The sequence below is a fragment of the Kitasatospora sp. NE20-6 genome (genome assembly GCF_045862635.1).
On sequence record NZ_BPRL01000012.1, the window covers coordinates 112,904 to 200,432 of the forward strand.

An 87,529-nucleotide genomic window follows, 5' to 3' on the forward strand; every position below is an offset into this window, starting at 1 on the left:
GTCATGCTGGGTCAGGCGCCGGCCCCCGGCCTGCGGCGCCGCACCCGCCCGACCGACGATCAGGGAGCCCTCACCCATGTCCGACCCGGTGCTGTACGAGCTCGACGGCGGCCTGGCCGTCATCACCATCAACCGGCCCGGGGCGATGAACGCCCTCGACGTCGCGACCAAGGTGGCGCTGCGCGACACCGTCACCGAGGCCGCGGCCGACCCGGCGGTGCGCGCCGTGCTGCTGACCGGCGCGGGCGACCGCGCGTTCTGCGTCGGCCAGGACCTCAAGGAGCACCTGGGCCTGCTCCAGCAGGCCGAGGTGACGGGCGAGGGAGCCCTCCGGACGGTGGCCGAGCACTACAACCCGCTGCTGAGGGCCCTGGCCGGGATGCGCAAGCCGACCGTCGCCGCGGTCAACGGCGTCGCGGCGGGTGCCGGCGCGGGCCTCGCGTTCGCCTGCGACTTCCGGATCGTCGCCGACACCGCGGGCTTCAACACCTCGTTCGTCGGGGTCGCGCTGACCGCCGACTCGGGCGTCTCCTGGACGCTGCCGCGGCTGGTCGGCCACGCCCGCGCCACCGAGCTGCTGATGTTCCCCCGGACGGTCAAGGCCGACGAGGCGCTCGGCCTCGGGCTCGCGACCCGGGTCGTGCCGGCCGTCGAACTCGCCGACACGGCACGGGCGTTCGCCGCCCAGCTGGCCGCCGGTCCGACCGTCGCGTACGGCGCCGTGAAGGAGTCGCTCGCCTACGGCGCCTCGCACGGCCTGAGCGAGGCGCTCGACAAGGAGGACGAGCTGCAGACCCTGGCCGGCGAGGCCGAGGACCACCGCATCGCGGTGCGCGCCTTCGTCGCCAAGGAGCAGCCGCGCTACACCGGCCGCTGAGCGGTGCCCGCCCCCCGCACGTGACAGTCCACCAGGTGGTCGTCGACCAGGCCGCAGGCCTGCATCAGGGCGTACGCGGTCGTCGGGCCGACGAAGCGGAAGCCCTGTTTCCTGAGTTCCTTCGCCAGCGCGGTGGACTCCGGGGTCACGGCCGGCACCTCGGCGAGCGTCCGGGGGGCCGGCCCGCCCCGGGCGGGGGCGAAGCCCCAGATCAGGGCGGAGAGGCCGCCGTCCAGGTCGCGGGCGGCGCGGGCGTTGGCCAGCGTCGCCTCGATCTTGGCGCGGTTGCGGATGATGCCCGTGTCCTGCACGAGGCGCTCGACGTCGTCCGGGCCGAATTCGGCCACCTCCGCGATCGCGAACCCGGCGAACGCGGCCCGGAAGCCCTCCCGGCGGCGCAGGATGGTGATCCACGACAGGCCGGACTGGAACGCCTCCAGGCTGACGCGTTCGAACAGCGCGTCGTCGCCCTGCACCGGCCGGCCCCACTCGGTGTCGTGGTAGACCCGGTAGTCGTCCGCGGACTCGCCCCAGCCGCAGCGCAGCAGGCCGTCCGGGCCGGGCACGGCGCCGGTCACGACTGCTCCGCGCCGGGCTTCTTCTCCAGGTCCGCCCTGGGCGCCGCAGGCCCCTCGGGGGCCTCGGGCTCCGGCTCGACCACGGCGGCGAACGCCTCCAGGCCGGGCAGCGGCTCGTCCGTCGCGGCGGCCGCGGGGGCGGCCTCCACCGCGCCCCGGACCACCGCGGACGCCTCCAGCTCGGCGATCCGTGCGTCGCGCAGCGCGAGCTCGGCGCCGAGCCGGTCGAGCACGGTGTCGACCTCGTCCATGCGGTAGCCGCGGACGGCCATCGGCAGCCGCAGTTCGTCCACGTCATGCCGGGCCAGCGGGCGGTCGTGCGGAAGCCGGGCGGCGATCCTGTCCGGCACCGCCTCCGCCAGCGTCCCGCCCCCGCCGAGTGCCACCAGTGCGGCACCGCCGACCACCACGGCCATCGCGGCCACGATCACCCAGAACACGAGCCGTCCTCCGTCAGTCCCCGGCCCGTCTCCGGCAATGGTGGGATCATGGTCCCCGGACAGGCCGGGGCCCATCATTGCACCCGGGCGAGCTGTGGAGGAGATTCCGGTGGCACTGCGCCTTGGCCCGCGTGAGTTCGGCGACGACGAACTGGTGATCATGGCCATCGTCAACCGCACGCCCGACTCCTTCTTCGACCGGGGCGCCACCTTCGCCGACGAGGCCGCCTTCGCCGCCGCGGACCGCGCGGTCGCCGCCGGTGCGGCCATCCTCGACATCGGCGGCGTCAAGGCCGGACCGGGCGAGGAGGTCACCGTCGAGGAGGAGCTGCGCCGCACCGTGCCGTTCGTGGCGGAGCTGCGCAAGCGCCACCCGGACGCGGTGATCAGCGTCGACACCTGGCGGCACGAGGTCGGGGAGGCGGTCTGCGGGGTCGGCGCCGACCTGCTGAACGACGCGTGGGGCGGGGTCGACCCGAAGCTCGCCGAGGTCGCCGCCCGCCACGACGTCGGCCTGGTCTGCACGCACGCGGGCGGGGCCGAGCCGCGCACCCGTCCGCACCGGGTCGGCTACGAGGACGTCATGGCCGACATCCTGCGGGTCACGGTCGGGCTGGCCGAGCGGGCCGCGGGGCTGGGCGTGCGGCGGGACGCGCTGATCATCGACCCGGGCCACGACTTCGGCAAGAACACCCGGCACTCGCTGGAGGCGACCCGCCGGCTGCCCGAGATGACCGCGACCGGCTTCCCGGTGCTGGTCTCGCTCTCCAACAAGGACTTCGTGGGCGAGACGCTGGACCGCCCGGTCGACGAGCGGCTGCTCGGCACCCTGGCCACCACCGCGGTCTCGGCCTGGCTCGGCGCGCAGGTCTACCGGGTGCACCAGGTGGAGGAGACCCGCCAGGTGCTCGACATGGTCGCCTCGATCCGCGGGGTCCGGCCCCCGGCGGTGGCCCGCCGGGGGCTCGCGTAGCGGACGGCGGGGGCGGGCCCGGTGCCGGACGGCGGCGCGGGCCCGGTGCCGCCCGTGCCGCGGTTCAGACCGCGGTGCCGCTCGGGCGGCGGCTCGCTTCGAGGATCTTCAGGACGTCCTCGATGTCGTCGGTGACGTGGAAGAGCTCCAGGTCCTTCGGCGACGCCTTGCCCTGGGCGATGAGGGTGCCCTTCAGCCACTCGACCAGGCCGCCCCAGTACGCGGTGCCGAAGAGGATCACCGGGAAGCGGGTCACCTTGCCGGTCTGCACGAGCGTGAGCGCCTCGAAGAGCTCGTCCAGCGTGCCGAGGCCGCCGGGCAGCACCACGAAGCCCTGCGAGTACTTCACGAACATCGTCTTGCGGACGAAGAAGTAGCGGAAGTTGAGCCCGAGGTCGACGAACTCGTTGAGGCCCTGCTCGAAGGGCAGCTCGATGCCGAGGCCGACGGAGAGCCCGCCCGCGTCGGAGGCGCCGCGGTTGGCGGCCTCCATCGCGCCGGGGCCGCCGCCGGTGATCACCGCGTAGCCGGCCTCGGCGAGGGCCCGGCCGATCTCCACGCCCGCGGCGTACTCGGGCGAGTCGACCGGGGTGCGCGCGGAGCCGAAGACGCTCACCGCTGCGGGCAGTTCGGCGAGCGCGCCGAAGCCCTCGACGAACTCCGAGGTGATCCGCAGGACCCGCCACGGGTCGGTGTGCAGCCAGTCGGTGGGGCCGGTGGTGTCCAGCAGTCGCTGGTCGGTGGTGCTGGTGCCCACCTGGTCGCGGCGGAGGAGCACCGGGCCCTTCTGCTTCTCCGGCCAGGGCTTCTTGGCCGCGGGCGCGTCGACTTCTTCGGGTCCGTGCCCGTAGTGGTGTACGTCTCCAGTGCCTGTCATGACGAAACCCTACGCCCGCCGTCCACCGTTTTCGGTGAACGGCGGTCCACCTCCGGGCAGCCTTCAGGTGAGCCAGGCGCGCAGCCGCTCCTCGACCGTCGCGATGGCCGTGAGCGAGCAGTGCTCGTCCCGCTTGTGGGCGAGGTTCGGGTCGCCGGGGCCGTAGTTGACCGCGGGCACGCCGAGCGCGGTGAACCGGGCGACGTCCGTCCAGCCGAACTTGGCGCGCGGCTCGCCGCCGACGGCCTCCAGGAAGGCCCGCGCGGCCGGGCGGCCGAGGCCGGGCAGCGCGCCCGGCGAGCTGTCGGTGACCGCCACCGGGAAGCCGTCGAACACCTCGCGGAGGTGCTCGACGGCCTCCGCCTCGCTGCGGTCCGGCGCGTAGCGGAAGTTGACCTGCACCGTGCACTCGTCGGGGATGACGTTGCCCGCGACGCCGCCGTCGATCCGGGTGGCGTTGAGGCCCTCGCGGTACTCCAGGCCGTCGATGAGCACCCGCCGCGGCTCGTACGCGTCGAGCCGGCGGAGCACCTCGACGGCCTTGTGGATCGCGTTGTCGCCGAGCCAGCTGCGGGCCGAGTGCGCGCGGGTGCCGGTGAGCGTGACCTCGACCCGCACGGTGCCCTGGCAGCCGCCCTCGACGACGGCGCCGCTCGGCTCCATGAGCACCGCGAAGTCGGCCTCCAGCCAGTCCGGGTGCTCCTTGGCGAGGTGCCCGAGGCCGTTGCGGGTGGCCTCGATCTCCTCGCAGTCGTAGAAGACGTACGTGAGGTCGCGGTTGGGCTCGGCGAGGGTCGCGGCGAGCCGGAGCTGCACGGCGACGCCGGACTTCATGTCGGAGGCGCCGCAGCCGTGGAGGAGGTCGCCCTCGACGTACGAGGGCAGGTTGTCGGCGATCGGCACGGTGTCGAGGTGGCCGGCGAGCAGCACCCGCTCGGTGCGGCCGAGGTTCGTGCGGGCGACGACGTTGTTGCCGTACCGGTCGACGGTCAGGTGCGGCAGGTCCCGCAGGGCGGTCTCGACGGCGTCCGCGAGGGCCTGCTCGTCGCCGCTGACGGACGGGAAGTCGACCAGCCGGGCGGTCAGCGCACCGCCGTCGAGGGTCAGGTCGAGGGACGTGTTCGGGCTGCTCATGGTCGTTCAGCCTATCGGTGCGGGGCCTCCGGCGGGCGCGGCACGCAACCGGCAGGAGCGCACCGCCGTCCGAGTGGGTACGGTGTGCGCGGAACGCGAGCGGGAGGTGCGGCGGTGGCTGGGACGGATGACGGGTCGGAGCGCGTCGCGGTGCCGCGGCGCCGGCGCCGGCGGTCCCGGTTCCTGCGGCGGCTGCTGGTCGGCGTCGTGGTGCTCGCGCTGGCGGGCGGCCTGGTGCTGTACCTCAACCGCGACAAGCTGATCGTGCCGCCGGAGGGCTGCCGGATCACCACGGCCGCGGGCACCGGCACGCTCGACCTCACGCAGGCCGCCAACGCGGCGACGATCACCGCGGTGGCGCTCTCCCGCGGGCTGCCGGAGCGCGCCGTCACGATCGCGCTGGCCACCGCCATGCAGGAGTCGAAGATCTACAACCTGGACGGCGGCGACCGCGACTCGGTCGGCCTCTTCCAGCAGCGGCCCTCGCAGGGCTGGGGCACCGCCGCGCAGATCAAGGACCCGGTGTACGCGACCAACAAGTTCCTGGACGGCCTGGTGAAGGTGCCGGGCTACGCCCGGATCCCGCTGACGGACGCCGCCCAGCAGGTGCAGAAGAGCGGCTTCCCGCAGGCGTACGCGAAGCACGAGTCGAACGCGACGCTGGTCTCCTCGGTGCTGACGGGCCGCGAGCAGGCCGCGCTGGACTGCGTGGTGCACGAGCTGTCCGCGCCCGCCGCGGCGTCCTCCGCACCGGGCTCCCCGTCCCCGTCGGCCTCCGCCTCGGCGTCGCCGTCGACGGGGGCCCAGCGGTCCGCCGAGGTCTCCGAGCGGGTCCGGCGGGAGTTCGGCCGGGTGGTGGCGGTGAGCCCGGCGGAGAAGGCCCCGGAGGACCCGCGTCCGGCCCTGGCCCTGGCCCCGCAGACCTCGGCGTCGACGGGCTCCGGCCCGGAGGGCGTACGGCAGGCGGGCTGGGCGGTCGCGCAGTGGGCGGTGGCGCAGTCGCGGGAGCTGGGGATCGGCTCGGTGGAGTACGACGGCAAGGTGTGGCGGTTCGACCGGCCCTCGGACGGCTGGAAGCCGCTGCGCGAGGGGGCGCGGGTCGACCACGTGCGGCTCACCCTCGGTGCGCCGGGGCGGGCATGACGCCGCGTTGACGAACGCGTGAGCAGCCGTCGCTCCCGGGGGTGATCCGGCCGGGCCGGTGCGGACGGCGCCGACGGCGCGCCCGGGCCGCGGACGGCTCCGCGCGGGCGGCGCCCGGCCCCTGCGGGGCAAGGGGAGTGACGGTTCTCCGGAGCCCTCCGAAGGCCGCCCCGGCAGGGCGGCACCGGTAAGAGGATCGTCGGATCTTTGCCTGCCCTTTACCTTCACCGGCCGAAACCTTCCCGACGCCTGAGCGGTAATCACGTCGTCCGCCCGCGGACCGTCATGTCCTCACCTCTTAGGAGCACCATGTCTCACCCCCTCAAGCGCCGGATCGCCCAGGCCGCCCTGCTCGTCGCGGCCGGAGCGACCCCGCTGCTCGCCGCCGGCCACGCCTCGGCCGCCGACCTGGTGCCGCAGGGGACCGACCTGGGATCCGGCCTCACCCAGCTCGACTCCCCCGGTGGCACCGTGCAGGGCGCGGCCCACGAGTTCGGCCAGTCCGCCGGTGCCACCGGCGCCGCGACCGTCGCGACCGGCGTGCCCGCCGCGAGCGACGCGGCCGGCCACACCGTGGCCTCCGCCCTGCCGGACGCCGACAAGGCCCTCGGCCCGGTCAGCGGCACCGCCGGGAAGACCACCGCCGCCACCGGCGCGCTCACCACGGTCGCCGGCCAGGTCGCCCCCGCCCTGGTCGACCGGGCGGGCCCGGCGCTCGCCGAGAAGGTGCTGCCCTCCGTGCCCGGCACCCGCAGCGCCGGCGCCGCGTCCCCGCTCGGCGCCGTCACCGGCGCGCTGCCCACCAGCGGCCTGCCGACCGGCACCCTCACCAGCGCCCTGCCGACCGGCGGCATCCCGCAGGCCCTGCCGGGCGCCGACGCGCTGGGCACCCTGACCGGCGCCCCGGCCGCCAGCAACCGCCTCGGCGGCGTGCCGTCGCTGGGCTCCAACCCGGCCGACCTGCTCGGCGGCGTGGGCGCGCTCGGCCCGATCGGCGGCCTGCTCGGCGGCATCGGCGGCGGCGGGATCGGCGGCTGACCCCGCCCCCGGAACGCAGGGAGGGCCGGCCCCCGTCGGGGCCGGCCCTCCTGCGTCGTCCGTCGGCCTCAGCCGCCGAGCCGCTCCACCGCGGCCTGCACCCGCTCGTCGGTGGCGGTGAACGCCACCCGCACGTGCCGCTCGCCCGCCGGGCCGTAGAAGTCGCCCGGCGCCACCAGGATGCCGAGCCCGGCGAGTTCGCCGACCGTCTCCCAGCAGGGCCGCCCCTGGGTCGCCCACAGGTAGAGGCTCGCCTCGGAGTGCTCGATGGTGAAGCCGTACGCCTCCAGCGCCGCCCGCAGGGCGGAGCGCCGGGCCGCGTACCGGCCCCGCTGCTCCGCGACGTGCGCGTCGTCGGCCAGCGCGGCGACGGTCGCCGCCTGCACGGGTGCGGGCACGATCATGCCGCCGTGCTTGCGGATCTCCAGCAGCTCCCGGACGACGACCTCGTCACCCGCGACGAAGGAGGCCCGGTAGCCGGCCAGGTTGGAGCGCTTGGAGAGCGAGTGCACGGCCAGCAGGCCCTCGTGCGAGCCGCCGCACACCTCGGGGTGCAGCACCGACACCGGCTCCGCCTCCCAGCCGAGCTCCAGGTAGCACTCGTCGCTGACCAGCAGCACGCCGTGCTCCCGCGCCCAGGCGACTGCGCGGCGCAGCGCGTCCGCCCCGAGCACCCGGCCGGTCGGGTTGGACGGCGAGTTCAGCCAGAGCAGCCGCACCCGGGAGCCGTCGAGCTCGTCCACGTCGTCGTACGCCACCGGCTCGGCGCCGCACAGCCGCGCGCCGACCTCGTACGTCGGGTAGGCCAGGCGCGGATAGGCCACCTGGTCGCCCGGGCCGAGGCCCAGCTGTCCGGGAAGCCAGGCCACCAGCTCCTTGGAGCCGACGGTGGGCAGCACGGCCTGCGGGCCGATGTCGGCGCCGACCCGGCGTTGCAGCCAGCCGGCGACGGCCTGGCGCAGCTCGACCGGGCCCCAGACGGTGGGATAGCCGGGGGTGTCCGTGCTGGCGGCCAGCGCCTTCTGGATCACCTCCGGCACGGGGTCGACCGGGGTGCCCACCGAGAAGTCGCACAGCCCTCCGGGGTGGGCGAGCGCGGTGCGCTTGTACGGCTCCAGGCGGTCCCAGGGGAAGGCCGGCAGCAGCTCGGATACGCGGCGCGCCGCCCCCGGGTGTCCCGGGAACGGCGCGCGCGCGGTGTGGTTGGTGCTCACGGCTCAGTTGTCACCGATCGGTTGGTCAGTGGTCGGCGTTCTGCGGCGGGAGAGCGGCGATGAACGGGTGGTCCTTGTCGATCACACCGAGCTTGGAGGCGCCACCGGGCGAGCCGAGGTCGTCGAAGAACTCGACGTTCGCCTTGTAGTAGTCCTTCCACTCCTCGGGAGTGTCGTCCTCGTAGAAGATCGCCTCGACCGGGCAGACCGGCTCGCAGGCGCCGCAGTCGACACACTCATCCGGGTGGATGTAGAGGGAACGCTCGCCCTCGTAGATGCAGTCGACCGGGCACTCTTCGATGCAGGCCTTGTCCTTGACGTCGACACAAGGCTGCGCGATGACGTAGGTCACGCTGTCGTTCCTCCTCGGAAGGGCTGGCGGCCCAAACTGTTTGCTTGCGTGCGCGGGTGAGCGCGGCGTCGTCGATGCCCGCCCCTAGTATCGCGGGTCGGAGACCGCAAATGCACAGGAGGTGCCCTTGATGGCGGACGGAAGCGTGACGGCGGGCCGCCCCGAGGTCCGGATAGACCGCTCTGACGTGGGACGACGGGTGTCAGCCCGGCGGATCTCGGAGCTGGTCGACGGACGTCCGGTGTTCCGCGATGTGGTCGGCGTGCTCGTATCCTGGGACGACGCAGGCCTGACGGTGGTGCCGCGCAGCGGCGGGCCGGTCTCCTTCGCCGAGGACCTGCTGGTCGCGGGGAAGCCCGTGCCGCCGTTCCCGGCACGTCCCGCCCCGGTGCCGTCGGCCGGACCGGTCGAGCTCCAGCGGATCGCCGCCCGCAGCTGGCCGGCCGTCGAGCAGGAGCAGCTCGGCGGATGGGTGCTGCGCGCCTCGGCCGGCTTCACCCGCCGGGCCAACTCCGTCCAGGCCCTCGGCGACCCCGGCCGGCCGCTGCCGCAGGCCCTCGCGGAGGCCGACGCCTGGTACGCCGCCCGCGGCCTGCCCGCCTACGTCGAGGTGGTCACCCCCGGTTCGCCCGACGACCTGGCCGCCGAACTCGACCGGCTCGGCGCCGGCCTGGCGAAGACCCTCTTCCGCACCGCCCCGCTGGCACCGCTCGCCCGGCTCGGCGGCGCGCACGAGCGCGTCCGGCTGTCGCGCACCGCGGGCCCGGCCTGGATGTCCCGCTACCGCCGGGTCGGCCGGGACGCCGCGCTGGAGCAGGCCGCGGCCGCCGTCCTGCACGGCGGGCCGTCCGTCTGGTTCGCCACCGTGCCCGGCCCGTCCGGTGCCGCGCCGCTCGCCATCGGCAGGCTCGCCGTCGACGGCCCGTGGGCGTGCTTCGGGGCGATCGAGGTCGATCCGGCGGCCCGGCGCTCCGGCCTGGCGACGGCCGTGATGGCCGTGCTCGCCGCGCGGGCCGCCGAGGAGGGCGCGACCGGCGCCTATCTGCAGGTCGAGGAGGAGAACACCGGGGCCGTCGCCCTCTACGATCGTCTGGGTTTCACCACCAGTCACACTTACCACTACGCCCGGCTCCCGCAGCGGTAGCGTTCCCCTCGCCAGTTCTGTCCCCACGAAGGCTGCTGTGACCGAGCAGAGCAGATCCCGCTTCCGTACCGAGGCCCGGGCCGAGCACCCCGATCCGGTGCTGCTCTGCCTGCTCGCGGCCGCCGAGCACCTGCTGGGCGACGCCCCCGGCGAGGCCGAACCCGGCCCGCCGCCCACCCTGGAGGAGTTGCTCTCCGGGTGCCAGGCGGCGCTGGACCGGCACGCCGCCGCGGTGCGCCTCGCCGTCGCCGAACGGCAGCCGTCGGGGCCGGAGGAGACGGCCGCGCTGCTCGCCGCGGTGCTGGGCGGCCGGGAGCGGTTCCACGGCCGGAAGGGCGACTACCGGCGGCTGGAGTCGTCCCTGCTGCCGGAGGTGCTGCGGCGGCGCCGCGGCCTGCCGATCACGCTGTCGCTGGTGTGGATCGGCGTGGCGGCCCGGGCCGGTCTCACCGTGCACGGCGTCGCCCTGCCCGGCCACTTCATCGTCGCGGTCGGCGGGCCGGGCGGCGGCAGCGACTACGTGCTGGCCGATCCGTTCCACGGCGGGCGGCTGCTCGACCTCGACGACGTCGGCCGGCTCGTGACCGCCTCCGGGCACGACTTCTCCGCCGAACTCCTCACCCCGGCGCAGCCGCTGGACATCGTGCTGCGGGTGCTCGGCAACATCCGGGCCTGGGCCGCGGACCGTCCGGAGCAGGCCCGCACCCAGCTCTGGGCGACCGAGCTCGCCCTCCTGCTGCCGCGCCACCCCGCGCAGTTGCGCCTGGAGCGCGCCGAACTCCTCGTCCGCACGGGAGACTTCCTCGGCGGCGCGGCGGAGATGGACGCCTACGCGCAGATCCTGGACGCGTTCGACCCGGAGAACGCCGGCACGGTGCGGCAGGCGGCCCGCGCCGCCCGTCACCGTCTCAACTGAGCCGAACGACGGGGCCGTTCACAGCCAGCCCTTCTCCTTCGCGATCCGCACCGCCTCCGTGCGGTTGCGGGCGCCGGTCTTCTGGATCGCCATCGACAGGTAGTTGCGGACGGTGCCCTCCGACAGGTGCAGCCGGCGTGCGACGTCCGCGTTGACCGAGCCGTCGGCGGCCGCGGCGAGCACGTCCAGCTCCCGTCCGGTGAGCGGGCTCGCGCCTTCCGCGAGCGCGGCGGCGGCCAGTGTCGGGTCGATCACCCGCTCGCCGCGCAGCACCCGCCGGATCGCCTCCGCGAGTTCGGAGGCAGGCGCGTCCTTCACCAGGAAGGCGTCGGCGCCGGACTCCATGGCGCGGCGCAGGTAGCCCGGCCGGCCGAAGGTCGTGGCGATCACCACCCGGGTCTCCGGACGGTGGCGGCGCAGCAGCGCGGCCGCCTCGATGCCGGTCATGCCGGGCATCTCGATGTCCAGCACCGCGACGTCGACGGCGTGCGCGACGGCCGCGTCCACGACCTCGTCGCCGCGGGCGACCTGCGCGACCACGTCGATGTCCCCCTCAAGGCCGAGCAGGGCGGCGAGCGCCTCGCGGACCATCCCCTGGTCCTCGGCCAGCAGTACGCGAATCACTCGGGCACCCTACCGTCGGCCCCGGCGTGCACGGCCCCGACCGGCACGGAGGCCCGCAGCCGGAAGCCCCGGCCGCGCAGGCCCGGGCCGCTCTCCAGCCGCCCGCCGACCAGGGCGAGGCGCTCCGAGAGGCCCGAGAGTCCGTTGCCGGGCGCGGACCTGCCGGGGCCGCGGCCGTCGTCGGCGACCTCCAGGACGGCGTACCGCGCGCCGTCCGCCTCCCAGCTCTCGTCGAGGGTGACGGTGCAGACCGTCGCGTCGGTGCCGTGCCGGACGACGTTGGTGACGGCCTCCCGCAGGGCCCAGGCGAGCGCCCCGGCCTTCTCGGCGTCGAGTCCGGGCCGTCCTGCGGCGAGCTCGGGTGCGGCGTCCAGGGTGATCTGCGCCGTCGTCAGGGCCGTCCGGGCGGCGGCGAGTTCGACCGCCAGCGTGGGCCGCCGGAAGCCGCTGACGGCTTCCCGGACGTCGGTGAGCGACTGCCGGGCGACCTTCTCGATGTCGGCGACCTGCGTCCGCGCGTCGTCCTGCCGGCCGGCGTCGAGGAACCGGCCGGCGAGTTCGGTCTTGATGGTGATCAGCGACAGCGAGTGGCCGAGCAGGTCGTGCAGGTCGCGGGCGAGCCGCAGGCGCTCCTCGGAGGCCGCCAGATGGGCCACCGCGGCCCGTGCCTCCCGCAGTTCGCGCATGGTGCTGATGAGCCGCTGCAGGCCCGTCATGGCCAGGCCGCTGAGGAAGCACGGCAGCAGGATCGCCGCGAGCGTGCTGCCGTCCGCGTGGGCCGCCAGCGCGACGACGAACGCGAGCCCGGTGACGCCGCCCACCGCGGCCAGCGCGTACCGGGGCGGTGCCACCACGGCGATGCAGGTCGAGGTGTAGGTGAACAGCGTCAGCCAGGGCGGGCCGAGGGTCAGCGAGGCGCCGACCGAGAGGGCCAGCATCCCGGCCACGGTCACCAGGTTGCCCGCCGCCGAGGCCGTCGCGGTCGACCGCCGGGCCACCAGGGCGAGGTACGAGACGACGAACACCGCCAGCGCGACGGCCCCCGCGACGGTGGCCGCCGTGCCGTGGCCGCCGTCGGTGAGGTCCTCCACCGGGTAGACCAGGTAGATCATCCACAGCGACATCCAGGCGAGCTTGACGACCAGCTGCCGGCGGTTGTCGACGGTCGAGCCGGGCACCGTCCGGAAGGACGCCCCGTCCTCGGTGGTGCGGTCGGCGCGGCGCGGCAGGAGTGTCCTCGGCATGCGGGCCATCATGCCCGGCGGGTGTCGCGGCGGTACAGGTAGGCGGCCGCGGCCACGAAGACGGCGAGGAAGGCGGCCATCCCGGCCACCGCGACGGTGTCCGTGCCGTGGCCCGGCTGCACGAACGCGGCCAGCCGGTTGTACAGGTAGACCGGGTCGAACCGGGCGAACGGCTCCAGCGAGCTCCCCACCGGGAACCACGTGCCGCCGAACAGCGCCATCACCATGTAGACGATCATGACGACCGGCTGCACCGCGTCCGGCTGCGCCGCGTAGCCGAGCGCCACCCCGAGCGCCGCGAAGACGAAGCTGCCCAGCCAGAGCACCGCCGCCAGGCCCAGCCACTGCCCCGCCGACAGCCGGACGCCCTCCACCGCGCCGATCGCGAACACCACCGCGATCGCGGGCAGCGTGGTCACCGCGCACGCCGCGATCTTGCCGACGGTGTACGCCCGTCCGGGCAGGGCGGTCAGCCGCAGCTGCCGCACCCAGCCGCTCTTCCGCTCCAGCGAGATCCGCTGGGCCGAGCCGGTGAGGACCGCGCCGACCGCGCCGAAGGTGGCCATGGAGACCATGAAGTACGACTTCGCGGGGACGCCGCCGGCCACGTCGCCGCCGCTGTAGGCGCTGATGAAGAAGACGTACAGCAGGGCCGGGTAGAGCACGGTGAACATCACGTACCGCTTGTTGCGGAGGGTCCGCAGGATCTCCAGCCGGATCAGGGTGGTCATCGCACGGTCTCCTCGTCGTCCGCGGCGGCCCGGTCGAGCGCGGCCTGCTCGCCGGTGATGGTCAGGAAGGCCTGCTCCAGGCCGAGGCCGGTGACCTCCAGGCCGCGGGGGTGCAGCCCGGCCCGGTAGAGGGCCGCCACGCCCGCGTCCGCGTCGGTGGCGCGGATCCGCACGGTGCGCACGCCGCCCGGGCGGCCCGTGACCTCCAGCGCGGCGATGCCCGGCAGGCCGCGCAGCACCGGCTCGGGCACCTCGCCGTCCTCCGGGTGCAGTTCGAAGCTGATCCGGCGGGCCCCGGCCTTCGCCTTGATCTCGGCGGAGGTGCCGTCGGCGATCAGCCGCCCGCGGTGCAGCACCAGCACCCGGTCGGCGACCGAGTCGGCCTCCTCCAGGTAGTGGGTGGCGAAGAGCACGGTGCGGCCGGCCGCGGCCTGGGCCCGCACGGACGCCCAGAACGCCTGCCGGACGGAGACGTCCATGCCGGTGGTGGGCTCGTCGAGGACGATCAGGTCGCTCGCCCCGGCGACGGCGAGCGCGAAGCGCACCCGCTGCTCCTGGCCGCCGGAGAGCCTGTCGACCCTGCGGTCGGCGATCTCGGCGAGGCCCGCCTCGGCGAGCACGGTGGCGGTGTCGTGCCCGCGGGGGTGGATCCGGCAGGCCAGCTCGACGAGTTCGCGCACCTTGACGTCGGTCATCAGGCCGCCGCTCTGCAGCATCGCGCCGACCCGGCCGGCCTCGACGGCTGCGCGCGGCGTGCCGCCGAACAGCTCGACCGTGCCGTGGTCCGGTTCGCGGAGGCCGAGCAGCAGGTCGAGGCTGCTGGACTTGCCCGCGCCGTTGGGCCCCAGCAGGGCCACCGTCTCCCCCGCCCGCAGGACCAGGTCGAGCCCGTCGACCGCCCGCACCGGCCCGTAGCTCTTGCTGACGGACCGGAACGCGGCGACCTCCCCGCCCGGTGTCGTGCCCGTCGTGCCGCCCATGTCCGCCGGTCCTCCCGTGTGTGCCCCGCTGTCCCCTCCAGGGTGCGGACCACGGGCCCCCGGGCGGCAGTGCGGCCCGTCGTGTCCTCGGCATGACATCCGTCATGCCGAGGACGTGCCCGGCGGTGTCAGAGGCCCAGCGACCTCTGCAGGAACTCGACCTGGAGCAGCAGGAGGTTCTCCGCGACCTGCTCCTGCGGGGTCATGTGGGTGACCCCGGAGAGCGGCAGCACGGTGTGCGGACGCCCGGCGGCCAGCAGCGCGGAGGAGAGCCGCAGGGTGTGCGCGGCGACGACGTTGTCGTCCGCCAGCCCGTGCACGATCATCAGCGGCCGCTCCAGCTTCGGCGCGTCCGCGGTGAGCGAGTTGGCGTCGTACACCTCCGGCCGCTCCGCGGGGTGCCCGAGGTAGCGCTCGGTGTAGTGCGTGTCGTAGAGCCGCCAGTCGGTGACCGGCGCGCCGGAGACCGCGGCGTGGAAGACGTCCGGGCGGCGCAGCACGGCGAGCGCGGCGAGGTAGCCGCCGTACGACCAGCCGCGGATCGCGACCCGGGCGAGGTCGAGCGGGAACTCCTCGGCCAGCGCGTGCAGGGCGTGCACCTGGTCGTCGAGGGTGACCCCGGCGAAGTCGTGGGCGATCGCCTTCTCCCAGGCGGGGCTGCGTCCGGGGGTGCCGCGGCCGTCCGCGACGACGACGGCGAAGCCCTGGTCGGCGAACCACTGCGAGGTGAGGTGCGGGTTGTGGGCCTGCACGACGCGCTGCCCGTGCGGGCCGCCGTACGGGTCCATCAGCACCGGCAGCAGGCCGTCGCGGTCCCGGTCGTAACCGGTCGGCAGGAGGACGACGGCGGGGATGCGCCGCGTCCCGGCGAAGCGGAAGACGGGCCGGGCGGTGAGCAGCGGCGTCTCGGCGTGCGAGGCGACGGCGGCGACGGCGGTGCCGTCGCGGAGCACCTGCACGGTGGTGCCCGGCCGGTCGGCGGCGACGGTGGAGAGCACGGTGACGCCGCCGGCGTGGACGGCCGCCGCGGCGCCGTCGCCGTCCGGGCCGAACGGGGTGACGCCGTCCGGGCCGGCCCGGAAGAGGCCGGTCCAGCCGGGCGGGCGGCCCTCGCCGGCGGTGCCCTCGGAGGCGGTGAAGTGGACGGCGTCGGCGGTGACGGCCCACACCGACCGCACGTGCAGCGTGTCGTCGGTGACGGCCTGCCCGTCGACGACCAGGGCGCGGACGCCGCCGGTGTCGGTGATCCGCACCAGGCGGCCGTCCGGGGTCCAGGCGGGTACGCCGGTGAAGAGCTCCAGCCAGGTGTCGTCCTGCTCCTCGACGAGCAGCGTGGTGATGCCGGTCGCCGGGTCGACGGTGCGGATCTGCTGGCTGCGCTGGTCGCGGGCCTGGACGAGCAGCAGCGGGGCGCCGCCCGCCGACCAGTGCACGCGGGCGAGGTACGGGAACGCCTCGTGGTCCCAGACGACCTCGGTGCGGGTGCCGTCGAGGTCGACGAGCCAGAGCCCGACCTCGGCGTTGGGGGTGCCGGCGGCCGGGTAGGCGACCTCGGCGGGGGCGCTGCCGGGGTTGGCCGGGTCGGCGATCCACCAGCGCTGCACGGGCGTGTCGTCGGCCCGGGCGACGAGCAGGCGCCGGCTGTCGGGCGCCCACCAGAAGCCGCGGTCGCGGTCCATCTCCTCCTGGGCGGCGAACTCGGCCTGACCCCAGGTCACCCCGTCGGCGTCGGGCTCGGCGAGGGTGCGGTCGCCGCGTCCGTCGGTGCGTGTCACGTGCAGTGCGCCGGAGGTCGTGGCGTAGGCGACGTGGCTGCCGTCGGGTGCGGGGCGCGGGTCGAGGAGCGGCCCGGCGGCGGGCAGTTCGCGGGTGGTGCCGGCGGCGAGGTCGGCGGCGAAGAGGCGGCCGGAGAGCGCGAAGGCGGCGAGCGAGGCGGAGGCGTCCAGGGCGTAGCCGACGATGCCGGCGGAGCTCTCGCGGCTGCGCTCGCGGCGGGCCCGTTCGGCCGGGGAGAGGTCCTCCTCGCCGCCGCCGAGCAGGTCGGCCGGGTCGGCGGCCACGCGCTCCTCGCCGGTGGCGGGGTCGAGGGTCCACAGCCGGTTGGCGCGGTCCCGGCCCGGGCCGGACCGCAGGAAGACGATCCGGCCGCCGTCGGGTGCGACGGCGAAGGACCGGGGTGCGCCGACGGTGTAGCGCAGGGTGCGCGCGTACTGCCGCGGGAAGGTGTCCGCAGGGTTCTCGGTGGTCATGGCACCCGACCCTACGGCCTGCCCCCGGTGGTGATCACTCGTTCGGAGCAGCCGCGCGGCACGGCTCGCCGGGGGCCCCCGCGCCCCGTCCCACCGGCCGCTGGGCCGTCCGGAGCACCCGTGCGGCGCGGCGCGCGCTTTCACGCAACGTCATGGAGCACTCACGGATCGGGTATGTGTTGCTCATCCCGATGCGGATCCGGACCGTCCCCTTCCCCCGGCCCCGGATCGGGTCCGTCCCGCACGACCGCCGCCCGCCCCGCGGGCCGCGCATCCGAGAAAGGGCGTGAGCCGTCATGGCTTTGTCCGTCTCCGCAGCTGTGCTGATGCTCGTCATCGTCGTGGTCCTGGTCCGCCGGTCAGGCCTGAAACTCACCCACGCGATCATCTGCGCGCTGCTCGGCTTCTACCTGGCCTCCAGCTCGATCGCCCCGTCGATCCAGGAGGTCACCAGCAACGTGGCAGGGATGATCAATGGCCTGAAGCTCTGACGGACGGCCGGTCGCTAGGCTGGCGGCCATGACCGCAGCCTCCGACCGCCGGCCCCGCCGACTGCTCCTGGTGCACGCGCACCCCGACGACGAGTCCATCGTCAGTGGGGCCACCATGGCGCGGTACGCCGCCGAGGGTGCCGGGGTCACGCTGGTGACCTGCACCCTCGGCGAGGGCGGCGAGGTGATCGGCCCCGGGCTGGCCCACCTGGCGGCCGATCGCGACGACGCCCTCGGCCCGTACCGGATCGGTGAGCTGACCGCGGCGACGGCCGCGGTCGGCGTCGAGGACGTCCGCTTCCTGGGCGGCCCCGGCCGGTACCGGGACTCCGGGATGATGGGCCTGCCCGACAACGACCGGCCGGGCTGCTTCTGGCAGGCCGACGTGGACGAGGCCGCGGACCACCTGGTCGCCGTCGTCCGCGAGGTCCGCCCGCAGGTGCTGGTGACGTACGACGAGAACGGCGGCTACGGGCACCCGGACCACATCCAGGCGCACCGGGTCGCGATGCGCGCCCACGAGCTGGCCGCCGACCCGGCGCACCGGCCCAACCTCGGCCCGGCGTGGCGGATCGCGAAGGTCTACCACGCCCGGATGCCCCGCTCGGTGATCGAGCGGGGCCTGGAGGAGACGGCGGCCGCCGGGCTGTTCCCGGGCACCGCGTCGGTCGGCGACGTCCCCGGCGTGGTGGACGACGAGGTCGTCACGACGGTGCTGGACGGCGCGGCGTACGCCGGTGCGAAGGCCGCCGCCATGGCGGCGCACGCCACCCAGATCACCGTGGACGGCGCGTACTTCGCCCTCAGCAACGACCTCGGCCAGCCGCTGGTGGCGACCGAGTACTACCAGTTGGTGCGCGGCCGGCCGGGCGGCCCGCTGCCGGAGACCGATCTCTTCGCCGGGGTGGAGCTGTGAACCCGAAGCACGTCCTGGGCACCCGTGCCGAGCGGCTGGCCGAGCCGCTCCCCCCGCGCGGGCTGCGGGTGGCGATCTACGCGGTGCTGTTCCTGCTCGGCGGCGCGGTGTCGTTGTGCGGAGCCTTCGTGCAGGCCCTGTGGCCGCCGTTCGGGGTGCTGCTGGCGGTCCTCGCGAGCGCGGGGCTCTTCTACGGCGGGCTGCGGGCGACCGGCACCAAGCTCGGCGCGGGCATCCCGCTGGCGGGCTGGTTCGTGATGCTGATGATGCTGATGGCACCGCGCCCGGAGGGCGACTTCGTCCTGGCGGCCGGTCTGACCTCGTACCTCTACCTGTTCGCCGGCGCGGTGTCGGGCGTCGTCTGCGCGACCCTGCCGACCCGGACGGGCTTCACGTTCGGGGTTCCGCCGGCCGACCGGCCGCGGCCGGTCAGGCAGCCGCATCCCTAGTCCCATAGGGGAATTATCGGACGTATCGGGTTCTTTCCGTTCCCGATCGCCGCTCGGCGCTTCCCAGTATGGTGGTGCCGGTGCAGGCGCCCCGGCCCTACGGCCGGGGAACGACGGCCCCGGATGCCTCGGGTGCAGGGCGGGAAGGTACCTTCAGCCCCAACCACGTGGTGGCGGCGCCGTCTCGGCCGGCACGTGAAGAAGCTGGTGTCGGAGGGTCCGTCCGACCCGCACCGCGGCCCCGCCGCACGCGGGACGGCGCCCCACAACCCGTGGTCGGTGCCGTCCGGCGCGAACCGCGAACCCGGAGCAGAGCAGCATTGAGCAGCCGCGAATCTGACAGCGCGTACCCGCCGCCCCGCGGGGGCAACCCCGGTCGTCGGCCGGCCGACGGCGCGGACGCCTACCCTTCCGGCACCCCGCCGTACGGCACCGGCTTGCCCGGCACGGGTCTCCCCGGCGCCGCGGCCTTCGCCCACGGCGCCAGCGACGACCCCTTCGGGACCGCGGCGCAGGCCGCGGCGATCGGAGACCCCGGCGACGACGGGCCGAAGACCGAGACCACGCTGACGACCCGGATCCGGATCAACATCCCCGGCTCCCGGCCGATCCCGCCGGTCGTGGTCCGCAGCCCCGTCAAGAACGAGGAGCCCGCCGCCGCCCCCGCTCCGGCACCGGCCCCCGCCCCGGAGCCCGGCGCACCCCGGCACCGCGCCAACACCGGCGGCTCGCCGGTGCTGGGCGTCATGGACAGCGGCACCTCCACCGCGACGCCGGAGCTCCCGCCCGAGTGGCAGGAGCCCCGTCCGGGCCGGCCCGACGGCAGCAACCCCGAGTCGACCGGCGAGTGGTTCCGTCCGCGCCCGAGGGGCCGCCAGGACGGTCCCCCGGCAGGATCCCCGGCCCCCGCCGCGGCCGCCGCACCTCAGGCCGCGCCGCAGGCCGCACCTCGGCGGCCCGGCCCGCCGCAGGCCGCCGGACCGCGCGGCCCCGTCATCGGCGAGCAGCGGCAGGCCCCGCGGCCGACCGGCGCCCCCGCCACCCCCTTCGCCGGCAACCCGGACGGCGGCCCGCAGGACCCCTTCGCCGGCGCCCAGGACCCGTTCTCGGCACCGCCGCAGGACCCGTACGCCGCCCGCCCGCAGGACGCCTTCGCGGGCGCCCGGAACCCGTACGCACCGCCGCAGGACCCGTTCGCGGCACCGCCGCAGGACCCGTACGCCGCGCAGCCGCAGGAGCAGACCGGGCCCGGCCGGGGCCGTCCCCCGGCCGGCCGGTTCGCCGACGACCCGTTCGCCGTCCCGGCGCCGGGGCACGACGAGCACCCGCAGCAGCACGCGGCGGACCCGTTCGCGGGGGGCGCCGGCCAGGACAACCCGTTCCGCAGCGGCCCGGCCGACCCGTTCGCCGCGGGCCGTGCGGCCGCCGCCGCGGCGGGCGAGCCGGAGGACACCCAGATCGGCGGCTTCGAGCCGATCCGGGACGACGTACGGCCGGGCGGCATACCCGGCACGCCGGCCGCCGACCCGTTCGGCACGGCCCCGGCGGTCGCGGACCCCTTCGCCGCGCCGTACGCCCCGCCGCAGGCCGCGGACCCCTTCGCCGCCGACCGGCCCGCCGACCCGTTCGGCGGCTTCCCGGGCGCTCCCGGGCCGGGCGCGCCCGCACCGGAGCCGGTTCCGGCGCCCGCCGCGGCCCCGCCCGCCGAGACCGAGACCCCCGCGGCACCCCCGGCTCCGGCCAGGCGCCGCGGCCGCGGCCGCAAGCTGGTCACGTACGCGGTCGTCGGCGTGCTGTTCGTCGGCGCGGCGGCGTACGGCACCGGGCTGATGCTCAATCAGGCCGACATCCCCAAGGGCACCACGGTGCTCGGCACCGACATCGGCGGCGACACCCGCGACCAGGCGGTCAGCACGCTCGACGGCACCGTGGCGAAGACCGGCCGGGAGCCGCTCAAGCTGAAGCTCGCCGGGCAGGCGCTGACCCTCGACCCGACCACCGCCGGGCTGAGCTTCGACACCACCGCCACCGTCGACGGGCTCACCAGCCACAGCTACAGCCCGGTCGAGGTGATCGGCTCGCTGACGGGCGGCAGCAAGGCCGTCGCGCCGGAGGTCAAGGTCGACCGGGCCAAGCTGAAGGCCGCCCTGGAGGAGCTGGCCGGCAAGGCCGGCCAGGGGCTGCAGGAGGGCCGCGTGGAGTTCACCGCGACCGGCCAGACCCAGGTGGTGGCCGGCAAGCCCGGCCAGGCCCTCGACCCGGCCGCCGCGGCGGACCAGGTGGAGCAGGCCTACCGCAAGCGGGCCGCCGGGCTGGCCGAGGGCGAGATCGCGCTGACCCTGACGGCCGCGCAGCCGAAGGTCGGCGAGGACGCCCTCAAGGCGGCCGCCGCCGGTCTCGGCAAGCAGGTGCTGGCCGGCAACGTCACGCTCAAGGCGGGCACCAAGAAGTGGGACTTCGGCAAGCTGACGGCCAGCAGGGCCCTCACGCTCGCCCCGGACGCCTCCGGCAAGATCGTGCTCACCTGGGACCTCGCCAAGCTGGACACCGCCCTGGGCGGCGTCTTCGACCGCTCGAAGACCCGGAAGAGCGGCGCGCTCGCGCCGATCACCACGCAGGACGTCGCGGACGGCATCGCCTCCGTGCTCGACAAGAGCGGCAAGGAGCGGGTCTTCGTCTTCCCCGCCTGACCCGTTCCCCCAGCACCGGCCGCGGAGGCCGGGTCCGCGGCACCGCCGCAGGCCCGGCCTCCGCGGCGTTCCTGGCGGTTACTCGCCAGTGGCGGGGCAGAACGGGACAAAGTGGCCCACGCGGCGGCCGGCCGGTGCACGTTACCAATCCTTGATCGGTGCACCGTCGACAAGCCGGGCGCCCGCTCAGCAGGATTCCCCAAGCCGAGCCGTCCCGCCCTGCCGTCGGCCACCCCCGCCGCACCGCACCGCTGGGAGACCTGCGTGACCAGACCCCGGTTCCCGATCGCCGTGACCGCCGCCGCAGCCGCCCTCGTCCTGGCGCTCTGCTCGTGTTCGAGCACGGGCGCCGACGGCGGGACGACACTGGGCGCCCCGGCGAGGGCCGCCGACGCGGACCTGGCCGGGATGACCCGGACCGACGTCAACGGGCACGCGCGGACGGACCTCCGCCGGGGCGGCGGCCTGCAGTGGGCGATCGACCAGCTGCCCGCCCAGTGGAACCCCCTGCACGTCGACGGCACCGGCCCGGCCACCCTGGCCGTCACCAAGGCGCTGCTGCCGACGTTCTGGCGGTCGGACGCGGGCGGCACCCAGACGCCGAACCAGGCCTACCTGCTGGACGCCGCCGCCGGCGCCACGGCCGACGGCCGACAGACCGTCACCTGGACGCTCAACCCGAAGGCCCACTGGTCGGACGGCACCCCGATCACCTGGAAGGACCTCCAGGCGACCTGGAAGGCGCTGCGGGGCACCGATCCCGGCTACCGGACGGCCTCGACGGCCGGCTTCGACCGGGTCGAGTCGGTGACCCGCGGACACGACGACCACCAGGCCGTCATGGTGTTCCGCACCCGCTTCGCCGAGTGGCAGGCGATGTTCAACAACGCCGCCGGCGCCCCTCTGCTGCCCGCGGCCTACGTCGGCACCGCGGAGGGCTTCAACACGGCCTTCCTGGGCCGCCTGCCCGTCTCCGCGGGCCCGTTCCGCCAGGCCGGCACCGACCGCGAGGCGCACACCGTCACGGTGGAGGCCGACCCTGACTGGTGGGGCGAGAAGCCCCTGCTCGACCGGATCGTCTTCCGCGCGATGGAGCCGGCCGACATGGCCGACGCGTTCACCCGGGGCACCGTCGACTACTTCGACGTCTCGCAGGACGCCGCGGGCTACCGCACGGCCGAGGCCGCGCCGGACGGCGCGGTCCGCAAGGCCGGCGGTCCCGGCATGCGCGTGCTGGCGCTGAACGGGCGCAGTCCGCAGCTGACCGACCCGGCCGTGCGGCGGGCGGTGCTGCAGGCGATCGACCGCGAGACCATGGCCCGCACCGGGCTCCAGGGGCTCGACTGGCCGTACACGCCGATGAACAACCACTTCCTGGTGCCCGGCCAGAACGGCTACCAGGACAACTCCGCCGGGCTCAGCCAGTACGACCCGCAGGCGGCCTCCGACGCGCTGGAGGCCGCCGGCTGGCACAGCGAGGGCGGGCGGACCCGCACCCGCGACGGCACGGAGCTGAGCCTGCGGCTGGTGACCCCGGCCGGCAGCATGCTGGCGGCCAACGAGGCCGTGCAGGTGGTCCAGGACCTCCGCGCGGTGGGGGTGCGGGTCACCGTGGAGTCCACCGCGGCGGCCGGTTTCCTGGACGCCCACGTGAACCGCCACGACTTCGATCTGACCGTCTTCGGCATGCCCGGGACACCCTTCCCGGCGACGTCGTCGCGCGGTACGTTCCAGCAGGGCGCGGGGGGCAACGTCAGCCAGGTCGGCAGCGACGCACTCGACCGGGCGATGGACGCCGCCGCCTCGGCGACGACCACCGAGGAGGGGTACAAGGCGATCAACCGCGCCGACGAGGAGGCCTGGCGGGTGGCCGGCCTGGTGCCGCTCTACCAGCGCCCGGTGATCTACGGCGTCCGGCGGACGCTCGCCAACCTCGGCGCCCCCGGGCTCTCGGACACCGTGTACGAGAACATCGGCTTCGAGAAGTAGGGCGGAATAGGCGGCGAAAACTCGCCAGTGGCGTGAATTTGCCATCAAGGAGCCCCCTAATAGGCACCGGCCCCGGCCCCAGCCTGCCCCTGAATTCCCCCGGACACACCGGGAAACGGTAGTGTCCGATTATCGGACATCCAATTGCACCGGACAAAGGTGCACGGAAAGCGCGAAATCGGACATCATGTCTACGCGCATCGACCAACCGCAGAGTCGAACGCCGCGTCCTGATAGCGGAGTTGCGTCGCGCGAGTTACGGACTTGTGAACACGCTTTAGATGTTTATGTCCGGTTTCGACCGTCTCACGGCGCACATGTCAAGCGGTTTCGGGCTACGAAGTGGTTGACATTCCAGCACGAAGCAAAAAATAGGTGTCCGGCAACTGAGGAACTCTTGACGTTCGATAAACGAGTTGCGAGAGTCCGTGCATCCAACTTTTTTCTCCTTGCTGCTACACAGACCACGGTCGGGAGCTTTAGCACCATGACGACGCCAACCGGGACCACGGTGGAGGACGACTCCGTCCTCGTCGGGTCCACGTCGGACCTCGCCGGCAACAAGCCGGCCGGGCTCCTCGGGCGCACGCCGGGCCAGATCGCCTGGAGCCGCTTCAAGCGCAACCGCACCGGAGTGGTGTGCGCCGGGATCGTGATCTTCTACGTCCTGGTCGCTCTCTGCGCCCCCCTCATCTCGGCGCTGTACGGCAAGGACCCGTACGCCTTCTACGGGCTGCGCGACGTGACGCTGCTCGACGAGTTCAACATGCCGCTCGGCGTCAACGGCGGCATGAGCGGCGAGTACTGGTTCGGCGTCTCGCCGCAGACCGGTCAGGACGTGTTCACCAACATCATCTACGGCGTCCGCACCTCGCTGGGCATCGCGGTGGTCATCGTGATCGTCTCGACCCTGGTCGGCGCGGTCATCGGCATCGCCCAGGGCTACCTCGGCGGGAAGTTCGACTACTTCGTCGGCCGCTTCACCGACCTGCTGCTCGCGATGCCCTCGCAGCTCTTCTTCATCGCGTTCACGCCGATCGTGCTGAACCTCTTCGTGCCGCTCAACAAGGAGACGCCCACCCACATCCGCATCGTCGCGATGTGGACGGTGCTGTCGTTCCTCGGCTGGATGGGCCTCGCCCGCCTGCTGCGCGCCATGACGCTGAGCCTGCGCGAGCGCGAGTACGTCGAGGCCGCGAAGATCGCCGGTGCCTCCTCCCGGCGCATCATCTTCAAGGAACTGCTGCCCAACCTCTCCACCACCATCCTGGTGCAGACCACGCTGATGCTCCCCGCGATGGTCACCGCCGAGGCAGGCCTCTCCTTCCTCGGCGTGGGCATGGTCAGTCCCACGCCGGACCTGGGCCGGATGTTCGCCGATGCCGCGCAGTACTACGACACCGACCTCGCCTACCTGATCTTCCCGGGCCTCACGCTGACGATCTTCGTCCTCGCGTTCAACCTGCTCGGGGACGCGGTCCGGGACGCTCTCGACCCGAAGACCATCCAGTAACACCGCACCCTCGCACCACAGCACAGCACAGCACAGCAACAGCACCCCGTCCGGCAGTACCGAACCGGCCCCGGCTCTCGCGCTGACCAGACATCACATGCCCAGTGACAGGTAGGAATCCATGAGACTTCGCAAGGCAGCGTACGTGCCCGCGATGCTGGCCATCGGCGCCCTGGCCCTGACCGGCTGCTCCAGCAACGCCGGCAGCAACAAGTCCGGCGACAAGGCCGGCAGTGCCAAGTCCGAGGTGCAGAACTTCGGCCTGGGCACCCTGGCCGACTCCACCGGCCCGGCCCCCGCCGTCGCGGGTTCCAAGACCGGTGGCACCGCGTACGGCATCGAGTCTGCAGGTCTCGACCACCTCGACCCCGGCCAGATCTACGTCAACGAGTACCAGGCCATCGCGGCGCTCTACAACCGCACCCTGACCAACTACAAGGTCGACCCGGTCACCGGCAAGACCATCCTGGTCGGCGACCTCGCCACCGACACCGGCAAGACGTCGGACAACGGCAAGACCTGGACGTTCACCCTCAAGGACAACCTGAAGTTCGAGGACGGCACCGCCATCACCTCGAAGGACGTCAAGTACGGCATCGAGCGCCTGTACGCGGCCTACCAGGACCAGGGCCCGGCCTTCATCCAGGAGTGGCTGTCCGGCGCCGACTACCGCAAGGTCTACGAGGGCCCGTACGGCGGCAAGGAGCTCGGCGAGGACGTCATCGGCACCCCCGACGACAAGACCATCGTCTTCCACTTCAAGGAGGCGCACCTCGACGCCCCCTACGCGGCCGCGATGCCCAACATCGCGCCGATCCAGAAGTCGAAGGACACCAAGGAGAAGTACGACGTCCACCCGGACTCGATCGGTCCCTACAAGATCGCGAGCCACGAGCCGGACAAGTCCATCAAGTTCGTCAAGAACCCGATGTGGGACCCGAAGTCGGACCCGATCCGCCACCAGTTCGTGGACGGCTGGGAGTTCGAGCTCGGCATCACGAACCCGGCGCTCACCACCCGCCTGATGGCCGGCAACGGCAACGACAAGAACGCCATCACGCTCGTCCAGGCCGCCGACGCGCCGAACATCGCGAAGATCTCCGGCGACGCGTCCTACAAGGACCGCCTGGTCAGCAAGTTCATGCCGTTCGTCGACGTCTTCGACATCAACAACACCCGCGTGAAGGACCCGAAGGTCCGCAAGGCCCTCGCGCTCGCCTTCCCGCGCGCCCAGGTCTACAAGCTCCTCGGCGGCGCCGCCACCGGCGACATGGCCAACAACCTCATCAGCCCGACCGTTTCGGGCTGGAAGGACACCGACCCGCTGGGCCTGAAGGCCAAGCCCGAGGGTGACCCGGTGGCCGCCAAGGCCCTCCTGAAGGAGGCCGGCGCGGAGAACTACCCGATCGTCCTGGCGTACTCCAACACCCCGCGCTGGCAGCCGATCTCGGCCGCCGTCCAGGAGGCCCTGAACTCGGCCGGCTTCAAGGTCGAGCGCAAGGAGCTGGACCCGACGACCTACTACTCGGTCATCGGCAAGAAGGACAACCCGTACGACCTGTACCGCACCGGCTGGGGCGCCGACTGGCCGGTCGCCTCGACCGTCATCCCGCCGACCATGGACGGCCGCAAGATCGCCGACGGTTCGCCGAACTACTCGCACTACAACAGCGAGGCGAACAACGCGGAGATCGACCGCATCCAGGCGATGACGGACCAGAAGGCCGCCGCCGACGAGTGGATGAAGCTCGCCGACAAGATGCTCGCCGACGCGCCGAAGATCCCGACCACCTACTCGAAGTTCTACCAGGTGTACGGCGCGGGTCTGGGTGCCGTGGGCTTCAACGAGGTCATCGGCGCCATCGACGTGAACAGCATCTACGTCAAGTAAGCACCGAACGGCGGCGGGAGACACTCCTGCCACCACACCCGGTGGGGGCCGCTCGACCGAGCGGCCCCCACCGGGCCCACTGCCGACCACCCACAGGCCCTCATCCGGGCCCCGACCGTGCCAGGCACTCTCCACGACGCGGCCGCCGCCGGCGCCCTCACTCGGAAGAGCCCAACCCATGCTCAGATTTCTCATCCGCCGGGCGCTCGGCGCGATTGTCATCCTCTTCCTGCTGGTCCTGTTGACGTACCTGGCGGTCATGACGCTGCCGGTCGACCAGGCCATGCTCAGCTGCCCGAAGACCTGCACCCCCCAGCAGCTGGAGAACCTCAGACACAACATGGGTCTGGACAAGTCCATGCCCGAGCAGGTGTGGACGTACATGCGCGGCCTGGTGCTCGGCACGCAGTACAGCGACGGCTTCTGCCACGCTCCCTGCCTGGGCTACTCCTACGGGCGCAACGACTACGTGTGGAACATCATCGTCTCCAACTACCCGGCCACCTTCGTGCTGGCCTCGGGTGGGGCGATCTGCTTCCTCGTCATCGGCGTGACCCTGGGCATGCTCTCCGCCTGGAAGCAGGGCAGCACCTTCGACAAGATCGCCAGCTCGGTCTCCCTGCTCGGCCAGTCGACGCAGATCTACTTCATCGCGCCGCTGTCGATCGCGCTGTTCGTCACCACGCTGCACTGGATGGACAAGCCCGGCTACACCCCGTTCACCGAGGACCCGGCCGCGATGTTCGCCGGGATGCTGCTGCCCTGGCTCGTGATGTCGGTCATCTTCTGGTCGAACTACAGCCGCCAGGTGCGGTCGCTGATGATCGAGCAGCTCTCCGAGGACCACATCCGCGCGGCCCGCGCGAAGGGCATGTCGAGCCGGTACGTCTGGTGGCGCTACGCCCTGCGCGGTGCGATGGCCCCGGTCATCACCATCTTCGGCATCGACCTCGGCGCGGTCTTCTCCGGCGCGATCATCACCGAGTTCTCCTTCGGCATCCACGGTCTCGGCATGCTGGCGGTGCGCTCGGTCGTCACCCAGGACACCATGCTGGAGCTGGGCGTCCTGATGATCAGTGCCGCGTCGATCCTGATCTTCAACATCATCATCGACGCCGCGTACGGCCTCCTCGACCCCCGGGTGAGGATCGGATGACCGGCCCCGCATCCGTCCCCGCCCCGCACCGCCCGCTCCCCGAGGAGATCCGACCGTGAGCACCCTCACCAAGGCCGAAGACACCCAGGCGCCGAAGGCCGGCACCCCGTTCCTCAGCGTCCAGGACCTGCGCGTCCGGTTCCGCACCGAGGACGGCATCGTCAAGGCGGTCAACGACCTGAGCTTCGAGCTCGAAGCCGGCCGGACCCTCGGCATCGTCGGCGAGTCCGGCTCCGGCAAGTCGGTGTCCAACCTGGCCGTCATGGGCCTGCACAACCCTCGCAACGCCACGGTCGAGGGTTCCGTGAAGCTGGAGGGCCAGGAGCTCCTCGGCCTGCCGCAGCGGGAGCTGGAGAAGCTCCGCGGCAACAAGATGGCGATGATCTTCCAGGACTCGCTGGCCGCGCTCTCGCCGTACTACACGGTCGGCCGGCAGATCGCCGAACCCTTCATGAAGCACACCGGTGCGAACAAGAAGGAGGGCCGGGCGCGCGCCATCGAGATGCTCGACAAGGTCGGCATCCCGCAGCCCGACAAGCGCGTCGACTCGTACCCGCACCAGTTCTCCGGCGGCATGCGCCAGCGCGCCATGATCGCCATGTCGCTGGTCTGCAACCCCAAGCTGATCATCGCGGACGAGCCCACCACCGCGCTCGACGTGACGGTGCAGGCGCAGATCATCGACCTCCTGAAGGACCTCCAGCAGGAGTTCGGCACCTCGATCGTCTTCATCACCCACGACCTCGGCGTGATCCGCGAGATCGCCGACGACGTGCTGGTGATGTACGCGGGCCGGGCCGTCGAGCGCGGCACCATGCGCGAGGTCCTCAAGACCCCGCAGCACCCCTACGGCTGGGGCCTGCTGAGCTCCATCCCGCGGATCAACGCCCCGGTCGACGTGCCGCTGCAGCCGATCCCGGGCACCCCGCCGAGCCTGCTCAACCCGCCGTCGGGCTGCGCGTTCAACCCGCGCTGCGAGTACCGCGAGCTCGTCACCGGCGACCGCTGCCGCACCGACCGGCCCCCGCTGGAGCTCGCCAACGGCCACCTCAGCGCCTGCCACCTCACGGGCGCGCAGAAGCAGTCCATCCTCACCGAGCAGATCCTGCCCCGGCTGAGCAGCTGATCAGACCTCGGTAAAGGACTAAGGAAATCCCATGAGCGCAGAGAAGACTCTGAGCGAGCCGGCCGCCACGGCGACCGCCCCAGGCACCCCGCTGCTGGAGGTCTCCGGCCTCACCAAGCACTTCCCGGTGATGGGCGGCTTCCCGTTCCGCCGCCAGGTCGGTGCCGTCCAGGCCGTCGACGACGTCAGCTTCAGCGTCGCCGCGGGCGAGAGCCTCGGCCTGGTCGGCGAGTCCGGCTGCGGCAAGTCGACGACCGGCCGTCTGATCACCCGGCTGTACGAGCCCACCGCCGGATCGGTCAAGTACCTCGGCCAGGAGATCGCGCACGCCTCGCGCAAGGAGCTCGCGCCGATCCGGTCCGAGATCCAGATGATCTTCCAGGACCCGTACTCCTCGCTGAACCCGCGCCACACGGTCGGCACGATCATCACCGGCCCGATGGAGATCAACAACATCAACCCGGCCGGCGGCCGCGAGGCCCGGGTCAAGGAGCTGCTGGAGATCGTCGGGCTCAACCCCGAGCACTACAACCGCTTCCCGCACGAGTTCTCCGGCGGCCAGCGCCAGCGCATCGGCGTCGCCCGTGCGCTCGCGCTCAACCCGAAGCTGATCGTGGCGGACGAGCCGGTCTCCGCGCTCGACGTGTCGATCCAGGCGCAGGTCGTCAACCTGCTGCAGAAGCTGCAGCGCGAGCTCGGCATCGCGTTCGTCTTCATCGCGCACGACCTCTCGATCGTGCGGCACTTCTCGCAGCGCGTCGCGGTCATGTACCTCGGCAAGATCGTCGAGATCGCCGACCGCGAGTCGCTGTACGCGCGGCCCCGCCACCCCTACACGCACGCGCTGCTCTCCGCCGCGCCGGACGCCGACCCGGACAACGTCTCCGCCGAGCGCATCCGGCTGGTCGGCGACGTGCCGTCGCCGCTCAACCCGCCGTCCGGCTGCCGCTTCCGCACCCGCTGCTGGAAGGCGCAGGACAAGTGCGCGACGGAGGAGCCGCCGCTGGTGCAGATCACCGGCAGCACCGACGGCCACCTGACGGCCTGCCACTTCCCGGAGGAAAAGGACGTCGTGGCGGCCGCACCCGCCGCCCCCGCCTCGGCGGAACTGCCCGAGCAGCGGGCCACCAAGACGCTCTGACGCGTCCCCCCGGCACGACGGCGGCGGGCCCCTTCCTCCGGGAAGGGGCCCGCCGCCGTCCGCCGTCCACGGCCGCCGCGCTCACGGCCTGATGTCGCGCTCCGCAGCGAAGTGACACGCCGAGTCGTGCGCCGCCCGCCCCTTGAGCCACTCCCGCACGGTCAGCTCCGGCACCTCCTCGGCGCACTTCTCCTGGGCCTTCCAGCAGCGGGTGCGGAAGCGGCAGCCGGAGGGCGGGTTCGCCGGGGAGGGGACGTCGCCGGTGAGCACGATCCGGTCCCGGTCCTCGCGGGCGGCCGGGTCGGGCACGGGCACGGCGGAGAGCAGCGCCTGGGTGTACGGGTGGGTGGCGTGCTCGTAGATCTCCTCGTCCGAGCCGATCTCGACGATCTTGCCGAGGTACATCACGCCGACGCGGTCGGAGATGTGGCGGACGATCGAGAGGTCGTGCGCGATGAACATGTACGACAGGTTGAACTCGCCCTGCAGCTGTTCCAGCAGGTTGATCACCTGTGCCTGGACGGAGACGTCGAGGGCGGAGACCGGCTCGTCGCAGATGATGATCTCGGGCTTGAGCGCGAGGCCGCGGGCGATGCCGATGCGCTGGCGCTGGCCGCCGGAGAACTGGTGCGGGTACCGGTTGATGTACTCCGGGTTCAGCCCGACGACGTCCAGCAGGTCCTGGACGGCCTTGCGCCGGTCGCCCTTGGGGGCGACCTCGGGGTGGATCTCGTACGGCTCGCCGATGATGTCGCCGACCGTCATCCGCGGGTTGAGCGAGGTGTACGGGTCCTGGAACACCATCTGGATGTTGCGGCGCACGGCCTTCAGGGCGGCACCGGACAGCTTGGAGATCTCCTCGCCCTTGTAGCGGACGGACCCCGCGGTGGCCGGCTCCAGGTTCATCAGCACCTTGGCGAGCGTCGACTTGCCGCAGCCGGACTCGCCGACGATGCCGAGCGTCTCGCCCTGCATCAGGTCGAAGGAGACGCCGTCGACCGCCTTGACCGCGCCGACCTGCTTCTTGAAGAGGATGCCCTTGGTGAGCGGGAAGTGCTTGAAGAGGTCGCGCACCTCCAGGATCGGTTCGCCGCGGCTCACCGGCTTCTCGAACGCGATCTCCTCCGGTGCCGTGGCCGAGGAGCCGATCGCGGTGGATCCGTCACTCGTCATGGAGCGTCTCCTTCCAGAAGAAGCAGGCGCTGCCCCGCCCGGGGGCGGGCACGCCGTCGTCGCGGGTCACGTCGAAGAGCTGCGGCACCTCCTGGCGGCAGATGTCCTGCGCGCGCGGGCAGCGCGGGTTGAAGGCACAGCCGGGCGGGATGCGCATCAGGTTGGGCGGCAGGCCCTTGATCGCGTAGAGCTCCTGGCCCTTCTGGTCGAGCCGGGGGATGGAGTCCAGCAGCCCGCGGGTGTACGGGTGCGCGGGGTTGGCGTACAGCTCGTGGACGGGGGCGGTCTCGACGATCCGGCCCGCGTACATGACGGCGATCTTGTCGGCGACGTCCGCGACCACGCCCAGGTCGTGGGTGATGAGGATCAGGCCCATGTGGTACTCGGCCTGGAGCTCCGCGAGCAGGTCCATCACCTGCGCCTGGACGGTGACGTCCAGGGCTGTGGTCGGCTCGTCCGCGATGATCAGGTCGGGTTCGAGGGCGAGCGCCATCGCGATCATGATGCGCTGGCGCATGCCGCCGGAGAACTGGTGCGGGAAGTCGTTCACCCGTTCCTGGGCGGCGGGGATGCGCACCCGGTCCATCAGCTCGACCGCCTTGGCCTTCGCCTCCTGCCGGGAGGCGCCCTCGTGCGCACGGAACATCTCGCCGAGCTGGTAGCCGACGCTCAGCACCGGGTTGAGCGAGGACAGCGCGTCCTGGAAGATCATCGCGATCTTCTGCCCGCGGATCCGCCGGCGCTCCTCCTTGGACATCGTCAGCATGTTCTCGCCGCGGTAGAGGATCTCGCCCTGCGGGATCCTGGCGGGCGGCATGTCGAGGATGCCCATGATCGCCTGCGCGGTGACGGACTTGCCGGAGCCGGACTCGCCGAGCACGGCCAGCGTCTCGCCCGCGCTGACGCTGTAGTTGACCCCGTTGACGGCCCTGGCGACGCCGTCACGGGTCTTGAACTCGACGTGCAGGTCGCGGACGTCGAGCAGCGGCCCCTCGTAGGGCTGTTGCCGGACGCCTTCGACCGACTCGATGGAGGTGTTCACTGTCGCGTCCCCTCGCTCAGCGCAGCTTCGGGTCGAGGGCGTCGCGCACCGCGTCGCCCATCATGATGAAGGCCAGCACGGTGACGGACAGCGCCGCGGCCGGGAAGAACAGGGCGTACGGGGCGGTGCGGATCACCTTCTGGGCCGACGAGATGTCGACGCCCCAGGAGATCGTCGGGTCCTGCAGGCCGATGCCGAGGAAGCTGAGCGTCGCCTCGGCGGCGATGTAGCCGCCGAGCGCGATCGTGGCGACCACGATCACCGGCGCGATGGCGTTCGGCAGGATGTGCCGGAACATCAGGCGTCCGGTGCCGGCGCCCAGGGCCCGGCCGGCGACCACGTAGTCGGCCTGTTTGACCGTCAGGACGGCGCCGCGCATGACGCGGGCGATCTGGGTCCAGCCGAGGACGGCGAGCGCGACCACCACCGACCAGACGTTGCGGGTGGTGAAGGCGTTCAGCAGCACCAGGGCGCCGAGCAGCAGCGGGATGCCGAAGAACACGTCGGTGATCCGGGAGACCACGGTGTCGACCACGCCGCCGAAGTAGCCGGCGACCATGCCGGTGAGGCCGCCGAGGACCGTGACGGCCAGGGTGACGCAGATGCCGACGGTGATCGAGGCGCGGGCCCCGTAGATGACCCGGGCGTAGATGGAGCGGCCCTGGCCGTCGTAGCCGAACCAGCCGGCGCCGAAGAAGTCCGTCCAGTCCGGCGGCTTCAGGAAGTCGTTGACGAGGTCGGCCGCGCGCGGGTTGGTGTCGGTGAAGAGCTGCGGGACGATCGCCATCAGCAGCAGCAGGACGAGCAGCAGCGACGAGATGATGAAGATCGGCCGGCGCCGCAGGTCGCGCCAGGCGTCGCCCCAGAGGCTGCGCGCCTCCTCCCGCTTGACCGGGTCGGGCTCGACCATCGTCTCGTGCTCGACGGACAGCCCCTGGCTGCCGGCGTATTCGAGATGGTCGCTGAACGACGGTTTCGGCGGCAGCTGCTCGTGGGGGTCGGGCACGTCAGGCATAGCGGATCCTCGGGTCCAGGACGGCGTAGAGCAGGTCGACGACCAGGCTGGCGACCAGGTAGACGATGACCAGCACCGTGACGATGCCCACCACCGTCGGGCCCTCCTTCTGGCTGACGGCGCGGTAGAGGATGTTGCCGACGCCCTTGACGTTGAAGATGCCCTCGGTGACGATCGCGCCGCCCATCAGGGCGCCGAGGTCGGTGCCGAGGAACGTCACCACCGGGATCAGCGAGTTGCGCAGCAGGTGGCGGGTGATCACCGTGCGCTTCGGCAGCCCCTTGGCGACGGCGGTGCGCATGTAGTCGGCGCGGAGGTTCTCGCCGATCGAGGTGCGGGTGAGCCGGGCGACGTACGCGAGGGACAGGGAGGCCAGCACGATGCCCGGCAGGATCAGCTGGGTGATGTCCTCGGAGTCCTGGACCGTGGGTGTGACCCACCCCAGATTCGTCGCGAAGACGGTCTGGGCGATGTAACCGAGCACGAACACCGGGATGGAGATCACCAGCAGGGTGAGGACCAGCACCATGGTGTCCACCAGGTGCCCGCGCTTCAGGCCGGAGATGAGCCCGAGCGGGAGGCCGACGAAGATCTCGAAGAAGAACGCGACCAGCGCCAGCCGGATGGTCACCGGGAAGGCGTCGGCCATGATCTCGGAGACCGGCCGGCCGGTGAAGCTGGTGCCGAAGTCCAGGTGGAGCACGTTGTTCATGTAGTGCAGGTACTGCTTCCAGAGCGGCTGGTCGAGGTAGAACTGGTGCCGCAGGTTGGCGACCTGCGCCGGGTCCGCGGCCTTGTCGCCGTACATCGCGGCGATCGGGTCGCCGGGCAGGGTGTAGACCATGAGGAAGATCAGGAGCGTGGTGCCGATGAACACCGGGATCATCTGCAGCACCCGCCGTAGGACGTAGCTGCCCATGGGTGCCTCCTTCCGCTGAGGCGGCTAGTGCCGGGGCCCCGCCCTCCGTGCGGGGAGGACGGGGCCGGCCGGCGGGGTGGTCAGCTCTTGACCTCGACCCCGGTCCAGTTGGGGTTGCCGAACGAGTCGAACACCACGTTCTGCACGTTGGTGGAGAAGCCCGAGTTGGTGCGGTAGTACCAGAGCGGGATCGCCGGCATGTCCTGCGCCAGCACGGCCTCGGCCTTCTGGTAGCCGGTCGCGGTGGCGTCGATGCTGTCGGCCTGGTCCGCCTCGGTGGCGAGCTTGTCGAACTCCGGGCTGGAGTAGCCGAAGTCGTTCGAGGCCGCGCCCGTGCGGTAGACGTCCGCGAGGAAGTTGGCGTTCAGCGGGTAGTCCTGCACCCAGCCGGTGCGGAAGGCGCCGTTGATGGTGTGCCCGGTGATCGCCGCGCGGGCGGTCTTGAAGTCGGTCTTCGGGTCGCCGACGCAGTTGACGCCGGTCGCCTGGCGGATCGAGTTGCAGACCGCGTCGACCCACTCCTTGTGGCCGCCGTCCGCGTTGTACGTGATCTTCAGGCTGTTCCCGGGGACGCCGCCGCCCTCCTGGATGAGCTGCTTCGCCTTGGCCGGGTCGTAGGTGCAGAAGTCGCCGCAGGTGCCGGCCTTGTAGCCCTGGACGCCATCGGCGGTCCACGCGGAGGCGGGGGCGCGGGAGCCCTGGAGCACGGTCTTGGTGATGGTGTCGCGGTCGATCGCCATCGACAGGCCCTGGCGGACCTTCGCCGTGTTCGCGCCGGCCCACTCGGGCTGGTAGAGGGTGAAGCCGATGTTCTGGATCGCGCCCTGCGGGGAGTCGATCGCCCGGTCGCCGAGGTCCGTCTTGTAGGTGGCCAGCGCCGACGGCGGCACCTGGTCCATCACGTCGAGGTTGCCGGACTGCAGGTCCGCGTAGGCGGCCTCGGCGGTGGTGTACATCTTGAAGACGACGCCGCCGTTCTTCGGCTTGTCGACGCCCTGGTAGTTGGCGAAGGCCTTGGTGACCACCTGGGAGTTGTGGTCCCAGCTCACGAACTGGTACGGGCCGTTGCCGATCGGCTTCTGGCCGTAGCCCGCCGGGTCCTTGAAGAAGCCCTCGGGCAGCGGGGAGAAGGCGACGTAGCCGAGCTTGAACGTGAAGTACGAGACCTTGTTGTACAGCTTGATCGTGAAGTGGGTGTCGTCGGTGACGGTCAGGCCCGACATCGTCGTCTTGGTCGGGCTGCCGCTCTCCGGGTGGACGTCCTTGTAACCCTCGATGTCGCCGAACCAGGAGCTGTTGATCTGGTTGTTCCCGGTGCTGGCCGCCCAGTTCCACGCGTCGACGAAGCTCTTCGAGGTGACCGGCGACCCGTCGTGGAAGGTCCAGCCCGTCTTGAGGGTCACGGTGAAGGTCTGCGCGTCGGAGGTGTCGATCTTCTCGGCGGCCTGGTTGCGGAGCTCGCCGTTCTCGGGGTTGTAGTCGACCAGACCCTTGAAGAGGTTCTGCACGATCCGGCCGCCGCCGGTCTCGTTGGCGTTGGCCGGCTGCAGCGGGTTCTGCGGCTCGCTGCTCTGGTAGCTGAAGGTCTTGCCCGAGTCGGAGGCGCCGGTGCCTCCCCCGCTGTCACCGCTGCTGCCGCATCCGCTGGCCACGAGGGCCACGGATGTCGCACCGATCAGGGCCCAGCGCTTTCTGGTGGCTCTGGCGGACATGGGGCTTCCTCCTCAGGACGTGTGTCGCATCACACCCCATGAGAAACAAGGTCACGCGGCGGCGCGCGCGGGGTACCGCCGGATGGGTGCACGGAGAGTGATCCTGCCCGCGGACGCCGCAGGGCCCGGACCCCGTTGCCGGTGTCCGGGCCCTGCGGAAGTGCCGGTCAGACCGCCGCGGCCTCGCGGACGGCGGCAAAGTGGCAGGCCGACTCGTGCCGGGCCGGGCCGTCCGGGAGGGACGGCACCGCGAGCAGCGGCACCTCGGTCGAGCAGCGCTCCTCCGCCTTCCAGCAGCGGGTGCGGAAGCGGCAGCCGGAGGGCGGGTTCGCCGGCGAGGGGATGTCGCCGGAGAGGATGATCCGCTCGCGGTTCTCCCGGCCGGTCGGGTCGGGCACGGGCACGGCGGAGAGCAGCGCCTGGGTGTACGGGTGGGTGGCGTGCTCGTAGATCTCCTCGTCCGAGCCGATCTCGACCATGGTGCCGAGGTACATCACGCCGACGCGGTCGGAGATGTGCCGGACGATCGAGAGGTCGTGCGCGATGAACATGTAGGAGAGCTCGAAGTCCTGCTGCAGCTGCTCCAGCAGGTTGATGACCTGTGCCTGGACGGAGACGTCGAGGGCGGAGACCGGCTCGTCGCAGATGATGATCTCGGGCTTGAGCGCGAGGCCGCGGGCGATGCCGATGCGCTGGCGCTGGCCGCCGGAGAACTGGTGCGGGTACCGGTTGATGTACTCCGGGTTCAGCCCGACGACGTCCAGCAGGTCCTGGACGGCCTTGCGCCGGTCGCCCTTGGGGGCGACCTCGGGGTGGATCTCGTACGGCTCGCCGATGATGTCGCCGACCGTCATCCGCGGGTTGAGCGAGGTGTACGGGTCCTGGAACACCATCTGGATGTTGCGGCGCACGGCCTTCAGGGCGGCGCCGGACAGCTTGGAGATGTCCTCGCCCTTGTAGAGCACCTGGCCGGCGGTGGCCCGCTCCAGGTTCATCAGCACCTTGGCGAGCGTCGACTTGCCGCAGCCGGACTCGCCGACGATGCCGAGCGTCTCGCCCTTGTGGAGGGAGAAGGAGATGCCGTCGACGGCCTTGACCGCGCCGACCTGCTTCTTGAAGAGGACGCCCTGGCTGAGCGGGTAGTGCTTGACCAGGTTCCGGACCTCCAGGATCGGCTCAGCCATGGAGGGTCTCCTTCCAGAGGTGGCAGGCGCTGCGGCGGCCGGCGAGCTCGGCACCGTCGCGGTCGAGCACCTGGTGCAGCACCGGGGTCTCGGTGCGGCAGAGGTCGGTGGCCGCCTCGCAGCGCGGGTTGAACGCGCAGCCGGCCGGCACCCGGTAGAGGTTCGGCGGCAGGCCCTTGATCGCGTAGAGCTCCTCGCCCTTCTGGTCCAGCCGGGGGATCGACCGGAGCAGGCCCTTGGTGTACGGGTGCGCGGGGTCGGCGTACAGCTCGTGGACGGGGGCGGTCTCGACGATCCGGCCCGCGTACATGACGGCGATCTTGTCGGCGACGTCCGCGACCACGCCCAGGTCGTGGGTGATGAGGATCAGGCCCATGTGGTACTCGGCCTGGAGCTCCGCGAGCAGGTCCATCACCTGCGCCTGGACGGTGACGTCCAGGGCGGTGGTCGGCTCGTCCGCGATGATCAGGTCGGGCTGGAGGGCGAGCGCCATCGCGATCATGATGCGCTGGCGCATGCCGCCGGAGAACTGGTGCGGATAGTCGCCGACCCGCTGGGCGGCGGCCGGGATGCGCACCCGGTCCATCAGCTCGATCGCCTTGGCCTTCGCCTCCTTGCGGGAGGCGCCCTCGTGCACGCGGAACATCTCGCCGAGCTGGTAGCCGACGCTCAGCACCGGGTTGAGCGAGGACAGCGCGTCCTGGAAGATCATCGCGATCTTGCGGCCGCGGACCTTCCGGCGCTCCTCGTCGGACATGGTGAGCATGTCGCGGCCGCGGTACAGGATCTCACCGGCGGTGACGCGGCCGGGCGGCATGTCGAGGATGCCCATGATGGTCTGGGCGGTCACGGACTTGCCGGAGCCGGACTCGCCGAGCACGGCCAGCGTCTCACCGGCGGCCACCGAGTAGTTGACCCCGTTGACGGCCTTGGCGACGCCGTCACGGGTCTTGAACTCGACGTGCAGGTCACGGACTTCGAGCAGCGGCGTGCCGGGCACGAGGCGGCCTGCGGGCGCCGTGGCGGTCTTCTCGATCGCAGTGGTCATGGTGTCTCCGCCTCTCAGCGCAGCTTCGGGTCGAGGGCGTCGCGCACCGCGTCACCGAGCATGATGAACGCCAGCACGGTGAGGCTCAGCATGCCCGCGGGGAAGAACAGCACGAACGGGGCGGTGCGGATGACCTTCTGGGCCGAGTTGATGTCGATGCCCCAGGAGATCGTCGGGTCCTGCAGGCCGATGCCGAGGAAGCTCAGCGTGGCCTCGGTGGCGATGTAGCCGCCGAGCGCGATCGTGGCGACCACGATCACCGGGGCGATCGCGTTCGGCAGGATGTGCTTGAAGAGGATCCGCACGGTGCCCGCGCCGAGCGCCTTCGCGGCGGTGACGAAGTCGGCCTGCTTGACGGTGATCACCGAACCGCGCATCACGCGGGTCATCTGCGTCCAGCCGAGGGCGACCAGGGCGAAGACCACGCTCCAGATCGAGCGCGAGGTGAAGGCGTTGAGGATGACCAGCGCGCCGAGCAGCAGCGGGATGCCGAAGAAGATGTCGGTGACCCGGGAGACCACGGTGTCGACCCAGCCGCCGAAGTAGCCGGCGATCATGCCGGTCAGGCCGCCGAGGATCGTCACGCCCGCGGTGACGCAGATGCCGACCACGACCGAGGCGCGGGCGCCGTACAGCACCCGGGCGTAGATCGAGCGGCCCTGGCCGTCGTAGCCGAACCAGTCGGCCTGGAAGAGGTGGCCGTAGTTCGGCGGCGTCAGGTAGTGGTTGCGCAGGTCGCCGGCGCGCGGGTCCACCGAGGTGAACAGGCCGGGCGCGATCGCGATCACGACCAGCAGCACGATCAGCAGCGCGGAGAGCAGGAAGATCGGGCGGCGGCGCAGGTCGTGCCAGGCGTCGAGGCCGAGGCTGCGGGCCTTCTCCGGCTTGGGCTCGGCACTCTGCCCGGTGCGCTGCGCGGGGATCTCCGCGTTCTTCTTCTCGATCAGGTCAGGCATACCGGATCCTCGGGTCCAGGACCGCGTAGAGCAGGTCGACGATCAGGCTGGCGGCGAGGTAGACGAGCACCAGCACGACGACGAAGCCGGAGACGGTGGCGCCTTCCTTCAGGTTGATCGCGTGGTAGAGCGCGTTGCCGACGCCCTTGACGTTGAAGATGCCCTCGGTGACGATCGCGCCGCCCATCAGGGCGCCGAGGTCGGTGCCGAGGAAGGTCACCACGGGGATCAGCGAGTTGCGCAGCAGGTGGGTGCCGATGACCCGGCGCCGGGGCAGGCCCTTGGCGACGGCGGTGCGCATGTAGTCGGACTTGACGTTCTCGACGATCGAGGTGCGGGTGAGCCGCGCCACGTACGCGAGCGACAGGGAGCCCAGGACGAAGGCCGGCAGCAGGAGCTGACCGAGGTTCATCGAGTCCTGGACGGTGGGGGTCACCCAGCCGAGGTTCGTCGCGAAGACGTTCTGGAAGACGAAGCCGAGCACGGGCACCGGGATCGAGATCAGCAGCAGGGTGAGCACGAGGGTGCCCTTGTCCAGTGCCCTGCCGCGGCGCAGGCCGGACACGAGGCCGATGCCGACGCCCAGCACGACCTCGATGGCGAAGGCCATCAGGGCGAGCCGGACGGTCACGGGGAGCGCGTCGGAGATCACGTCGATCACCCTGCGGTGGTCCATCGTGGTGCCGAAGTCGCCGGTGAGCAGGTTGCCCAGGTAGTCCAGGTACTGCTGGACCAGCGGCTTGTCCATGCCCATCTCGTGCTTGAACGCGGCGAGCTGGGCAGGGTCCGGAGCCTTGTCGCCCCACATCGCCGCGACCGGGTCGCCCGGCAGGACGTGCACCATGAGGAAGATCAGGGTGATCGTCCCGAGGAAGACCGGGATCATTTGGAGCAGTCGCCTCGCGACAAAGCGCCCCATCGTGCCTCCATCCAATGCTCTGACGGGCTGTCGTCCCGATGTCAGAGGTTCTCGGCGTGACGACGGCCGGTGCCTGCCCGCCCTCGTGGGGCGGGGACGGGCACCGGCCGTGTCGGTCCGGGCCGTGAAGTGGCGCGGATTACTTCTGCTTGACCTCGACCTGGGTGAAGACCGGGTCGCCGAACGAGTCGAACTTCACGTTCTGGACGTTGTTCGAGTAGCCCGAGTTGGTCTTGTAGTACCAGAGCGGGACGGCCGGCATGTCCTTGGCGAGCTGGGCCTCGGCCTGCTGGTACAGGTCGGCGGTCTTCTCGACCGTGGTGGCCTTGTCGGCCTCGGCGGCGAGCTTGTCGAACTCGGGGCTGGAGTAGCCGGCGTCGTTGGCCGCGGCACCGGTGCCGTAGACGTCGCGCAGGTAGTTGGCGTTCAGCGGGTAGTCCTGCACCCAGCCGGTGCGCATCATCGACTGGACCTTCTTGTTCTTGATGAGGTCCCGCGAGGTCTTGAAGTCCGGCTTGGCGTCGCCGAGGCACTCCACGCCGGTGGACTGGCGGATGGAGTTGCAGACCGCGTCCACCCACTCCTTGTGGCCGCCGTCGGAGTTGTAGACGATGGTGATCTTGTTGCCGGGGACGCCGCCGCCGGCCGCGATCAGCTGCTTCGCCTTGGCCGGGTCGAAGGTGCAGAACTCGCCGCAGGTGTCGTTCTTGTAGCCCATCGCGCCGGGGGCGACCCAGCTGTTGGCGGGCTGGCGGGAGCCGTTGAGCACCGTCTTGGTGATGGTGTCGCGGTCGATCGCCATCGACAGGCCCTGGCGGACCTTGGCCTTGTCGACGCCGCTCCAGTCACCCTGGTACAGGGCGAAGGAGATGGCCTGGATCGCGCCCTGGGCCTGGTCCACGGCGCGGTCGCCGAGGTCCGTCTTGTAGGAGGCGAGGTCGGTCGGGTCGACCTGGTCGAGAACGTCCAGGGTGTCCGAGGTGAGGTCCTTGTAGGCCGCCTCGGGCTGGGAGTAGTTCTTGAAGACGATGCCGCCGTTCTTCGCCTTGTCGACGCCGGCGTACTTGTCGTAGGCGGCGACGGTGATCGCCTTGTTGTGCTCCCACGACACGAACTTGTAGGGGCCGTTGCCGATCGGCGACTGGCCGTACTTCGCCGGGTCGGTGTAGAAGGCCTTCGGCAGCGGCGAGAAGGCCGTGTAGCCGAGCTTGTACTCGAAGTACGAGACCGGGCCGGTCAGTTCGATCGTGAAGTGGGTGTCGTCGACGACCTTGAGGCCGGACATCGTGGTCGCGGTCGGGTCGCCGGTCTCCGGGTGCACGGCCGCGTAGCCGGCGATGTCGGAGAACCAGTCCGAGTTGATCTGGCCGCTCTTCACGTTGGCGGACCAGTTCCAGGCGTCCACGAAGGAGGCCGCGGTGACCGGGGTGCCGTCGTGGAACGTCCAGCCGGACTTCAGCGTGACGGTGTAGTGCTGCGCGTCGGTGGTCTCGATCTTGTCGGCCACCTGGTTGCGGAGGTCGCCGGTCGCGGGGTCGTAGTCCACGAGGCCCTTGAACAGCTGCTTGATGATGCGGCCGCCCTGGTTCTCCATGGCGTTGGCCGGCTGGAGCGGGTTCTGCGGCTCGGCGCTCTGGTAGCTGAACGTGCCCTGGGCGTTGACCGCGCCGTCGGACGAACCGCCGGCAGAGCTTCCGCCGCTGCCGCAGGCAGTTGCGGCGAGGGCGACCGCGACGGCTGCGACGACCCACTTGGCCTGGCTGGCACCGCGCATGGGTGTGCCTCCTGAATCCGTGTTGCAACGTGGAGAACACCGCGGGGAGGTGGCCGGCATCGGTGCCGTGACCAGGCGGTGCTTCCTCGCCCGAGGTTCGGCGCGCACCCCTGCGCGTGACCCGTGACCCGAGCTCGACTTGTCCCACTATCGGTCACTCAGAGATGCGGAACGGACCATTACGGATCTCAATTTGGTCACATGCAGGACGAATTAGTTTCATACATCGGACATTCAGGACATACGCAACCGGGGTGAAACGGACAGTTTCCATGCATGACGGTGGGTCACGTCCGACTATCGAACATCGGCCGGGCCCTTGCGCTACGCGCGTCGACAGCGAAGCGTCACAAAGAAGCCGGCCGGCCCCACCCCGCAGGGTGGGACCGGCCGGCCCGGGGACGGTCTCCCGTCAGCCCTTCTTGGCGCGCGAGGCCGTACGGCCGCGGTCCTTGGCGTCCAGGACGACCTTGCGGATGCGCACGGTCTCCGGGGTCACCTCGATGCACTCGTCCTCGCGGCAGAACTCCAGCGACTGCTCCAGCGAGAGCTTGCGCGGCGGCACGATGGACTCGGCCACGTCCGCGTTGGAGGAGCGCATGTTGGTGAGCTTCTTCTCCTTGGTGATGTTCACGTCCATGTCGTCGGCACGCGAGTTCTCACCGACGATCATGCCCTCGTAGACCTCGGTGCCCGGGTCGCAGAACAGCACGCCGCGCTCCTGGAGGTTGGTCATCGCGAAGGCGGTGACGACACCGGAGCGGTCGGCGACCAGCGAACCGTTGTTGCGGGTGGTCAGGACGCCGAACCACGGCTCGTAGCCCTCGTGGATCGAGTGCGCGATGCCGGTGCCGCGGGTGCTGGTGAGGAACTCCGTGCGGAAGCCGATGAGGCCGCGCGACGGCACGACGAACTCCATGCGGACCCAGCCGGAGCCGTGGTTGGACATGTTGTCCATCCGGCCCTTGCGGATGCCCATGAGCTGCGTGACCGGGCCCATGTGCTCCTCGGGCACGTCGATGGTCAGGCGCTCGACCGGCTCGTGGGTCTTGCCGTTGACCTCGCGGGTGACGACCTGCGGCTTGCCGACGGTGAGCTCGAAGCCCTCCCGGCGCATGGTCTCGATGAGGATGGCCAGCGCCAGCTCGCCACGGCCCTGCACCTCCCACGCGTCGGGGCGCTCGGTGTCCAGCACGCGGAGCGAGACGTTGCCGATGAGCTCGCGCTCCAGGCGGTCCTTCACCTGGCGGGCGGTGACCTTGCGGTCCTTGACCGTGGCCTTCGCGTCCGCGCCCTTGCCGCCGCCGCCCTTGCCGACCATCGGCGAGGTGTTGGTGCCGATCGTCATCGAGATGGCCGGCTCGTCGACGGTGATCAGCGGGAGCGCGATCGGGTTCTCGGTGTCGGCGAGGGTCTCGCCGATCATGATCTCCGGGATGCCGGCGACGGCGCAGATGTCGCCCGGGCCGGCCTTCTCTGCGGGCTTGCGGGTGAGCGCCTCGGTCATCAGCAGCTCGCTGATGCGGACGTTCTGGATCGTGCCGTCGCGCTTGATCCAGGCCACGGTCTGGCCCTTGCGCAGCTCGCCCTGCTCGACGCGGAGCAGCGCGATGCGGCCGAGGAAGTTGTCGGCGTCGAGGTTGGTGACGTGGGCCTGGAGCGGGGCCGCCTCGTCGTAGACCGGGGCCGGGACGTGGTCCAGGATCGTGGAGAAGAACGGCTCCAGGCTGTCGCTGTCCCCGGGGACGGTGCCGTTCTCCGGCTTGGTCAGCGAGGCGATGCCGTCACGGGCGCAGGCGTAGACGATCGGGAACTCGATCTGCTCCTCGTCCGCGTCCAGGTCGAGGAAGAGGTCGTACGTCTCGTTGACGACCTCGTCGATCCGGGAGTCCGGGCGGTCCGTCTTGTTGATGCAGAGGATGACGGGCAGCCGGGCCTGCAGCGCCTTGCGGAGCACGAAGCGGGTCTGGGGCAGCGGGCCCTCGGAGGCGTCGACGAGGAGGACGACCGCGTCCACCATCGACAGGCCTCGCTCGACCTCGCCACCGAAGTCGGCGTGGCCGGGGGTGTCGATGATGTTGATGTTGATCGGTACGCCCCCGTCCTTGGGGTGGTACTTCACGGAGGTGTTCTTCGCGAGAATGGTGATGCCCTTCTCGCGCTCCAGGTCGTTCGAGTCCATCATTCGGTCGTCGAGGTGCTGGTGGGCGGCGAAGGCGCCTGCCTGCTTCAGCATGGCGTCGACCAGCGTGGTCTTGCCGTGGTCGACGTGGGCGACGATGGCGACGTTACGGATGTCGTTGCGCGTGGGCATGCTGAGCGGAATCTCCCGGTTCGTGGGTTTCGGCGCCCGGCTGCGTGACGCCGACTTGGCGATCCATGTCGATCGCCGCCGCCCGTTCCGCCTGCTACTACCGGTCCACCCGCCGGGCACACCATGCCACGGCTCCTCCTATGGTACGGGGAACCGCCCTCTGAGGCCGAAACGGCGGGTGGCACCGCGTGCAAGATCACAGGAAGGGCCCCGCCGGAGGGGGTCGGCCCCGGTCGGACGGACCCCCGCGGAGCAGGTCCCGGAGGGCCTTCGGGAAGCCCCGGCGGGCCCCGGCCCGTCCCCTCCGGCTCACCCGGTCCGGAAGCCGACGTCCTGGTAGCGCGGGGTGGTGAAGCCGTACGCCCCGGCCCCGGCGACGCCCTCGCGGACGGCGACCAGCTCGGGGCGCCGGTAGAGCGGTACGACGTCGGCGAGCTGCCAGAGCCGGGCGTCGGCCTGCTGGAGGAGGCCGGTGCGGACGGCCGGGTCGAGCTCGGCGGAGGCCCGGTCGAGGAGCTGGTCGATCTCGGCGGTGCCGGTGCGGCCGTAGTTGCGGCCGGGGAGCGGCTGCCCGTCCGGGCCGGGCTGCGGCTTGGCGTACAGCGCCCGGGACTCGGCGGGGTAGCCGGTGGCGGGCCAGGAGAAGAGCGCGAGGTCGAAGTCGCCCTTGTCGAGGCGGTCGGTGACGAAGGTGTCCGCGGGCACGGGCGTCGAGGTCAGCGCGATGCCGACGGCGGCGAGGTCGGTGGTGAGGGCGTCGGCGGTGCGGCGGGCGGTGGTGGAGCCCTCCGGGATGACCAGGGTGAGGGCGAGCGGCTTGCCGTCCTTGGTGCGCCTGCCGTCGGCGGCCTTCCAGCCGGCCCGGTCGAGCAGGGTCGCGGCGTCGGTCGTGCCGAGGGCGGCGCTGTTGTCGCGGTAGCCGTCCTGCCCGGCCAGCAGGAGGTGGTTGCCGAGCGGTACGGCGCCGAGACCGAGCGGCACGAGGGCGGCCTCGGCGGTGCGGCGGCGGTCGGTGGCATGGGCGACGGCCTGCCGTACGCCCTGGTCGGCGAGCGGTCCGCGGGCGGCGTTCAGGGTCAGCTGGGTGAAGGCGGCGCCGGGGGCCCGGTGCAGGGTGAGCCCGGGGATGGTCTCGGCGCGGCGCAGGGCGTGCACGGAGGCCTCGACCATGGCGGCGGCGTCCGGCGGGGCGGCGTCGGCGGTGCCGCCGGGCACGGCCCGGTCGACGGAGGCGGTGACGGCCGCGATGTCGAGCTCGCCGCGGGCCAGGGCGTCGAGCCGCTCGGCCGCGGGGACGGCCACGAACTCGACCGCGTCGGCCTTGGCCTTCTCGCCCCACCAGCGGGGGTTGCGGACGAGCCGGGCGCTTCCGCCCTCGCGGTCGTAGGCGTCGAGGACGAAGGGGCCGGCGGAGGTCCGGAAGTCGCCGTCGAGCGGCTCGTCGAAGGCGTCCGCGGTGGCCGTCCGGGCGGCCGGGTAGAGCGGCGAGAAGAGCGCCCGCCAGTCGGCGTACGGGTGCTTCAGGACGACCTTGACCTCGCCGGGCCCGCTGCCCTGGGAGACGGAGGCGATGGCGTCGTAGCCGGCCGGCCGGTCGCTGTGGAAGGCCGGGTCGGCGCCGGAGAGCGCCTTCCACTGGGCGGTGAAGTCGGCGGCGGAGAGCGGGGAGCCGTCGCTCCACACGGCGGCCGGGTTGAGCCGGTAGGTGATGCTCTGCGGGTTCCGGCCGGACGGGGTGGACTCGGCCCCGGCGAGGTAGTCCGGGTCGGGGGCGGTGCGGCCCCGGTCGTCCATCCGGAAGAGGCTCGGCAGCAGTGCCCGGGCGATGAGTTCGGAGTCCGCCCCGGCGCCGGGCCGGTAGACGTTCAGGGTCTCCGGGATGTCGTCGACCGCCCAGCGCACGGTGCCGCCGTCGCGGGTCCGGGCGCGGTCCGCCGCGGTGACGTCGGACGCGGCCGGGCCCGCGGGGGAACCGTCCGTGCAGCCGGCGGCCGCGAGGGCCAGGCAGAGGACGGCGGCCGCGGCGGCGGTCCGGTCTGCGGCTCGGCTGGCGCGCATGCGCTCCTCCGTCAGGGGTGTCGGCCGGCCCGAGGGATCCGGGACTGCCGCCCACTGAAGGCCATCCGCGCGCACGGCGGGGTCCGACACGGCGCCCGGGCGGCACGATCCACCCGGGCGGCGTAGCGCCTGGTCAGAGTGCCAGTTCGAACCAGACGATCTTGCCCTTGGGGGTGCGCCGGCTGCCCCAGCGCTCGGCGAGGAGGCTGACGAGCTGGAGGCCGCGGCCGCCCTCGTCGGTCTCCTGGGCGCGGCGCTGCCGCGGCTGGGCGTAGCCGTCGTCCCAGACCTCGCACACGACCGTCCGGTCGTGCAGCAGCCGGACCCTGATCTCGCCGCGGCCGTGCCGCAGGGCGTTCGTCACCAGCTCGCTGACCAGCAGCTCGGTGGTGTCGACGAGTTCGTCGAGGCCGCGGCCGATCAGCCAGTCGCAGGCCTTCTCGCGGGCCCGGCCGACGGAGGTCGGCTCCGGGGGGAGCCTCCAGTCGCCGACGGAGTCGGCGGGCAGCGCCCCGATCTTGGCCATGAGCAGGGCGATGTCGTCCTCGCCGTGGTGCGGGATCAGCTCGTCGAGCACCTCGTCGCAGAGCTGTTCGAGATCGCGGGAGCCGTGGGTGAGCGCGGCGCGGAAGGCCCGCAGGCCCTCGTCCAGCTGGTGCTTGCGGGATTCGACGAGGCCGTCGGTGTAGAGGCCGAGCACCGCGCCGTCGGGCAGGGTCTCCTCGACCTCCTCGAAGGGCTCTCCGCCGACGCCGAGCGGCAGGCCGGGCGGCACGTCGAGCATCCGGGCGGGCTTGCCGGGTTCGAGCAGCACCGGCGGCAGGTGGCCGGCGCTGGCGAAGACGCAGCGCTGCGTGACGGCGTCGTAGACGGCGTAGACGCAGGTGGCCAGGTACACCTCGGAGATGCCCTCGCCGGGGCTGCCGGAGGTGTCGTCGGCACCGCCGAGACCGCGGGCGATCTCGTCGAGGGCGCCGAGCACCTCGGCCGGGTCGAGGTCGAGCATGGCGAGGGTGCGGACGGCGGTGCGGAGCTGGCCCATGGCGACGGCGGCGCGCAGGCCGCGGCCCATGACGTCGCCGATCACCAGGGCGGTGCGGCTGCCGGGCAGCGGGATGACGTCGAACCAGTCGCCGCCGACCTCGGTGTTGTTGTTGCTCGGCAGGTAGCGGCGGGCGATCTCCAGGCCGGTGGCCTGCGGCTTGCCCGGGGGCAGCAGGCTGCGCTGGAGGATCAGGGCGCGCTCGTGCTCGCGGCGGTAGAGGCGGGCGTTGTCGACGCAGACGGCGGCACGGGAGACGAGCTCCTCGGCGATGGCCACGTCGCGGGCGTCGAAGGGCTCGGAGCCGATCGCGCGGGACAGCTGGACGAGGCCGAGGACCTGGTCGCGGGCGACCAGCGGCACGACGAGGGTCGAGCGCAGCAGCGGGTCGGGGCCGGGCTGCGGCACGACGCTGCGTCCGGTGCGCAGGGCCCGGGCGTGCGGGGAGCGGGGCGGGTAACAGAGGGTGCCGCCGGCTTCGGCGACGGGCACGGCCGGGTGGCCGCCGCCGTCCGCGCCGAGCACCGAGGAGGCGCCGCCGACGATGCTGGAGACGGCGACGCGGCGCAGCTCGCCGGAGCCGTCGAGCAGGCCGGGGCCGCCGGACATCGGGCCGGAGTCGCCGGAGAGCAGGGCGGTGTACAGGTCGACGGTGGCGACGTCGCAGAACTGCGGGACGATCACGTCCAGCAGTTCCTTGGCGGTGGTCTCCAGGTCGAGGGTGGAGCCGATGTGGGTCGAGGCCTCGTTGAGCAGGGCGAGGCTGCGGCGGACGCCTGCGGCCTCGCGCTCGGCGACGTGCCGGCCGGTGACGTCCTGGACCTGTCCGGCCACGCCCATGGGGGTGCCGGAGGGGCTGGTGAGGCGGAAGAGCGCGATGGACCAGCGGCGGCGGCCGTCGCGGGTGCCGCCGACCGGTGCTCCCCCGCTGAAGCGGAGGTCGAGGATGGGGTCGCCGCCGGCCAGCACCTTGCGCAGGGCGACGAGCAGCCGGTCGGCCTCGCCTGCGGGGAAGAGCTCGGCGGGATGCAGGCCGGGGAGTTCGGCCGCGGGGCGGCCGACGCTGGCGGCGAAGGCCTCGTTGACGCGCTGCAGGCGCAGGTCGGGGTCGAAGAGGAAGAAACCGGTGGGGGCCTGGCCGATGACGGCCTCGCCCGCGAGGAGTCCGGCCTCGATGGTGCGCAGGCGGCCGACGTCGACGGCGAGGCAGGTGGCGCCGGGGGCGGGCCGGCCGTCGGAGGGCATCAGGTAGAGCTCGGCGAGGCCTTCCTGGCCGTGGGCGTCGCGGTAGGGCGCGGTGCCGATCCACTCCTCGCCGTCGAGGACGCGTTCGAGGCGGGCGCGGCCGCGCTGCCACAGGTCGCGGGGGACGAAGGCGGCGACGGGGTCGACGCCGAGGGCGTCCGCCGCGCGGACCCCGAAGAACTCGGCGGCGCGCGTGCTCCACTGGCTGATCCGGCCGTCGGGGCCGATGGCGAAGGTGGCGACCCGGATGTAGTCGTAGATCGACCCGGGCCCGCCGTGGCCCCAGCCCGCGGCGGTGCCGCGCGGGACGGCGTCCTCGCCGCCGGGTGCGCCGGGCTGGCCGGGCACGGCGGCATGACCGCTGCTGCTCGGTGCCTGCGGCGCCGGGATGCTGTTCAACCGACCGACCCCTCCAACCAGTGCCCATCCGGATGTCGAGAAGACCGAGTATTCATCATCCGGGCGCGGGCGCACATGCCCCCGGGCATCACAACATCGAATCGGGGGAGTCCCGCCCGCTGGTCCTTACCCGACGGCTGCTGTTCGAACCGGCCTGGCCTGCACGGATCGGCAGGCCAGGTCAAGAGCCTCGCAGGCCATGGTGTCGCCGTGCACGGTTATGGCAGGAACGGGCCGCAACGCGACTCGAAACATCTTGTGGATTCGGGCATTTCATCACATGACACGTCATCAGCACCAGCCCGGAACACGGCGCGCGCACCCGGCCCGTCCGCGCCGGGCGGCGACCCCCCGCGGCGACGTCCGGACGGTGCCGGGCGGGCCGGCCGAAGGGGCGGCAGGTCGATCGGGCGGATACGCACGGCCCTTCGCGCGACCACGGTGCGGACGCATCGGCCACGCCGGGTAGCCGGGCCGCACCGCTCCGCGCCGTCCGCCGCTCCCCGGTGCGACCGGGTCGGGACGGAGCGTGGCCGCCAGCGGGGCCGGGGCGCGCCCGGCCGGGGCCTAGCGCGTCCAGTCGGCCTCGGTCTCGTCCAGCGGCAGCTCGAACCAGACGACCTTGCCCATGCCCTCGGCGCGCGCGCCCCAGCGCAGGGCGAGGCGGCGGACGAGCTCCAGCCCCCGGCCGCCCTCGTCGGCCTCGGCGGCGTGCCGCTCCCGGGGCGGGTCGGGCAGCGGGTCGCTGATCTCGACGAGCAGGGTGTCGGCGAGGGTGAGGCGCACGCCGATGGGGGCGCTGGCGTACCGGACGGAGTTGGTGACCAGCTCGCTGACGAGCAGCTCGGCGGTGTCGGTGAGGTGCTCCATCGCCCATTCGGCGAGCGTGCCGCGCACCAGGCGGCGGGCCCGGGAGACGGCGGTCGGCTCGGCGGGGAGGGTCCAGCCGGCGGTCGGGGTGTTCGTCTCGCCGTGGCTGAGCCGGGCGAGCAGCAGGGCCACGTCGTCGGGCTCGCGGCCCTGCTCCATGGTGTCGAGCACGGCCTCGCAGGCCTGCTGGATGGAGGCGTACGGCTGCTCCAGCACGGCGATCAGCCGGCCGAGGCCGACGTCGAGGTCCTTGTCGCGGGACTCCACCAGGCCGTCGGTGCACAGGGCGAGGAGCGCCCCCTCCGGAATGTCCATCTGCACCGACTCGAAGGGCACCCCGCCGACGCCGAGCGGCGCCCCGGACGGCAGGTCCAGCACCGTGCCGGTGCCGCCGGGCAGCGGGCCGCCCGCGGACGGCGCCGGGCCGTCGGCGTCCGCGGGCACGATCAGCACCGGCGGGATGTGGCCGGCCTTGGTGACCGTCAGCCGCCGGCGGACGGGGTCGAAGACGGCGTAGACGCAGGTGGCGAGGAGCGCCTCGTCGGGGCCCTGGGCGAGGTCGTCGGCCAGCTCGTTGACGTGCCGCAGCAGGATCTCCGGCGGCAGGTCGAGGGCGGCGAGCACCCGGACGGCGGTGCGCAGCCGGCCCATCGTCGCGGCCGCGCGCAGGCCGTGGCCCATGACGTCGCCGACCACCAGGGCGGTGCGGTCGCCCGGCAGCGGGATGACGTCGAACCAGTCGCCGCCGACCTCGGTGCCGCTGCTGCCGGGGACGTACCGGTAGGCGACCTCGACGCCGGGGGGCTGCGGCACCTGCTGCGGCAGCAGCGTGCGCTGCAGGGTGAGGGCGGCGGCGCGCTCGCGGGAGTAGAGGCGGGCGTTGTCGAGCGAGCTGCCGGCCCGGTCGGCGAGCTCGACGGCGAACGCCAGGTCGTCGCGGTCGAAGCCCTCCCGGTAGCCGGCCCGGCTGACCACCAGCAGGCCGATGACGATGCCGCGGGCGCGCAGCGGCACGACCAGCCGGGAGTGCACGCCGAGCTCCTGGGCGGCCTGCGTCTTGGGGTCGCCCGGGTAGCTGAGGTCCTCGGACTCCTCCTTGCCGGTCAGGAGTTCGGGGATGCCCGTGCGCAGCACCCGGCCGAACGCGGACTCCTCGGTGAAGGTGATGCGGGCGCCGCGGCGCAGCATCACCTCGACCTCGGGACCGTCCTGCACGGAGGCGGTGCCGAGCTGGAGCAGCGAGGTGCGGCGGTCGTGGCCGTGCCGGGGCAGGTCGTCGCCGTGGGCGACCGCCTGCAGGAGGATCACCGCGGAGTAGTCGGCGAGCCGCGGGACGACCGCCCCGGCCAGCTCCTGGGCGATCCGGGAGGCGTCGAGGAGGTCGCCGATCCGGGAGCCGAACTCGTTCAGCAGGGAGAGCCGGCGGCGGGCGTGCTCGACCTTGGAGACCGCGCGGTAACGCTCGGTGACGTCCATGACGGTGCCGGAGATGCCGAGGACGCGTCCGGCCCGGTCGGTCATCCGGCTGTACGAGATGGAGCGGAAACCGGCCCGTGCGGTGACGGGTGCGGCGAGGGTGACGTCGATGACCGGCTCGCCGGTGGCGAGCACCTGGCGCTGGATGGCGGTGATCTCGTCGGCGGCCCGTTCGGGGAGGGTCTCACCGGTGGTGCGGCCGACGTGGTCCTCCATCGGCACGCCGTTCATCTCGGCGAGGGTGCGGTTGACGGCCGTGTAGCGCAGTTCGGTGTCGAGGACGGCGATGCCCAGCGGGGACTGCTCGAAGAGGGCGTCGCGGACGGCGAGGTCGCGCTCGACCGCGGCGACGGTGCGGGCGTCGGCCAGCGCCACCTGGAGGAAGGGCGTGCCGTCGCCGTCGACGAGCAGGGAGATGCGGGCCTCCACCGGCACGCTCACGCCCTCCCGGTCGGCGAGGCGGGTGATGCCGTGCCAGCTGCCCTGCCGGAGGGTCTCCTGGATGGCCTGGCGGGCCTGGCCGACGAGTTCGGCGTCGCCGATCAGCTGGTCGATGCTGCGGCCGACGAGCAGTTCGCTGGGCCAGCCGAGCATGTCCTCCGCGGCGGGGCTCCACAGCACCACGCGGCCGGAGGTGTCGAGGATCGCGATGGCGACCTTCACCACGTCGAAGAGGCTGCCGCGGGCCGGCTCGGCGACCTTGGCGCCGGCCGTCGGGGTGCCGGGGAACGGCAGGATCGGACGGCCGCGGCCGGAGGCGGAGGCCGGGGCGTCGCGGAGCGGCGGCCGCTGCGACGGCCGGTCGGCCGACGGCCGGGCCGGGCCGCGGCGGAGGCGGGCCCGCGCGGAGGCGCTGCCGGCGGGCCGGGAGGGACGGGCGGGCACGCCGGGGGCGGCCGCGCGCTGCGTTCCGCGTCGGGGGAGGCGCCGGGTCCGCCGCTCTCCCCCGCCGTCTCCCGTGCTCGACACCGACGGGGCCTCCGGCTCGTGGGCTGCGTGCCCGGCCGCGGCCGGGTACGGGTGGTCCGGCAGGGCGCCGGTGCGCCTCACCGATCGTGACGATTTCTGCCGAACTGTGACATACCCCACCACATGTGCGGCTATCCCGGCAGCGCGGGACCGTCTTCGGCGATTGCGCTACGTGGAGCAATCGCGGCGCGGCCCGGGCGCGCGGCAGCGCCGGCACCCGGAAGGGGCAGGGCAGCGGTCCCGGGCGGGGCCGGGAAGGGGTCGGGAAGGGGCCGTCAGCCCGCGGCGAGCAGGGCGGCGACGTGCGGGAGGACCTCGCGGTCGTGCGGCAGCCAGGGGAGGTCGTCGAGCTCGTGGGCGGCGAGCCAGCGCAGTTCGGAGTGGTCCTGCAGGGGCCGGGGCTCGCCGGAGAGCAGTTCGGCGGCCCAGATCCGGAGTTCCAGGCCGGGCCGGACCTCCCAGCGGCCGGGCAGCGGGCGCAGGGCGCGGGCGCGGACCCCGAGCTCCTCCGCGAGCTCGCGCTCCAGGGCCTGCTCCTGGGTCTCGCCGGGCTCGGCCTTGCCGCCGGGGAACTCCCACGAGCCGGCGAGCTCGGGCGGCCCGCTGCGGCGCGCGGCGAGCACCCGGCCGCGGTGCAGGAGGGCGCCGCCGACGACGTACCGGGGCTCCTCGGCGGGCGGCTGCGGGGTGCGGGGACGGCCTGCCTCGACCCAGTAGAGCTGTTTGTGCCCGCGGGCCTCGAACTCGGCGGCGAGCGTGTCGGCCTCGGCCCGGCCGAGACCGTCGGCGACCTGGAAGCGGTTGCCGTTGTCGTCCTGGCGCATCACCCGGTAGCCGTCCATGGCGCCACCGTAACGGGCCCGGCCCGGTGGGGGACAGGCCGGACCCGTGCGTTCGACGGTAGGCGCGGTTTGCTACCGGGCGGTACGCCGGCGGTTAACGCGCGGTAAGACGGCCGCCCGGACGCGGGTGCGGACGCGGACCCGGGCCCGGGGTCCGGACGGGCGTCACCGGCGGGCGTCACCGGCGGGCGAGCAGCTCCCCGTGGAGCACCGCGAACCAGCCGTCCGGGTCGGCGGCCCAGCGGCGCCAGCCGTCGGCGACGGCCGCCAGCTCCTCGGCGGTGGCGAGGCCCTCGGCCACCGCGGTGGCGGCGGTGGCCGACCGCTCCGTGCGCTCGGCCCAGGTCTCCCCCCACCAGGTGCGGCGCTCGGGGCCGGCGAAGGTCCAGGTGCCGGATCCGGCGGTGAGGTCGGTGAAGCCGGCGGCGCGCGCCCAGGCGGCCAGGCGGCGTCCGGCGTCGGGCTCGCCGCCGTTGAGCCGGGCGATCCGGCGGTAGAGCGACAGCCAGGTGTCGAGTTCCGGCAGCTGCGGGTACCAGGCCATGGCCGCGTAGTCGGCGTCGCGGACGGCGACGACCCCGCCGGGGGCGGTGACCCGGCGCATCTCGCGCAGCGCCGCCACGGGGTCGGCGACGTGCTGGAGGACCTGGTGGGCGTGCACGACGTCGAACGCGCCGTCGGCGTACGGCAGCCGGTGGATGTCGGCGACCTCGAAGACGACGGTGTCCACGCCGAGTCCGGCGGCGTGCGCGGCGGCTTCGGCGAGCACCTCGGCGGAGGTGTCGACGGCCGTGACGCGGCCCTCGGGGCCCAGCCGGGCGGCCAGGTCCGCGGTGATCGTGCCGGGTCCGCAGCCGACGTCCAGGAGCCGCTGCCCGGGGCGGAGTTCGGGGATCAGGTAGGCGGCGGAGTCGGCCACGGTCCGGCTGCGGTGCGAGCGCAGGACGGACTCCTGGTGGCCGTGGGTGTAGGCGGTCCGACGGTTCGTCATGAACGGCTCCTCTCGGGGTGCACCGACCGTACGCCCCGTCTCGCTTGTCGAGAAATCTCGTCTCGAATGGCAAGATGATGAGCCGTCGGGCTCGCCCCCGGAAGGGTGGTGCGACGACAATCGGCACCATGGGAAAGACGTACGAACGCATCGACGGACGTCTGCGCACGTTCATCGGGAACCAGCCGGTCTTCTTCGCCGCCACGGCCCCGCTCGCCGGGGACGGGCACGTCAACCTGTCCCCCAAGGGCCGGGCCGGCACGCTCGCCGTCCTGGACGACCGGACCCTCGCCTACCTCGACTTCGGCGGCAGCCACGCCGAGACCATCGCCCACCTGCGGGAGAACGGCCGGATCACCCTCATGTGGTGCGCCTTCGACGGCCCGCCGACCGTCGTACGGGTGCACGGCCACGGCGAGGCGGTGTTCCGCGACGACCCGCGGTTCGCCGGGCTGATCGGACACTTCGACCCCGCCGCGGACGGCCCCGCCCTGCGGGCCGTCGTGCTGGTGCACGCGGACCGGATCAGCGACTCCTGCGGCTTCGCCGTGCCGTTCATGGACTACCGCGGCGAACGCAGCCTGCACGCGGACTACTTCGCCCGCAAGAGCGACGAGGAGTTCTCCGCCTACTGCGAGGGCAAGGACCACGTCGCCACCAGCATCGACGGGCTGCCCGCCCTCCCCCTGCCGCTGCCGCCGCGCACCGGCTGACCGCACGGCCCGCAGGGGCCGTCCCGGCCCGGGGCACGACCGCGCGCGGACAGGCCCGCCCCGGCCGGAGCCGGGACGGGCCTGCGGGCGGGAACGCCGGGTCAGCCGAGCGTGAACCAGGTCGAGCGGGACTTCTTCCACTCCGCGTGGGTCAGGTCCTTGGCCTCGGTGCCGTCGTTGTAGAGGTCGGCCGAACCGTCGTCGGTGATGACCTGCACCCGGGCGCCGGAGACGGAGAGGTCCGGCACGTCGACGACGGCCTCCCAGCCGCCCGCGTCCGTGGTCGGCAGGTCCTTCACCTTCACGGGGGCGTCCGCGGCCAGGCCCGTCCAGCGGTAGAGCGCGTACGGGTCGGAGTTGTCGTCCGCGGCCCAGGAGCCGGCGACGATCAGGTACTGGTCGGCCGCGTTCTTGCGGATGTCGCGGATCGACAGGCCGCCGAGGTCCAGGGTGATCGGCGTGCCGAACGCGGCGTGCACCGAACCGCCGGGCAGCTGGTTGAAGTTGGTGACCGGCACGATCAGCGCCTTGCCGCCGCTGGCCGGCGGCACCAGCGGCGCGCGGAAGCCCACGAACGCCGTGGTCGTCGAACCCGGGGCGAACTCCAGGCCCTCGACGTTGAAGCCGTCGATCTGCTTCGGCACCTCGCCGGACGCGGCACCCGCCGCGAAGCCGAACCGGTTGCCGTTGGCCTTGTCCCAGGCGATCAGGTCCTCGCGCAGGCTCTTGTACCTGCCGCCGTACGTGAGCTGGGTGGAGGCACCGGAGCCGCTGATCGTCGTGGTGAAGACGGTGTTGCGGTCGGCCTTGATCTCGCCGTCCTTGTTGTTGCCCAGCGAGCCCGTCCAGTAGATCGTGTTGCCGACCCGGGTCGCGCCCTCGATGTCGACCTCCTTGGAGACGCCCAGCGAGGAGGTGAAGTCCCAGGTCTTCACCGGCGCACCCGAGTTGTTGCGGTCGTAGAGCCGCAGCACGTTCGACTCGTCGTCGGCGACCACGATGTAGCCGCCGCCCGCGTCCACCGCGGCGGAGGCGTCGCTGGAGCCCGTCAGGTAGCGGGCGTCCGCGGAGTACTGCACGGCGGGCGACGCCGCGTAGGACAGCGTCTTGGTGGCCGTCTTGCCGCCCAGCCCGGTGACCTTGATCGTCAGGTTGGTGTAGCCGACGCCGCGCGCCGCGACCTTCAGCGTGCGGGCGCCGGTCGTCCCGGTGACGGTGACGTCGCCGGTCTGGGCGACCGAGCTCTTGCTCGTCGCGCTCGCCGCGACCGTCAGCGCGGAGACGTCCGCACCGCTCTGCGCGACGGTCACGGTGACCGTCGGGTCTCCGGTCGCACCGACCGCACCCGACAGGTAGGAGGCCGAGAGGGAGATGGTGGGCGTGCCGTAACTGGCGGCCGACGCGGGGACGGCGGCGACCGGGACGGCTGCAAGCACGAGCACGGCCGAGGCGAGCGCGAGCGAGCGGTGACGGGACACGGGGGTGGGCCCTTCGACGGGGGGTGCGTGGTCCGGACCAGCGTCGGGGCCGTCGGCGAACGCCGCCCCTACGGCACCGGGCCGGACGGCGAACGGCGCCGTTCGAAAGCGTTCCCCCGGCGTACCGTGGGCGGCAGCCGACCGAGAGGACCCCTTCCGTGCCCAGCCGCCCGTACGTCCTGCTGAGCGCCGCCGTCTCCGTCGACGGCCGGCTCGACGACGCCTCCCCGGACCGGCTGCTGCTCTCCGGACCCGACGACTTCGACCGGGTCGACGAGGAACGGGCCCGCTGCGACGCCCTGCTCGTCGGCGGCAACACCCTGCGCCGCGACAACCCCCGGCTGCTCGTCAACTCCCCGGCCCGGCGCGCCGCCCGGGTCGCCGACGGCCGCCCCGCGTACCCGCTCAAGGTCACCCTCAGCGCGAGCGGCGACCTCTCCCCCGGCCTCAACTTCTGGCACACCGGCGGCGCCAAGGCCGTCTACACCACCGACACCGCCGCCCCCCGGCTGAGCACCGCGCTCGACGGCCTCGCCGACGTCGTCGCGCTCGGCCCCGAGGTCGGCCTCGGCGCCCTGCTCGACGACCTCGGCGCCCGCGGCGTGCGGCGGCTCATGGTCGAGGGCGGCGGCAGCGTGCACACCCGCTTCCTCGCCGAGGGACTCGCGGACGAACTCCAGCTCGCCCTGGCCCCCCTGGTGGTCGGCCAGGCCGACGCGCCCCGCTTCCTCGGCGACGCCGCGTACCCCGGCGGGCCCACCCGCCGGATGCGGCTCCTGGAGGCGCGTACGGTGGGCGACGTCGTGCTGATCCGCTACGCCCCGAAGGAGTCGACGCCGTGACCGGCCCCGAACCCTCCCGCGACCTGCACTGGCTGGCCCGCGCCGTCGAACTCTCCGAGCGCTGCCCGCCCTCCGCGACGGCGTTCTCCGTCGGGGCGGTGGTCGTCGGCGCCGACGGCGAGGTGCTCGCCGAGGGCTGGAGCCGCGAGGCCGACGCGCACGACCACGCCGAGGAGGCCGCGCTGGCCAAGCTGCCCGCCGGCGACCCCCGGCTGCGCACCGCCACCGTCTACAGCTCGCTCGAACCCTGCGGGCAGCGCGCCTCCCGGCCGCGCACCTGCGCGCAGCTCATCATCGCGGCCGGGGTGCCGCGGGTGGTCGTGGCCTGGCGCGAGCCCGACCTGTTCGTCCAGGCCTGCCAGGGCACCGCCCTGCTGGCCGGGGCCGGCGTCGAGGTCGTCGAGCTGCCGGAGCTGGCGGCCCGCGCCCGGGCGGTCAACGCGCACCTGCTGGGGCCCTCCGGGCCGGTGTGACCGGCGTCCCCACCCGAAGGGTCCGGCAATTTCGTATCCTGGTGTGACAAACCCAGTCGCCCGGAGGAGATCGCATGCCCGTCGCCACGACCACCACCAGCGCCCTGATGCTCGACATGGACGGCACCCTCGTCAACTCGGACGCCGTGGTCGAGCGCTGCTGGCGCCGCTGGGGGGCACGGCACGGCCTCGAAGGCGACGCGGTGATGTCCGTCGTCCACGGACGCCAGGGCCACCTCACCATGGCCCTGCTGCTGCCCGACCGGCCCATGGAGATCAACCTCGCCGAGAACCGCCGCATCCTCGAAGAGGAGACCGCCGACACGTACGGCGTCGTCCCGATACCCGGCGCCCCCGGGTTCCTCGCGGCACTCGCCGGCCACCCGCACGCCCTGGTGACCTCCGCCGACGAGGCCCTCGCCCGCGCCCGCATGGGTGCCGCCGGGCTCCCCCTGCCGGACACCCTGATCACCGCCGGCTCGGTCGGCGCCAGCAAGCCCGACCCGGAGGGCTTCCTCAAGGGCGCGGCCGCACTCGGCTTCGCCCCCGGCGACTGCATCGCCTTCGAGGACTCCGAGGCCGGCATCACCGCCGCGCTCGCCGCCGGCATGCGCGTCGTCGGCATCGGCGAGCGGGCCACCGCCCACCCCGCCACCTGGCACGTCGCGAGCCTGGAGCAGGTCGCCGTCACCCCGCAGCCGGACGGTTCCCTGCAGCTCGTCCTCACCCACGCCTGACCCGGCCGCCGCCCCGTCCCGGCACCGCCCGCCAGGAGGCCCGCCACCGGTGGGCCGCCCCCGCCACCCGGCGTAGCGTGGAACGGAAGGCCGACCGGTCACCGTCGGCTCGAAGAACCGCACCGGGCCGGCCCAGGGGGACCGCACGGTCAGGAGCGGGTGCGATGAGCACAGGGACGATCGAGGAACTGGCGGCCAGGGTGCACGGCACGGTCACCGGACCCGGTGACGCCGGCTACGACGAGGCCCGCAAGGTCTACAACGCGATGATCGACCGCAAGCCGGCCGCCGTCGTGCGCTGCGCCCACGCGGGCGACGTGATCGCCGCCGTCGACGCGGCCCGGCGCAACGGCCTGCCGCTGGCCGTCCGCGGCGGATCGCACAGCGTCCCCGGCTACGGCACCTGCGACGACGGCGTGGTCGCCGACCTCGGCGGGATGCGCGGCGTGCGCGTCGACCCGGTACGCCGCACCGCCCGCGTCGACGGCGGCGCCACCCTGGCCGACCTGAACAGCGCCGCCCACGCCTTCGGTCTCGCGGTCACCGGCGGCATCATCTCCACCACCGGCGTCGGCGGCCTGACCCTCGGCGGCGGCTTCGGCTACCTCAGCCGCAAACTCGGCCTGACCTGCGACAACCTGCTGTCCGCGGACGTCGTCACCGCCGACGGCACCCTGCACGTGGTCAGCGCCACGGAGGAGCCCGACCTCTTCTGGGCGCTGCGCGGCGGCAGCGGCAACTTCGGCGTCGTCACCTCGTTCGAGTTCCGGCTGAGCCCGGTGAAGGACGTCGTCGCCGGCCCCGTCCTCTTCGAGCTGGAGCACGCCGAGGCCCTCCTGCGGCGCTTCCGCGAGTACATCCCCGAGGCGCCCGAGGACCTCGGCGCCTTCCCCGGCTTCCAGATCGCGCCGCCGCTGCCGTTCATCCCGGCCGACCGGCACGGTGACACCTTCGCCCTCGCGGTGCTCTGCTGGGCCGGGCCGCCGGAGGACGCCGAGGCCGCGTTCCGCCCGCTGCGCGAGGTCGCCCCGTCCGTCGCCGAGATGGTCGGGCCGATGCCGTACCCGGTGATCAACAGCGCCTTCGACGCCCTGCTGCCCCCGGGCCTCCACCACTACTGGAAGGGCACGTACGCCGAGGAGCTCACCGACGGCGCCATCGCCGCCCACCTGGAGCACGGGCCCCGCGTACCGACCGTCAACTCCACCTGCCACGTCTACCCGATCAACGGCGCCTGCCACCGCGTCGCCCCGGACGCCACCGCCTTCGCCCACCGCGACGCCACCTTCGCCACCGTGATCGTCGGCGCCGGACCCGACCCCGCCGACGCCCCCGCCAACACCGCCTGGGTCCGCGGCTACCACGCGGCGATCGCCCCGCACTCCTCCGACGCCGGCTACGTCAACTTCATGTCCGAGGACGACCAGCACCGGGCCCCCGCCAACTACGGCGCCAGCTACGACCGCCTCGTGCAGGTCAAACGCACCTACGACCCGGGCAACCTGTTCCGCGTCAACCACAACATCGTCCCGTGAGCGGGCCGCCCACCGCCGGACGCGTCACACGCCGAAGCGGAACGTCCGCCATCCGATCCTGACCTGCGGCGGAGCCGGACGGTCGCTCACGGGTGTCCTGCGGACCACCGGCCCCCCGCCCCTGCTGCGGACACCTCGTGCTCGACGAGATGCCTTTCGTCCCACGGCCGAGCACCCGTTGACGCTTGCCGACACCCCGCCATGAACGTACAGTTTCTTGTACGCAGAGGGAGCTGACCATGAAGACGATGACCTATTCGGAGTCCCGTGCACGGTACGCCGAGGTGCTCAACGCGGTCACGGACGACCGCGAGGAGATAGTGATCACTCGCGCCGGACGCGAGCCGGTGGTCATCGTCTCCCTGGAGGACTACGAGTCCCTCAAGGAGACCGCCTACCTGCTCCGCAGCCCCGCGAACGCACGCCGCCTCCTCGCCTCGATCGAGGAACTGGAGAACGGGGGCGGGACCGTGCGCGAACTGGCGGACCCGGAGTGAAGATCACCTTTGCCTCCCGGGCCTGGGAGGACTACCTGTGGTGGCAGGCCCAGGATCGCAAGACCCTCAAGCGGATCAACGCGCTCATTGCCGATGTCGCACGCAACGGCAATGAAGGGATCGGCAAGCCGGAACCGCTCAAGCACGGGTTCCAGGGCTACTGGTCACGTCGGATCAACGACGAGCACCGCTTGATCTACAAGGTCACCGACGACTCGGTCCTGATCGCCCAGTGCCGCTACCACTACGAGAGCTGACCCGGCGACGCCGCGGGGCCCGCCGGCCAAGCCGGCAGGCCCCGCAAGCCTCCTGGCGGCTCGTCACACGTTGAAGCGGAACTCCACCACGTCGCCGTCCTGCATGACGTAGTCCTTGCCCTCGATGCGGGCCTTGCCCTTGGAGCGGGCCTCGGCGATCGAGCCGGTCGCCACGAGGTCGTCGAAGGAGACGATCTCGGCCTTGATGAAGCCCTTCTGGAAGTCGGTGTGGATGACTCCGGCGGCCTCGGGGGCGGTGGCGCCCTTCTTGATCGTCCAGGCCCGGGTCTCCTTCGGGCCGGCCGTCAGGTAGCTCTGCAGGCCGAGGGTCTCGTAGCCGACGCGGCCGAGGGTGGCCATGCCGGTCTCCTCCTGGCCCATCGACTGGAGGAGCTCCAGCGCCTCGTCCTCGTCCATGCCGATCAGCTCGGACTCGATCTTCGCGTTGAGGAAGATCGCCTCGGCGGGGGCGACGAGGGCGCGCTGGGCGTCCTTGAACTCCTCGTCGGTGAGCTCGTCCTCGTCGACGTTGAAGACGTAGAGGAAGGGCTTGGTGGTGAGCAGGTGCAGCTCGCGGACCGAGGAGGCGTCGAAGCCGGCCTCGAAGAGGGTCTTGCCCGTCTCCAGGATCTTCTGGGCGGCCTCGGCGGCCGCCAGGGTGGCCGCCGACTCCTTCTTCAGGCGGGCCTCCTTCTGGAGGCGGGGGATCACCTTCTCGATGGACTGGAGGTCCGCGAGGATCAGCTCGGTGTTGATGGTCTCGATGTCGTCCTTCGGCGAGACCTTGCCGTCGACGTGCACCACGTCGGGGTCGACGAAGGCGCGGATGACCTGGCAGATCGCGTCGGACTCACGGATGTTCGCAAGGAACTTGTTGCCCAGGCCCTCGCCCACGCTGGCGCCGCGGACGATGCCGGCGATGTCGACGAAGTCCACCGTCGCCGGGAGGATCCGCTGCGAGCCGAAGATCTCGGCGAGCCTGGCCAGCCGGACGTCCGGGACGCCGACGACGCCGACGTTGGGCTCGATGGTGGCGAACGGGTAGTTGGCCGCCAGCACGTCGTTCTTGGTCAGGGCGTTGAACAGGGTCGACTTGCCGACGTTCGGCAGGCCGACGATTCCGATCGTGAGCGACATGAAGCGATGTCCCGTGGGCTTGGAGGGCATGGAGCGGCACCGGTGGTGGCCGATCCCCCAGTCTACGGGGCCCGTCCGGCCCGCCCGGACGGGAAGGCCGCCGCCGCGGCCCGGGGGCTGCGTCGATCGTGGACGACCCGGTGGGCCGGCGGACACGCGCGAACGGGAATTCCCGCATTACACACTGTGGCGATGATCTGACCGTACGTTGGGTGGGTGGAGCAGCAGAGCACCCGTACCCAGACGCCAGGCCCCCGGCGGCGGCCCCCGGCGAGCGGCACCGACCGGGCCGCCGTCCCGGCGCCCGCCGCGCCCGCCGACTCGCGGCTGCGGACGGCCTCCGGCAGCGCGTCCGCGCCCCGGCTGCGGCTGCCGTGGGCAGGCCGCGGCACGTCTCCGACCGGGCGTCCGGCCCGGCTGACGGCGGTCGGCACGGCCGTCGCCGCGGCGGTCGGCACCCTGCTCGTCGCCGGCCTCGACCGGCTGGTCTTCGGCGGTCTCGGTGTGCTGTTCGGCCTCGGCTACCTGGTGGTCTGCTTCCAGCTGGCCGTGCGGGTGCGGCTGCCCGACCTGCCGGCGGCGCCGATCAGCGGGCCGATCGCGTTCGCGCTGGCGCTGGCCGTGCTGGCGCCGGTGCCCGCGTCCGGGGTGACCGGCCGTGTGATGGCGCTGGCGAGCGGGCTGGCGGTGCGGGCCGGCTGGCTGTTCGCCGGGACGGGCCTGGCGGCGGCGATCGTCGCGGCCCGGTTCGTGGCCCAGCGGCGCATCCGCCGGGCCCGCTGACCGCCGGGCCCGGCCGGACCCCCGGCCCCCGGACCGCCGGACGGTCCGGGGGTCCGTCTCAGCCGGCCTTGACCGCGGCCATCGCCGCGCCGACGATGCCCGCGTCGTTGCGCAGTTCGGCCGGGACGACGTCGGCCTGGCGGCGGCGGAGCAGCGGCAGGAACTTCTCGTGCTTGCGGCTCACCCCGCCGCCGACGATGACGAGCTGGGGCGAGAACAGCATCTCCACCAGGTCGAGGTACTCGTCGACGCGTTCGGCCCACTCGGCCCAGGAGAGTTCGTGGCGTTCCTTGGCCGCCGAGGAGGCCCGGCGTTCGGCGTCCTTGCCGCGCAGCTCCAGGTGGCCGAGCTCGGTGTTGGGCACGAGCGCGCCGTCGACGAAGAGGGCGCTGCCGATGCCGGTGCCGAAGGTGAGCATCAGGACGGTGCCGCCGTGGCCGCGCCCGGCGCCGTGGGCGACCTCGGCGAGGCCGGCGGCGTCGGCGTCGTTGACGAGGGTGGCGGGCAGGTCGAGGGCCTCGCGGAACAGCCCTTCGGCGTCGAGGCCGATCCAGTCCTTGTCGACGTTGGCGGCGGTGCGGGTGCGGCCGCCGACGACCACGCCGGGGAAGGTCAGGCCGACCGGCCCGCGGTGGCCGAAGTGGTGGACGACCTCGCAGACGGCCTCGACCACGGCCTGCGGCGAGGCGGGGTGCGGGGTCAGCACCTTGTGCCGTTCCTGCGCGAGAGTGCCGCGTTCGAGGTCGACCGGGGCGCCCTTGATGCCCGAGCCCCCGATGTCCACACCGAAAACCGTCGTCATGGCCACGCCCTCCGTCGTCCACAGCCTGTGTACAGAACCTACCGGGGCCACGGCCCTGCCCGCCCGCCGATCGCCCATGCACGCTCTGTTACCCGCCCGGAACGGCGTGAAGCCCGGGACCGCGGTGCGGTCCCGGGCTCCACGGGTGCGTCAGAGCTTGCCGGCGGCCTCCGCGCGCAGGTCGCGGCGGAGCTCCTTCGGCAGTGAGAAGACCAGGTGCTCCTCGGCGGTCTTGACCGTCTCCACGTCGGCGTAGCCGCGCGCGGCGAGGAACTCCAGCACGCCGTCGACGAGCACCTCGGGCACGGAGGCGCCGCTGGTGAGGCCGACGGTGGTGACGCCCTCCAGCCAGGCCTCGTCGATCTCGTCGGCGAAGTCGACCAGGTGGGCGGCCCGGGCCCCGTACTCCAGGCCGACCTCGACGAGGCGGACGGAGTTGGAGGAGTTCCTGGAGCCGACGACGATCAGCAGGTCGGCCTCCGGCGCCAGCTGCTTGACGGCGACCTGGCGGTTCTGGGTGGCGTAGCAGATGTCGTCGCTGGGCGGGGAGACCAGCAGCGGGAAGCGCTTCTTGATCTCCCCGACGGTGGCCATGGTCTCGTCGACCGACAGGGTGGTCTGGGAGAGCCAGACGACCTTGGACTCGTCGCGCACCTTGACGTTGGCGACGTCCTCGGCCCCGTCCACCAGGTGGATGCGGTCCGGTGCCTCGCCCATGGTGCCGACGACCTCCTCGTGGCCCTCGTGGCCGACGAGCAGGATGTCGTAGTCCTCCTCGGCGAAGCGCACGGCCTCCTTGTGGACCTTGGTCACCAGGGGGCAGGTGGCGTCGACCGTGGCGAGCTTGCCGATCTTGGCCTCGTCGTGCACGGACGGCGCGACGCCGTGGGCCGAGAAGACGACGATCGAGCCCTCGGGCACCTCCTCCGTCTCGTCGACGAAGATCGCGCCCTTCCTCTCCAGGGTCTGCACGACGTACTTGTTGTGGACGATCTGCTTGCGGACGTAGATCGGCGCCCCGTACTGCTCCAGGGCCTTCTCCACGGCGATCACGGCGCGGTCGACGCCCGCGCAGTAGCCCCGGGGGGCGGCGAGCAGGACACGGCGCTGAGCACTGGTGGACATGGCCCCATCGTACGGGCGCCCTGCCGCGGCGTCCGACCCCCGGCCCCGCGCGCCGGACGGCGGCACCGCGGAGCGGCCGCCCGCCGTCACCGGGCGGCGCTAGCCTCGTACCCATGGCGAACAGCAGCTCTCCCGAGGCGCCCGTGTCGGTCGGCAAGGTGTCCGCCCTGATCGGGGGGTGGGTCGACCGGCTGGGCGAGATCTGGGTGGAGGGGCAGATCGCGCAGCTGAACCGCCGCCCGGGGGCGGGAATGGTGTTCCTGACCCTGCGCGACGCCGAACGCGACGTCTCGCTCACCGTCACGTGCTTCCGATCGGTGTTCGAACAGGTCGCGGAGGCCGTGCAGGAGGGCTCGCGGGTCGTCCTGCACGCGAAGCCCGAGTGGTACACGGCCCGCGGCACGCTGTCGCTGCGGGCCACGGAGATCAGGCTGGTCGGCCTGGGCGAGCTGCTCGCCCGGCTGGAGCAGCTGAAGCGGAAGCTCGGCGCGGAGGGGCTCTTCGACGCGGAGCGCAAGCGCCCGCTGCCGTTCCTGCCGCACTGCGTGGGCCTGGTGACCGGCCGCGGCTCGGCGGCCGAGCGCGACGTGCTGGAGAACGCCCGCCGGCGCTGGCCCGCGGTCCGGTTCGAGGTGCGGAACGTCCTGGTGCAGGGCCCTGCCGCGGCCGGCCAGGTCGCCGCGGCCGTCCGCGAGCTGGACGAGCACCCCGGGGTCGACGTCATCGTGGTGGCGCGCGGCGGCGGCAGCGTCGAGGACCTGCTGCCGTTCTCCTCGGAGGAGCTGGTGCGCACCGTCGCGGCCGCCCGGACCCCGGTCGTCAGCGCGATCGGCCACGAACCCGACCAGCCGCTGCTCGACTGGGTCGCCGACCTCCGCGCCTCCACCCCCACCGACGCCGCCAAGCGGGTGGTGCCGGACGTCGGCGAGGAACTCGCCCGGGTGCGCCAGCTGCGCGACCGCGCCCGGCGCTCCGTGACCGGCCGGGTGGACCGCGAGCTGCACGGGCTGGCCGCGGTGCGCAGCCGGCCCGTCCTCGCCGCGCCGCAGCGGCTGGTGGACGGCCGGGCCGACGAGGTGGCCGCGCTGCTGGACCGCGCGCGGCGGGTGCTGGGCCACCGTCTCGACCACGCGCAGACGGACCTCGGCCACACCCTGGCCCGGGTGGTCGCCCTCTCCCCCCTCGCCACCCTGCAGCGCGGCTACGCGGTGGTCCGGAAGGCGGACGGTGCCGTGGTGACCGACCCGGCGCAGGTGGCGGCGGGCGAGGAGCTGCACGTACGGGTCGCCGAGGGCGGCTTCGGGGTGGCGGTCGGGCAGCCCTGAACCGCCCCCGTACGGCGGCCGGGGTCAGTCGCTCCGGATCCGGGCGGGCGGGTCGGCGGGGCGGCGGGTCATGCTCTCCTGCACGAGGGCGTTCCACTCCCGGCTGAGGTCGGCGAGGTCGGCCTGGGCCCGGTCGGCGGCCGCGTGGGCGTGGCGCAGCTCGTGGTGGACGGCCTCCAGCAGCCGCAGCAGCGCGTCCGCGCCGATCGGCGCCTCCGGATCACCGGCCGCAGGCACCTCCGGATCACCGGCCGCGGGCGGCTCCGCGGCGGCGGGCGACTCCCGGACGGCGGCGGGGAGCGCGGGCGCGGGGGCCGCCGCGGCGTCCGGCCGGGTGCCGGGCGGTTCCTGGTGTCCCGTCCGGTCCTCGGCCGCGCGCATCCAGCGCCGCATCCGGGCCAGGGCGAGCTCGGTGGTGGAGAGCGCGACGACGGCGAGACAGCCGAGGAGCGGCACCCACCGGCTGTCGTAGGTGCCGGCGACGATCAGGGCGATTCCGCCGACCGCGCCCACTGCTCTGAGCACGTCGGCCGTCACCGGCAGGATTCTCGGCATGTCTGGCCTCACCTCTGCATGTGCACTGCGCCTCCCCCGCGGCCCTCGTCCGACGGAATGGGGCCGCGCTCGCTTTCCCGTTGCAGGCTGATCGCCTGGTCAATCGAGGCGAGGAGGATTCTCCGGATCATCGGGTGGGTGACACCCCATGCGTCCAGCGCTCCTTCGGGGGTGATGGGTGAGCGTACCCCTTGCGAGAGATCGTTTGCGGAATCCTCGGAAATAACTCCGCCGCGCACCAGAAGTTCATGCAGGTCGAGGTGGACGACCTGCGCGATCCGCTCGAATTGCGAAGGCCGCGGGAGCGTTTCGCCCCGGAGCATGCGCCCGACGGCGGAGGCGCTCATGCCGGTGTCGCGGGCCAGCGCGAGGCGCCCTCCGGAGCCGGGGGTGAGGTCGTAGCCGGCCCGCTGCGCGGCCTCGTGCACGACGGCTCCGAAGCGGCGGGCGGGGGTGCTCGGAGTGGTGGCCTCGGCGGCGCCCTCAGTCGACTGCATGGCGGGCAGGCTATCGCTTGTTCATGTCCACGCAGCTTGGCTTGCATGAGTGCAAGCCAAGCTGCGGAGCATCAAGCCCGGAATTAAAGGGCGCTGGACTGATCGGGCGTCGGAATTCCGGAATCGCTTGCACGCATGCATGCCCACTCGTAGGGTTGCCGCACCTGCTCACCGGGAGGTCCGGCATGGATAGGACATCGCTCGCGGCACGGCCCGCCACACGGCACGGGACGCGCCACGGAACACCGCAGCTGATCGAGGCCGCCAAGGCCGGCGACCACGACGCCTGGGCGGAGCTGTACCGGCGGTACCGCCTTCCCGTCCTCGCGTTCCTGACCCGCCGCACCGGGAATCGCGCATTGGCGGAGGATCTCACGCAGGACACATTCGTCCGCGCAATGGCGTGCATCGGCGGCTATCGCTGGACCGGCAAGGACATGGGCGCGTGGATTTTCACCATCGCCCGGAACATCATGTTCGACCACGACAAACGGCGTTCCACCCGCAGCGAGTCCGCGGTGGCGGCCGTCGCCGATTCCGATGCCGGAATCTGCATCGAGGATCTCGTGCTCGCCGGCGTCGAGGCGGAACGCATTTCCGCCGCGCTCGCCACACTCACCGACCACCAGCGCACCGCCCTGACCCTGCGCTACTGGAACGACTTCAGTTCGCGCGAGGTCGCCGCCGCCATCGGCATCCGGGTCGGCGCGGTCAAGACGCTCACCTACCGGGCCCGCAGCAGCCTGCGCCGCACGCTCGCACCGCAGCCCGGCGACCCGTGCGCCCGCGCGGAGGCGCCGCCCCGGAGGCCCGTACGCCTGCACGGGGGCGGCCCGACGCACCGTCAGCCCCCCGCCGCCCCCTGAGCGGACCACCGGCCGACACGGCCGGGAGCATGACCGGGCGGACACGGGGGCCGACCGGGCCCGACCACGGCGGGGTGTCCGCCGCGACGGGCATGCCGGCGGACCGCCCACCCGCGGTTTGTCGGCCGCAGCACCTACGCTGGCGCCATGGCAGATCAGCAGCAGACGGGCCGGACACCGGCCGGCGAGGCGCCGACCGACGGGCGCCCCGGCGCGGGCGACGACGACGGCCTCGGTTACGAGCAGGCCAGGGACGCCCTGCTGGAGGTCGTCCGGCAGCTGGAGACCGGCGGCACCTCGCTGGAGGAGTCGCTGGCCCTGTGGGAGCGCGGCGAGCAGCTGGCCAAGGTCTGCCAGCGGTGGCTCGACGGCGCACGGGCCCGGCTGGACGCGGCGCTCGCCGCGGAGGAGTCGGACGGGCGGGAGTAGCACCCGGAGGGGGTGCGGGCCGCCGTGCGGGAGACACCCGGGCGGGAAAATGTGAGACGTGCCACATGCCCTTGCGGAATAGTTTAAGATTCACCCAACGTTGGAGCAGGATGGAACGGCCGTTCGGCCCGTCCGCTCAATGCTTCCCCGTTTCCCGTATGAGGTGGATTCCGCATGACTCTGGCACTCGACGCCGCCGCACAGGACCTGCTCTTCCGTGAGGCCCGTACCGCCAACACCTTCACCGACGAGCCGGTCAGCGACGAGCAGGTCCAGGCCATCTACGACCTGGTCAAGTACGGCCCGACCGCGTTCAACCAGCAGCCGCTCCGCATCGTGCTCGTCCGCTCGGAGGAAGGCCGCGAGCGCCTGCTGCAGCACCTGGCCGAGGGCAACCGCGCCAAGACCGCCGCCGCCCCGCTCGTGGCGATCCTCGCGCAGGACAACGAGTTCCACGAGGAGCTGCCGTCGCAGCTCCCGCACTTCCCGCAGGCCAAGGACATGTTCTTCTCGGAGCGCAGCGTCCGCGAGTCGTCCGCGACCCTCAACGGCGCCCTGCAGGCCGCCTACTTCATCATCGGCGTGCGCGCCGCCGGCCTCGCCGCCGGCCCGATGACCGGCTACGACCCGGCCGGCCTCAACAAGGAGTTCTTCGCCGACGGCGAGCACTCCGTGCTGGCCGTGGTGAACATCGGCAAGCCGGGCGACGACGCCTGGTTCGACCGCTCGCCGCGCCTGGCCTACGACCAGGTCGTCACCACCGTCTGACGCACCCCGCGCGCACATCCGCGTACGAGGAAGGCCCCCGGCAGCTGCCGGGGGCCTTCCTCGTGCCTCGACCCGCCCGGGGGCGGGCCGTGCTCAGCGGCGCGCGGTCACTTCAGCGCGCCCGCGAGCTCGGCGAGTTCCTCGTACGAGGCGGAACCGGTCACCACGGTGGTCGCGCCGGCCGCCTCCTGCGCCAGGCCGCGGTACGGCGTGCCCTGGTAGCGCTGCCAGTCCTGCCCGCCCACGGCCGCGCTGCCGTCCGGCCGGCCCTTGGGCACCACGCCCGCGAGGACCGCGTCGTGGTCGCCGTTCGACTGCTCGACCGCCGCGTACATCCCGGACGGCGTCACGAAGCCCAGGTGCCACACGGCGTTGCCCTCGCCGTCCTTGCGGTACTCGACCGAGGTCGCCCGCCACTTGTCGGAGAGGCCCTGCGGGCCGAGCAGCGGGTACGGCGCCGCCCGCTTCGCCGAGGAGAGCGCCACCCGGTAGTCCACCACGCGCACGCCGTCGCCGGCCTCGTGCGGGAGGAAGAGGTACCCGATGTAGACCACGACACCGACCGCCAGCATCGACAGGATCATGTCCCGTACCGTCTGCCGGCCTCTCATACTGCTGCTGCCTGCCACCCGACCATGGTGGACCATCGCCCCCGCCGCCCCGACCACCGGGTACCCCGCAGCCGGGTGAAGCGGGACGAACCCCGGCATACCCGCTGGTCCTGACGGGTGCGCCACAGACACCTCTCCGGGCGCCGGATACGATCGCAACTACCCTCACCACGGCGTTCCGACCAGGCAGTAGTCGGACGCCTACTGGCCGTCGCGTACAGAGAGGTAACGACGATGACCACGCACGCTTTTGATGAACTCCGGCCGCACGGCATGCCCAGCTCGCTGGAGGTCGCACCGGAGGCCCCGGACCGCAACCTGGCCCTCGAACTCGTCCGCGTCACGGAGGCCGCCGCCATGGCGGCCGGCCGCTGGGTCGGACGCGGCGACAAGAACGGCGCCGACGGCGCGGCCGTGAAGGCCATGCGCACTCTCGTCTCCACCGTCTCGATGAACGGCGTCGTCGTCATCGGCGAGGGCGAGAAGGACGAGGCACCCATGCTCTACAACGGCGAACGGGTCGGCGACGGCACCGGCGCCGAGTGCGACGTCGCCGTGGACCCGGTCGACGGCACCACCCTCACCGCGAAGGGCATGCACAACGCGGTCGCCGTCCTCGCGGTCGCCGACCGCGGCACGATGTTCGACCCCAGCGCCGTCTTCTACATGGACAAGCTGGTCTGCGGCCCCGAGGCCGCCGACTTCGTCGACATCAGCGCCCCGGCCGCCGTCAACATCCGCCGGGTCGCCAAGGCGAAGGGCAGCGCCGTCGAGGACGTCACCGTCGTCGTGCTGGACCGCCCCCGCCACGACGGGCTCGTCAAGGAGATCCGCGAGGCCGGCGCCCGCATCAAGTTCATCTCCGACGGCGACGTCGCCGGCGCGATCATGGCCGCCCGCGAGGGCACCGGCGTCGACCTGCTCATGGGCATCGGCGGCACCCCCGAGGGCATCATCGCGGCCTGTGCCATGAAGTGCATGGGCGGCGTCATCCAGGGCCGGCTGTGGCCCAAGGACGACGCCGAGCGGCGGAAGGCCCTGGACGCCGGCCACGACCTGGACCGGGTGCTCAGCACCGACGACCTCGTCAGCGGCGACAACGTCTTCTTCGTCGCCACCGGCATCACCGACGGCGAGCTGCTGCGCGGCGTCCACTACCGCCAGGAGACCGCCACCACCAGCTCGCTGGTGATGCGTTCCAAGAGCGGCACGATCCGCCGGATCGACTCGACGCACAAGCTGTCGAAGCTGCGGGCCTACAGCGCGATCGACTTCGACCGCGCCAACTGAGCCACGCCGCCGGCGCGCAGCCCCGCGACGCGCCACCGGACGGGCCGCGGCCCCGGGCACACCGCCCGGGGCCGCGGCCCGTCCGCCGTCCGCGACGACCGGTCAGCCCGCTATCCGGCGGGCCGTCGACCGGCGCGCCTCGCGCAGCTCGGAGTCGCGGCGCCGCCGCCGGGCCAGCACCACACGGCGCTCCGCCGCCGTCAGACCGCCCCACACCCCGTACGGCTCGGGCTGCACCAGCGCGTGCTCCCGGCACTCCAGCAGCACCGGGCAGCGGGCGCAGACCTGCTTGGCCTGCTCCTCACGCGCCAGCCGGGCCGCCGTCGGCTCCTTGGACGGCGCGAAGAACAGGCCCGCCTCGTCGCGGCGGCACGCCGCCCCGGTGTGCCACGGGTTGTCCTCCAGCGGGTCCGCCGGGGCCGGCACCGCCACGGGGCTGCGGCGGGCGGCGGCGGTGCCGGTGGCGCTGGACTCGATCGGATGCAGCACGGCAACTCCTACGCGGTTCGTGACTCGGGGAAGCTCGCATCCCTGCCCGGCCGCCCCGTGCCCACCCGTCGCGGCACCGCCGCCCTTCGGGATCACAGCCGTAACAAGAACCGATGTGCGTGGGGAACTACCCCCTCGCCCCCCGATTCATGCACACCGCACGCAACCGACTACTCCCTGCACTCGCCGCAACGTCGAGTGCCCTCAGCCCAGTTGGGAGGACGCCGGGCGCGCGGCCGCGCCGCGGTCAGAGGTCGAGCTGCTTGCGCGCCCACTCCCTCAGCTTCTTGCCCCGCCGCGGGCGGGCGTCGCAGCCGCCGAAGACGGCCGCGCCCTTCACCCGCACCACCGGCGCGTACGGGTCGGCGGAGGTCTGCTCGCGCACCGAGAAGCCGCCGAAGATGCCCACCCCGGTGCCGTGCAGGCTGACGTTCTCCGGCACCTTGATGTCGACGCCGCCGAAGACCGCGACCACCTCGATCACCACCTCGGGCGACTCGAACACCGCATCGGTCAGATCGATGTCGACCCCGCCGAACACCGCCACCGCCCGCAGGTGCGAGCCCACCCGCCAGCGGCCCTTGCGCTCGGCGCCGCCGAACACCGCCACCATCGTCGGCGCCTCCTGGCGCGCCGGGGGCAGCGGCGGACGCTCGTGGCGCACGGCCGGCTTCTCCGCCGGGAACGGCCGGCCCGCCGCCGGCAGGTCACGGGTCAGCGGGGCGAGATCGCCGAACGTCTTCGCGGTGTACGCGGCCTCGATCCGCTCCGCGTGCTCGTCGACCGTGAGCCGGCCCTCCGCGTACGCGTCGCGGAGCAGGTCCGCGACCTGCTCGCGGTCCGCGTCCGAGACCCTCAGCTCGGCCTCCGCGACGGGCTCGGCCGCCTCCACGGGGGTTGCGGCCCGCGCCGGGACGGGGGCGGGCTCGGCCTTGGTCATGGGTACGGGCTGCTGCCCCTGGCCGTCCTGCGACGGCTCGTCCTGCGACGGCGAATTCTCCACGGCACGAGCCTAGCCACCGGGCCCCGTCCGAACGAGGGTTCGCCCGAGAAAGGCGTGAGCCCTGTCACGCAGGCTCACCTGACCACCTGCGGCCCTCCTCCTGCGCCTACCCTGGAGGGTGCTTCGCAGACGCAGCCGACCTCGCTAAGGATCACCCCCCATGGCTCCCACGCCGGACTTCGAGTACCGCGACCTCCTCCCGCTCGGTGCCGACCCCACCCCGTACCGCAAGCTGACCTCCGAGGGCGTCTCCACGTTCGAGGCCGACGGCCGGACCTTCCTCAAGGTCGAGCCCGAGGCGCTGCGGCTGCTCACCGCCGAGGCGATGCACGACATCTCGCACTACCTGCGCCCCGACCACCTCGCCCAGCTGCGCCGCATCCTGGACGACCCGGAGGCCAGCCCCAACGACCGCTTCGTGGCGCTCGACCTGCTGAAGAACGTCAACATCTCGGCCGGCGGCATCCTCCCGATGTGCCAGGACACCGGCACCGCCATCGTCATGGGCAAGCGCGGCCAGAACGTCCTCACCTCCGGCGGCGACGAGACGGCCATCGCCCGCGGCGTCTTCGACGCGTACACCAAGCTCAACCTGCGCTACTCGCAGATGGCGCCGGTCACCATGTGGGACGAGAAGAACACCGGCAACAACCTGCCGGCCCAGATCGAGCTGTACGCCACCGACGGCGACGCGTACAAGTTCCTCTTCATGGCCAAGGGCGGCGGCAGCGCCAACAAGTCGTACCTGTACCAGGAGACGAAGGCGATCCTCAACGAGTCGTCGATGCTCTCCTTCCTGGAGCAGAAGATCCGCTCGCTCGGCACCGCCGCCTGCCCGCCGTACCACCTGGCGATCGTCGTCGGCGGCACCAGCGCCGAGTTCGCGCTCAAGACCGCCAAGTACGCGTCCGCGCACTACCTCGACCACCTGCCGACCTCCGGCGACGCGAAGACCGGCCACGGCTTCCGCGACCTGGAGCTGGAGCAGAAGGTCCACGAGCTCACCCAGAAGATCGGCATCGGCGCGCAGTTCGGCGGCAAGTACTTCTGCCACGACGTCCGCGTCATCCGCCTGCCGCGGCACGGCGCCTCGCTGCCCGTCGCGATGGCCGTCTCCTGCTCGGCCGACCGCCAGGCGCTCGGCAAGATCACCGCCGAGGGCGTCTTCCTGGAGCAGTTGGAGACCGACCCGGCGAAGTACCTCCCGGACACCACCGACGAGCACCTCGACGACGACGTCGTGCGCATCGACCTGAACCAGCCGATGGCCGACATCCGCGCCCAGCTGGCCAAGTACCCGGTCAAGACCCGGCTCTCGCTCAGCGGCACCCTCGTCGTCGCCCGCGACATCGCCCACGCCAAGATCAAGGAGCGCCTCGACGCCGGCGAGGGCATGCCGCAGTACATGAAGGACCACCCGGTCTACTACGCCGGCCCCGCCAAGACCCCCGAGGGCTACGCCTCCGGTTCCTTCGGCCCCACCACCGCCGGCCGCATGGACTCCTACGTCGACCAGTTCCAGGCCGCCGGCGGCTCCATGGTCATGCTCGCCAAGGGCAACCGCTCCAAGCAGGTCACCAAGGCCTGCAACGAGCACGGCGGCTTCTACCTCGGCTCCATCGGCGGCCCCGCCGCCCGCCTCGCCCAGGACTGCATCCGGAAGGTCGAGGTGCTGGAGTACCCCGAGCTCGGCATGGAGGCCGTCTGGCGCATCGAGGTCGAGGACTTCCCGGCGTTCATCGTCGTCGACGACAAGGGCAACGACTTCTTCGCCGAGGTCACCGACGGCCCGCTGATCACCAGCCTCCGGGTCCGCTCGGCGGAGTAGCGGCAGCACCCGCGCCCCGGCCGGCCCCGCCGCCCGGGGCGCGGACACGGAAACGCCCCGGTCCGCGAGGACCGGGGCGTGCACGTCGTACGGGGAGCGTCAGGGGCAGTTGCCGACCGAGCCCATCGGCTCGAAGACCTCGTCGCCCTTGGGCTTGTCGGTCGCCGGCGGCTCGTCGGCCTGCGGCTCGGCGAGGACCTCAAGGGCCTGCTCGAACGCGTCGGGGTCCACCGGAGCGATGGTGTGCTCGGCGGGAGCGGATTCGGCCACGGGCTCGGTCGCGGTGGTGGTCTCGTCGGCCATGGGATGGGCCGCCTTTCGGGTCATCAGATCTCAGCCGCCCAGCCGGATCGCTCAGGGCGCCCGGACAGTATCGTAGAGACCGTTAAATGTCTTATAAACGCTCGGCCGTCCAGGCGCTTCGCCGCCGTTTGCGAGCACTCTCGTAAGCTGACGCCCCCGCATCCGCGGACCGCACCACCTTCATGCACCACCAACAGAGGCATTCGGGGGAGGACATGGAGCTCGACGGGACGCCGCCGGCCGCAACACTGCGCTTCCAGGTGCTCGGCCCCGTCCAGGCCTGGCGCGGCACCGAGCAGTTGGCGCTGGGATCACCGCAGCAGCAGGCCGTGCTCGCCGCGCTCCTGCTCGGCCAGGGCCGGCCGGTCACCACCGACGACCTCGTCGACGGCGTCTGGGGCGACCGTACGCCCCCGCAGGCGGTCGCGGCGCTGCGCACCTACATCTCACGGCTCCGCTCGGTGATCGAACCCACCCGCGCACTGCGCAAACCGGCCGAGATCCTGGTGTCGGTCAGCGACGGGTACGCGCTGCGGATCCCGCCCGAGTCGCTCGATCTCGCCGCCTTCGAACGGCAGGTCGCCGAAGCCTCCGAGGCGCGCGCCGAGGGCGACTTCAGGGCCTCCCACGACACCCTGCTCGGGGCCCTGGCCCTCTGGCGGGGCCGTCCCCTGCCCGGCGTGCCCGGCCCCTACGCCGAGACGCAGCGCACCAGGCTGTCGGAGCGCCAGGCCGCCGTCTCGGAGGAGCGCTGCGCCGTCGCCCTGGAGATCGGCCTGCACGCCGAGGTGGTGTCGGACCTCAGCGCCCTCTGCGCCGCGCACCCGCTCCGGGAACGCCTGCGCGAACTCCTCATGCTGGCGCTCTACCGGTGCGGCCGGCAGGCGGAGTCGCTCGGCGTGTACGCGGACACCCGCAAGCTGCTGATCGAGGAGCTCGGTGTCGAGCCGGGCACCGGCCTGGCCGCCATGCACGCCCGCATCCTGGCCGGGGATCCGGCGCTGATGCCCGCGGCCGCCGCGAGCGCCCGGGTGAGCACGGAGGACGCCCCGGTCTTCGTCCCGCCCGCCCAGCTCCCCGCGGACGTCTCCGACTTCAGCGGCCGAAGCAAGATCGTCAACGAGCTCCGCGACGTCCTGCGCGGCGGCTCGGGCCAGGCCGTGGTGGTGACCTCGCTCGCCGGCATCGGCGGCGTCGGCAAGACGACGCTGGCCGTCCACGTCGCCCACGGCCTGCGGCCGGACTTCCCCGACGGGCAGCTGTACGTCGACCTGCGGGGCGCCGGAGCCTCCCCGGCCGACCCCGCCGTCGTGCTCGGCGACTTCCTGCACACGCTCGGCACGCCCGACGTCCCGGAGACGCTCGACCAGCGGTCGGCCCTGTACCGCTCGCTGCTCGCGGACCGCCGCATGCTCATCCTGCTCGACAACGCCAAGGACGCCCGGCAGCTGCTGCCGCTCATCCCCGGCGTCTCCGGCAACGCCGTGATGGTCACCAGCCGTTCGCGGCTGGCCGAGATCCCCGGCGCGCACCTCGTCGACATCGAGGAGCTGACACCCGACGAGGCCCTCGCCCTCTTCTCGGCCATCGTCGGGATCGAGCGGGTGGCCGCCGAACCGGAGTCCGCCCTGGCCGTGGTGACCGCCTGCGGCTTCCTGCCGCTCGCCGTGCGCATCGCCGCCGCCCGGCTCGCCAGCCGCCCGCGGTGGAGCGTCTCGGACCTCGCCCGGAGGTTAGCCGACCAGCGCAACCGCCTCCAGGAGCTCCAGCTCGGCAACCTCGCCGTCGAGACCACCATCGGCCTCGGCTACGCCCAGCTGCGACCGGACGAGGCCCGGGCCTTCCGGCTGCTCTCGACGGTCGACGCGCCCGACCTGCCGCTCGCAGCCGTCGCCGCGCTGCTCGGCACCGACGAACGCCGGGCCGAGGACCTCGCCGAGGCACTCGTCGAGGCCAACATGCTCGAATGCTTCACGCCGGGCCGCTACCGCTACCACGACCTCCTGCGGCTGTTCGCCCAGCGGCAGAACGAGAAGCTGGGCGACACCGGCGAGCAGCGCGCCGCGCTGCTCCGGCTCCTCGACCTGCTGCTGGCGACGATGCAGAACGCCGCCCGCGTCATCGAACCCGACGACCTGCAGGCGGAGCTGCTGCACCACCCCGGCTCCCCCGGGCTGCCGATGGACGACAGCGGGACCGCGCGCGCGTGGATCAGATCCGAGGTGGCGCTGCTCCTCAGCAGCATCGAGGCCGTCGTCGGCGAGCCGATGGAACTGCTGCGGCCCGCGGTCGACCTCGTCCTCGTCCTCCGGGCCCTGGTCGAGGACCCGACGCTCGGCCCGCGGATCCGGGCCGCCCTCAACGCCGCCGCGGACAACGCGCGCCTGCACCGGGACACCGCGGCGCTGGCGCGGGTCCGGTACGCCGTCGGGCACATCCACCAGATGGCCGGCGAGCTCCAGGAGGCCGAGGTGTCCCTCCGGCAGAGCCTGGCCCTGCAGTCCGAGGACGACGGCACCCAGCTGCACATCTCGGTGGCCAACGAGCTCGCCATCGTGCTGATCCTCGCCGGACGCCCCGCCGAGGCGCTGCCGTTCTACCAGCAGGCCCACGCCATCAGCCGCAGCCTCGGCGCGGCGATCGGGGAGGCCAGGCTCCTGGGCAACATGGCACGGGCGCAGCTCCACCTCGGACAGCACGAGGAGGCCGTCGCGTCGGCCGCCTCCGCCGTGTCCGCGGCCCGGGCGTCGGGCAACGCGCCCTGCCTCGCCGACACGCTGTACCAGTTGGGCGTCGTGCTCCGCTCGACCGGATCCCCCGGGGACGCCGCCGAGCACCTCCGGGAGGCGCACCGGCTCTACCAGGCGCAGCAGCACCGGATCTGGGAGGGTTACGCGCTCGCCCGGCTGGCCGCGTGCCTGCTGGCGGACGGGCGTCCGGCGGAGGCGGCGGAGGCGGCGGACGAGTCGCTCGTGATCGCGCAGGAGCTGGACGCCGCGTACTGCCAGGGCCTGGCGAACGCCTCGCTCGGCGAGGCGCTCCTGGAGCTGGGCCAGCCCGCGCGCGGGCTGGCGTGCCTCCAGGAGGCGCACGCGGTCTTCGTCCGGCTCGGTGTGCCCGAGGCCTCCCCCGTGCAGGCCCTCATCGACCGGCAGCACACCGAGCCCTCTCTCCCCCCGGCGCCGTAGGCCCGTCCCGTCCCCCCGGGCGGTCGGGCTCCCCCTGGTGCGTCGGCGCTCCCGCAGCCCCCCGGCTGCGGGAACGCTTCGACGCTTCCCCGGCGCTGAGGAAGACTCTGGCAGCCGCCGATTGACGTTCGATAAACGCGCACGTTCGGGGCGTTTCCGCAGGTGGGAGCGGTGCACCGGCGCACGGTGGCGGCCGCGCGACCCCGGCCTGCTCCGGTCTGCCCCCGGTCCGCCCCCGGGCTGACCCCCCACTGTCCCCGAAAGTCGGCCACCTGATGCCCCGGTGACGCGAGTTGGCCGGAAAGCGGCCCCACGGTGCAGTGATCACGCATATTCTCGAAGGCCAGCCACACTTCGATCGGCCGACGCGGGGGCGGTACGCCGGGCGGGCAGTGCCCGCCGGGAGCCAGGTGGAGAGGTGCCTCACGCGTGACAACAGGACAGATCTCCGACCAGGCCCGCGCCCGTCACCGGCGACGCTCCGAACGGGCCCTGCAGGCCGTCGCGTTCGACGCGATCGGGCACCGCTACGCCGAGGTCTTCCCCGACCGCGCCGGCCAACTGGCCTGTGGCGACTGGCTGCTCGCCGAACTCCCGCCCGGCGCAAGGGTGCTGGACGTGGGCTGCGGCACCGGTGACCCGACGGCCCGCCAACTCGTGGCGGGCGGACTCCGCGTGACCGGGGTGGACCTCTCGGACGGCATGCTGACGGAGGCCCGGCGGGTGGTGCCGGGCGCGGAGCTCCACCGGCTGGACATGTACGACCTGGCGACCGGGCGGGCCGCGACCGTGTGGGACGCGCCGTCGCTCGGCCCCGACGGCGCGGGGTCGTTCGCCGCGGCGACCGCGTTCTTCTCGCTCGCCCTGCTGCCGCGGGCCGAGATCGGCGTGGTGCTGCACCGGATGCGCGCGCTGCTGCAGCCGGGCGGTCTGCTGGCGCTGGGCCTGGCCGAGGCCGACCTGGACGCGGCGCCGCTGCCGTTCCTGGGCCGGGAGCTGCGCGTCAGCGGCTACCTGCGGGAGGAGCTGGTCCGCACGCTGGTGGGGGCGGGGTTCACGGTGGAGTCGTGTACCGGCCACCCGTACGCACCGGCGTCGACCGCCCTGCCGCCGGAGGAGCAGCTGTTCCTGCGCTGCCGGCGCACCACCTGACGGGCGCAGCACGCGACCGCACCCGCCCGACCGCACCCGCCCGACCCGCCCGACCCCTGTCCTCCCGCCACCGACGAACGGGCAACCCGTGCACGACCAGACCGCGCCCACCACCGGGCGGCCGGCCGCCGCCGCGCCGCTCCTCGGCGTGCCGCTCGCCGGTGTGCCGCTCGCCGGTGTGCCGCTCGTCGGTGCCCAGCGCGGCGCCGCGGGGACGGACGACCGGCCGGGGATCACCGAGCGGCTGGGCTACCTGGAGGCGGCGACCCGGCGGATCAACGGTTCGCTGGACCTGCGGACGACGCTGCGCGACCTCGGGCGGGCGCTGGTGCCCGCGCTGGCGGACGCCGCCGTGGTGCACCTGCGCGACCCGCTGCCGTCGATGGAGCGCGACCCGGGCCTGCCGTCGGCCCTGAAGCTGCACCACGGGCAGGGCACCCGGCTGGGCCGTCGGGCCCGGCTGTGCCGGCCGGTGCCGGACGGTGCGGTGGCGGCGCTGTTGGCGGGCGCCGCGCCGTACGGCCCGGCGGTGCTGGGCATGCCGTCGGAGGAGCGGCTGCGGCCGCTGCTCACCGAGCTGTACGGGGCGCGGACGCTGGGGCGGCTCGCCGCGGGCACGGCGGTGCTGGGGCTGCCGCTGCGCGGGCGGAAGGCGGCGCTGGGGCTGCTGCTGCTGATCCGGCGGCCGGGCAAGGCGGGTGCGGCGCGGTTCGATCCGGCGGACACCGCGATGGCCCGGCACCTGGCCACGCAGGCGGGGCTGGCGGTCGACACGGCGCTGCGGTACGCGCGGGAGTTCGCGACCGCGCGGGAGCTGCAGCGGCGGATGCTGCCGGCCCACCTGCCGCAGCCGCACGGGGTGCGCCTGGCGCACCGTTACCTGCCGGGTGAGCGCGGGGCGCAGGTCGGCGGCGACTGGTACGACTCGGTGGAGCTGCCGGGCAACCGGGTGGCGCTGATCGTCGGCGACGTGATGGGCCACTCGCTGACCTCGGCGGCGGTGATGGGCCAGCTGCGGACGAGCGCGCAGACCCTGGCCGGGCTCGACCTGCCGCCGCACGAGGTGCTGTACCACCTCGACGAGCAGGCGCAGCACCTCGGTGCGGAGCAGCATCTGGCGACGTGCGTGTACGCGGTGTACGACCCGATCGCGAACCGGGTGGTGCTGGCGAACGCGGGCCATGTGCCGCCGGTGCTGATCGGCCCGGACGGGCGGGCGGAGCTGCTGGAGCTGCCGGCGGGTGCGCCGATCGGGGTGGGCGGGGTGGACTTCGAGTCGGTGGAGCTGCCGGCGCCGCCGGGTTCGGCGCTGCTGCTGTTCACGGACGGCCTGGTGGAGAGCCGGCGGCGCTCGCTGTCGACGGGTCTGGAGCAGTTGCGGGGCCGACTGGCGTCGGTGCACCGGCACTCGCCGGAGCACGTCTGCCAGGAGGCGCTGCGGGTGCTGCCGCCGGGCGAACGGGCGGACGACATCGCGCTGCTGGCGGCGGCGTTCGACGGCATCCCGGCGGAGGACGTGTCGTACTGGTACCTGCAGCCGCGGCACGAGACGCCGGGCCGGGCGCGGCGGCTGGCTGCGCACGCGCTGCGGCGGTGGGGGCTGGAGGAGCTGTCCGAGTCGACGGAGCTGATGGTGAGCGAGCTGGTGACGAACGCGATCCGGCACGCGACCCGGCCGGTGACGCTGCGGCTGGTGCGCACCTCGCGGCTCCGCTGCGAGGTCGGTGACGACAGTCCGGCGCTGCCGCGGGCGCGCCGGGCCGGGCCGGAGGACGAGCACGGCCGGGGCCTGCAGATAGTGGCCCGGTGCGCGGACGACTGGGGCGCGACCCGGCTGGGTGCGGGCAAGGTGGTCTGGTTCGAGCAGCGGCTGCCGGCGGGCGGCGCCGGCTAGGCGCTCACCCGAAGCCGGGCTCGGCGGCGACGAGCCGCGGGAGCACGGCGGCGAGGTCGGGCCCGAGCACGGCGTCGGCGAGGGCGGGGGTGCGGCGCAGGGCGACGACGCCGCGCAGCACGTCGGCGTGCTGGAGCAGGCGCAGGGCGGCGAGGTACTCGCGCTGTTCGGCGGTGCGGCCTGCGGCGCCGGCGGCGCTCCAGGCGGCCAGGAGCGACTTGGTGACGGTGAACATCATCCGGCGGCCGCGGACGAGTTCGGCGCGGGCGTTGAGGCCGAAGACGTCGATGGTGGCCTCGCCCTTGGCGGTGAGCGGGTCGTAGGCGCCGGACTCCAGGTAGAGGACGAGGTGGTCGGCCGGGTCCTCGCGGGCGGGGTCGACGAGCAGGTGGTCGCCGGTGAGCGGGTCGCAGGGGAAGCGGTCGCGCTTCTGGTTGCTGTTGCAGTGGGCGCAGGCGAGCAGGTGGTTCTGCCAGTCGAAGGTGCGCAGCGGGTCGCGGGCGATCGGCTCGAAGTGGTCGATGTCGGTGCCGAGGTTGTCCCCGCAGTACATGCAGCGTTCCAGGCCGGGGGCCATCCGGCGGAGCATGAGGCGCAGTTGGGCCTTGGGCTGGCGGGCGGTGCGCCAGGCGGCGCGGCCCGCGGCGGTGGAGGGGCCGGCGGCGCGGATGGCGTCGGTGCGGCGGGCGAGGTCGGCGGCCAGCGCCTGCTGGAGGGGTGGCCGCTGGAGCGGGATCACGGCCGGTCGCCGAGGAGGCGGGCGGCGAGCTCGTCGGCGCGGGCGCCGAGGGAGCTGTTGAGTTTGGCGCCGAGGCGGCGGTAGGCGTCGAGTTCGGCGCTGGTGGCGCGTCCGGTGTAGAGCTTGCGCTCCAGGCGGACGAGGAGGCGGCGTTCGGCCTCGGCGGTCGCGGAGTAGGCGCTGGGCAGGCCGAAGAGCTCGGAGAGGGCGGTGTCGTCGCCGCTGCCGTAGAGGACGCGCTGGTGCACGTCCTCGTCGAGGATGCGGGGCGGTGCGGCCTCGCCGGGCCCGGCGAGGCGGACGAGGGTGCCGGGGTCGGCGGCCTGTCCGACGTACGGGCTGTGGGTGGCGACGAGGAACTGCACGTGGGGGAAGTGCGCGGTGAGCCAGCCGCCGATGCGCTGCTGCCAGACGGGGTGCAGGTGGAGGTCGACGTCGTCGATGAGGGCGATGGCGCGGCGGGTCACGGTGGGGGTGCCGTCGGTGGTGCCGGTGCGGGCGCCGTCCCCGGTGAGGGCGGCGACGAGCGCGGCGAGGGCGGTGTGGCCGCTGCCGAGGGCGGCGAGGGGCCGCGGCGGCCCGTCGGGGGGCGCGACGAGGGCGCGGGCCGGGTCGGCGACGCACCAGCCGTCGGGCAGCAGGCCGTCGTCGAGGAGCAGGGCGGCGGCGCGGGTGAGGGCGGCGGGGGCCGGGCGGCTGCCGTCGAGGTGGTGGGTGCGGGTGCGGCGCGGCCGGACGGCCTGGCCGGTGCTCCACCGGCCGAGGCCGGGCAGGTGCACCTCGCCGGGCGGGCCTACGGGGTCCGGCGGGGTGGTGCCGGGCCGGGCGCCGAGGGCGTCGGCGAGGGCCCGCAGCAGGGTGGTCTTGCCGGAGCCGTTGGGCCCGGCGAGGACGGTCCAGCCGGGTTCGGCCCCGAGGGTGAGGTCGACGGCGCGCGGGCCGTCGAAGCAGCCGAGCCCTGTCACCTTGATCCGCGACACGTACACGCGCCCACCCCCCGTCCGAACGGTGCCCCGCAGGAGGTATGCCCCGTGGACTAGTCGGCGATGCGGACGGGGAGGTCCCGGAGCACGTCCTTCAGCGCGGCGGCGAAGTGGTCGTACTCCTCGCCGCGGGCGGAGCCGGGCCGGGTGGCGAGGCCGATCCGCCGGCCGGGCGCGGGGGCGGCGAAGCGGGCGGCGGCGAGCCGGTCGGAGCGTCCGGCCTCGACGTCGAGCGCGGTGGCGGGCAGCAGGGTGACGCCGAGGCCGCCGGCGACGAGCTGGACGAGGGTGGAGAGCCCGGCGATGCGGGTGGTGCCGGCGGTGGGGTCGGCGCCGGCCTCGCGGCAGATGTCCATGGTCCGGTCGCGGAGGCAGTGGCCTTCCTCCAGGAGCAGGACGTCGAGGTCGAGGAGGGCGTCGCGCGGGAGGTCGGTGCGGCCGGCGAGCGGGTGGCCGGGCGGGGTGAGGAGGACGAAGTCCTCGTCGAAGAGCGGGATGTCGCGGGTGGCGGTGGTGCCGCCGGCGGGGAGGGCGAGCAGGAGCACGTCGAGCCGTCCCGTGGCGAGGCCCTCGGTGAGGGCCGGGGTGCGCTCCTCGTGGACGTGGAGTTCGAGTGCGGGGAAGCGGTCGCGGACGAGCCGGAGCACGGCGGGCAGCAGGTAGGGGGCGACGGTGGGGATGACGCCGAGGTGCAGCGGGCCGGTGAAGGGGCGGCGGGCGGCCTCGACGGCCTCCGTGAGGGAGTGCAGGGAGCCGAGGACGCGGCGCGCGTGCTCGGCGACGCGCTCGCCCAGCGGGGTGATGATCACGCGGCGGGTGGTGCGTTCGAGCAGTTGGGCGCCGAGGGTGTCCTCCAGGGCGGCGACCGCGCCCGAGAGGGCGGGCTGGCTGGTGCCGGTGGCCGCGGCGGCCTCGCGGAAGTGCCGGTGCTCGGCGACGGCGAGGAAGGCGCGGAGCTGGGCGACGCTGGGGGTACGGGTCTTCGGGTGGTGCGGGGCGGTACTGATAGCTCTCTCCGATCAGATGCATCGAGTCTAGCTATTTCCCCGATCAGTCCAGCATGTGGGAAGGTTGAACCTGCTCGAATCCGTCGAACCACAGGCAATCCGGGCAAAATTCCCTCATATCTCAACCCAGGAGTAGCGAACGTGCTCACGATCGGTGACAAGTTCCCCGAGTTCGAACTCAACGCCTGCGTCGACCTCGACGCCGCGAACGCCTTCGCCGAGATCAACCACAAGTCCTACGAGGGCAAGTGGAAGATCGTCTTCTTCTGGCCGATGGACTTCACCTTCGTCTGCCCGACCGAGATCGCGGCCTTCGGCCGGCTGAACGAGGAGTTCGCCGACCGCGACGCCCAGATCCTCGGCGTCTCCGGCGACTCCGAGTTCGTGCACCACGCCTGGCGCAAGGACCACAAGGACCTGCGCGACCTGCCCTTCCCGATGCTGGCCGACGTCAAGCACGAGCTCATGCAGGCGTGCGGCGTCGAGGCCGCGGACGGCACCGCCCAGCGCGCGGTGTTCGTCGTCGACCCGAACAACGAGATCCAGTTCGTCATGGTGACCGCCGGCTCCGTCGGCCGTAACCCCAAGGAGGTCCTGCGCGTGCTGGACGCCCTGCAGACCGACGAGCTGTGCCCCTGCAACTGGACCAAGGGCGAGGACACCCTCGACGCCCAGTCGCTCCTGGCGGGCTGACCCGTGTCCCTGGACGACCTCAAGGCGGCCCTGCCCGACTACGCCAAGGACCTCAAGCTCAACCTGAGCGCGGTCATCGGCAACTCGGACCTCCCCGAGCAGCAGCTCTGGGGCACCGTGCTGGCCTGCGCGATGGCCACCCGCTCGGCCGCCGTGCTGCGCGCACTGGAGCCCGAGGCCCGGGCGAACCTGAAGCCGGAGGCGTACACCGCCGCCAAGGGCGCCGCGGCGATCATGGGCATGAACAACGTCTACTACCGCACGCTGCACCTGCTCTCCGACAAGGAGTACGGCACCATGCGGGCGGGCCTGCGGATGAACATCATCGGCACGCCGGGCGTCGAGAAGGCCGACTTCGAGCTCTGGTGCTTCGCGGTCTCCGCGATCAACGGCTGCGGCCAGTGCCTCGACTCGCACGAGGCCGTGCTGAAGAAGGCCGGCGTGGAGCGGGAGACCGTGCAGGCCTCCATCAAGATCGCCTCGGTGATCCAGGCGGTCGCCGCCACGCTCGACTCCGAGGCCGTGCTCGACACCCTCTGACGGGGCCGGAGCGGACGGAAGGGGCGCGGGTCACCGCACCCCTTCCGCATGTCCCGCGCCGCACCGGCCGCGGGCGGTGCCGTCAGATCACGGGCGTCCCGGTGTCGAGGTCCGCCTCCGCCTCCGCCTCCGCGTGGGCGGCCTCCGCCTGGCGGGCGTTCTCCAGCGCCTCGAAGACCTCCATGCCGGCGGCGTTGCGGCGGCGCAGGTGCCCGACGACCGTGTTGGTGACCGCGATCAGCGGCACCGCGACGATCGCACCGCCGATCCCGCCGACGATCGAACCCGCCGCCACGCCCAACACCACGCCGAGCGGGTGCACCGCGACCGCCCGGCCGAGGATGAGCGGCTGCAGCAGGTGGCCTTCGAGCTGCTGCACGGCCACCAGCACCACCAGCACCATGAGCGCCGTGAACGGGCCGACCGTCACCAGGGCGATCAGCACCGCGATGGTGCCGGTCACCAGGGCTCCGACCAGCGGCACGAACGCCCCCAGGAAGATGATCACCGCGAGCGGCAGGGCCAGCGGCACGCCGAGCAGCTGGATGCCGATGCCGATGCAGAGGGCGTCGATGAACGCCACGAAGACGGTGCCGCGCACGTACGCGGTCAGCGTCGCCCAGGCCTTGGGGCCGGCCCCGGCCATCGCGTACCGGGAGTGCCGCGGCAGGCCGCGGAGCACCCACGACCAGATCCGGGCGCCGTCGTAGAGCAGGAAGAACGTCGTGAAGGCGGCCAGCACCACACCGGTGAGCACCTCGACGGCGATCGTCACGCCGGTGAAGCCCGCCGAGGTGATCTGCTCGGAGTTGGTGCCGATGGCCGCCGAGATCTGCTTCGCGAAGTCGTTGATCTGCTGCTGCGTCAGGTGCAGCGGCCCGGTCACCAGCCAGTCGCGCAGCTGGTTCACACCGGCCTGCACCTTGCCGGTGACCGACTCCAGGTTGGTCGTCACCTGCCACACCACGAACCAGCCGACCAGCCCGATGCCGGCGATGCCGCTGAGGAAGGTGCCGGCGGCCGCGAGCGAGCGCGGCACCCCCAGCCGCCGCAGCCAGGAGACGGTGGGCTCCAGCAGGGCGGAGATCAGCAGGGCCGCCAGCACGGCGAACGCCACCAGGCGCAGCATGTCGACGACCTGGAAGACCACGTAGAGGGCGACACCGAGCAGCAGCAGCCGCCAGGTCGACTCCGCGGCGACCCGCAGCGCCCACGGCACGGCCTCGGCCGGAGTGGCCGGCCGGCCGGGGTGGTGCACGTCCCTGGCCGTGTACGGGTGGCGGTCCGCCTCGGCCTGGCGGGGCGGCGGCACCGGCAGGGCCGGCTGCGCCGCGGCGGCGCCCTGATCGGCGGGGGCCGGGTCGGCGGCGGCCCGGGCGGCGGCCCGGCGGCGGCGTTCGACGCCGGCCCACACCCCGGCGGCGACCGCGCCGGTCCTCGCCATCGCCTTGAGAGCCTTCGTCTCCCGCGACACGTTCGTCTCCCGCGACACGTTGCGTCGCCCTCCCCGTCGGTCCCTGCGCCGCGCCGATGGTGCGACCGTCAGGGCGACGCTACCCGCCCGGGGTACGGGCAGTCCCCGGACCCCGCAGACCACTGCCCGGACAGAGGATGACGAATCAACATGAAAACGTCGGTTTCGGACACCGGCGAACGGGGAGGAGACCGGCACAAGGACCATCTGCCGGCGGACCGGCCGGTGCCGGAGGTCCAGGACCCGCTCCGGCGCCCCGCGTCCGCATCAGGCCGCACCGCCCGTGGCGCCCTGGTCAGCGCCGCCCGGGCGGCGCGGCCCGCTCGTCGCGGCGGCGGCGCGGAAACACGAGGGCCCCCGACCGGATGCGGTCGGGGGCCCTCGTGTTTCCGCGCGGTGCGCGGCAGGATCAGTACCAGTGGTGGGACTGCCAGAACGACCAGGCGCCGCAGGGGCTGCCGTAGCGGCTGTTCATGTAGTTGAGGCCCCACTTGATCTGGGTCGCCGGGTTGGTGCGCCAGTCGGCACCGGCCGAGGCCATCTTCGAACCGGGCAGCGCCTGCACCAGGCCGTACGCGCCGGAGGACGCGTTGGTGGCGGTGTAGTTCCAGCCGCTCTCGCGCTTCACGATCTCGCTGAAGCAGGAGAACTGGCTGGCGTCGCCGACGATCTGGGCGGCCAGCGCCTGCACCGAGCCGGCCGGGATCGCGGCGAGCGCGGTCCGTGCGGCGGCGCGGTTGGCGGCCTCCTGGTCGGCCTTGCGCTTCGCCTCTTCCGCGGCCTTGGCGGCCTTCTCCGCGTCGGCCTTGGCCTGCGCGTCGGCGGCGGCCTTCTGGCGCGCGGCTTCCTCCGCGGCCTTCTTGGCCGCGGCGTCGGCGGACACCTGCTGGGCGGTCGCCTGGCGGACGAGGTTGTCGCTGATGGTCTGTGCCTGGGCACCCGAGGGGACGTCGGCGAGCAGCGTCGCGCTGGCGACGTCGACCGTCTGCACGGCCGAGCCCTCGCTACCCGAGGCTGCACCGACGACGGCACCGACAGCGGTGACGGCGGTGGCGGAGGCCACGGCAACTCCCCGGACCGAGATCCGAGTCACATGGTTTCCTTCCAGCGTCGCCCATGCGTGACCGTACGGGCGCAACATGCCCCTTGCCGCTCGCCTCCGTACGGTCCTGGTCACGGGAGACACTGGCCCGCCGCGGCGCCGAGCATGCTCGGAACTGCGTGGTGATCGGGCGGCGTACGGCTCATCGGTGTTCAGTTGACCGCCCGCCGACCGGAGTTGCCGGGCGTGATTCTGCCGTACGCGGGGCCTGACAGAACCCACACCATGCCGCACGCAGACGTGTCTACGCAATTCCCGGTTGCGTGGCGGATCTCACAATCTTCGCGAGCTGGGCGTTTGTCCGAAAGGTCGTCGACGATCCGACCGATTCGACGACAGAACGAGAGGCCTGCCGCTATGCGGCAGGCCTCTTGACGGTCATTCATGCACTTTTGTCCGCTTTTGTCACCGTTGGGTCGGGGCGCCGACCGGGCGGCGGACCGGACCGCTACGGCTGGACGTCCTCCAGCATCTCGGTGACCAGCGCCGCGATCGGCGACCGCTCGGACCGGGTCAGGGTCATGTGGGCGAACAGCGGGTGCCCCTTCAGCTTCTCGACGACGGCCACGACGCCGTCGTACCGGCCGACC

75 protein-coding genes and 2 pseudogenes are annotated in these 87,529 nt (G+C 72.9%); 34 read left to right on the forward strand and 43 right to left on the reverse strand.

Annotated features, from left to right (window positions below; genetic code table 11):
• Positions 1 to 76: 76 nt before the first annotated feature.
• Positions 77 to 877 (forward strand): enoyl-CoA hydratase/isomerase family protein, encoded by an 801-nt coding sequence (locus tag SNE206_RS13440; protein ID WP_407913540.1) that lies wholly within the window; start codon positions 77 to 79, stop codon positions 875 to 877.
• Here the strand turns inward: SNE206_RS13440 and tag are convergent.
• Together tag and SNE206_RS13450 are read right to left on the reverse strand one after the other, a co-directional pair.
• The gene (gene tag / locus SNE206_RS13445; RefSeq protein ID WP_407913541.1) at positions 862 to 1,455 is read right to left on the reverse strand and encodes a DNA-3-methyladenine glycosylase I; all 594 of its coding nucleotides are present in this window, start codon (positions 1,453 to 1,455) and stop codon (positions 862 to 864) included. The two genes, SNE206_RS13440 and tag, sit on opposite strands and share 16 nt — an antisense overlap.
• On the reverse strand, positions 1,452 to 1,895 hold the full coding sequence (locus SNE206_RS13450) for a DivIVA domain-containing protein (protein WP_407913542.1): 444 nt from the start codon (positions 1,893 to 1,895) through the stop codon (positions 1,452 to 1,454). Before SNE206_RS13450 ends, tag begins: the two co-directional genes overlap by 4 nt.
• A 160-nt stretch (positions 1,896 to 2,055) precedes the next feature.
• On the opposite strand from SNE206_RS13450, the gene folP reads away from it, so the two are divergent.
• The gene (folP, locus tag SNE206_RS13455; protein WP_407913614.1) at positions 2,056 to 2,868 is read left to right on the forward strand and encodes a dihydropteroate synthase; all 813 of its coding nucleotides are present in this window, start codon (positions 2,056 to 2,058) and stop codon (positions 2,866 to 2,868) included.
• A gap of 64 nt (positions 2,869 to 2,932) precedes the next feature.
• Here the strand turns inward: folP and SNE206_RS13460 are convergent, their stop codons facing one another.
• On the reverse strand, positions 2,933 to 3,745 hold the full coding sequence (locus SNE206_RS13460; protein ID WP_407913543.1) for a TIGR00730 family Rossman fold protein: 813 nt from the start codon (positions 3,743 to 3,745) through the stop codon (positions 2,933 to 2,935).
• Between the two features lie 63 nt (positions 3,746 to 3,808).
• Positions 3,809 to 4,879, reverse strand: a complete 1,071-nt coding sequence (dapE, locus tag SNE206_RS13465) for a succinyl-diaminopimelate desuccinylase (protein ID WP_407913544.1) — start codon at positions 4,877 to 4,879, stop codon at positions 3,809 to 3,811.
• A gap of 114 nt (positions 4,880 to 4,993) precedes the next feature.
• On the opposite strand from dapE, the gene SNE206_RS13470 reads away from it, so the two are divergent.
• The gene (locus tag SNE206_RS13470) at positions 4,994 to 6,022 is read left to right on the forward strand and encodes a hypothetical protein (RefSeq protein ID WP_407913545.1); all 1,029 of its coding nucleotides are present in this window, start codon (positions 4,994 to 4,996) and stop codon (positions 6,020 to 6,022) included.
• 309 nt (positions 6,023 to 6,331) lie between these two features.
• On the forward strand, positions 6,332 to 7,060 hold the full coding sequence (locus SNE206_RS13475) for a hypothetical protein (protein WP_407913546.1): 729 nt from the start codon (positions 6,332 to 6,334) through the stop codon (positions 7,058 to 7,060).
• Positions 7,061 to 7,128: 68 nt separating this feature from the next.
• Here the strand turns inward: SNE206_RS13475 and dapC are convergent, their stop codons facing one another.
• Positions 7,129 to 8,274, reverse strand: a complete 1,146-nt coding sequence (gene dapC, locus SNE206_RS13480; protein WP_407913547.1) for a succinyldiaminopimelate transaminase — start codon at positions 8,272 to 8,274, stop codon at positions 7,129 to 7,131.
• A gap of 25 nt (positions 8,275 to 8,299) precedes the next feature.
• Entirely contained in the window at positions 8,300 to 8,626 is a 327-nt protein-coding gene (gene fdxA, locus SNE206_RS13485; protein ID WP_407913548.1) for a ferredoxin, read from the reverse strand.
• 130 nt (positions 8,627 to 8,756) lie between these two features.
• On the opposite strand from fdxA, the gene SNE206_RS13490 reads away from it, so the two are divergent.
• Positions 8,757 to 9,770, forward strand: a complete 1,014-nt coding sequence (locus SNE206_RS13490) for a GNAT family N-acetyltransferase (RefSeq protein WP_407913549.1) — start codon at positions 8,757 to 8,759, stop codon at positions 9,768 to 9,770.
• A 37-nt stretch (positions 9,771 to 9,807) separates the two neighbouring features.
• Positions 9,808 to 10,686 (forward strand): transglutaminase family protein, encoded by an 879-nt coding sequence (locus tag SNE206_RS13495; RefSeq protein ID WP_407913550.1) that lies wholly within the window; start codon positions 9,808 to 9,810, stop codon positions 10,684 to 10,686.
• 18 nt (positions 10,687 to 10,704) lie between these two features.
• Here the strand turns inward: SNE206_RS13495 and SNE206_RS13500 are convergent, their stop codons facing one another.
• The 5 genes from SNE206_RS13500 to SNE206_RS13520 form a co-directional block, all read right to left on the reverse strand.
• Positions 10,705 to 11,277: a DNA-binding response regulator gene (locus SNE206_RS13500; RefSeq protein WP_407913615.1), complete on the reverse strand. Its 573-nt coding sequence runs from the start codon at positions 11,275 to 11,277 to the stop codon at positions 10,705 to 10,707.
• A gap of 29 nt (positions 11,278 to 11,306) precedes the next feature.
• Positions 11,307 to 12,554, reverse strand: a complete 1,248-nt coding sequence (locus tag SNE206_RS13505) for a sensor histidine kinase (RefSeq protein ID WP_407913551.1) — start codon at positions 12,552 to 12,554, stop codon at positions 11,307 to 11,309.
• 8 nt (positions 12,555 to 12,562) lie between these two features.
• Positions 12,563 to 13,285: an ABC transporter permease gene (locus tag SNE206_RS13510; protein ID WP_407913552.1), complete on the reverse strand. Its 723-nt coding sequence runs from the start codon at positions 13,283 to 13,285 to the stop codon at positions 12,563 to 12,565.
• A complete protein-coding gene (locus SNE206_RS13515; protein ID WP_407913553.1) occupies positions 13,282 to 14,265 on the reverse strand; it encodes an ABC transporter ATP-binding protein in 984 nt (327 codons plus the stop codon). The genes SNE206_RS13510 and SNE206_RS13515 overlap by 4 nt, the downstream gene beginning before the upstream one ends.
• Positions 14,266 to 14,393: 128 nt before the next feature.
• Positions 14,394 to 16,514: an alpha/beta fold hydrolase gene (locus SNE206_RS13520; RefSeq protein WP_407913554.1), complete on the reverse strand. Its 2,121-nt coding sequence runs from the start codon at positions 16,512 to 16,514 to the stop codon at positions 14,394 to 14,396.
• Positions 16,515 to 16,810: 296 nt separating this feature from the next.
• Between SNE206_RS13520 and SNE206_RS13525 the strand changes: the two genes are divergently transcribed.
• From SNE206_RS13525 to SNE206_RS13570, 10 genes are all read left to right on the forward strand, one after another.
• Positions 16,811 to 17,005 carry a DUF2304 domain-containing protein gene (locus SNE206_RS13525; protein ID WP_405011742.1) on the forward strand — a complete coding sequence of 65 codons (195 nt, stop codon included), beginning with the start codon at positions 16,811 to 16,813 and terminating at the stop codon, positions 17,003 to 17,005.
• Positions 17,006 to 17,033: 28 nt separating this feature from the next.
• Positions 17,034 to 17,921, forward strand: coding sequence for an N-acetyl-1-D-myo-inositol-2-amino-2-deoxy-alpha-D-glucopyranoside deacetylase (gene mshB / locus SNE206_RS13530; RefSeq protein ID WP_407913555.1), 888 nt, complete (start codon positions 17,034 to 17,036; stop codon positions 17,919 to 17,921).
• The gene (locus SNE206_RS13535; RefSeq protein ID WP_407913556.1) at positions 17,918 to 18,370 is read left to right on the forward strand and encodes a DUF6113 family protein; all 453 of its coding nucleotides are present in this window, start codon (positions 17,918 to 17,920) and stop codon (positions 18,368 to 18,370) included. The genes mshB and SNE206_RS13535 overlap by 4 nt, the downstream gene beginning before the upstream one ends.
• Positions 18,371 to 18,807: 437 nt before the next feature.
• On the forward strand, positions 18,808 to 21,060 hold the full coding sequence (locus SNE206_RS13540; protein ID WP_407913557.1) for a hypothetical protein: 2,253 nt from the start codon (positions 18,808 to 18,810) through the stop codon (positions 21,058 to 21,060).
• Positions 21,061 to 21,324: 264 nt separating this feature from the next.
• Entirely contained in the window at positions 21,325 to 23,049 is a 1,725-nt protein-coding gene (locus SNE206_RS13545; RefSeq protein ID WP_407913558.1) for an ABC transporter family substrate-binding protein, read from the forward strand.
• A gap of 487 nt (positions 23,050 to 23,536) precedes the next feature.
• Positions 23,537 to 24,562 (forward strand): ABC transporter permease, encoded by a 1,026-nt coding sequence (locus SNE206_RS13550; RefSeq protein ID WP_407913559.1) that lies wholly within the window; start codon positions 23,537 to 23,539, stop codon positions 24,560 to 24,562.
• Positions 24,563 to 24,683: 121 nt separating this feature from the next.
• Entirely contained in the window at positions 24,684 to 26,453 is a 1,770-nt protein-coding gene (locus tag SNE206_RS13555; RefSeq protein ID WP_407913560.1) for an ABC transporter substrate-binding protein, read from the forward strand.
• A gap of 178 nt (positions 26,454 to 26,631) precedes the next feature.
• Entirely contained in the window at positions 26,632 to 27,609 is a 978-nt protein-coding gene (locus tag SNE206_RS13560; RefSeq protein ID WP_407913561.1) for an ABC transporter permease, read from the forward strand.
• A 55-nt stretch (positions 27,610 to 27,664) separates the two neighbouring features.
• Positions 27,665 to 28,735, forward strand: coding sequence for an ABC transporter ATP-binding protein (locus SNE206_RS13565; RefSeq protein WP_407913562.1), 1,071 nt, complete (start codon positions 27,665 to 27,667; stop codon positions 28,733 to 28,735).
• Positions 28,736 to 28,766: 31 nt separating this feature from the next.
• Positions 28,767 to 29,876: an ABC transporter ATP-binding protein gene (locus tag SNE206_RS13570; protein ID WP_407913563.1), complete on the forward strand. Its 1,110-nt coding sequence runs from the start codon at positions 28,767 to 28,769 to the stop codon at positions 29,874 to 29,876.
• Positions 29,877 to 29,957: 81 nt separating this feature from the next.
• Here SNE206_RS13570 and SNE206_RS13575 read toward each other — a convergent pair whose 3' ends face one another.
• The 16 genes from SNE206_RS13575 to SNE206_RS13650 all read right to left on the reverse strand — a co-directional run bounded on the left by SNE206_RS13575 (position 29,958) and on the right by SNE206_RS13650 (position 53,824).
• Positions 29,958 to 31,049 (reverse strand): ABC transporter ATP-binding protein, encoded by a 1,092-nt coding sequence (locus tag SNE206_RS13575; protein ID WP_407913564.1) that lies wholly within the window; start codon positions 31,047 to 31,049, stop codon positions 29,958 to 29,960.
• Positions 31,039 to 32,091, reverse strand: coding sequence for an ABC transporter ATP-binding protein (locus SNE206_RS13580; RefSeq protein WP_407913565.1), 1,053 nt, complete (start codon positions 32,089 to 32,091; stop codon positions 31,039 to 31,041). The genes SNE206_RS13575 and SNE206_RS13580 overlap by 11 nt, the downstream gene beginning before the upstream one ends.
• A 16-nt stretch (positions 32,092 to 32,107) precedes the next feature.
• On the reverse strand, positions 32,108 to 33,106 hold the full coding sequence (locus tag SNE206_RS13585; RefSeq protein ID WP_407913566.1) for an ABC transporter permease: 999 nt from the start codon (positions 33,104 to 33,106) through the stop codon (positions 32,108 to 32,110).
• On the reverse strand, positions 33,099 to 34,025 hold the full coding sequence (locus SNE206_RS13590) for an ABC transporter permease (protein WP_407913567.1): 927 nt from the start codon (positions 34,023 to 34,025) through the stop codon (positions 33,099 to 33,101). Before SNE206_RS13590 ends, SNE206_RS13585 begins: the two co-directional genes overlap by 8 nt.
• 80 nt (positions 34,026 to 34,105) lie before the next feature.
• Positions 34,106 to 35,737, reverse strand: a complete 1,632-nt coding sequence (locus tag SNE206_RS13595) for an ABC transporter substrate-binding protein (RefSeq protein ID WP_407913568.1) — start codon at positions 35,735 to 35,737, stop codon at positions 34,106 to 34,108.
• 167 nt (positions 35,738 to 35,904) lie between these two features.
• Positions 35,905 to 36,921 (reverse strand): ABC transporter ATP-binding protein, encoded by a 1,017-nt coding sequence (locus tag SNE206_RS13600; protein WP_407913569.1) that lies wholly within the window; start codon positions 36,919 to 36,921, stop codon positions 35,905 to 35,907.
• Positions 36,914 to 37,969: an ABC transporter ATP-binding protein gene (locus tag SNE206_RS13605; protein ID WP_407913570.1), complete on the reverse strand. Its 1,056-nt coding sequence runs from the start codon at positions 37,967 to 37,969 to the stop codon at positions 36,914 to 36,916. Before SNE206_RS13605 ends, SNE206_RS13600 begins: the two co-directional genes overlap by 8 nt.
• Before the next feature lie 14 nt (positions 37,970 to 37,983).
• Positions 37,984 to 38,925 (reverse strand): ABC transporter permease, encoded by a 942-nt coding sequence (locus SNE206_RS13610; protein WP_407913571.1) that lies wholly within the window; start codon positions 38,923 to 38,925, stop codon positions 37,984 to 37,986.
• Positions 38,918 to 39,844 carry an ABC transporter permease gene (locus tag SNE206_RS13615; RefSeq protein WP_407913572.1) on the reverse strand — a complete coding sequence of 309 codons (927 nt, stop codon included), beginning with the start codon at positions 39,842 to 39,844 and terminating at the stop codon, positions 38,918 to 38,920. Before SNE206_RS13615 ends, SNE206_RS13610 begins: the two co-directional genes overlap by 8 nt.
• 139 nt (positions 39,845 to 39,983) lie before the next feature.
• Positions 39,984 to 41,618, reverse strand: coding sequence for an ABC transporter substrate-binding protein (locus tag SNE206_RS13620; protein WP_407913573.1), 1,635 nt, complete (start codon positions 41,616 to 41,618; stop codon positions 39,984 to 39,986).
• A gap of 412 nt (positions 41,619 to 42,030) precedes the next feature.
• Positions 42,031 to 43,932 (reverse strand): translational GTPase TypA, encoded by a 1,902-nt coding sequence (gene typA, locus SNE206_RS13625; protein ID WP_407913574.1) that lies wholly within the window; start codon positions 43,930 to 43,932, stop codon positions 42,031 to 42,033.
• Between the two features lie 309 nt (positions 43,933 to 44,241).
• A complete protein-coding gene (locus SNE206_RS13630; protein ID WP_407913575.1) occupies positions 44,242 to 45,990 on the reverse strand; it encodes an ABC transporter family substrate-binding protein in 1,749 nt (582 codons plus the stop codon).
• Positions 45,991 to 46,123: 133 nt separating this feature from the next.
• Positions 46,124 to 48,676: a SpoIIE family protein phosphatase gene (locus tag SNE206_RS13635; RefSeq protein ID WP_407913576.1), complete on the reverse strand. Its 2,553-nt coding sequence runs from the start codon at positions 48,674 to 48,676 to the stop codon at positions 46,124 to 46,126.
• A 567-nt stretch (positions 48,677 to 49,243) separates the two neighbouring features.
• Positions 49,244 to 52,072: a SpoIIE family protein phosphatase gene (locus SNE206_RS13640; protein WP_407913577.1), complete on the reverse strand. Its 2,829-nt coding sequence runs from the start codon at positions 52,070 to 52,072 to the stop codon at positions 49,244 to 49,246.
• A 194-nt stretch (positions 52,073 to 52,266) separates the two neighbouring features.
• Positions 52,267 to 52,833: a (deoxy)nucleoside triphosphate pyrophosphohydrolase gene (locus SNE206_RS13645; RefSeq protein WP_407913578.1), complete on the reverse strand. Its 567-nt coding sequence runs from the start codon at positions 52,831 to 52,833 to the stop codon at positions 52,267 to 52,269.
• A 178-nt stretch (positions 52,834 to 53,011) separates the two neighbouring features.
• Positions 53,012 to 53,824 carry a class I SAM-dependent methyltransferase gene (locus tag SNE206_RS13650; protein ID WP_407913579.1) on the reverse strand — a complete coding sequence of 271 codons (813 nt, stop codon included), beginning with the start codon at positions 53,822 to 53,824 and terminating at the stop codon, positions 53,012 to 53,014.
• A gap of 128 nt (positions 53,825 to 53,952) precedes the next feature.
• Between SNE206_RS13650 and SNE206_RS13655 the strand changes: the two genes are divergently transcribed.
• Positions 53,953 to 54,537, forward strand: a complete 585-nt coding sequence (locus SNE206_RS13655; RefSeq protein ID WP_407913580.1) for a pyridoxamine 5'-phosphate oxidase family protein — start codon at positions 53,953 to 53,955, stop codon at positions 54,535 to 54,537.
• A gap of 101 nt (positions 54,538 to 54,638) precedes the next feature.
• On the opposite strand, the gene SNE206_RS13660 is transcribed toward SNE206_RS13655, so the two are convergent.
• Positions 54,639 to 56,015 (reverse strand): DUF3616 domain-containing protein, encoded by a 1,377-nt coding sequence (locus SNE206_RS13660; RefSeq protein WP_407913581.1) that lies wholly within the window; start codon positions 56,013 to 56,015, stop codon positions 54,639 to 54,641.
• A 158-nt stretch (positions 56,016 to 56,173) separates the two neighbouring features.
• Between SNE206_RS13660 and SNE206_RS13665 the strand changes: the two are divergent.
• The 5 genes and pseudogenes from SNE206_RS13665 (at position 56,174) to SNE206_RS13685 (ending at position 60,356) form a co-directional block, all read left to right on the forward strand.
• Positions 56,174 to 57,330, forward strand: a pseudogene (locus tag SNE206_RS13665) (dihydrofolate reductase family protein).
• 74 nt (positions 57,331 to 57,404) lie between these two features.
• Complete coding sequence (locus SNE206_RS13670; protein ID WP_407913582.1) at positions 57,405 to 58,067, forward strand: HAD-IA family hydrolase; 663 nt, start codon at positions 57,405 to 57,407, stop codon at positions 58,065 to 58,067.
• Positions 58,068 to 58,231: 164 nt separating this feature from the next.
• Complete coding sequence (locus SNE206_RS13675; protein WP_407913583.1) at positions 58,232 to 59,602, forward strand: FAD-binding oxidoreductase; 1,371 nt, start codon at positions 58,232 to 58,234, stop codon at positions 59,600 to 59,602.
• A 239-nt stretch (positions 59,603 to 59,841) separates the two neighbouring features.
• The gene (locus SNE206_RS13680) at positions 59,842 to 60,099 is read left to right on the forward strand and encodes a type II toxin-antitoxin system Phd/YefM family antitoxin (protein ID WP_407913584.1); all 258 of its coding nucleotides are present in this window, start codon (positions 59,842 to 59,844) and stop codon (positions 60,097 to 60,099) included.
• Positions 60,096 to 60,356 (forward strand): Txe/YoeB family addiction module toxin, encoded by a 261-nt coding sequence (locus SNE206_RS13685; RefSeq protein WP_407913585.1) that lies wholly within the window; start codon positions 60,096 to 60,098, stop codon positions 60,354 to 60,356. Before SNE206_RS13680 ends, SNE206_RS13685 begins: the two co-directional genes overlap by 4 nt.
• A gap of 63 nt (positions 60,357 to 60,419) precedes the next feature.
• On the opposite strand, the gene ychF is transcribed toward SNE206_RS13685, so the two are convergent.
• Positions 60,420 to 61,493, reverse strand: a complete 1,074-nt coding sequence (ychF, locus tag SNE206_RS13690; RefSeq protein ID WP_407913586.1) for a redox-regulated ATPase YchF — start codon at positions 61,491 to 61,493, stop codon at positions 60,420 to 60,422.
• Positions 61,494 to 61,709: 216 nt separating this feature from the next.
• Between ychF and SNE206_RS13695 the strand changes: the two genes are divergently transcribed.
• Positions 61,710 to 62,276: a DUF6542 domain-containing protein gene (locus SNE206_RS13695; RefSeq protein WP_407913587.1), complete on the forward strand. Its 567-nt coding sequence runs from the start codon at positions 61,710 to 61,712 to the stop codon at positions 62,274 to 62,276.
• A 58-nt stretch (positions 62,277 to 62,334) separates the two neighbouring features.
• On the opposite strand, the gene ppgK is transcribed toward SNE206_RS13695, so the two are convergent.
• Together ppgK and SNE206_RS13705 are read right to left on the reverse strand one after the other, a co-directional pair.
• A complete protein-coding gene (gene ppgK / locus SNE206_RS13700) occupies positions 62,335 to 63,078 on the reverse strand; it encodes a polyphosphate--glucose phosphotransferase (protein ID WP_407913588.1) in 744 nt (247 codons plus the stop codon).
• Positions 63,079 to 63,228: 150 nt separating this feature from the next.
• Positions 63,229 to 64,203: a 4-hydroxy-3-methylbut-2-enyl diphosphate reductase gene (locus tag SNE206_RS13705; RefSeq protein ID WP_407913589.1), complete on the reverse strand. Its 975-nt coding sequence runs from the start codon at positions 64,201 to 64,203 to the stop codon at positions 63,229 to 63,231.
• A gap of 113 nt (positions 64,204 to 64,316) precedes the next feature.
• Here SNE206_RS13705 and xseA point away from each other — a divergent pair, with 113 nt between their 5' ends.
• Positions 64,317 to 65,528 (forward strand): exodeoxyribonuclease VII large subunit, encoded by a 1,212-nt coding sequence (xseA, locus tag SNE206_RS13710; RefSeq protein WP_407913590.1) that lies wholly within the window; start codon positions 64,317 to 64,319, stop codon positions 65,526 to 65,528.
• 24 nt (positions 65,529 to 65,552) lie between these two features.
• Here xseA and SNE206_RS13715 read toward each other — a convergent pair whose 3' ends face one another.
• Together SNE206_RS13715 and SNE206_RS13720 are read right to left on the reverse strand one after the other, a co-directional pair.
• Positions 65,553 to 66,083, reverse strand: coding sequence for a hypothetical protein (locus SNE206_RS13715; RefSeq protein ID WP_407913591.1), 531 nt, complete (start codon positions 66,081 to 66,083; stop codon positions 65,553 to 65,555).
• Between the two features lie 8 nt (positions 66,084 to 66,091).
• Positions 66,092 to 66,580 carry a helix-turn-helix domain-containing protein gene (locus tag SNE206_RS13720; RefSeq protein WP_407913592.1) on the reverse strand — a complete coding sequence of 163 codons (489 nt, stop codon included), beginning with the start codon at positions 66,578 to 66,580 and terminating at the stop codon, positions 66,092 to 66,094.
• 155 nt (positions 66,581 to 66,735) lie between these two features.
• Here SNE206_RS13720 and SNE206_RS13725 point away from each other — a divergent pair, with 155 nt between their 5' ends.
• The 3 genes from SNE206_RS13725 to SNE206_RS13735 all read left to right on the forward strand — a co-directional run bounded on the left by SNE206_RS13725 (position 66,736) and on the right by SNE206_RS13735 (position 68,643).
• Complete coding sequence (locus SNE206_RS13725) at positions 66,736 to 67,446, forward strand: RNA polymerase sigma factor (protein ID WP_407913593.1); 711 nt, start codon at positions 66,736 to 66,738, stop codon at positions 67,444 to 67,446.
• Positions 67,447 to 67,593: 147 nt separating this feature from the next.
• Positions 67,594 to 67,875 carry an exodeoxyribonuclease VII small subunit gene (locus SNE206_RS13730; protein WP_407913594.1) on the forward strand — a complete coding sequence of 94 codons (282 nt, stop codon included), beginning with the start codon at positions 67,594 to 67,596 and terminating at the stop codon, positions 67,873 to 67,875.
• A 174-nt stretch (positions 67,876 to 68,049) separates the two neighbouring features.
• On the forward strand, positions 68,050 to 68,643 hold the full coding sequence (locus SNE206_RS13735) for a malonic semialdehyde reductase (protein WP_407913595.1): 594 nt from the start codon (positions 68,050 to 68,052) through the stop codon (positions 68,641 to 68,643).
• A gap of 107 nt (positions 68,644 to 68,750) precedes the next feature.
• Here SNE206_RS13735 and SNE206_RS13740 read toward each other — a convergent pair whose 3' ends face one another.
• Positions 68,751 to 69,290: a DUF4245 domain-containing protein gene (locus SNE206_RS13740; protein ID WP_407913616.1), complete on the reverse strand. Its 540-nt coding sequence runs from the start codon at positions 69,288 to 69,290 to the stop codon at positions 68,751 to 68,753.
• A 198-nt stretch (positions 69,291 to 69,488) separates the two neighbouring features.
• On the opposite strand from SNE206_RS13740, the gene glpX reads away from it, so the two are divergent.
• Complete coding sequence (gene glpX / locus SNE206_RS13745; RefSeq protein WP_407913596.1) at positions 69,489 to 70,544, forward strand: class II fructose-bisphosphatase; 1,056 nt, start codon at positions 69,489 to 69,491, stop codon at positions 70,542 to 70,544.
• A 102-nt stretch (positions 70,545 to 70,646) separates the two neighbouring features.
• On the opposite strand, the gene SNE206_RS13750 is transcribed toward glpX, so the two are convergent.
• Positions 70,647 to 70,976 carry a WhiB family transcriptional regulator gene (locus SNE206_RS13750; protein WP_407913617.1) on the reverse strand — a complete coding sequence of 110 codons (330 nt, stop codon included), beginning with the start codon at positions 70,974 to 70,976 and terminating at the stop codon, positions 70,647 to 70,649.
• A 304-nt stretch (positions 70,977 to 71,280) separates the two neighbouring features.
• Positions 71,281 to 71,973 carry a DUF1707 domain-containing protein gene (locus SNE206_RS13755; RefSeq protein WP_407913618.1) on the reverse strand — a complete coding sequence of 231 codons (693 nt, stop codon included), beginning with the start codon at positions 71,971 to 71,973 and terminating at the stop codon, positions 71,281 to 71,283.
• Positions 71,974 to 72,196: 223 nt separating this feature from the next.
• Between SNE206_RS13755 and SNE206_RS13760 the strand changes: the two genes are divergently transcribed.
• On the forward strand, positions 72,197 to 73,864 hold the full coding sequence (locus SNE206_RS13760; protein WP_407913597.1) for a fumarate hydratase: 1,668 nt from the start codon (positions 72,197 to 72,199) through the stop codon (positions 73,862 to 73,864).
• Between the two features lie 99 nt (positions 73,865 to 73,963).
• On the opposite strand, the gene SNE206_RS13765 is transcribed toward SNE206_RS13760, so the two are convergent.
• On the reverse strand, positions 73,964 to 74,167 hold the full coding sequence (locus SNE206_RS13765) for a hypothetical protein (RefSeq protein ID WP_407913598.1): 204 nt from the start codon (positions 74,165 to 74,167) through the stop codon (positions 73,964 to 73,966).
• A gap of 215 nt (positions 74,168 to 74,382) precedes the next feature.
• On the opposite strand from SNE206_RS13765, the gene SNE206_RS13770 reads away from it, so the two are divergent.
• From SNE206_RS13770 to SNE206_RS13780, 3 genes are all read left to right on the forward strand, one after another.
• On the forward strand, positions 74,383 to 77,355 hold the full coding sequence (locus tag SNE206_RS13770; protein WP_407913599.1) for a BTAD domain-containing putative transcriptional regulator: 2,973 nt from the start codon (positions 74,383 to 74,385) through the stop codon (positions 77,353 to 77,355).
• A 429-nt stretch (positions 77,356 to 77,784) separates the two neighbouring features.
• Positions 77,785 to 78,507: a methyltransferase domain-containing protein gene (locus tag SNE206_RS13775; RefSeq protein ID WP_407913600.1), complete on the forward strand. Its 723-nt coding sequence runs from the start codon at positions 77,785 to 77,787 to the stop codon at positions 78,505 to 78,507.
• Positions 78,508 to 78,595: 88 nt separating this feature from the next.
• A complete protein-coding gene (locus tag SNE206_RS13780; RefSeq protein WP_407913601.1) occupies positions 78,596 to 80,401 on the forward strand; it encodes a SpoIIE family protein phosphatase in 1,806 nt (601 codons plus the stop codon).
• Between the two features lie 4 nt (positions 80,402 to 80,405).
• Here SNE206_RS13780 and SNE206_RS13785 read toward each other — a convergent pair whose 3' ends face one another.
• From SNE206_RS13785 to SNE206_RS13795, 3 genes are read right to left on the reverse strand one after another with little or no spacing between them, the layout of a single operon-like run.
• A complete protein-coding gene (locus SNE206_RS13785; protein WP_407913602.1) occupies positions 80,406 to 81,140 on the reverse strand; it encodes an HNH endonuclease in 735 nt (244 codons plus the stop codon).
• Complete coding sequence (locus tag SNE206_RS13790) at positions 81,137 to 82,126, reverse strand: AAA family ATPase (RefSeq protein WP_407913603.1); 990 nt, start codon at positions 82,124 to 82,126, stop codon at positions 81,137 to 81,139. Before SNE206_RS13790 ends, SNE206_RS13785 begins: the two co-directional genes overlap by 4 nt.
• Positions 82,127 to 82,176: 50 nt before the next feature.
• Positions 82,177 to 83,130: a LysR substrate-binding domain-containing protein gene (locus SNE206_RS13795; RefSeq protein WP_407913619.1), complete on the reverse strand. Its 954-nt coding sequence runs from the start codon at positions 83,128 to 83,130 to the stop codon at positions 82,177 to 82,179.
• 141 nt (positions 83,131 to 83,271) lie between these two features.
• Here SNE206_RS13795 and SNE206_RS13800 point away from each other — a divergent pair, with 141 nt between their 5' ends.
• Together SNE206_RS13800 and SNE206_RS13805 are read left to right on the forward strand one after the other, a co-directional pair.
• Entirely contained in the window at positions 83,272 to 83,823 is a 552-nt protein-coding gene (locus SNE206_RS13800; RefSeq protein WP_407913604.1) for a peroxiredoxin, read from the forward strand.
• A gap of 3 nt (positions 83,824 to 83,826) precedes the next feature.
• Positions 83,827 to 84,363, forward strand: a complete 537-nt coding sequence (locus SNE206_RS13805; protein WP_407913605.1) for an alkyl hydroperoxide reductase — start codon at positions 83,827 to 83,829, stop codon at positions 84,361 to 84,363.
• An 82-nt stretch (positions 84,364 to 84,445) separates the two neighbouring features.
• Here the strand turns inward: SNE206_RS13805 and SNE206_RS13810 are convergent, their stop codons facing one another.
• The 3 genes and pseudogenes from SNE206_RS13810 to SNE206_RS13820 all read right to left on the reverse strand — a co-directional run.
• The gene (locus SNE206_RS13810; RefSeq protein WP_407913606.1) at positions 84,446 to 85,837 is read right to left on the reverse strand and encodes an AI-2E family transporter; all 1,392 of its coding nucleotides are present in this window, start codon (positions 85,835 to 85,837) and stop codon (positions 84,446 to 84,448) included.
• Between the two features lie 409 nt (positions 85,838 to 86,246).
• Positions 86,247 to 86,930 carry a transglycosylase SLT domain-containing protein gene (locus tag SNE206_RS13815; RefSeq protein ID WP_407913607.1) on the reverse strand — a complete coding sequence of 228 codons (684 nt, stop codon included), beginning with the start codon at positions 86,928 to 86,930 and terminating at the stop codon, positions 86,247 to 86,249.
• A gap of 457 nt (positions 86,931 to 87,387) precedes the next feature.
• Positions 87,388 to 87,529, reverse strand: a pseudogene (locus tag SNE206_RS13820) (PhoH family protein); the annotation flags it as partial.

Excerpts from the sequence above, each read along its gene's own strand:
- SNE206_RS13490 (WP_407913549.1), top strand. The coding sequence starts at position 8,757 with ATGGCGGACGGAAGCGTGACGGCGGGCCGCCCCGAGGTCCGGATAGAC.
- SNE206_RS13740 (WP_407913616.1), bottom strand. The coding sequence starts at position 69,290 with ATGGTCCACCATGGTCGGGTGGCAGGCAGCAGCAGTATGAGAGGCCGG.
- glpX (WP_407913596.1), top strand. The coding sequence starts at position 69,489 with ATGACCACGCACGCTTTTGATGAACTCCGGCCGCACGGCATGCCCAGC.
- SNE206_RS13440 (WP_407913540.1), top strand. The coding sequence starts at position 77 with ATGTCCGACCCGGTGCTGTACGAGCTCGACGGCGGCCTGGCCGTCATC.
- SNE206_RS13655 (WP_407913580.1), top strand. The coding sequence starts at position 53,953 with ATGGGAAAGACGTACGAACGCATCGACGGACGTCTGCGCACGTTCATC.
- mshB (WP_407913555.1), top strand. The coding sequence starts at position 17,034 with ATGACCGCAGCCTCCGACCGCCGGCCCCGCCGACTGCTCCTGGTGCAC.
- folP (WP_407913614.1), top strand. The coding sequence starts at position 2,056 with ATGGCCATCGTCAACCGCACGCCCGACTCCTTCTTCGACCGGGGCGCC.
- SNE206_RS13765 (WP_407913598.1), bottom strand. The coding sequence starts at position 74,167 with ATGGCCGACGAGACCACCACCGCGACCGAGCCCGTGGCCGAATCCGCT.
- SNE206_RS13590 (WP_407913567.1), bottom strand. The coding sequence starts at position 34,025 with ATGGGCAGCTACGTCCTACGGCGGGTGCTGCAGATGATCCCGGTGTTC.
- SNE206_RS13560 (WP_407913561.1), top strand. The coding sequence starts at position 26,632 with ATGCTCAGATTTCTCATCCGCCGGGCGCTCGGCGCGATTGTCATCCTC.
- typA (WP_407913574.1), bottom strand. The coding sequence starts at position 43,932 with ATGCCCACGCGCAACGACATCCGTAACGTCGCCATCGTCGCCCACGTC.
- SNE206_RS13500 (WP_407913615.1), bottom strand. The coding sequence starts at position 11,277 with ATGGTCCGCGAGGCGCTCGCCGCCCTGCTCGGCCTTGAGGGGGACATC.
- SNE206_RS13770 (WP_407913599.1), top strand. The coding sequence starts at position 74,383 with ATGGAGCTCGACGGGACGCCGCCGGCCGCAACACTGCGCTTCCAGGTG.
- SNE206_RS13705 (WP_407913589.1), bottom strand. The coding sequence starts at position 64,203 with ATGTCCACCAGTGCTCAGCGCCGTGTCCTGCTCGCCGCCCCCCGGGGC.
- xseA (WP_407913590.1), top strand. The coding sequence starts at position 64,317 with ATGGCGAACAGCAGCTCTCCCGAGGCGCCCGTGTCGGTCGGCAAGGTG.
- SNE206_RS13675 (WP_407913583.1), top strand. The coding sequence starts at position 58,232 with ATGAGCACAGGGACGATCGAGGAACTGGCGGCCAGGGTGCACGGCACG.
- SNE206_RS13520 (WP_407913554.1), bottom strand. The coding sequence starts at position 16,514 with ATGACCACCGAGAACCCTGCGGACACCTTCCCGCGGCAGTACGCGCGC.
- SNE206_RS13670 (WP_407913582.1), top strand. The coding sequence starts at position 57,405 with ATGCCCGTCGCCACGACCACCACCAGCGCCCTGATGCTCGACATGGAC.
- SNE206_RS13525 (WP_405011742.1), top strand. The coding sequence starts at position 16,811 with ATGGCTTTGTCCGTCTCCGCAGCTGTGCTGATGCTCGTCATCGTCGTG.
- SNE206_RS13555 (WP_407913560.1), top strand. The coding sequence starts at position 24,684 with ATGAGACTTCGCAAGGCAGCGTACGTGCCCGCGATGCTGGCCATCGGC.
- SNE206_RS13715 (WP_407913591.1), bottom strand. The coding sequence starts at position 66,083 with ATGCCGAGAATCCTGCCGGTGACGGCCGACGTGCTCAGAGCAGTGGGC.
- SNE206_RS13615 (WP_407913572.1), bottom strand. The coding sequence starts at position 39,844 with ATGGGGCGCTTTGTCGCGAGGCGACTGCTCCAAATGATCCCGGTCTTC.
- SNE206_RS13680 (WP_407913584.1), top strand. The coding sequence starts at position 59,842 with ATGAAGACGATGACCTATTCGGAGTCCCGTGCACGGTACGCCGAGGTG.
- ychF (WP_407913586.1), bottom strand. The coding sequence starts at position 61,493 with ATGTCGCTCACGATCGGAATCGTCGGCCTGCCGAACGTCGGCAAGTCG.
- dapE (WP_407913544.1), bottom strand. The coding sequence starts at position 4,879 with ATGAGCAGCCCGAACACGTCCCTCGACCTGACCCTCGACGGCGGTGCG.
- SNE206_RS13510 (WP_407913552.1), bottom strand. The coding sequence starts at position 13,285 with ATGACCACCCTGATCCGGCTGGAGATCCTGCGGACCCTCCGCAACAAG.
- SNE206_RS13760 (WP_407913597.1), top strand. The coding sequence starts at position 72,197 with ATGGCTCCCACGCCGGACTTCGAGTACCGCGACCTCCTCCCGCTCGGT.
- SNE206_RS13735 (WP_407913595.1), top strand. The coding sequence starts at position 68,050 with ATGACTCTGGCACTCGACGCCGCCGCACAGGACCTGCTCTTCCGTGAG.
- SNE206_RS13550 (WP_407913559.1), top strand. The coding sequence starts at position 23,537 with ATGACGACGCCAACCGGGACCACGGTGGAGGACGACTCCGTCCTCGTC.
- SNE206_RS13650 (WP_407913579.1), bottom strand. The coding sequence starts at position 53,824 with ATGACGAACCGTCGGACCGCCTACACCCACGGCCACCAGGAGTCCGTC.
- SNE206_RS13755 (WP_407913618.1), bottom strand. The coding sequence starts at position 71,973 with ATGACCAAGGCCGAGCCCGCCCCCGTCCCGGCGCGGGCCGCAACCCCC.
- SNE206_RS13475 (WP_407913546.1), top strand. The coding sequence starts at position 6,332 with ATGTCTCACCCCCTCAAGCGCCGGATCGCCCAGGCCGCCCTGCTCGTC.
- SNE206_RS13600 (WP_407913569.1), bottom strand. The coding sequence starts at position 36,921 with ATGGCTGAGCCGATCCTGGAGGTCCGGAACCTGGTCAAGCACTACCCG.
- SNE206_RS13460 (WP_407913543.1), bottom strand. The coding sequence starts at position 3,745 with ATGACAGGCACTGGAGACGTACACCACTACGGGCACGGACCCGAAGAA.
- SNE206_RS13585 (WP_407913566.1), bottom strand. The coding sequence starts at position 33,106 with ATGCCTGACGTGCCCGACCCCCACGAGCAGCTGCCGCCGAAACCGTCG.
- SNE206_RS13630 (WP_407913575.1), bottom strand. The coding sequence starts at position 45,990 with ATGCGCGCCAGCCGAGCCGCAGACCGGACCGCCGCCGCGGCCGCCGTC.
- ppgK (WP_407913588.1), bottom strand. The coding sequence starts at position 63,078 with ATGACGACGGTTTTCGGTGTGGACATCGGGGGCTCGGGCATCAAGGGC.
- SNE206_RS13605 (WP_407913570.1), bottom strand. The coding sequence starts at position 37,969 with ATGACCACTGCGATCGAGAAGACCGCCACGGCGCCCGCAGGCCGCCTC.
- SNE206_RS13720 (WP_407913592.1), bottom strand. The coding sequence starts at position 66,580 with ATGCAGTCGACTGAGGGCGCCGCCGAGGCCACCACTCCGAGCACCCCC.
- SNE206_RS13620 (WP_407913573.1), bottom strand. The coding sequence starts at position 41,618 with ATGCGCGGTGCCAGCCAGGCCAAGTGGGTCGTCGCAGCCGTCGCGGTC.
- SNE206_RS13505 (WP_407913551.1), bottom strand. The coding sequence starts at position 12,554 with ATGCCGAGGACACTCCTGCCGCGCCGCGCCGACCGCACCACCGAGGAC.
- SNE206_RS13730 (WP_407913594.1), top strand. The coding sequence starts at position 67,594 with ATGGCAGATCAGCAGCAGACGGGCCGGACACCGGCCGGCGAGGCGCCG.
- SNE206_RS13645 (WP_407913578.1), bottom strand. The coding sequence starts at position 52,833 with ATGGACGGCTACCGGGTGATGCGCCAGGACGACAACGGCAACCGCTTC.
- SNE206_RS13570 (WP_407913563.1), top strand. The coding sequence starts at position 28,767 with ATGAGCGCAGAGAAGACTCTGAGCGAGCCGGCCGCCACGGCGACCGCC.
- SNE206_RS13595 (WP_407913568.1), bottom strand. The coding sequence starts at position 35,737 with ATGTCCGCCAGAGCCACCAGAAAGCGCTGGGCCCTGATCGGTGCGACA.
- SNE206_RS13515 (WP_407913553.1), bottom strand. The coding sequence starts at position 14,265 with ATGGGCGGCACGACGGGCACGACACCGGGCGGGGAGGTCGCCGCGTTC.
- SNE206_RS13575 (WP_407913564.1), bottom strand. The coding sequence starts at position 31,049 with ATGACGAGTGACGGATCCACCGCGATCGGCTCCTCGGCCACGGCACCG.
- SNE206_RS13610 (WP_407913571.1), bottom strand. The coding sequence starts at position 38,925 with ATGCCTGACCTGATCGAGAAGAAGAACGCGGAGATCCCCGCGCAGCGC.